Source organism: Streptomyces sp. PKU-EA00015 (assembly GCF_013387495.1).
Classification (GTDB): Bacteria; Actinomycetota; Actinomycetes; order Streptomycetales; family Streptomycetaceae; genus Streptomyces.
Map to the genome: position 1 here is coordinate 1 of NZ_JABZEE010000046.1, position 101398 is coordinate 101398.

Annotated in this window: 100 protein-coding genes; 57 read left to right on the forward strand and 43 right to left on the reverse strand. The window is 71.0% G+C overall.

Annotated features, from left to right (window positions below):
- Nucleotides 1-21 precede the first annotated feature (21 nt).
- The 3 genes from mmpB to HW130_RS25770 all read right to left on the reverse strand — a co-directional run bounded on the left by mmpB (nt 22) and on the right by HW130_RS25770 (nt 2206).
- Nucleotides 22-150 (reverse strand): morphogenic membrane protein MmpB, encoded by a 129-nt coding sequence (gene mmpB / locus HW130_RS36235; RefSeq protein WP_256356346.1) that lies wholly within the window; start codon nt 148-150, stop codon nt 22-24.
- Between the two features lie 241 nt (nt 151-391).
- Complete coding sequence (locus tag HW130_RS25765; RefSeq protein ID WP_177152094.1) at nt 392-601, reverse strand: acyl-CoA carboxylase epsilon subunit; 210 nt, start codon at nt 599-601, stop codon at nt 392-394.
- 12 nt (nt 602-613) lie between these two features.
- Nucleotides 614-2206 carry an acyl-CoA carboxylase subunit beta gene (locus tag HW130_RS25770; protein WP_177152095.1) on the reverse strand — a complete coding sequence of 531 codons (1593 nt, stop codon included), beginning with the start codon at nt 2204-2206 and terminating at the stop codon, nt 614-616.
- Between the two features lie 134 nt (nt 2207-2340).
- Between HW130_RS25770 and HW130_RS25775 the strand changes: the two genes are divergently transcribed.
- From HW130_RS25775 to hutH, 5 genes are all read left to right on the forward strand, one after another.
- Entirely contained in the window at nt 2341-3213 is an 873-nt protein-coding gene (locus HW130_RS25775; RefSeq protein ID WP_177152096.1) for a biotin--[acetyl-CoA-carboxylase] ligase, read from the forward strand.
- 171 nt (nt 3214-3384) lie between these two features.
- On the forward strand, nt 3385-4551 hold the full coding sequence (locus tag HW130_RS25780) for an adenylate/guanylate cyclase domain-containing protein (RefSeq protein WP_177152097.1): 1167 nt from the start codon (nt 3385-3387) through the stop codon (nt 4549-4551).
- Between the two features lie 518 nt (nt 4552-5069).
- On the forward strand, nt 5070-5870 hold the full coding sequence (locus HW130_RS25785; RefSeq protein WP_177152098.1) for an enoyl-CoA hydratase/isomerase family protein: 801 nt from the start codon (nt 5070-5072) through the stop codon (nt 5868-5870).
- 47 nt (nt 5871-5917) lie between these two features.
- A complete protein-coding gene (locus HW130_RS25790) occupies nt 5918-7090 on the forward strand; it encodes a sensor domain-containing diguanylate cyclase (RefSeq protein WP_177152099.1) in 1173 nt (390 codons plus the stop codon).
- Between the two features lie 72 nt (nt 7091-7162).
- The gene (gene hutH / locus HW130_RS25795; RefSeq protein WP_177152184.1) at nt 7163-8734 is read left to right on the forward strand and encodes a histidine ammonia-lyase; all 1572 of its coding nucleotides are present in this window, start codon (nt 7163-7165) and stop codon (nt 8732-8734) included.
- A 66-nt stretch (nt 8735-8800) separates the two neighbouring features.
- Here the strand turns inward: hutH and HW130_RS25800 are convergent, their stop codons facing one another.
- The gene (locus HW130_RS25800) at nt 8801-9088 is read right to left on the reverse strand and encodes an LAETG motif-containing sortase-dependent surface protein (protein WP_177152100.1); all 288 of its coding nucleotides are present in this window, start codon (nt 9086-9088) and stop codon (nt 8801-8803) included.
- Between the two features lie 108 nt (nt 9089-9196).
- Here HW130_RS25800 and HW130_RS25805 point away from each other — a divergent pair, with 108 nt between their 5' ends.
- From HW130_RS25805 to HW130_RS25815, 3 genes are all read left to right on the forward strand, one after another.
- The gene (locus HW130_RS25805) at nt 9197-9604 is read left to right on the forward strand and encodes a hypothetical protein (protein WP_177152101.1); all 408 of its coding nucleotides are present in this window, start codon (nt 9197-9199) and stop codon (nt 9602-9604) included.
- Nucleotides 9605-9950: 346 nt separating this feature from the next.
- Nucleotides 9951-11222 carry an Ig-like domain-containing protein gene (locus tag HW130_RS25810; RefSeq protein WP_177152102.1) on the forward strand — a complete coding sequence of 424 codons (1272 nt, stop codon included), beginning with the start codon at nt 9951-9953 and terminating at the stop codon, nt 11220-11222.
- 171 nt (nt 11223-11393) lie between these two features.
- Nucleotides 11394-12392, forward strand: coding sequence for a GNAT family N-acetyltransferase (locus HW130_RS25815; RefSeq protein ID WP_177152103.1), 999 nt, complete (start codon nt 11394-11396; stop codon nt 12390-12392).
- A gap of 6 nt (nt 12393-12398) precedes the next feature.
- On the opposite strand, the gene HW130_RS25820 is transcribed toward HW130_RS25815, so the two are convergent.
- Nucleotides 12399-13262 (reverse strand): helix-turn-helix transcriptional regulator, encoded by an 864-nt coding sequence (locus HW130_RS25820; protein ID WP_177152104.1) that lies wholly within the window; start codon nt 13260-13262, stop codon nt 12399-12401.
- Between the two features lie 127 nt (nt 13263-13389).
- Between HW130_RS25820 and HW130_RS25825 the strand changes: the two genes are divergently transcribed.
- Entirely contained in the window at nt 13390-14442 is a 1053-nt protein-coding gene (locus tag HW130_RS25825; RefSeq protein ID WP_177152105.1) for an NAD(P)-dependent alcohol dehydrogenase, read from the forward strand.
- A gap of 210 nt (nt 14443-14652) precedes the next feature.
- Here HW130_RS25825 and HW130_RS25830 read toward each other — a convergent pair whose 3' ends face one another.
- The 8 genes from HW130_RS25830 to HW130_RS25865 form a co-directional block, all read right to left on the reverse strand.
- Complete coding sequence (locus tag HW130_RS25830; protein WP_177152106.1) at nt 14653-15033, reverse strand: VOC family protein; 381 nt, start codon at nt 15031-15033, stop codon at nt 14653-14655.
- Between the two features lie 45 nt (nt 15034-15078).
- Nucleotides 15079-16671: a hypothetical protein gene (locus HW130_RS25835; RefSeq protein ID WP_309140579.1), complete on the reverse strand. Its 1593-nt coding sequence runs from the start codon at nt 16669-16671 to the stop codon at nt 15079-15081.
- 43 nt (nt 16672-16714) lie between these two features.
- Nucleotides 16715-16930, reverse strand: coding sequence for a hypothetical protein (locus HW130_RS25840; RefSeq protein ID WP_177152107.1), 216 nt, complete (start codon nt 16928-16930; stop codon nt 16715-16717).
- A 40-nt stretch (nt 16931-16970) separates the two neighbouring features.
- Nucleotides 16971-18404 (reverse strand): serine hydrolase, encoded by a 1434-nt coding sequence (locus tag HW130_RS25845; protein WP_177152108.1) that lies wholly within the window; start codon nt 18402-18404, stop codon nt 16971-16973.
- A gap of 110 nt (nt 18405-18514) precedes the next feature.
- On the reverse strand, nt 18515-19561 hold the full coding sequence (locus HW130_RS25850) for an HTTM domain-containing protein (protein WP_177152109.1): 1047 nt from the start codon (nt 19559-19561) through the stop codon (nt 18515-18517).
- Nucleotides 19558-20226: a DUF5819 family protein gene (locus tag HW130_RS25855; protein WP_177152110.1), complete on the reverse strand. Its 669-nt coding sequence runs from the start codon at nt 20224-20226 to the stop codon at nt 19558-19560. The genes HW130_RS25850 and HW130_RS25855 overlap by 4 nt, the downstream gene beginning before the upstream one ends.
- Nucleotides 20227-20362: 136 nt before the next feature.
- On the reverse strand, nt 20363-20680 hold the full coding sequence (locus HW130_RS25860) for a hypothetical protein (RefSeq protein ID WP_177152111.1): 318 nt from the start codon (nt 20678-20680) through the stop codon (nt 20363-20365).
- Between the two features lie 235 nt (nt 20681-20915).
- Nucleotides 20916-21575: a DUF4389 domain-containing protein gene (locus tag HW130_RS25865; protein ID WP_177152112.1), complete on the reverse strand. Its 660-nt coding sequence runs from the start codon at nt 21573-21575 to the stop codon at nt 20916-20918.
- Nucleotides 21576-21674: 99 nt separating this feature from the next.
- Here HW130_RS25865 and HW130_RS25870 point away from each other — a divergent pair, with 99 nt between their 5' ends.
- Nucleotides 21675-21836 (forward strand): hypothetical protein, encoded by a 162-nt coding sequence (locus HW130_RS25870; protein ID WP_177152113.1) that lies wholly within the window; start codon nt 21675-21677, stop codon nt 21834-21836.
- Nucleotides 21837-21858: 22 nt separating this feature from the next.
- Here HW130_RS25870 and msrA (HW130_RS25875) read toward each other — a convergent pair whose 3' ends face one another.
- The gene (gene msrA / locus HW130_RS25875) at nt 21859-22566 is read right to left on the reverse strand and encodes a peptide-methionine (S)-S-oxide reductase MsrA (RefSeq protein WP_177152114.1); all 708 of its coding nucleotides are present in this window, start codon (nt 22564-22566) and stop codon (nt 21859-21861) included.
- 473 nt (nt 22567-23039) lie between these two features.
- Between msrA (HW130_RS25875) and HW130_RS25880 the strand changes: the two genes are divergently transcribed.
- A complete protein-coding gene (locus tag HW130_RS25880) occupies nt 23040-24701 on the forward strand; it encodes a PP2C family protein-serine/threonine phosphatase (RefSeq protein ID WP_177152115.1) in 1662 nt (553 codons plus the stop codon).
- Nucleotides 24702-24975: 274 nt separating this feature from the next.
- Entirely contained in the window at nt 24976-25971 is a 996-nt protein-coding gene (locus tag HW130_RS25885; protein WP_177152116.1) for a hypothetical protein, read from the forward strand.
- A 210-nt stretch (nt 25972-26181) separates the two neighbouring features.
- On the opposite strand, the gene msrA (HW130_RS25890) is transcribed toward HW130_RS25885, so the two are convergent.
- Both msrA (HW130_RS25890) and HW130_RS25895 read right to left on the reverse strand, forming a co-directional pair.
- Nucleotides 26182-26850, reverse strand: a complete 669-nt coding sequence (gene msrA, locus HW130_RS25890; RefSeq protein ID WP_177152117.1) for a peptide-methionine (S)-S-oxide reductase MsrA — start codon at nt 26848-26850, stop codon at nt 26182-26184.
- A gap of 93 nt (nt 26851-26943) precedes the next feature.
- Nucleotides 26944-28047 carry a hypothetical protein gene (locus tag HW130_RS25895; RefSeq protein WP_177152118.1) on the reverse strand — a complete coding sequence of 368 codons (1104 nt, stop codon included), beginning with the start codon at nt 28045-28047 and terminating at the stop codon, nt 26944-26946.
- Between the two features lie 86 nt (nt 28048-28133).
- Here HW130_RS25895 and HW130_RS25900 point away from each other — a divergent pair, with 86 nt between their 5' ends.
- Entirely contained in the window at nt 28134-29288 is a 1155-nt protein-coding gene (locus tag HW130_RS25900) for a cystathionine gamma-synthase (RefSeq protein WP_177152119.1), read from the forward strand.
- A 73-nt stretch (nt 29289-29361) separates the two neighbouring features.
- Here the strand turns inward: HW130_RS25900 and HW130_RS25905 are convergent, their stop codons facing one another.
- The 4 genes from HW130_RS25905 to HW130_RS25920 form a co-directional block, all read right to left on the reverse strand.
- Nucleotides 29362-29553 (reverse strand): DUF1059 domain-containing protein, encoded by a 192-nt coding sequence (locus HW130_RS25905; protein WP_177152120.1) that lies wholly within the window; start codon nt 29551-29553, stop codon nt 29362-29364.
- A 118-nt stretch (nt 29554-29671) separates the two neighbouring features.
- Nucleotides 29672-29923, reverse strand: a complete 252-nt coding sequence (locus tag HW130_RS25910) for a hypothetical protein (protein ID WP_177152121.1) — start codon at nt 29921-29923, stop codon at nt 29672-29674.
- Nucleotides 29920-30393: a sigma factor-like helix-turn-helix DNA-binding protein gene (locus HW130_RS25915; protein WP_309140580.1), complete on the reverse strand. Its 474-nt coding sequence runs from the start codon at nt 30391-30393 to the stop codon at nt 29920-29922. Before HW130_RS25915 ends, HW130_RS25910 begins: the two co-directional genes overlap by 4 nt.
- A 68-nt stretch (nt 30394-30461) precedes the next feature.
- Nucleotides 30462-30974, reverse strand: a complete 513-nt coding sequence (locus tag HW130_RS25920) for a MarR family winged helix-turn-helix transcriptional regulator (protein ID WP_177152123.1) — start codon at nt 30972-30974, stop codon at nt 30462-30464.
- A gap of 154 nt (nt 30975-31128) precedes the next feature.
- Here HW130_RS25920 and ilvA point away from each other — a divergent pair, with 154 nt between their 5' ends.
- The 3 genes from ilvA (at nt 31129) to HW130_RS25935 (ending at nt 34424) form a co-directional block, all read left to right on the forward strand.
- Nucleotides 31129-32358 (forward strand): threonine ammonia-lyase, encoded by a 1230-nt coding sequence (gene ilvA, locus HW130_RS25925; RefSeq protein ID WP_177152124.1) that lies wholly within the window; start codon nt 31129-31131, stop codon nt 32356-32358.
- A 195-nt stretch (nt 32359-32553) separates the two neighbouring features.
- Entirely contained in the window at nt 32554-33576 is a 1023-nt protein-coding gene (locus HW130_RS25930) for an ATP-binding cassette domain-containing protein (RefSeq protein ID WP_177152125.1), read from the forward strand.
- A complete protein-coding gene (locus tag HW130_RS25935; RefSeq protein ID WP_177152126.1) occupies nt 33573-34424 on the forward strand; it encodes an ABC transporter permease in 852 nt (283 codons plus the stop codon). Before HW130_RS25930 ends, HW130_RS25935 begins: the two co-directional genes overlap by 4 nt.
- A 78-nt stretch (nt 34425-34502) precedes the next feature.
- On the opposite strand, the gene greA is transcribed toward HW130_RS25935, so the two are convergent.
- Together greA and HW130_RS25945 are read right to left on the reverse strand one after the other, a co-directional pair.
- A complete protein-coding gene (greA, locus tag HW130_RS25940; RefSeq protein ID WP_177152127.1) occupies nt 34503-35000 on the reverse strand; it encodes a transcription elongation factor GreA in 498 nt (165 codons plus the stop codon).
- A gap of 162 nt (nt 35001-35162) precedes the next feature.
- Nucleotides 35163-35570 (reverse strand): DUF4307 domain-containing protein, encoded by a 408-nt coding sequence (locus tag HW130_RS25945; RefSeq protein ID WP_177152128.1) that lies wholly within the window; start codon nt 35568-35570, stop codon nt 35163-35165.
- A gap of 96 nt (nt 35571-35666) precedes the next feature.
- Between HW130_RS25945 and mca the strand changes: the two genes are divergently transcribed.
- The gene (gene mca / locus HW130_RS25950) at nt 35667-36548 is read left to right on the forward strand and encodes a mycothiol conjugate amidase Mca (protein WP_177152129.1); all 882 of its coding nucleotides are present in this window, start codon (nt 35667-35669) and stop codon (nt 36546-36548) included.
- On the forward strand, nt 36541-36783 hold the full coding sequence (locus HW130_RS25955; protein ID WP_177152130.1) for a hypothetical protein: 243 nt from the start codon (nt 36541-36543) through the stop codon (nt 36781-36783). Before mca ends, HW130_RS25955 begins: the two co-directional genes overlap by 8 nt.
- A 337-nt stretch (nt 36784-37120) precedes the next feature.
- On the opposite strand, the gene HW130_RS25960 is transcribed toward HW130_RS25955, so the two are convergent.
- Nucleotides 37121-40327: a tetratricopeptide repeat protein gene (locus HW130_RS25960; RefSeq protein WP_177152131.1), complete on the reverse strand. Its 3207-nt coding sequence runs from the start codon at nt 40325-40327 to the stop codon at nt 37121-37123.
- Nucleotides 40328-40596: 269 nt separating this feature from the next.
- Here HW130_RS25960 and HW130_RS25965 point away from each other — a divergent pair, with 269 nt between their 5' ends.
- The 5 genes from HW130_RS25965 to HW130_RS25985 all read left to right on the forward strand — a co-directional run bounded on the left by HW130_RS25965 (nt 40597) and on the right by HW130_RS25985 (nt 49419).
- Nucleotides 40597-42615, forward strand: coding sequence for a thioredoxin domain-containing protein (locus HW130_RS25965; RefSeq protein ID WP_177152132.1), 2019 nt, complete (start codon nt 40597-40599; stop codon nt 42613-42615).
- 201 nt (nt 42616-42816) lie between these two features.
- Entirely contained in the window at nt 42817-44088 is a 1272-nt protein-coding gene (locus HW130_RS25970; RefSeq protein WP_177152133.1) for a glycosyltransferase, read from the forward strand.
- A 50-nt stretch (nt 44089-44138) separates the two neighbouring features.
- Nucleotides 44139-45767, forward strand: coding sequence for a glycosyltransferase family 39 protein (locus tag HW130_RS25975; RefSeq protein ID WP_309140581.1), 1629 nt, complete (start codon nt 44139-44141; stop codon nt 45765-45767).
- Nucleotides 45764-46966 carry a glycosyltransferase gene (locus HW130_RS25980; protein ID WP_177152134.1) on the forward strand — a complete coding sequence of 401 codons (1203 nt, stop codon included), beginning with the start codon at nt 45764-45766 and terminating at the stop codon, nt 46964-46966. The genes HW130_RS25975 and HW130_RS25980 overlap by 4 nt, the downstream gene beginning before the upstream one ends.
- A 95-nt stretch (nt 46967-47061) precedes the next feature.
- Nucleotides 47062-49419 (forward strand): galactose oxidase-like domain-containing protein, encoded by a 2358-nt coding sequence (locus HW130_RS25985; protein WP_177152187.1) that lies wholly within the window; start codon nt 47062-47064, stop codon nt 49417-49419.
- A gap of 105 nt (nt 49420-49524) precedes the next feature.
- Here HW130_RS25985 and HW130_RS25990 read toward each other — a convergent pair whose 3' ends face one another.
- Nucleotides 49525-50130 carry a TetR family transcriptional regulator gene (locus HW130_RS25990; protein WP_177152135.1) on the reverse strand — a complete coding sequence of 202 codons (606 nt, stop codon included), beginning with the start codon at nt 50128-50130 and terminating at the stop codon, nt 49525-49527.
- Nucleotides 50127-50804 carry a hemolysin III family protein gene (locus tag HW130_RS25995; RefSeq protein ID WP_177152136.1) on the reverse strand — a complete coding sequence of 226 codons (678 nt, stop codon included), beginning with the start codon at nt 50802-50804 and terminating at the stop codon, nt 50127-50129. The genes HW130_RS25990 and HW130_RS25995 overlap by 4 nt, the downstream gene beginning before the upstream one ends.
- A gap of 226 nt (nt 50805-51030) precedes the next feature.
- On the opposite strand from HW130_RS25995, the gene HW130_RS26000 reads away from it, so the two are divergent.
- A complete protein-coding gene (locus tag HW130_RS26000) occupies nt 51031-52848 on the forward strand; it encodes a phosphoenolpyruvate carboxykinase (GTP) (protein WP_177152137.1) in 1818 nt (605 codons plus the stop codon).
- Between the two features lie 118 nt (nt 52849-52966).
- Nucleotides 52967-53320: a hypothetical protein gene (locus HW130_RS37075; RefSeq protein WP_375256588.1), complete on the forward strand. Its 354-nt coding sequence runs from the start codon at nt 52967-52969 to the stop codon at nt 53318-53320.
- Nucleotides 53321-53538: 218 nt separating this feature from the next.
- Here HW130_RS37075 and HW130_RS35420 read toward each other — a convergent pair whose 3' ends face one another.
- The gene (locus tag HW130_RS35420) at nt 53539-54363 is read right to left on the reverse strand and encodes a hypothetical protein (RefSeq protein ID WP_218183983.1); all 825 of its coding nucleotides are present in this window, start codon (nt 54361-54363) and stop codon (nt 53539-53541) included.
- 267 nt (nt 54364-54630) lie between these two features.
- Between HW130_RS35420 and rfbD the strand changes: the two genes are divergently transcribed.
- Complete coding sequence (rfbD, locus tag HW130_RS26015) at nt 54631-55533, forward strand: dTDP-4-dehydrorhamnose reductase (RefSeq protein ID WP_177152139.1); 903 nt, start codon at nt 54631-54633, stop codon at nt 55531-55533.
- 80 nt (nt 55534-55613) lie between these two features.
- Here rfbD and HW130_RS26020 read toward each other — a convergent pair whose 3' ends face one another.
- The 4 genes from HW130_RS26020 to HW130_RS26035 all read right to left on the reverse strand — a co-directional run bounded on the left by HW130_RS26020 (nt 55614) and on the right by HW130_RS26035 (nt 60009).
- Nucleotides 55614-56888 (reverse strand): glycosyltransferase, encoded by a 1275-nt coding sequence (locus HW130_RS26020; RefSeq protein WP_177152140.1) that lies wholly within the window; start codon nt 56886-56888, stop codon nt 55614-55616.
- Nucleotides 56885-57376 carry a tetratricopeptide repeat protein gene (locus HW130_RS26025; RefSeq protein WP_177152141.1) on the reverse strand — a complete coding sequence of 164 codons (492 nt, stop codon included), beginning with the start codon at nt 57374-57376 and terminating at the stop codon, nt 56885-56887. Before HW130_RS26025 ends, HW130_RS26020 begins: the two co-directional genes overlap by 4 nt.
- A 909-nt stretch (nt 57377-58285) precedes the next feature.
- A complete protein-coding gene (locus tag HW130_RS26030) occupies nt 58286-58672 on the reverse strand; it encodes a hypothetical protein (protein WP_177152142.1) in 387 nt (128 codons plus the stop codon).
- Nucleotides 58673-58797: 125 nt separating this feature from the next.
- Nucleotides 58798-60009: a pyridoxal phosphate-dependent aminotransferase gene (locus tag HW130_RS26035; protein WP_177152143.1), complete on the reverse strand. Its 1212-nt coding sequence runs from the start codon at nt 60007-60009 to the stop codon at nt 58798-58800.
- Between the two features lie 371 nt (nt 60010-60380).
- On the opposite strand from HW130_RS26035, the gene HW130_RS26040 reads away from it, so the two are divergent.
- Complete coding sequence (locus HW130_RS26040; RefSeq protein ID WP_177152144.1) at nt 60381-61199, forward strand: putative protein N(5)-glutamine methyltransferase; 819 nt, start codon at nt 60381-60383, stop codon at nt 61197-61199.
- A gap of 150 nt (nt 61200-61349) precedes the next feature.
- On the opposite strand, the gene HW130_RS26045 is transcribed toward HW130_RS26040, so the two are convergent.
- The gene (locus tag HW130_RS26045; RefSeq protein ID WP_177152145.1) at nt 61350-61583 is read right to left on the reverse strand and encodes a chaplin; all 234 of its coding nucleotides are present in this window, start codon (nt 61581-61583) and stop codon (nt 61350-61352) included.
- Nucleotides 61584-62019: 436 nt separating this feature from the next.
- Here HW130_RS26045 and HW130_RS26050 point away from each other — a divergent pair, with 436 nt between their 5' ends.
- On the forward strand, nt 62020-62685 hold the full coding sequence (locus HW130_RS26050) for a vitamin K epoxide reductase family protein (protein ID WP_177152146.1): 666 nt from the start codon (nt 62020-62022) through the stop codon (nt 62683-62685).
- 196 nt (nt 62686-62881) lie between these two features.
- Here HW130_RS26050 and HW130_RS26055 read toward each other — a convergent pair whose 3' ends face one another.
- Both HW130_RS26055 and HW130_RS26060 read right to left on the reverse strand, forming a co-directional pair.
- Nucleotides 62882-63109 carry a hypothetical protein gene (locus HW130_RS26055; RefSeq protein ID WP_177152147.1) on the reverse strand — a complete coding sequence of 76 codons (228 nt, stop codon included), beginning with the start codon at nt 63107-63109 and terminating at the stop codon, nt 62882-62884.
- Between the two features lie 651 nt (nt 63110-63760).
- Complete coding sequence (locus HW130_RS26060) at nt 63761-64003, reverse strand: chaplin (protein ID WP_177152148.1); 243 nt, start codon at nt 64001-64003, stop codon at nt 63761-63763.
- 221 nt (nt 64004-64224) lie between these two features.
- Between HW130_RS26060 and HW130_RS26065 the strand changes: the two genes are divergently transcribed.
- Nucleotides 64225-64854 carry an alpha-ketoglutarate-dependent dioxygenase AlkB gene (locus tag HW130_RS26065; RefSeq protein WP_177152149.1) on the forward strand — a complete coding sequence of 210 codons (630 nt, stop codon included), beginning with the start codon at nt 64225-64227 and terminating at the stop codon, nt 64852-64854.
- Nucleotides 64855-64870: 16 nt separating this feature from the next.
- Here the strand turns inward: HW130_RS26065 and HW130_RS26070 are convergent, their stop codons facing one another.
- Both HW130_RS26070 and HW130_RS26075 read right to left on the reverse strand, forming a co-directional pair.
- The gene (locus HW130_RS26070) at nt 64871-66475 is read right to left on the reverse strand and encodes an amidohydrolase family protein (RefSeq protein ID WP_177152150.1); all 1605 of its coding nucleotides are present in this window, start codon (nt 66473-66475) and stop codon (nt 64871-64873) included.
- A gap of 33 nt (nt 66476-66508) precedes the next feature.
- On the reverse strand, nt 66509-67783 hold the full coding sequence (locus HW130_RS26075; RefSeq protein ID WP_177152151.1) for an amino acid deaminase: 1275 nt from the start codon (nt 67781-67783) through the stop codon (nt 66509-66511).
- A 128-nt stretch (nt 67784-67911) separates the two neighbouring features.
- Here HW130_RS26075 and HW130_RS26080 point away from each other — a divergent pair, with 128 nt between their 5' ends.
- The 5 genes from HW130_RS26080 (at nt 67912) to HW130_RS26100 (ending at nt 72669) form a co-directional block, all read left to right on the forward strand.
- Entirely contained in the window at nt 67912-69192 is a 1281-nt protein-coding gene (locus tag HW130_RS26080) for a sugar kinase (protein ID WP_177152152.1), read from the forward strand.
- Nucleotides 69189-69953, forward strand: coding sequence for an IclR family transcriptional regulator (locus tag HW130_RS26085; RefSeq protein ID WP_177152153.1), 765 nt, complete (start codon nt 69189-69191; stop codon nt 69951-69953). Before HW130_RS26080 ends, HW130_RS26085 begins: the two co-directional genes overlap by 4 nt.
- Entirely contained in the window at nt 69950-70354 is a 405-nt protein-coding gene (locus HW130_RS26090; protein WP_177152154.1) for a RidA family protein, read from the forward strand. The genes HW130_RS26085 and HW130_RS26090 overlap by 4 nt, the downstream gene beginning before the upstream one ends.
- 98 nt (nt 70355-70452) lie before the next feature.
- Entirely contained in the window at nt 70453-71925 is a 1473-nt protein-coding gene (locus HW130_RS26095) for a GntP family permease (RefSeq protein WP_177152155.1), read from the forward strand.
- A 66-nt stretch (nt 71926-71991) separates the two neighbouring features.
- Nucleotides 71992-72669 (forward strand): hypothetical protein, encoded by a 678-nt coding sequence (locus HW130_RS26100; RefSeq protein WP_177152156.1) that lies wholly within the window; start codon nt 71992-71994, stop codon nt 72667-72669.
- 43 nt (nt 72670-72712) lie between these two features.
- On the opposite strand, the gene HW130_RS26105 is transcribed toward HW130_RS26100, so the two are convergent.
- The gene (locus HW130_RS26105) at nt 72713-74050 is read right to left on the reverse strand and encodes a M14 family metallopeptidase (protein WP_177152157.1); all 1338 of its coding nucleotides are present in this window, start codon (nt 74048-74050) and stop codon (nt 72713-72715) included.
- 283 nt (nt 74051-74333) lie between these two features.
- Here HW130_RS26105 and HW130_RS26110 point away from each other — a divergent pair, with 283 nt between their 5' ends.
- Nucleotides 74334-75626: an Nramp family divalent metal transporter gene (locus HW130_RS26110; RefSeq protein ID WP_177152158.1), complete on the forward strand. Its 1293-nt coding sequence runs from the start codon at nt 74334-74336 to the stop codon at nt 75624-75626.
- A 110-nt stretch (nt 75627-75736) separates the two neighbouring features.
- Here the strand turns inward: HW130_RS26110 and HW130_RS26115 are convergent, their stop codons facing one another.
- The 4 genes from HW130_RS26115 to HW130_RS26130 all read right to left on the reverse strand — a co-directional run bounded on the left by HW130_RS26115 (nt 75737) and on the right by HW130_RS26130 (nt 80200).
- On the reverse strand, nt 75737-77434 hold the full coding sequence (locus HW130_RS26115) for a chitinase (protein ID WP_177152159.1): 1698 nt from the start codon (nt 77432-77434) through the stop codon (nt 75737-75739).
- A gap of 144 nt (nt 77435-77578) precedes the next feature.
- Nucleotides 77579-78025 (reverse strand): hypothetical protein, encoded by a 447-nt coding sequence (locus tag HW130_RS26120; RefSeq protein WP_177152160.1) that lies wholly within the window; start codon nt 78023-78025, stop codon nt 77579-77581.
- A gap of 26 nt (nt 78026-78051) precedes the next feature.
- Entirely contained in the window at nt 78052-78675 is a 624-nt protein-coding gene (locus tag HW130_RS26125; protein WP_177152161.1) for a hypothetical protein, read from the reverse strand.
- Nucleotides 78676-78700: 25 nt separating this feature from the next.
- A complete protein-coding gene (locus HW130_RS26130; protein ID WP_177152162.1) occupies nt 78701-80200 on the reverse strand; it encodes a hypothetical protein in 1500 nt (499 codons plus the stop codon).
- A 326-nt stretch (nt 80201-80526) separates the two neighbouring features.
- Here HW130_RS26130 and HW130_RS26135 point away from each other — a divergent pair, with 326 nt between their 5' ends.
- The 14 genes from HW130_RS26135 to HW130_RS26200 all read left to right on the forward strand — a co-directional run bounded on the left by HW130_RS26135 (nt 80527) and on the right by HW130_RS26200 (nt 92228).
- The gene (locus HW130_RS26135) at nt 80527-81411 is read left to right on the forward strand and encodes a hypothetical protein (protein ID WP_177152163.1); all 885 of its coding nucleotides are present in this window, start codon (nt 80527-80529) and stop codon (nt 81409-81411) included.
- A 110-nt stretch (nt 81412-81521) separates the two neighbouring features.
- Complete coding sequence (cpaB, locus tag HW130_RS26140; protein ID WP_177152164.1) at nt 81522-82241, forward strand: Flp pilus assembly protein CpaB; 720 nt, start codon at nt 81522-81524, stop codon at nt 82239-82241.
- Between the two features lie 7 nt (nt 82242-82248).
- Complete coding sequence (locus HW130_RS26145; protein ID WP_177152165.1) at nt 82249-83514, forward strand: AAA family ATPase; 1266 nt, start codon at nt 82249-82251, stop codon at nt 83512-83514.
- Between the two features lie 3 nt (nt 83515-83517).
- Complete coding sequence (locus HW130_RS26150; protein WP_177152166.1) at nt 83518-83973, forward strand: TadE family protein; 456 nt, start codon at nt 83518-83520, stop codon at nt 83971-83973.
- Nucleotides 83970-84341, forward strand: coding sequence for a TadE/TadG family type IV pilus assembly protein (locus HW130_RS26155; RefSeq protein ID WP_309140577.1), 372 nt, complete (start codon nt 83970-83972; stop codon nt 84339-84341). The genes HW130_RS26150 and HW130_RS26155 overlap by 4 nt, the downstream gene beginning before the upstream one ends.
- A 26-nt stretch (nt 84342-84367) precedes the next feature.
- Nucleotides 84368-85705: a CpaF family protein gene (locus HW130_RS26160; protein ID WP_177152167.1), complete on the forward strand. Its 1338-nt coding sequence runs from the start codon at nt 84368-84370 to the stop codon at nt 85703-85705.
- Nucleotides 85706-85714: 9 nt separating this feature from the next.
- A complete protein-coding gene (locus tag HW130_RS26165) occupies nt 85715-86656 on the forward strand; it encodes a type II secretion system F family protein (RefSeq protein WP_177152168.1) in 942 nt (313 codons plus the stop codon).
- Nucleotides 86657-86672: 16 nt separating this feature from the next.
- Nucleotides 86673-87560: a DUF5936 domain-containing protein gene (locus HW130_RS26170; protein ID WP_218183984.1), complete on the forward strand. Its 888-nt coding sequence runs from the start codon at nt 86673-86675 to the stop codon at nt 87558-87560.
- Nucleotides 87561-87596: 36 nt separating this feature from the next.
- Nucleotides 87597-88937: a sensor histidine kinase gene (locus HW130_RS26175; protein WP_375256589.1), complete on the forward strand. Its 1341-nt coding sequence runs from the start codon at nt 87597-87599 to the stop codon at nt 88935-88937.
- A 14-nt stretch (nt 88938-88951) separates the two neighbouring features.
- Nucleotides 88952-89959 carry a response regulator transcription factor gene (locus tag HW130_RS26180; protein ID WP_177152169.1) on the forward strand — a complete coding sequence of 336 codons (1008 nt, stop codon included), beginning with the start codon at nt 88952-88954 and terminating at the stop codon, nt 89957-89959.
- A gap of 149 nt (nt 89960-90108) precedes the next feature.
- The gene (locus HW130_RS26185) at nt 90109-90348 is read left to right on the forward strand and encodes a hypothetical protein (RefSeq protein WP_177152170.1); all 240 of its coding nucleotides are present in this window, start codon (nt 90109-90111) and stop codon (nt 90346-90348) included.
- Nucleotides 90349-90353: 5 nt separating this feature from the next.
- On the forward strand, nt 90354-90947 hold the full coding sequence (locus HW130_RS26190; RefSeq protein WP_177152171.1) for a pilus assembly protein TadG-related protein: 594 nt from the start codon (nt 90354-90356) through the stop codon (nt 90945-90947).
- 31 nt (nt 90948-90978) lie between these two features.
- A complete protein-coding gene (locus HW130_RS26195) occupies nt 90979-91563 on the forward strand; it encodes a hypothetical protein (protein WP_177152172.1) in 585 nt (194 codons plus the stop codon).
- An 8-nt stretch (nt 91564-91571) separates the two neighbouring features.
- Nucleotides 91572-92228 (forward strand): OmpA family protein, encoded by a 657-nt coding sequence (locus HW130_RS26200; protein ID WP_177152173.1) that lies wholly within the window; start codon nt 91572-91574, stop codon nt 92226-92228.
- A 105-nt stretch (nt 92229-92333) separates the two neighbouring features.
- Here HW130_RS26200 and HW130_RS26205 read toward each other — a convergent pair whose 3' ends face one another.
- Nucleotides 92334-93164, reverse strand: coding sequence for an SDR family oxidoreductase (locus HW130_RS26205; protein WP_177152174.1), 831 nt, complete (start codon nt 93162-93164; stop codon nt 92334-92336).
- A 115-nt stretch (nt 93165-93279) separates the two neighbouring features.
- Between HW130_RS26205 and HW130_RS26210 the strand changes: the two genes are divergently transcribed.
- From HW130_RS26210 to HW130_RS26225, 4 genes are all read left to right on the forward strand, one after another.
- Nucleotides 93280-93672 carry a helix-turn-helix domain-containing protein gene (locus HW130_RS26210; RefSeq protein WP_177152191.1) on the forward strand — a complete coding sequence of 131 codons (393 nt, stop codon included), beginning with the start codon at nt 93280-93282 and terminating at the stop codon, nt 93670-93672.
- Nucleotides 93673-93767: 95 nt separating this feature from the next.
- Nucleotides 93768-95390, forward strand: coding sequence for a Hint domain-containing protein (locus HW130_RS26215; RefSeq protein WP_177152175.1), 1623 nt, complete (start codon nt 93768-93770; stop codon nt 95388-95390).
- A 4-nt stretch (nt 95391-95394) separates the two neighbouring features.
- Nucleotides 95395-95937 carry a hypothetical protein gene (locus HW130_RS26220; protein WP_177152176.1) on the forward strand — a complete coding sequence of 181 codons (543 nt, stop codon included), beginning with the start codon at nt 95395-95397 and terminating at the stop codon, nt 95935-95937.
- Nucleotides 95938-96039: 102 nt separating this feature from the next.
- Nucleotides 96040-96843: a hypothetical protein gene (locus tag HW130_RS26225; protein ID WP_177152177.1), complete on the forward strand. Its 804-nt coding sequence runs from the start codon at nt 96040-96042 to the stop codon at nt 96841-96843.
- Here HW130_RS26225 and HW130_RS26230 read toward each other — a convergent pair.
- On the reverse strand, nt 96840-97202 hold the full coding sequence (locus HW130_RS26230) for a DUF192 domain-containing protein (protein ID WP_177152178.1): 363 nt from the start codon (nt 97200-97202) through the stop codon (nt 96840-96842). The two genes, HW130_RS26225 and HW130_RS26230, sit on opposite strands and share 4 nt — an antisense overlap.
- Nucleotides 97203-97325: 123 nt before the next feature.
- Between HW130_RS26230 and HW130_RS26235 the strand changes: the two genes are divergently transcribed.
- The 3 genes from HW130_RS26235 to HW130_RS26245 all read left to right on the forward strand — a co-directional run bounded on the left by HW130_RS26235 (nt 97326) and on the right by HW130_RS26245 (nt 99133).
- Entirely contained in the window at nt 97326-98141 is an 816-nt protein-coding gene (locus tag HW130_RS26235; protein WP_177152179.1) for an A24 family peptidase, read from the forward strand.
- A gap of 40 nt (nt 98142-98181) precedes the next feature.
- Complete coding sequence (locus HW130_RS26240) at nt 98182-98586, forward strand: cupin domain-containing protein (protein WP_177152180.1); 405 nt, start codon at nt 98182-98184, stop codon at nt 98584-98586.
- A 193-nt stretch (nt 98587-98779) separates the two neighbouring features.
- Nucleotides 98780-99133: a helix-turn-helix domain-containing protein gene (locus tag HW130_RS26245; protein ID WP_177152181.1), complete on the forward strand. Its 354-nt coding sequence runs from the start codon at nt 98780-98782 to the stop codon at nt 99131-99133.
- A gap of 305 nt (nt 99134-99438) precedes the next feature.
- On the opposite strand, the gene mgrA is transcribed toward HW130_RS26245, so the two are convergent.
- Entirely contained in the window at nt 99439-100476 is a 1038-nt protein-coding gene (gene mgrA, locus HW130_RS26250; RefSeq protein ID WP_309140578.1) for an L-glyceraldehyde 3-phosphate reductase, read from the reverse strand.
- Between the two features lie 107 nt (nt 100477-100583).
- Between mgrA and HW130_RS26255 the strand changes: the two genes are divergently transcribed.
- Nucleotides 100584-101345 carry an isoprenyl transferase gene (locus HW130_RS26255; protein WP_177152183.1) on the forward strand — a complete coding sequence of 254 codons (762 nt, stop codon included), beginning with the start codon at nt 100584-100586 and terminating at the stop codon, nt 101343-101345.
- Nucleotides 101346-101398: the final 53 nt, after the last annotated feature.

Consider the following 101398-nt stretch of genomic DNA (forward strand, 5'->3'; position numbering starts at 1 on the left):
GGGCGGGGTCGGGGAACGGGCTCACCGCACGCCCGCCACGAACATCCCCACCACCATCGCCAGCGCCAGCAGGATCCCCGCGCGACGGAGCATCGCCTGCATGTCGCGCAGCTCCTTCGGAGGCTCGTTCTTCGGGTCGGACCACAGCATGCCTTCGATCCTGCGGCCGCGAGCCGCCTCGCGCCTGAGTACGCGTACTCAACCCACGAAGACCCGGCGCGCAGCGCCTCCAGCGTGTCCGTGTCCGCCGGGACGTTCGACCACGGCGACCACCCGCACCCCGACGACACGGGGTACGAGTCATGGCCGCTGTGCCGGTCCGGGTCCTGCGGACGGGCATGGACAAGGGCCGGGCCCCCGCGACGCGGGCCCGGCCCTTCCGTTTACGGCCTCAGACCGGCCAGTAGCTGCGCGCCCACGACCGCGGGCCCGGCATCGGCCTGCGGGTGCGCGCGATCCGCGCCGGGTCCGACCAGCCCTCGGTCACCGGCGCCGACGTCCCGGCCGCGGCCTGCGCGGTGGCCGCGGCCCGGGCCTGGACCACCGCCAGTGCGGCGGCCAGCTCCTCCGGGGTGGGGTTGCCTCGTACGACCTTGATCATCTCGTTGGCCTCCTAGAGGGGGATGTTGCCGTGCTTCTTCGGCGGCAGGCTCTCCCGCTTGGTGCGCAGCTGGCGCAGCCCCTTCACTATCTGCGCCCGCGTCTCCGAGGGCATGATCACCGCGTCGATGTAGCCACGCTCGGCCGCCGTGTACGGGTTCAGCAGGGCGTCCTCGTACTCCTGGATCAGCCGGGCCCGGGTGGCCTCCTGCTCCTGTTCGCCCTCGACGGCCGCGATGGTGCGGCGGTGCAGGATGTTCACCGCACCCTGCGCGCCCATGACCGCGATCTGGGCGGTGGGCCAGGCCAGGTTCAGGTCGGCGCCCAGGTGCTTGGAGCCCATGACGTCGTACGCGCCGCCGAACGCCTTGCGCGTGATGACCGTGATGAGCGGAACGGTCGCCTCGGCGTACGCGTAGATCAGCTTCGCGCCGCGCCGGATGATGCCGCCGTACTCCTGGTCCACGCCCGGCAGGAAGCCCGGCACGTCCACGAAGGTCAGCACCGGCACGTTGAACGCGTCGCAGGTGCGCACGAAACGGGCCGCCTTCTCCGAGGCGTTGATGTCCAGGCAGCCGGCGAACTGCATCGGCTGGTTGGCCACGATGCCGACCGGGAAGCCCTCCACCCGCCCGAAGCCGGTGACGATGTTCGGCGCGAACAGCGCCTGCGTCTCCAGGAACTCGCCCTCGTCCAGCACGTGCTCGATCACGGTGCGGATGTCGTACGGCTGGTTCGCCGAGTCGGGGATGAGCGTGTCCAGTTCCCGGTCCTCGTCGCCGACCGCGGTGTCGGAGGTCTCAGGGAACGCCGGGGGCTCGGAGAGGTTGTTGGACGGCAGGTACGACAGCAGCTGCTTGACGTACTCGATCGCGTCCTTCTCGTCGCCCGACATGTGGTGCGCCACGCCGGACGTGGTGTTGTGGGTGCGTGCGCCGCCGAGCTCCTCGAAGCCGACGTCCTCGCCGGTGACCGTCTTGATGACGTCGGGGCCGGTGATGAACATGTGCGACGTCTGGTCGACCATCACCGTGAAGTCGGTGATCGCGGGGGAGTAGACGGCGCCGCCCGCGCACGGGCCCACGATCAGCGAGATCTGCGGGATGACGCCCGAGGCGTGGGTGTTGCGGCGGAAGATCTCGCCGTACATGCCGAGCGCGCTGACGCCTTCCTGGATGCGCGCGCCGCCTGAGTCGTTGATGCCGATGACCGGGCAGCCGGTCTTCAGCGCGAAGTCCATCACCTTGATGATCTTCTGGCCGAAGACCTCGCCGAGGGCGCCGCCGAAGACGGTGAAGTCCTGCGAGAAGACGGCGACCGGACGGCCGTCGACCATGCCGTAACCGGTGACGACGCCGTCGCCGTACGGGCGGGTCTTCTCCAGGCCGAAGTTGGTCGAACGATGGCGCGCGAACTCGTCCAGCTCCACGAACGAGTCCTCGTCCAGCAGCAGATCGATCCGCTCGCGGGCGGTCAACTTGCCCTTCGCATGCTGCTTTTCCACGGCGCGTGCGGAGCCGGCGTGCGTCGCCTCGTCGATACGGCGCTGGAGATCCGCGATCTTTCCCGCGGTGGTGTGGATGTCGATCTGTTCCGGCTCGGACATCGGGATGCGGCTCCCTGGCTGATCACGGGGACGGTAACGGAAGTCGATGAGGTGTTCCGTTGCTACTGACTCGTAGCGTATCGGCGCGGATACCGTTCGGCAGTGCGGTGTTTACCACACCTAACCTGGCTTGCATGACGCCAGACAATGCGCCTGACGGCGCGCCCGCAAGCCGCTGGTCCGACCTCGACCGGCCCCCTCTGAACGTCCCCGCGCTGCGCCGGGGTCTGCTGGTCCCCGGCTCCCTGTGGACCTCGCTCGACGTGGTCACGGCCACCGGTTCGACCAACTCCGACCTCGCGGCGCGGGCCGCGTCCCTCCCGGAGGGTGCGGTGCTCGTCGCCGAGGAGCAGACGGCGGGCCGCGGGCGCCTGGACCGCACCTGGAGCGCTCCGGCGCGCTCCGGCCTGTTCTTCTCCGTACTCCTGCGGCCCGGCGGCAGCGTGCCCGCCGAGAGCTGGGGCTGGCTCCCGCTGCTCGCCGGAGTCGCCGCCGCGACCGGTCTCGCCCGGTCCGCGGGCACCGACATGTCCCTCAAATGGCCCAACGACCTGCTGGTGACCGTTGATGGTGAGGAACGCAAGGCCGGGGGCATCCTCGCCGAGCGCGCCGGGGACGACGCGGTCGTCCTCGGCATGGGCATCAACGTGACCCTGCGCGCCGACGAACTGCCCGTCCCCACCGCGGGCTCCCTCGCGCTCGCGAACGCCGTGTCCACCGACCGTGACCCGTTGCTGCGGGCCGTGCTGCGCTCACTGGAGCACTGGTACGGCGAGTGGCGCGCGGCCGGCGGCGACCCGGCCGCGTCCGGGGTCCAGGAGGCGTACGCGGCGGGCTGCGCGACGCTCGGGCGCACGGTGCGCGCGGACCTGCCCGGCGGGCGCTCCTTCACCGGGGAGGCCGTGGCCGTGGACGGTCAGGGCCGGGTGGTGCTGGTGGCGGCCGGCAACGGCGAGCGGATCGCGGTGAGCGCGGGCGACATCGTGCATCTGCGGACGGCGGACTGAAGCGGACTCCGCCGTGCCCCGCGCGGGCGCGGCGGCGGCCCCGTGGTGCGTCCACCTCTGCGAATCGGGTCCGTCGCCGGGACGTGAGCTGGGGCACACCTGCCGTATCGTTGAGGCGATCGAGCGACAGATCGGCAGGGCAGTGCGCAGGGAACGGGCAGGAGGCGGGTGGTGACCGTCGACGACACCACTTCCGGCGCGGGCGATCGGGGCACCGGCTCCGGTGCGGGCTCCGGCTCCGGGTCCGGGTCGGTGCATCCGACACCGCACCACGAGGTCGACCACACGGCGGAGCCGACCGACGACCCGCTGGCGATCCGCCTGGAACAGCTCATCCTCGGCGCGGAGCGGCGCTACACCGCCTTCCAGGCCGCCCGGACCGCGGGCGTCTCCATGGAGCTGGCCTCCCGCTTCTGGCGGGCGATGGGCTTCGCCGACATCGGCCAGGCCAAGGCGCTCACCGAGGCCGACGTGCTGGCCCTGCGACGGCTCGCCGGTCTGGTCGAGGCCGGCCTGCTGAGCGAGCCGATGGCCGTGCAGGTGGCCCGGTCCACCGGGCAGACCACCGCCCGGCTGGCCGAATGGCAGATCGACTCCTTCCTGGAGGGGCTGACGGAGCCGCCCGAGCCCGGCATGACCCGCACGGAGGTCACGTATCCCCTCGTCGAGCTGCTCCTGCCCGAGCTGGAGGAGTTCCTCGTCTACGTCTGGCGGCGCCAGCTCGCCGCGGCGACCGGCCGGGTCGTGCAGGCCGCCGACGACGAGGAGATGGTCGACCGCCGTCTCGCCGTCGGATTCGCGGACCTGGTCGGCTTCACCCGGCTGACGCGCCGCCTGGAGGAGGAGGAACTGGGCGAGCTCGTCGAGTCCTTCGAGACGACCTGCGCGGACCTGGTCGCGGCGCACGGCGGCCGCCTCATCAAGACCCTCGGCGACGAGGTGCTGTACGCGGCGGACGACGCCCGCACGGCGGCGGAGATCGCGCTTCGGCTCATCGACGCGATGACGCAGGACGAGACGATGCCGGCGCTGCGGGTGGGCATCGCGTTCGGGACGGTCACGACGCGGATGGGCGACGTGTTCGGTACGACGGTGAACCTGGCGAGCCGGCTGACGTCGATAGCGCCGAAGGACGCCGTGCTGGTGGACGGCGCCTTCGCGGAGGAGCTGATCAGGACGGGCGACGCGCCGAGGTCGGAGGCGGAGGCGGCTGCGGCGGAGAAGGAGAGCGACGAGCCGCTGCCCTACCGCTACGGCCTCCAGCCGATGTGGCAGCGCCCGGTGCGTGGCCTGGGCGTGGTGGAGCCGTGGCTGCTGTCGCGGCGCACCACCGCGTGACAGTCCCCCTGTCCCGCCCCTCCCCGCACCTCTGACGAGACCGCCGCCGTCCCGGCCCCGAACGCGCCTGCTTCGCGGCACGCGTCGTCTTCCGACCTCGGCGGCGGGCCTGTGATGCGCCTTCTCCGCGGCGCGGTCCCGCGCGACTCCGGGCGCGCCTGCGTGGAGGCGGGGTTGGCGTGACCGCCTCGCGGCGGTGCCTGCGGGACTCGGGTCGAGCGCCCAGTTCGCGGCGCGAAATGCCCTCCATGCCCGCGGCCTGCGGCGCGCCCGCTCCGCGGCGCGGAGCCCCAGCTGGAGGCCCTGGGCACGCGTGCGCCGCCCACGGCGGCCGCTTCGCGGGGCGCGTTGCCCTCCGCGCGCGGAGGGCCCGGCCCGTGGTGTCCGGCTTGGCGGCTCCGGGGCCGAGCGTCGGACGCGGACCTGGCCCTGCGCCGGGTCGGGGAGGCCTCGGCGCACGGGCGGCGGGGCGCTAGGCTGCGCGGAGTGAACCAGCGTTAACCGGGAGGGTGGCTGTCATGTCGGAATCCGAGCAGCGCTTCGGGGAGTTCGTCGTCGTCCGCAGGCACGAGCAGGGGCACGTCGCCGAGCTCGTGCTCGACCGGCCCAAGGCCATGAACGCCGTGTCCACCGGCATGGCCCGTTCCCTCGGTGCCGCCTGCGACGCGCTCGCCGCCGACCGGGACGTGCGCGTCACCGTGCTGACCTCCAGCAACGACCGCGCCTTCTGCGTCGGCGCCGACCTCAAGGAGCGCAACTCCTTCTCCGACGCCGACCTCGTGCGCCAGCGCCCCACCGCCCGCGGGGCGTACACCGGCGTGCTGGAGCTGCCCATGCCCACCGTCGCCGCCGTGCACGGCTTCGCCCTCGGCGGCGGGTTCGAGCTCGCGCTCTCCTGCGACGTGATCGTCGCCGACGAGACCGCCGTGGTCGGCCTGCCCGAGGTCTCCGTCGGCGTGATCCCCGGCGGCGGCGGGACCCAGTTGCTGCCCCGCCGGGTCGGGGCCGCGCGGGCCGCCGAGCTGGTGTTCACCGCGCGGCGCGTGGAGGCGGCGGAAGCAAGGGAGTTGGGGCTCGTCGACGTGCTCGCCAAGGACGCCCGCACCGAGGCCCTCGAGCTCGCCGCCCAGATCGCGGTCAACTCGCCGGTGGGCCTGCGCAACGCCAAGAAGGCGATGCGGCTCGGGCAGGGGCTCGACCTGCGCGCGGGGCTCGAGGTCGAGGACGCGGCCTGGCGGGCGACGGCCTTCTCCGGCGACCGCGCCGAGGGCGTCGCCGCGTTCAACGAGAAGCGGAAGCCCGCCTGGCCCGGCGAGTGACCCGCGTCAACGGATCAAATCGGCCGAAACCTCCCTAAGCTGGGGAGATGGCTGAGGATCGGCGATTGCGGGCCGTGGTCGCACTGGCGCAGGCGATGGCGGCCGCCCACACGCCGCGCGAGTCCTGGCGGGCGGCGGCCCTGGGCGGCTGCGTCGCGCTGGACGGCACCTTCGCCGCGCTCTCCGTGTGGGAGCGCGAGCGGGGTCGGCTCAAGGTGCTGGTCAACGCCGGGCAACGGGCCGAGGGGGAGGAGGAGTTCCCCGAGGCGGAGACGTACCCGGTGAACCGATTTCCCGAGATCACCGAGTTCCTGCACGAGCAGTGGGCCGGCGGCGGCGAACCCGACGCCTGGGTGGAGACGGCGGACGGGCCGGCCACCGACGGGCACGGCTACTGCCACCAGAGGGTCTCCGCGCTGCGCAGGCGCCGGCGCGGCTGCTGCGTCGTGGCCCCGATCGTGCTGCACGGCCGGGCCTGGGGCGAGTTGTACGTGGCGCGGTCGCTCGGCGCCCCCGTCTTCGACCGGGAGGACGCCGACTTCGCCACCGTGCTCGCCTCGGTCGTGGCCGCGGGCATCGTGCAGACCGAGCGGCTGGAGGAGGTGCGCAGGCTCGCGTACACGGACCCGCTGACCGGCCTCGCCAACCGCCGCGCCGTGGACACCCGCCTGGACGAGGCGCTGGAGCAGCACCGCAGGGACGACTCGGTGGTGAGCCTCGTGGTGTGCGACCTCAACGGCCTCAAGCAGGTCAACGACACACTCGGGCACGCGGTCGGCGACCGTCTGCTGGAGCGCTTCGGCTCGGTGCTCTCGCGGTGCGGCGCGATGCTGCCGGGCGCCCTCGCGGCGCGCCTCGGCGGTGACGAGTTCTGTCTGGTCAGCGTGGGTCCCTCGGCCGACGAGGTGATCAAGGCGGCGGACGAACTCTGTGTGAGGGCAGCCGAGTTGGAACTCGGGGCGGGGGTCGCGTGCGGGGTCGCGTCCACCGGCGACCCGATCGGCCAGGTCCACTCGGGCCGGCGGCTGTTCCGGCTGGCGGACGCCGCCCAGTACCGGGCGAAGGCGGCCCGGTCGCCCCGGCCCGTGGTCGCCGGCCGGGACGGCGCCGTCATGCGGCTCGCCGACAGCCCGCCGCGCTCCCCGCAGTACCGCCGCCGCTTCCGCGACGCCCGCCCGGAGGAGGACGCGGAGGCGCAGGAGCCCTGGAGCGAGCCGTGAGGCGGTGAGGGGCGGGTCCGGAGCCGACTGGTGACAGGTTGGGATTCAGTCCGTACGCTGCTGAATATGGATATGCAAACTGTCGTGGTGGGGACGTCCGGTACCACCGCCGATGACGTCATCGCCGTGGCCCGCGAAGGCGCCCGCGTCGAGCTCTCGGCCGAAGCCCGCACCGCCCTCGCCGAGGCCCGCTCCATCGTGGACGCCCTGGCCGCCAAGCCCGAGCCCGTCTACGGGGTCTCCACCGGATTCGGCGCCCTCGCCACCCGTCACATCAGCCCCGAGCTCCGTGCCCAGCTCCAGCGCAACATCGTCCGCTCGCACGCCGCCGGCATGGGCCCGCGCGTCGAGCGCGAGGTCGTGCGCGCCCTGATGTTCCTGCGGCTCAAGACCGTGTGCTCGGGGTACACCGGCGTACGCCCCGAGGTCGCGCAGACCATGGCCGCCGTGCTGAACGCGGGCATCACGCCCGTCGTCCACGAGTACGGCTCCCTCGGCTGCTCCGGCGACCTCGCGCCGCTGTCGCACTGCGCGCTCGCCCTCATGGGCGAAGGCGACGCCGAGGGCCCCGACGGCACCGTGCGGCCCGCCGGCGAGCTGCTCGCCGAGCACGGCATCGAGCCCGTGGAGCTGCGTGAGAAGGAGGGCCTCGCGCTGCTCAACGGCACCGACGGCATGCTCGGCATGCTGATCATGGCCCTCGCCGACCTCGACCGCCTCTACAAGTCCGCCGACATCACCGCCGCGCTGTCCCTGGAGGCGCTGCTCGGCACCGAGAAGGTCCTCGCTCCCGAGCTGCACACCGTCCGCCCGCACCCCGGCCAGGGCGCCTCCGCGGCCAACATGCTCGCCGTCCTCAAGGGCTCGGGCCTCACGGGCCACTTCCAGGAGGAGGAAGCACCCCGCGTCCAGGACGCGTACTCGGTGCGCTGCGCCCCGCAGGTCGCCGGCGCCGGCCGCGACACCATGGCGCACGCCCGCCTGGTCGCCGACCGCGAGCTCGCCTCCGCCGTCGACAACCCGATCGTGCTGCGTGGGGGTACCTCCCAGGCCGAAGGCTCTGGGGGAGGCAGGGTGGAGTCCAACGGCAACTTCCACGGTGCGCCCGTCGCCTACGTCCTGGACTTCCTCGCCGTCGCCGCCGCCGACCTCGGCTCGATCTCCGAGCGCCGCACCGACCGGCTTCTGGACAAGAACCGCTCGCACGGCCTGCCGCCGTTCCTCGCCGACGACGCCGGCGTGGACTCGGGCCTGATGATCGCCCAGTACACGCAGGCCGCCCTGGTCAGCGAGATGAAGCGGCTCGCCGTCCCGGCGTCCGCCGACTCCATCCCGTCCTCCGCCATGCAGGAGGACCACGTCTCCATGGGCTGGTCCGCCGCCCGCAAGCTGCGCACCGCCGTCGGCAACCTGGCGCGCATCATCGCCGTCGAGCTGTACGCGGCGACCCGCGCCATCGAGCTGCGCCGCCACCTGACCCCGGCCCCCGCCTCGCAGGCCGCCATCGCCGCCCTGCGCGCGGCCGGTGTCGAGGGGCCGGGCCCGGACCGTTTCCTCGCGCCCGACCTGGAGGCCGCGGAGGCGTTCGTACGGGACGGGAAGCTCGTCGCGGCCGTGGAGCCGGTGACCGGACCGCTGGCCTGAGGCCCGAGCGGAAGGGCCGTTCCGCCGGCGACGGCGGAGCGGCCCTTTCGGCGCGGCGGGTGAGCGTCAGACGGCGTACTCGCCGCGCCGGCGCACGGAGTACGCCACGAAACCGGCGCCGACCGCCAGGAAGGCCGTCCCGCCGATCACGTACGGGGTGGTGTCCACGCTGCCGGTCTCCGCAAGCCGCAGCTCCTGCACGCCCGGGCTCTCCGCGCCGGCGGCCGGGCCGGCGCCGGAGTGCTGCGCGCCCTGTCTCTCGGCAGTGGCGTTCGCCGAGGGGACGAACCACAGCGCACACAGCAGGGTCCCTGCGGCAGTGGCGGTCAGCAGCGGTCGACGTGCGACGGACACGGACTCGATCCCCCTTGAGGCATCATCGAATTGGCCGGGTGAGCTGATGCTAGTGAAAGCAGCGGGTCGCGGGAAAGCCGGGTGTCCGGGCACCCTACGCTCCGCTCCATGACGACTTCTGAGACATCACGGTTTGTACGGCTGCACGTGGAGCTGGTGCTGGAGATCGAGGACTCCGAGGCCCTGACCGGCGCGGCGCTGGAGCGCATCGCCGCCGACGAGTTCATGCCGGACGAGGAGCGCACCCACGCGCGGTCCGCGGTACGCGAGGACGAGGCGGAGGCTCTCGCGTATCTCGTCGACCCCTTCGACCTGGTCGCCGAGGTGCCGGGGGTGGAGCTGGCGCAGGCGTCCTGGAGCAGCGAGCAGGTCGACTACGACCCCGAGGCCCAGGAGTGGGACCTCGACGACGACCTCGACGGCATCCGCGACGAGGACGACGACGAGGACGACGACGAGGACGACACCGAGGACACCGAGGACACCGAGGACGCCGAGGACGAGCGGAGGCAGTAGCGCGGGGCCGGGACGGGAGGCGTGTGCGGGGCCGGGTCCGGCGAGAGGGATGATGGGAGGGGGAACGGACGCCCGCCGTGGCACGCGAGGCGCGCCGGCCCTCCGCGAGACGACACGCTTCGGGTCCCGGTCCGCCGGGCAGGCGCACCGGGACACGGAATTACCACGCCGAATCTGTGGGACCCGTGCAACCGTCGGGACGGGAGCAGCGTCGATCACATCGGTGAGGTGGGTGTCGGGGGCCACGCCGCCATGCAGTGGTATTTCCCACATCTCTTGCGGATGGGGAACCGGATGCCCCGAGATGGGGGTTGTCCATGGATGAGGGTCAGGGGAATCGGCAACGATGGAGAAGCGTGTGATGACGGACAGCAAGCGGCGCAAGGGCCTGATGGCCGCATCCGCGGTGCTCGGCGGCGTGCTGGTGCTTTCCGCGTGCAGTGACGGGGGCGGGGACAAGGAAGCCGGCAGCGCCGAGAGCTCGAAGGCGTCGCAGGCCAAGGTCGACGAGGCGGCGGCCAAGGAGGTCTCCAAGGCGCGAATAGTGATCTCGCCGAAGAACGGCTCGACCAACGCCAGCATCAACAACGCCGCGAAGGTCACCGTCACCGACGGCACCCTGACCGAGGTCACCATGACCACGGCGGACGGCACGGCCGTCGAGGGCACCCTCTCCTCCGACGGCAAGAGCTGGAAGCCGGACGGCCAGCTGCAGCGCTCCACCACGTACAAGATCGCCGCGACGGCCAAGGACGCCGCGGGCCTGGAGGCCCACGAGAACGCGTCCTTCACCACCGTCTCGCCGGCGAACAGCTTCATCGGCAACTTCACGCCCGAGGACGGTTCCACCGTCGGCGTCGGCATGCCGGTCTCGATCACCTTCAACAAGCCGATCACCGACCGCAAGGCCGTCCAGTCCGGCATCACCGTCACGTCCAGCAGCGGCCAGGAGGTCGTCGGGCACTGGTTCAACGGCCAGCGTCTGGACTTCCGCCCCGAGCAGTACTGGGCCGAGGGCTCGACGGTCACCATGAAGCTCGCGCTGGACGGCGTCGAGGGCTCCGACGGCGTCTTCGGCGTCCAGCAGAAGACGGTCTCGTTCACGATCGGCCGCAACCAGGTCTCCACCGTCGACGCGAGCACCAAGATCATGACGGTCACGCAGGACGGCAAGACGGTCAAGACCATCCCGATCTCCGCCGGCTCGCCGGAGAACCCCACGTACAACGGTCAGATGGTGATCTCCGAGAAGTTCAAGGAGACCCGAATGAACGGCGCCACCGTCGGCTTCACCGACGACGACGGCAAGGGCGAGTACGACATCAAGGACGTCCCGCACGCCATGCGGCTGTCCACGTCGGGCACGTTCATCCACGGCAACTACTGGGGCGCCGACTCCGTCTTCGGCAACGCCAACACCAGCCACGGCTGCGTCGGCCTCAACGACGTCAAGGGCGCGAAGGACCCCAAGCAGCCGGGCGCCTGGTTCTTCAACAACTCGATCGTCGGCGACGTCGTGATCGTGAAGAACTCCAAGGACACCACCATCAAGCCGGACAACGGCCTGAACGGCTGGAACATGGACTGGGCGCAGTGGAAGGCCGGCTCCGCCGTCTGATCCACGCCCGTACACGACCACGAAAGCGGCGGCACCCGGAAACGGGGGCCGCCGCTTTCGTGTGCGGGGCCGGCCCCGGAGCCCGCCCCGGCCCCCGAGCCCGCCCCGGCCCCCGGACCGGCGGCGCAAATTCGCCTGCGGCTGCCCGCCCTGACCCGTAGCGTCCACCGGATGACCGTCCTCCGCCTGCCCGCCGCACCCGCCGACCGAGCCGTCGACGCCTGGCACGATGTCGTCCGTGCCGCCCATACGCACGACCTGCCCGCCACCGTGCCCCCGCCCGGCCGGGCCGAGAGCGCGGGCAAGCTCCGCCACCCCGGGCCCCGCACCCGCGCCGTCCACCTCGCCGCCGTCGCCGCCGACGGCTCGTACGACGGCGTGGCCACGCTCGTGCTGTTCGACGAGGACGCCAACCGGCACACCGCCTTCCTCGACGTCCTCGCCGTGCACCCGCGCGCCAGGAACCGGGGCACCGGCGCCGCGCTGTGGCAGGCCGCCCGCGCACAACTCGCCGACGACGGGCGGACCTCCGTGTCCACGGTCGTCGAACGCGGGGGCCGGGGCGAGACGTTCGCCCGCGGCCTCGGCTTCGAGAACGTGCTGCCGCTCGGCTGGTACGTGCAGAACGTCCCCGACGCGCTCGCCGCCCGCCAGGCGGAGCCCGTCCTGCCCGACGGGTACGCCTACGCGCACTGGACCGGCGTGGTGCCCGACCGGCTGGCCGACGCCTTCGCCGAGGCCCACGACGCCATGCGGGACGCGCCCACCGGCGACATGGACCAGGCCCCGCGCGCCTGGGACGCGGCACGCGTGCGCGCCGCGGCGCAGGTGGTGGGGGACCGCGGCGGCGTCATCCTGTCCTCGGCCGTCCTCCACCGGGCGGACGGAGCCGAGACCGTCGCCGCCTACACCGAGCTCGTCCTGCGCGACCCCTCGGACACCCGGGCGCTCCAGTACGACACCGTCGTCGTCCCCGTCCACCGCGGGCGCGGTCTCGGCGCGGCCGTCAAGCACCACATGATGGGCGTCGTCGCCGCGGCGTGCCCCGGCGTGCGGGAGATCGGCACGACCGTCGCCGAGGACAACGGCCCGATGCTGGCCGTCAACGAACGCCTCGGCTACCGGCGCGAGCGGACGGCCGGCTACTTCCAGGCCACGCTCGAGGAGTGACGCCGCTCAGCGCGCGTCCGCGTCCACCGCCTCGTCCACGCCCCAGCCGGACAGCAGCCGCAACGACTCCTCCGAGCGGCTGCCCGGCTCGGCGTGGTACGTGACCAGGGACAGGTCGTGGTCGTCGGGGAACCTCAGCGTCTCGTACGCCACCGTCAGCTCGCCCACCAGCGGATGGTGCAGCCGCTTGACGCCGTGGCCCTTGTCCTGCACCGTGTGCGCCGCCCACATCGAGCGGAACTCCTCGCTCTTGACGGACAGTTCGCCCACCAGCGCCGACAGCTGCGGGTCGTCCGGATAGCAGCCCGCGCACAGCCGCAGCACGCTCACCACCTCGATCGCCTTGGACTCCCAGTCGGCGTAGAGCGAGCGGGCGTTCGGGTCGAGGAAGATCAACCGGGCCATGTTGCGCTCCTCCGGCGCCATCGCCGCGAAGTCGCCGAGCAGCGAGCGGGCCATGCGGTTCCACCCGAGGATGTCCAGCCGCCGCCCGAGGAACAGCGCGGGCACCGTCTCCATCGCGTCGATCAGCTGCTGGAGCTGGGGCCGGACCTTCTGCGGCCGGGCTGCGGCCGCCCGCTTCTTCTTGGCCTTCGGCTTCGCCAGGTGGGTCAGATGCGCGTGCTCCGTCTCCGTCAGGCGCAGCGCACGGGCGATGGAATCCAGCACCTCCGTGGACACGTTCTGCCCGTTGCCCTGTTCCAGGCGCGTGTAGTACGCGACGGACACCCCGGCCAGCTGTGCCAGCTCCTCGCGGCGCAGTCCCGGCACCCGCCGGTGACGCCCGAAATCGGGCAGCCCGACGTCCTCCGGCTTCAGCCGGGCCCGCCGGGACCGGAGGAATTCGCTGAGTTCGGCACGCTGGTCCATACAGCAAGTATTCCGGGTCGCGCGGAGGTGCGGCCGTACCGTCCTGACCCTGCCAGTGGTAGGCACAGCGGACGTAGGCACAACAGGGGGCTGGGTGTCCGGCTCCTGACCGGACAGGCTTGTGGCCATGACCACGAACGCTTCCTCTGTCCCCGCATACGCCGCTCCCGCAGCGGGCGCGCCGCTGGAGCGCACGACCATCCCCCGCCGTGCCGTCGGTGAGCACGACGTCCTGATCGAGATCAAGTACGCGGGCATCTGCCACTCCGACATCCACCAGGCCCGCGACGGCTGGGGCCAGGGCATCTACCCGATGGTCCCGGGCCACGAGATCGCCGGCGTGGTCACCGAGGTCGGACCCGGCGTCACCAGGTTCGTGGTGGGCGACCGCGTCGGCGTCGGCTGCTTCGTCGACTCCTGCCGCGAGTGCGAGTACTGCCGGCAGGGCCTGGAGCAGTACTGCACCCGGGGCGGGACCGGCACGTACAACGCGCTCGACAAGAACGGGGAGCCCACCTACGGCGGCTACTCCACCCACATCGTCGTCGACGAGAACTACACCGTCCGTATTCCCGAGGCTCTGCCCCTCGACGAGGCCGCGCCGCTGCTGTGCGCCGGCATCACGCTGTACTCGCCGCTGCGCCACTGGAACGCCGGCCCCGGCAAGAAGGTCGCCGTCGTCGGACTCGGCGGCCTCGGCCACATGGGCGTCAAGATCGCGCACGCGCTCGGCGCCGAGGTGACCGTGCTGTCCCAGACGCTGCGCAAGAAGGACGACGGCCTCGCGCTGGGCGCCGACCACTACTACGCGACCAGCGACGACGCGACGTTCGAGGCGCTGGCCGGCACCTTCGACCTGATCGTGTCGACCGTGTCCGCGCCGCTGCCGTTCGACAAGTACCTGAGCCTGCTGAAGACCGACGGCGCCCTCGTCAACGTCGGTGCGCCCGAGGAGCCGGTCTCCCTCAACCTGTTCTCCGTCATCGGCGGCCGCAAGACCCTCGCGGGCTCCATGATCGGCGGCATCCGCGAGACGCAGGAGATGCTCGACTTCTGCGCCGAGCACGGCTTCGGGGCCGAGATCGAGCTGATCCGGGCCGACCAGATCAACGAGGCGTACGAGCGGGTGCTCGCGAGCGACGTCCGCTACCGCTTCGTGATCGACACGGCGACGATCTGACGCACGCGCCGGTGCCCGGTGGTTACCTCACGGGTAATCGCCGGGCGCCGCCGTTCCCGGCAGGCCGACGCCTCGGCGACCGCGGCCCGGCTGCGCGCCGCGCAGTCCGCGGCATGAGCGCATCCTCCGGCGGGGCCGGCCGACCACCGACCGCGCCACCCGTGGCGCGGACCGGCCTGTGAGGGCGGCCGCAGGACGCGCCCGCACCCGCTACGGCTGCTCCGGCACGTGGCAGACCGCCTCCACGTTGTTGCCGTCCGGATCCCGGACGAACGCCCCGTAGTACGCCGGGTGGTACTCGGGCCACACCCGCGGCTCGTGCAGCACCTCGGCACCCGCGTCCACCGCCGCCGTGAAGAAGGCCCGCACGGCGGCGCGGTCGGGCGCGGAGAACGCGAGATGGGCCTCGCGCGCCTGCCCGCCCGTCGTCACCGGGCCGATCCAGAAGGACGGGAACGAGGTCCCGTATCCGATCACCCTGCCCTCGTCACGCTCGAACAGCCGCTTGCCGCCGAGCGCGGCGAGGACCCGGTCGTAGAACGCGGCACTCGCCGCGGGGTCCGCCACCTGGACCGAGATGTGGTCAATCATGGCCCGAGCGTGACACACGCCACTGACAATCCCCGCCCCACCGGCTCAGTCGCAGTGGCCGCCCGCCGAACGGTGCAGCCGGTACGCCGAGTCCAGCCGGTAGTCACCGGCGCGCGGCACGGTCAGGCGCGTCCATGCGCCGTCCGGCCGCACACACGCCCCCTCCGCCCGCAGCCACGGCGAGTACGCCACCCGCACCGTCACCGTCCCCGCGCGGGGCATCCGGACGACCAGCTGCGCGTCGTCGCCGCGCACCACGCTCGCCGGGGCCTCCACGAGCGGCACCGCGTCCCGTACGCGGTACACCGTCCAGTCGGCGTCCCGCCACACCCGCTCCAGCCACGCCGGTTCGCTGCGCACGATCGCCGCCTCGCCCTCGGCGGGTCCGTCGGGCTTCCCGTGGTGCAGGACCACCAGGCCCACCGCCCAGCGGTCCAGCCACGCGCGGTACGTCGCGGGGGACAGCGACCCGTCGTAGAAAAGCCGCCCGCGCTCCACGTCCAGCTGGCGGTTCCAGCCACGCGCCATGTTCACGTGCGGCGCGAGCGCGGTCGCCTCGCGGTGGTTGCGGGCGGGCACCACCTCGACCCGCGTACGGTCGGCGCCCAGCCGCTCCAGCTCGGCCACGACGCCGTCGGTGTGCGCCGCCCACGCCGGCACGTCGTTGGAGACGACGAGGTCGTCCTCCGTCTTGTCCGCCAGCCAGTACGCGTTGAACACCAGCGCGGCGGCGAGCAGCGTGCGCAGGATCCGCGCCACACCGCCCGCGAGCACCGCCGCCACCAGCACGGGCGGACCGGCGAGGCCCAGCAGCCGCTCCACGTTCGTCCCGATCGGTGAGGCGATCAGATACGTGAGCACGACCCCCACGCCGTAGATCCCGGCGCCGTACCGCACCACCCGCCACTCGCGCGGCGCCGCGACGGCCGTCACCGCGGACAGCACGACCGGCATCCACACCTTGCCCGCGGCCATGGGCTGTTCGCCCTCGAACGGGAACAGCAGCGTCACCGCGCCCACCACCGCCACCGGCGGCAGCACCAGCACCGCCGCCCTGCGCCACCGCCGGTCCAGGCCGTACGCCGCGCCCACGACGAGCAGGAACAGTCCGGCCACCGGGCTCGCCGCCGTCGCCAGCGCCGCGCACGCCGCCGCCGCGAGCGGCGTGCGGCGCACGTACAGCACGGCCCCGAGACCGATCGCGACCCCCACGGCGAACGTCGTACGGCCCGACGCGATGTTGCACCACAGCGCGAGCGCTCCCGCGAGCGCCGGCCACAGCGGATACCGCACGCCGCGCCGCACGAACAGCAGCGCCAGCAGCCACGTCGCCGCGAGACCGGCGGCGACCGACACCGTGCGCACACCGAGGAGCGCCATCAGCGGCGGCGTCAGCAGGCTGTAGTTCGCGGTGTGCATGCCGCCGTACCAGGACAGGTTGTACGCGGAGCCGGGGTGCCGCTCGAAGAACCCGGACCAGGCGAACTGCGCCGCCAGGTCGCCGCCGCCGGTCGCGAGCACGAGGGCCCACAGCACGTACAGCGGCACGACGGCGCCCGTCGCGATCAGCGGGACACGCGACCACGTCGCCGCCTCCCGCGTTCCGGCGGCCGGCCCCGTGACGACTCGCTCACTGATCCCCACGGCGCAACCCTAACGGGCGGGAAACCGCAGGCCGCCGTCAGTCGGAGGCGCGGGAAGAGGCGATCCGGGTCGTCACAGAGACGACGACTCCCGTGGCGAGGACCAGGGCCGCGGCACCGTAGATCACCCGCAGCCACAGGGGACGGTCGCCGGAAAGGGACTGGAAGGACAGCCAGCCCGCCGCGAGCAGACATCCGAGCATCTGCAGGGCGAACGACTTCCGGCGTTCGTCCGAGGGCTTCTTGACCGACATGTGCTTCTCCTGGTGAGTGCAGGGGAGTTGGGAGGTGGGATCACAGTTGATGGGCGAGCAGCGCGGCCAGTCCTCCGGCCCACACGGCGACGGCACGGCATGCAGCACCGGCGGTCGTACGGGCGGTCGTACGGGCCATGGCGCCTTCCGTGTGCGTGCATCGCCTGCCGGTGCGGCCGACAGCGAACAGCAAGCCGGACAGCATCACCGCGGCACCGGCGGTCCACAGGGCCGGGGGCAGCGAGAGCCAGTCGCCCAGGCGCCAGGTGAGCCACAGCGCGGCGGCCGCGAAGAGGGCGTGGATGCCCGCCAGTACGCGGCGCCTGGCTCCTGGGAAGCCGGGCACGAGGCCGGTCACCAGCAGGGGGAGGGGCGCTGCCAGGGTGGCCAGCGCCGTGCCCGGGGCGTGGCCGGTGCCGGCGGACGGCGGCCCGGTCGCGGACAGGCCGAGCAATCGCTGCCCGATGGCGTCGACGGGGCGGTCGGTGTTCGACAGCACGGCGACCCCGCGGCCGGTCTCCCGGTCGAAGGCGATGTACGACGTGAAGCCTCCCGTCGCTCCGCTGTGCCAGGTGACGGCGTGTCCGTCGAGCGTGGTCGTGACCCAGCCCAGGCCCGTCCGGCCCTGCGGCCCCGCGTCGTGCGTGGGTACGGCGGCACGCGCACCGGGCGCCGTCCCCCTCATAACTCCGTACAGGAACCGGCCGAGGTCCCGGCCCGTGGTCCACACGTCACCCGCGGGGGTGTACCCCGAGGCATACCAGTGGTCCGTGGCAGGGCCGGTCGCCTGCTGCCCCCGCGCCGTCCGGGGAGGCTCCGGATCGCCGCGGCGCACGATGCGTGAATCGCTCATGCCGAGCGGGGCGAACAGGCGCGTGGCGAGCAGTTCGCCGTAGGGGCGCCCGGTACGGCGCGCCGCCGCGTAACCGGCCAGCGTCATCCCGAGGTTGGAGTAGGCGTACGTGCCAGGAGTGCGCGCCGACGACGTCCCGGCCGCAGCCAGCACCTCTTCTTCGCCCAGGCCCTGGTAGGGGTCCTGCCCGAGCAGCCGCAGGCGCAGGGTCCGCGTGGCCGTCCCGAGATCCGAGGGCATCTTCTCCAGGCCGGCGCGGTGGGTGGCCAGATCCTCGAGCGTCGCGCCGGCGACGGCGGTGTCGGCGAAACGACTGCCGGGCAGCAGCTGTTCCAGGGGCGTGCCGAGATCGAGGGTCCCGCGGTCCGCGAGGTCGGCCAGCAGCATGCCGGTCATGGGTTTGCCCACGCTGCCCGCCTCGAACACGGTGGAGGAATCCACCTGGCGGTGCGCGGGGTTGCCGGAGTCGCCCAGTCCGGCCAGCCGCAGCGCACCCTCGTCGACCACCACGACGGATATGCCGCGGTATCCGCGCCCGTCGCCCGCCGCCTCGCGCACCTGGGCCGCCAGATCCGCGTCCCCGGTGGAGGCGGACCCGAGCCGCGGAGGTGCGGGAGCCATCCGGCTTGCCGCACCCCCGCAGACAGCGAGGAGGGCTGCCGCGGCCACCCAAGCCGCGGCGCGCCGTGCACGGGGGTGCAGCGTGCGGCTCATCCGGCCGGTGCAGTCGTTCATTCGGCGGTGAGCACGGGAGCGGACGACGGGACGGCCGTGCCGGACTGCTCTGCCGGCCGGGCCCGGAGGATCCTCCGCAGCCGCCGGTAGTGGGCATCGCCCATGATGACCAGTTCGAGGGCCACCATGGTCAGGGAGAACGTGATGAGTCCGGCCATGTGGAAGCCGATTCCCACATGCAGGAGGACTCCTCCCGCCACCGCGAAGACGCGCCAGCGCCGGTGCAGGAGCAGGAAGGAGAAGGCGAGCTGGAAGAAGACGGTGGCGTAGGTGAGGGCCACCACCAGCAGCGCGCTTTCATAGATGTACCGGTTGACACCGGGCCATCCGAATTCGTCGACTCTGAGGATGTAGTAAAGGGCCGTGCCGTTCTGCCAGCGTTCGCCCTGAACCTTGTACATGCCCGACACGAGATACACCGTGCAGACCTGGAGGACCACCGCCAGCACGCCGGCGTTGTGCACGAGGGAAACCGAACGGGACCGCAGCGATGCCCGGCCGTCTTCGGTCCCGGTCCTTCCTTCGCTGTCCCTCTTTCCCCTGCGGCGGGAGTCGAGCGAGAACCGGGCTCCCGAGTCGATGCAGAGGAAGAACACCAGGACGATGGCCATGACGTTGTCCCCGCCGTCGAGAAGGACGGGATTGCGCTGATGCAGGGACCACAGGAAGACGTAGTGCAGGACGGTCGTCACGCGTGTCCGCCAGCCCAGCATGAACAACAGCGCGGCCAGCATGCCCAGATGGAAGACCGCTTCGAACCAGATCTCCGACCTGCTCACGGAATAGAGGGAGACTCCCTCGCCTCCCCCCGGCCCGGTGAAATTCTGCCAGGGCCAGATACCGTCGGGGCCCCAGAGGTAGGTGCGCTCGACGTAGTCGCGGGCGTAGTAGTAGAAACCGAGCGCGCCCAGCAGGATGCGCGCCAGCGCGCTGCCGATGAGGGAGCGGCGCCGCAGACTGAGGTCGTCGAGCCGGGCGTGAAAGGCCGTGCGCCTGCGGGCCGCCGCCGTGCGCAGCACCGCGGATATGCCGTCGAATGTCATCGGGCGACCTTCAATGGCTTCATCCAGGCGAGATCGTAGTATTCGATCTTTCCCTTGTTGCTCCGGACCTTGCGCTCGGAGAACCGGGGATACTCGTTGGTCACCACGCGTACCTGTACGGCGCTGATGCGCTCACCCCACAGCGCGGTCGCCTCGTCACTCGCGAGGGCGCGGATGTAGAGCAGTGTGTTGTCGCGCCCGATGAGCTCCCCCGGCGTCAGAGGGGGGTCGAGCTCGCGTGCGTCCGTGGGATCACCGCGATCGGCGCTCTTGCCGGCATCGGCCGGGCTGTTCTCGAGGCGCAGCTTGTCCAGCTGCGGGTCCCGCCAGGATTCGAGCTGCTGGCGGACGGACGGCGCCAGGCGCTCGACGCGGGAGGGCCAGAAGCGCTGCCGGTGCAGCTTGGCGATGTGCGGCGAGGTCACGTCCACCCAGTCGGTGGTCGTGACGGAACCGTCCGGTTCTCGCTTCTGCGCGCGCACCAGCCACCCCGCGTCGTCCGCGATCGGATTCGGTGCGAAAAGGTGCCAGTCCTGCTGGAAATACGGCGACATGTACGCGTGGATCTGCTCGTCGTAGCGTTCGCGCACCGGATTGAACGGACTGTTGTGGAGAGCGGTCATGCCGAAGTGGAACAGCAGGACTCCGGAGACCAGAAGTCCCACCGAGGACAGAGCGAAACGCCTGCCCCTGCTCCCGTTCGCAAGACTTCGGACCTCGTTGTCTTCCGTCACTTTGTTCTCTTGTTTCCCCGTGCGGCGGGCGCGGCACCCCGCGCCCGCCGTCCTGCTCTGTGTCCGGTCAGTCGAAGGAGCGCGAGAGGTCCACGTGGCTCGGGGACTCGTAACCGGCCACGTCGCCACGCCGGAACTGACGGCCGCTCTTGTTCTTCGGAATGGCGCCCACGGCCTTGATGTAGTCGTAGGCGGCCGAACCGGCGGCGGACCCCGCGGCCTTCTTCAGGAAGGAGGTCCAGGCCTTCGGCTGGACCGAGGGGTCGACGACGTTCTCCGGCTTTGCTGCCGCCTCTGCGAATGCGGCAGCGGTGGTCCCCTGCTGCACTCCGGCATTCGACGGCTCGGCGGATGCCGACGAGGTGAAGACGATGCCGGCGGCCATTCCGACAGTAACTGTCGCGGCCGTCAAGGCAATTTGGCGCATTAATTTCCCCAGATCAATAACGTTTTGATGGTCAACTCAAAACTGGCGCACCAGTGGCGCGTTGAAGATCATCTTACGTTACGGAAACAGGGCCTTGATCATCCTGTGACTGACGGCACAGGCGATGGCCAAAGGTTTCGGAATGAACTATTCCGTATTTGGGGCACCCGGGCGCTCGCGCCCGGGTGCCCAGTCAGGCCGTCGTCGCCGGTGCCGCCTCCCGCCCGCCCATGTCGAGCCGGAAGGGCGGGTACTGGTCGGTCAGCAATGCGGCATAGGCGGTGACCCGAGCGACCCAACGGGCCAGACCCAGCAGAAGGTCGAAGAGGTGCACCGGATAACGGGCCTTGACCGCCAGGATGATCACAGCGACCAGCGAGAGAAAGGGAATCAGTCCGCTGTAGCGCCAGCCTTCGTCATTGCCCCAGCCTCCGGCGAGAATCCCGACGACGACATACTGTGGAATCGCCAGTAGCCACCACTTCACCAGGACCAGGCCGCGGGAGAGACGCTCGGGATAGGCGATGTCGAAGTGCGCCGGATAACCGGGCACGTCGGCGAGCGTGAACGGCGGGTACCGGTCGGTGCCGAGTGCCGTATGGGCGTAATAGCTGACACGCCAGTTCCAGCGCATTACGCCGACATTGAAGTCGAAGAGGGGTCGCGGATACCGGCCGGTGATCAGGATGGCGAAGAACGCGACGACGGTGACCAGCACGAAACCGATCCACAGGAAGAACAGCACGATGTAGTGCGGAATGGCGAGCAACCATTTCACCAGCCACATCCATCGGGACAGCCCCGGATCGAGAGACGCCTCGAGACGCACGTCTGACGCGGTGACGGGAATCATGGAGGCACAACTCCTCTCCAGCGTCCCGCTCGGCAGGCGCCGGGCAGGGGTGATCGCCGATCACGATTCAGCGTCACATGCGGTGCGGAAAGCCGCGACTTGTCGCTCCGTTTCGAGCAGGACCCGCCTCGCACAGAGACGTTCGCCGGCGTCGACGGCTACCTCCTGGTCGCCGCGGACCGGTCCGGGCGCAAGCCCGCCGACGGGGTCAGGCTCTTTGCCGAACTGCGCGCGGACCGTCCGGTCACGGTCCACGGCTGAACTGGTGGACGGTGCTGATTCGTCAGGTGGTCCGTCCCGGCCCATGGCCGGACGAGGGTGTCGTCCTGCCGTCAGGAAGAACAGGGGCGGACAGCTCGACTCCCGTCCCGCCGGCGCCGCAGTAGCCCGCCGGGTTCCGGGCCAGATACTGCTGGTGGTACGCCCGTGCCGGGTAGAACGGATGCTCCCCGGCCGGGAGGATCTCCGTGGTGATCCGGCCGTATCCCGAGGCGGAAAGGGCCTTCTGGTACGTGTCGCGGGACGCCTCCGCCGCGGCGGCCTGGCCGGGGGAGTGGGTGAAGAGGACCGACCTGACGTGAGTGCCGACGTCGTTGCCCTGGCGGAAGCCCTGAGTGGGGTCGTGCGACTCCCAGAAGAGTTTCAACAGATCGGAATAGGACACCTTCGCCGGGTCGAACACCACGCGTACGGTCTCCGTGTGCCCGGTCAGCCCGGTCCGTATCTCGTCGTCGACCGGGTTCGGGGTGAAGCCGCCCTGGAAGCCGGTCACGGTGGTCCAGACCCCCGCCGTCTGCCAGAACCTGCGCTCGGCGCCCCAGAAGCAGCCGAGGGCGAAGTCGCCGACCTCCAGCCCCTGTGGCCAGGGCCCTTGCAGCGCGGTGCCCAGAACGGCATGCCGCTCCGGTAGCTCGTAAGCGGGCGCGGGGCGACCCGGAGGGGCCTCATCGGGCGTGGGCAGACGCAGATCCCGGCCCCTGGCGAACAGCATGGAGGTCCCCCTCGTGTTCCCTGTTTCGGTGCGCGTTCTCGATTCCGTCATTGTCCCGGCGCCGGCCGCCGGGGCACACCCACAGACCGGCCGACCTTGCAACGGCGGTGCGAGGCACGGCGTCCTCGCACCGCCGGGCAGCTGAGGAACGCCTTCGCTCGCCGGCTGCCGGTCTGCCGGTGGGGCGTCTGGCGCAAGATCCAGAAAGTCACTAGCATGCGCTCGATCCGGCCACCGCCCCGGGTCGGTCCGGCGATCTCCCCGGAAGAGCGGGAGCACACTCAGCTGCACGAGCCCGTTCGCATCTAGGAGGGAACGGTGTCGCAGTCCCGCAGGTTCTCACGTCGCCTCACCGGCTGGTTTCCATCGGCCACCCAGGACATTGCGTGGCCCGTCCTGTTGAGCACGGTCGGCTCCTCGGAGGGAAGTGGTCCACACCGCGGCAGGGGGATGCAGTGAAAGACGTCAAGTCGATGCCTACTGCCGTAATCCGGGAGGATGAGTCCAGTTCCGGTACTTTCCAGGCCAGCGCCAGCAGCGTGGAGGCGGGCTTCTTCTGCTGGGAGATCGCCACTGGCGAGGTGAGCTGCGACCCGCTCACCCTCGCGCTGCACGGCATGCCCGAGAACGGCCCGTCGGACATCTTGAGCTTTCTGGCCGCCGTCCACGAGGGCGATCTCGCAAATGTGCGCGATGCCTTGGGGCTGATAGCGGAATCCTGCGGCAACTACCAGATCGAGTACCGCGTCACCTCCGACGAGGGCCGGCACCGGTCCCTGGAAGCCCGAGGCCGCGTCCTGCCCGGCGCCGACGGGCTGCCGGCCCGCATGGTCGGAGTCGTCATGGACACCACGGCCGTCCATGAACGCCACGAAGCGGAGAGGCGGCGGCTGTACGAACGCGCCACCCGTGACCGCTGGATGCAGGAGCTGACCGCGGCTCTGGCCGCAGCGGTGACGGTCAAGGACATCATGGCGGCCGCACAGGCAGGATTGCGTACCTTCGGAGCGGACGCGCTGGCGGTGATCGCCCCGGAGGAGGACCGGTTGACCGTCATCGCTTCGTGCGCCGACGACAAGCAGGGCGACGACTCCCCACGAGCCCTCGACACCACGGCGCGCACACTCGTGGAGGCGTCACTCGATCGCAGGGCGCCCGTCCTCATCGGCTCCGGGGACGCGCTGATCACCGGTTATCCGCACCTGGCGCCGCTCGCGCGGTCAGCACAACAGGCGTGGGCGGCACTGCCGCTCACGGACTCGCGCGGCCGTGTCAGTTCCTGCCTCGTCAGTTTCCCCGAGCCGCAGGAGTTCCTGCCCGAGGAGCGGGCCCTCCTGGTCGCCGCCATGGGACTGCTCGCCCAGTCACTGGAGCGGGCCGGCATGTACGAGTCGGAACACGCGCTCGCGACCGAGCTCCAGCGCGGAATGCTGCCGCGCGGGCCGCTCACGGTGCCAGGCGTGACCATCGCCGCTCGCTACCAGGCTGCCACCTCCGGCATGTGGATCGGTGGCGACTGGTACGACGCCATCAGCCTGCCCGACGGCGGCGTGGCTCTGGTCATAGGAGATGTGCAGGGACACAGCGTCCACGCCGCGTCTCTCATGGGGCGGCTGCGCACCGCCGTGCACGCCTACGCGAACGAAGGACACCCGCCCGCGGCCGTCCTGGAACGCACCAACCGTCTGCTGGCCGAGCTGAACACGGACCCGGACAGGGCCCTGTTCGCCACCTGCTGCTACATCGCACTCACCCCCTCCGACGGAACGCTCCGGGTGTGCCGGGCGGGGCATCCAGCCCCCGCGCTGGTCACGCCCCGCAAGCCGCCACGCCTCCTGGAGATCCCCGGCGGCCTCCCCTTGGGGATCGACCGAGAGGAGCGGTACCCGACCACCCGCCTGCGCATAGCTCCGGGCAGCGTGCTCGCGCTGACCACCGACGGCCTGCTCGAGGCCGTGAACAAGGACATCGACCAGGGCATCGAGAGGTTTCTCCAGGGTCTGCGAGGGGCTCCCACGGCGAACCTGCAGACCGTTGTCGACGACCTCCTTGCCGGTACGCAGGAGGCTCACGGCCTGGGTGACGACGTCGCTCTGCTCCTGGCTCGTCTGGACAGGCCCGGCCGCCGCAGCTGAACCCGGCCTCACACGGCCTCTTCCTCAACTACCCTGAACCGCCGGGTGCTTGCACCTGCGGTCAACCGAATTCTCCCGGTTTGTGGTGCTGCTCGACATGTGGCAAGGATCGCGATGTCAACGAGACACCTGTCGAACGTCATCGACGGGCAGGGTATTTTGCAGCGGTTTTCGGGAATTGCCCGGGTTCGGTCACGCGGGCCTCGGCATGCCGCAGCGACCATGTCGCTGGATGTCGCCAATGGCAGAGAATCACCGAGAAGCGAGCTGACGTATGGGAGATTTCCGAATCCCGGACCTTTGCGCACCCATACCGGCAGCGCTGAATCCGGAACTGCAGGAGGCCACCGCGGCCGTTGACGCATGGTTGGGCGAGTTCGGTCTGGTGCCCACCGAGGAGGCGCGTCGGCATGTGCAGCGCACTCGTGTGGACCGGCTCACCGCGTGGCTGTGCCCGAACGCCTCACAGGAGGCGCTGATCCTGATCACCCAGTGGAACGCGTGGCTGTTCCAGCTGGACGACCAGTTCGACGACGACCCGGTGCGCGGTTACCAGCCCGAGCAGTGGCGCGAGGCGTTCGGGCCGTTGTTCGCCGTATTCGAGGAAAACGTCACGGCCGGGCGACTGGCGCGTTCCCTGGCCGACCTGTGGCGCCGTACGACGGCCGTCCGTTCTTCCGTATGGCAGCGCAGGTTTGTCCCGCACCTGTTGTGGTATTTCGACAGCTATCGGGCCGATATGATTCATCGGGAGGAAGGGCGTGTACCCGGCCTGCAGCAATATCTCGCGCATCGTCGCGCCTCATTCGCATTCGACGCCGTCCTTGACCTGATGGAAATCGGTTCCGGTGTGGACCTGCCCGATCAACTGCATGCGAATCCGGCCTTCGCGGACATGCGAGGGGCAGTGATCTACGCGAATGCCTGCATCAACGATCTCTACTCGCTGCGCAAGGAACTCACCCATGACTATGCGTTCAACGCCGTCACGGTGATCTCCCACCATCACCGGTGCAGCCTCCAGGAGGCGGTGGAGCGCGTGGCCGTGATGCAGGCCGGATACGTCCAGCGCATCCTCGATCTCGAACGGGTCCTGCCCGAACGGCTGGCGCGTTCCGGCCTCGCCGACGACGTCATCGTCGACGCGCTCCGCTGTGTCCGGGACTTCCACGCGCTCACCGCCGGGAACGTCGCCTGGTCGAAGGAGACCGGGCGCTATGCCGAGATAGAGACCAATCCGACGTATCTGACGGACTTGTTCACTCCGTAGCCCCCGTGGCCGTCGCCCATGCCCGTCAGGGAGCCGCCGTGGCAGCGGCACCGGGATCCCCCGTCAGGCAGGACTGTGCCGTCCATCCCACGTCGTGCGGCAGTCCTGTGTCGTCGCCGCCGGCTGCCGCCCGCCGGCCGTCCCGGGCACGCCGGAGGCGGCCCGTGTCGAGATCGACGATGATCTCCGAAGGCGGACAGCGGTGTCCGCTCAGCCGTCGGTGGGGGCCGGCGCGACACCGATCGGGCAGCTCACGCCCGTGCCGCCGATGCCGCAGTAGCCGCCCGGGTTCTTGTCGAGGTACTGCTGGTGGTACGCCTCTGCCGGATAGAACGGGCGGCCCTCCGCCGGCAGCAGTTCCGTGGTGATCGTGCCGTAGCCCGAGCCCGTCAGGACCTTCTGGTAGGACTCGCGCGACGCCTTGGCCGCGGACTCCTGGGCCGGGGAGTGGGTGTAGATCGCCGAGCGGTACTGGGTGCCCACGTCGTTGCCCTGGCGGAAGCCCTGGGTCGGGTCGTGGGACTCCCAGAACAGCTTCAGCAGCTGCTCGTACGACACGACCTCGGGGTCGAAGACGACGCGGACCGCCTCCGTGTGGCCGGTCAGGCCCGAGCAGGCCTCTTCGTACGTCGGGTTCGGGGTGTGGCCGCCCTGGTAGCCGACGAGGGTCGTCCACACGCCCTTCGTCTGCCAGAACTTCCGCTCCGCGCCCCAGAAGCAGCCCAGGGCGAAGTCGGCGACCTCCAGGCCCTCGGGGTAGGGGCCCAGCAGCGGGTTGCCGAGGACCGTGTGGCGGTCGGGGACGGTGAAGGACGGGGCGGGGCGGCCCTTGAGGGCCTCCTCCGGGGTGGGCAGCACGGGCGTACGGCCGAAGAGCATGGCGGTTCTCCTTCACGGTGACGGCACCGGGAACAACGTCCCGGCGCCACCGGGAATTCCGGACGGCCTCCCCGTCCTGGGCGGCGCGCCGGGTCAGTGCGGCAGCGTCGCCGGGCTGCCGCCGTTGGCCTCGTAGCCCGCCACCGCGAGGGCGCGGTAGACCGCGTACTCGGCCGCCGGGTCGCTGCTGTGCGTCCACGGCAGGGCGCCCACGTGGCCGTCCACGTGGACCAGTTGGTTCATCGCCTCGGCCCAGCGCTCGGAGCGGACCAGGAACATCACGAGCAGATGGCGCACGTGCGCGAGCATCGGGTCGTCGGGGCGGGCCGAGTGGACCGCGTACAGGGCGCCTTCCAGGGCCTTGGTGACCACCGCGCTCTGGTAGAAGCCGGTGACCAGGTTGAGCTCGGGCAGGTGCTCGTACACCGCGAACAGCGGCAGGGCCGCGAGCAGCGAGCCCTGCGGCGCCCGGGCGGCGGCGGTCGTCGCGAAGTGGTCGGCGTCCTCCCGGGAGCCGTGCCACTTCTCGCACAGGTAGTGGAGGGCGGCGAGGTGGGCGCCCATGTGGCTGGGCGCCCGGTCGATGACCTTCGCCCACAGCTGGTCGAACTGCTCCTGGGAGTCGCCGAGCCCGCGGGCGACGGCGAGTTCGACGATGTACGGGACCGGGTCGCCGGGCGCCAGGAGCGCGGCCTCGGCGCACACGGACCTGGCCTCCTCCAGGATGATCCGGAAGTCGTCCGTGCCGGCGGCCGACGACCGCCACGCCTGCTGGACGAGGAACTCGGCGTGCACCTGGGCGCCCCCCGCGTCCTTCGGCGCCTGAGCGCGCCAGGCGCGCAGCCACGCGCCACCGGTGCCGGGCTGCTGCTGGAGCTCCAGCGACGCGGCGCCGGCGAAGGCCTGGACGCGCTGCCAGCGCACCTCGCCCTCCTTCGGTGTGCCGGCGAGCAGCTGGGCGGCGGCCCGCCAGTCCTGGGTGCGCTGGACGACGTCGAGCACGTCGAGGAGGTCCTGGTCCGGTCCGGGCAGGCGCACGTCCAGCTCCTCCTGGCGCAGGAAGCCGTAGTCGTCCGGGTCGGCGGCGTCGGGCGAGCCGGGGCGGGCCAGCCGGATGCCCGCGTTGCGGCGCCTGAGGACGGGGCCGATGACCGCGGCCAGCATGCACATCGCGATCAGGAACCAGAGAATCTCCATGGCTCCATTGTCCCGGACGCCCGCGGCGTCCACAGCGGGCAGGTCCGCGCCGCGAACCGCCCCTCGCGGGACTACGCTCGGGCCTCATGAGCGACGACCACACCTTGCACAGCTTCGAGACCCGCGCCATCCATGCGGGCAACACCGCGGACCCGCTGACCGGCGCCGTCGTGCCGCCGATCTACCAGGTCTCCACCTACAAGCAGGACGGCGTGGGCGGGCTGCGGGGCGGTTACGAGTACAGCCGCAGCGCCAACCCGACCCGGACCGCCCTGGAGGAGAACCTGGCCGCGATCGAGGGCGGCCGGCGCGGTCTGGCCTTCGCGTCCGGGCTCGCGGCGGAGGACTGCCTGCTGCGTACGCTGCTGAAGCCCGGTGCCCACGTGGTGATCCCGAACGATGCGTACGGCGGCACGTTCCGGCTGTTCGCCAAGGTGGTCGAGCGGTGGGGCGTGGACTTCTCCGTGGCGGACACCTCGGACCCGGCGGCGGTGCGGGCGGCGGTCAACGACCGTACGCGGCTGATCTGGGTCGAGACCCCGTCGAACCCGCTCCTCGGCATCACGGACATCGCGGCGGTCGCGGACGTGGCGCGCACGGCGGGCGCGAAGCTCGTCGTCGACAACACGTTCGCGAGCCCCTACCTCCAGCAGCCGATCTCCCTCGGCGCCGACGTCGTCGTGCACTCGCTGACGAAGTACATGGGCGGTCACTCGGACGTCGTGGGCGGTGCGCTGATCGCGGCCGACGCGGGGCTGGGCGAGGAACTGGCGTACCACCAGAACGCGATGGGAGCGGTGGCCGGCCCGTTCGACGCGTGGCTGGTGCTGCGGGGGATCAAGACGCTCCCGGTGCGCATGGACCGCCACAGCGAGAACGCGACCCGCGTCGCGGAGATGCTGACCAAGCACCCCAAGGTCACCTCGGTGCTCTACCCGGGACTGCCGGAGCACCCGGGACACGAGGTGGCGGCGAAGCAGATGAAGGCGTTCGGCGGCATGGTGTCGTTCCGGGTCGAGGGCGGCGAGGCGGCCGCGGTCGAGGTCTGCAACCGCGCCAAGCTGTTCACGCTGGGCGAGTCGCTGGGCGGTGTCGAGTCGCTGATCGAGCACCCGGGGCGGATGACCCACGCGTCGGTGGTCGGTTCGGCGCTGGAGGTGCCGGGCGACCTGGTGCGGCTGTCGGTGGGCATCGAGGCGGCCGACGACCTGCTGGCTGACCTCAAGCAGGCGCTCGGCTGAGGGAGTTGACACCTCGTCGGACGACATCGGGCCCCGGCCGGGTACGGCCGGGGCCCGATGTGCGGGTGCCGGGTCAGGCAGGGACCTTCTCGTCCTCGAGGGACTCACGGATCATCTGCCGCAGCTCGGGGCCGTCGGTGTGTTCGTGGACGGACACGGCGTGCTCGGCGGCCGCCCGTATGACTTCGTCCTCCTCGCCGGAGATGGTGAGGGTGCATCCGGAGACGCTCGGGCTCTTGCGGCAGTCGACGACTTTCCTGGTCATGAGGGCCTCCTCGGCTCGCTCTGGGTGCCGCTCGTCTTCAGGATAGATCCGAAAGAACCGGCGGACGCGGCAGGACGGACGGGCGCCCTCGCGTCACCGCGGCGCGCGTCGTCGCACGTCAGAAGCCTTCGAGCGGTGGTGTCGTCTCCGACGGCGGTGCCACCCACGGCTGGTTCACCGTCGCCCACACCGCGAAGGCGAGGGCCGCGGCGACGATCAGCAGCCAGGCCGCCCGGCGCAGCGCGCGCCGGCGGCGCAGCAGCCGTCCGCCGTGGGTCGCGGCGCGGACGCCGAGATCGGCGGGCACGGCGGGCAGGGGGCCCTCCATCATCCGGCGGACCTCGCTCTCCTTGCGGTCGGCGCCGCTCATGACGCCGCCCGCAGCCGGGCCGCCGGAGGCCGGGGCGGCGTGCTGCGCATGACGGCTACGGCCCGTGTGCAGATCGCGCGGACCCGGTCCGCGGGGATGCCCAGCAGCGCGGCGGTCTGCTCCTCGGCGACCCCTTCGTACAGCCGCAGCACCAGGATCAGGCGCTCCTGCGGGCTGAGCCGGGCGAGCACTCCGTCCCGCGCGCGGGGGTGACGCCAGGCGCCGCGCGCGAAGCGGTTGGCGAGCTCCTGGCGGGTGCGGTCGTAGGGGTCCTCTCCGCGCAGCCGGTCCCAGTCGGCGTAGGTGCGGGCGAGCGCGGCGGTGAGCAGTTGCTGTGCGTACGGGTTGACGCCCGCGGGCTCGGCCGTGAGCAGGGTCGCGGCGTGCAGCAGCCGGCCGGCCGCGCCCGCCACGAAGGCGTCGAACTCCCGGGCACGGCGGCGGTCCCTGGCCGGATTCCGCTCGCTCACGTCCTCATATAGGGCCCATGCCGCGTCCCCGGTCAAGGGGTCGGCGGGGGCCATCGGCCCCGCCCTGGTCAGGAGGCCGGCGGAGCCTCCGCCTCCGCCGGGGGCAGCCCGGCCTGGCGGGCGGACAGGGCGGTGTTGAAGCGGGTGAGCAGGGTGCAGAACGACTCGCGCTCGCTCTCCGTCCAGCCTTCCGTGACCTGCCGCATCAGTTCGCGCCGCGAGGCGCGGACCTCGTCGAGGCGGGCCTGGCCGCGAGGGGAGAGCTGCAGGACGACGGCGCGGCCGTCCTCCGGGTGCGAGGTGCGCTTGACCAGGCCGGTGTCGACCAGCGGCGCGACCTGGCGGGTCACGGTCGACGAGTCGATCCCCATGCCCGCCGCGAGCGCCTTGACGCCCATGGGGCCTTCCTGGTCGAGGCGGTTGAGCAGCAGGTAGGCGGCGCGGTCCATGGAGTTGCGGACCTGGCCCACGCCACCGAGCCGGGTCTGTTCCGCGCGCCGGGCGAAGACGGCCACCTGGTGCTGGAGGGCATCGAGGAGGCCGGGAGCGAGATCTGTCGTCATGTCCTGTGAAGTGGGCATGGCAGTGGGGGGCTCTCTCGTGCGGTGGTCGGTTGGTGGGGGACAGAGTACGCGGCCGGGCCGTGGCGCGTACGGGCGCTGCACAATCCTGCGGCAGACCGCCCGGGATTCGGACGGCGGCCCGGTCGGCGGGGCGAACTGCGAGACTTGTGCCATGAGCTTCCGCACGCCCGAGATCCTGCGCTCCGTCATCCTCGACGACATCCGCGGGGCCCAGAAGATGCTGTCCGGGGTGGCGCGGATGACGCCGATGGAGGGCAGCAGGCACCTGACGCGGCTCGTGGGGGCGCCGGTCCACCTGAAGTGCGAGAACCTGCAGCGCACCGGGTCGTTCAAGCTGCGCGGGGCCTATGTGCGCATCGCCGGCCTGCGGCCGGAGGAGCGCGCGGCCGGAGTGGTCGCCGCGTCCGCGGGCAACCACGCGCAGGGTGTCGCGCTGGCGTCGTCGCTGCTCGGGGTCCGCTCCACCGTCTTCATGCCGGTCGGCGCCCCGCTGCCGAAGGTGGCCGCGACGCGGGAGTACGGCGCGGACGTGCGGCTCGTGGGGCACGTGGTCGACGAGACGCTGGCGGCGGCCGAGCAGTACGCGCGTGAGACGGGCGCGGTGTTCATCCACCCCTTCGACCACCCGGACATCGTGGCGGGCCAGGGCACGGTGGGGCTGGAGATCCTGGAGCAGTGCCCGGAGGTGCGGACGATCCTCGTCGGTGTCGGCGGCGGCGGTCTCGTGGCCGGCATCGCCGTGGCGGTGAAGGCGCTGCGGCCCGATGTGAAGGTGATCGGCGTACAGGCGGAGGGCGCGGCGGCGTATCCGCCCTCGCTGGCGGCGGGGCGGCCGGTGTCGATCGAGGCGCCGGCGACGATGGCGGACGGGATCAAGGTCGGCCGGCCCGGGGACGTGCCGTTCAAAATCATTGGCGATCTTGTGGACGACGTCCGTACGGTCTCCGAGGACGAGCTCTCCAGCGCGCTGCTGCTCTGCCTGGAGCGGGCCAAGATGGTGGTCGAGCCGGCCGGGGCGAGCACGGTGGCGGCGCTGCTGAGCGATCCGGCGTCGTTCGACGGCCCGGTGGTCGCACTGCTGTCGGGCGGCAACGTGGATCCGCTGCTGATGCAGCGCATCCTGCGTCACGGCATGGCGGCGGCAGGGCGGTACCTGTCGCTGCGGCTGCGTCTGACGGACCGTCCGGGCGCGCTGGCCGGGCTGCTGGGAGCGCTGTCGGTGGCGGACGCCAATGTCCTCGACGTGAGTCATGTGCGGACCGATCCGCGGCTCGGGCTCACGGAGGTCGAGGTGGAACTGCACCTGGAGACGAAGGGGCCGGAACATTGCGAGGAGGTCGCGGCGGCCCTGCGTGCCAAGGGTTACACCATTCTCGACTGAGGCCCGCCCGTCCGGCGGGCGCTCCGGCGGCAACCGCCCGGCATCCGCGCGCTCCGAATGTCGCGACTCGCTTGATGAGACGCGATGTATCGCGATACCGTGAACATGTCATCGCGTCCACCTGTGTCGATGCGCGGGCATATGCATGCTCTCGTCCAGAAGTGACCCATTCCACCTGTCCCTTGGGAGACCCCCATGCCAGGCGCCATCCACGCCGAAGGTCTGGTGAAGACCTTCGGCGACGTCAGGGCACTCGACGGCGTCGATCTCGACGTCCCGGAAGGCACGGTCCTCGGACTTCTCGGCCCGAACGGCGCCGGCAAGACGACCACCGTGCGCGTCCTGACCACCCTTCTCCGGCCCGACAGCGGCTCCGCCGTCGTCGCCGGGATCGACGTGCTCAAAAACCCCAACGAGGTGCGCAGGTCCATCGGCCTGTCCGGCCAGTTCGCCGCCGTCGACGAGTACCTGACCGGCCGGGAGAACCTCCAGATGGTCGGCCGGCTCTACCAGATGAACGCGCGCGTCGCGAAGATCCGCGCGGGCGAGCTGCTGGACCGCTTCAACCTCGCCGAGGCCGCCGACCGCCCCGCCAAGACCTACTCCGGCGGCATGCGCAGGCGGCTCGACCTGGCCGCGGCACTGGTCGTCTCCCCGCCCGTGATGTTCATGGACGAGCCGACCACCGGTCTCGACCCGCGCAACCGCCAGCAGCTGTGGGAGGTCATCCAGGAGCTCGTCAGGGGAGGTACGACTTTGCTGCTCACGACGCAGTACCTGGAGGAGGCCGACCACCTCGCCGACACGATCTGCGTCGTCGACCACGGCAAGGTGATCGCCCGTGGCACCGCCGACCAGCTCAAGGCGCGTACCGGCGGCGAACGCGTGGAGGTCGTCGTCCACGAGCCCGACGAGATCGGCCCCGCCCGTGAGGTCCTCGCCGCCTACGGCAAGGGCGACGTCACGGTCGCCGAGCACACCCGCAAGCTGACCGTCCCGGTCACCGGCGGCGCCAAGCTGCTGGCCGAGGTCATCCGCGACCTCGACTCCCGCGGCGTGGAGATCGACGACATCGGTCTGCGCCGGCCCACCCTCGACGACGTGTTCATCTCGCTGACCGGGCACGCGGCCGAGGTCGCCGACGACAGTGACGACGGGGAACAGGACGCCCGGCCCCAGGCCCACGGCCGCAAGAACCGGAAGGAGAGCGTGAAGTGAGCACCTCAGTGGACGCCGCCACCGTCGTGGCCCCCCGGCCGCGGGGCGGCATCGGGCAGTCGGTCAGCGACTCGCTCGTCGTCGCCAAGCGGAACCTGATCCGCATGACCCGGATCCCCGAGATGATCATCTTCGGCATGATCCAGCCGGTCATGTTCGTAGTGCTGTTCAGCTACGTCTTCGGCGGCTCCATGCAGATCGGCCAGTCGACCTCCCCGGAGGTCTACCGCGAGTTCCTGATGGCCGGCATCTTCGCCCAGACCGTCACCTTCGCCACCGCGGGCGCCGGCGCGGGCATCGCCGACGACATGCACAAGGGCCTCATCGACCGGTTCCGCTCGCTGCCGATGGCCCGCGGCGCGGTCCTCACCGGCCGTACGCTCGCCGACCTCGTGCAGACCGCGCTGACCGTCGTCGTCCTCGTGGTCGTCGCGCTGCTCGTCGGCTGGCGGGCCCACGAGGGCATCGCCAAGGCCCTCGGCGCCTTCGCCCTGCTGCTGCTCCTCGGCTACGCGTTCTCGTGGATCGGCGCCCTGATCGGGCTCTCGGTCCGCACGCCCGAGGCGGCCACCTCCGGCGGCCTGATCTGGCTCTTCCCGGTCACGTTCATCTCGACCGCCTTCGTGGACTCCAGCAAGCTCACCTCCTGGCTGCAGCCCATCGCCGAGTGGAACCCGTTCAGCGCCACCGTCCAGGCCTGCCGCCAGCTCTTCGGCAACCCCGGCGCCTCGCCGTCGGACGCCTGGCCGATGCAGCACCCCGTGATCGCCTCGATCGCCTGGTCGCTCGTCATCATCGCGGTCTTCCGGACCTTCGCGGTGCGCAAGTACCGCTCGGCTACCGCCTGAGCGGCCCCGGCCGGACAGCGGGAAGGGGCCGGACCGCGCCTGGCGCGGTCCGGCCCCTTCGCCGTGCGATGCGGGGGATCAGCCGGTGTACGGCTTGGCCTCGAGGATCTTCACCATGGCCTTCTTGCCGTTCGGCAGCTCGTACTCGGCCTCGTCGCCGACCTTCTTGCCGTTCACACCGACGCCCAGCGGCGACTGCGGCGAGTAGGTCTCGATGTCCGAGCTCGCGTACTCGCGCGACGCCATCAGGAAGGTCAGGGTGTCGTCCTCGTCGCCGTCGAAGGCGATCGTGACGACCATGCCGGGCTCGACGATGCCGTCGTCCGCGGGGGCCTCGCCGACCTTCGCGTTGTCCAGGAGCTGGGTCAGCTGGCGCACACGGAGCTCCTGCTTGCCCTGCTCCTCCTTGGCCGCGTGGTACCCGCCGTTCTCCCGCAGGTCGCCCTCCTCACGGGCCGCCTCGATCTTCTTGGCGATCTCCGTGCGCGCGGGACCAGACAGGTACTCCAGCTCGGCCTTGAGCTGGTTGTACGCCTCCTGGGTGAGCCAGGTGACGTTGTCGCTGGTCTGGGTCACAGGTGCTCCTCGTAGGTACTGGGAATACAAAGCATCGCCCTACTCAGAAGGATTGTCCGTCCCGAGCGGGCGAAACCACGAGCCTAACAATTCCGGGGCGAAAGGGGGAGGACAAAACCGAGCAGAAGGAAAAGGCCCTGGTCACACGAGTGACGCGCCCGGTCAGGCGGCGCGGCAGCCCACCAGCTCGGCGCTGGTCGCCTGCTCGGTCGTACGGATCTTCACGACCTGGTCGATCCTGCTCTCGCCCGTACGGCCGATCCGCACGTCCAGGCGGCCGACCTCGCCGCCGGCCTCCGAGAGCGAGCGCAGGGTGCAGGTGCCGGTGGCGTCCTTGTCCTTGCGCACCTCCAGGTGCACCTGGACCTCGTTCGCGCCCTCGACGACATCGAACTTGATCACCTCGGCGCTGATCTTCTGGCCGGCGATGTAGTCGTAGCCGAACCAGCCGACCATCGCGAGCAGCCCCGCGCCGAGCACGGCGCCGGTCATGCGCAGCCTGCGGTCCGCGCGCTCGTCCGCGGAGCGGCCGTAACGCCCCTGCGGTAGCTCCTCGCGTACAGCCGCCATGATCGTTCCTCTCGAGTGCCGGAGGCAGGAATTTTCCGTCCGCCGATTCGGTCACTATAGAAGCCGCACGACGCGACGAATCATGAGGATCGAGTCTTGACTGAGCAGCTTCGACTGATGGCCGTGCACGCCCACCCCGACGACGAGTCGAGCAAGGGCGCGGCCACGATGGCCAAGTATGTGTCCGAGGGGGTGGACGTGCTGGTCGTGACCTGCACGGGAGGCGAGCGCGGCTCCATCCTCAACCCCAAGCTCCAGGGCGACGCCTACATCGAGGAGCACATCCACGAGGTCCGCAAGAAGGAGATGGACGAGGCCCGGGAGATCCTCGGCGTCAAGCAGGAGTGGCTCGGCTTCGTCGACTCCGGCCTTCCCGAGGGCGACCCGCTGCCGCCGCTGCCCGAGGGCTGCTTCGCGCTGGAGGACATCGACAAGGCCGCGGGGGAGCTGGTGCGCAAGATCCGTGCGTTCCGTCCTCAGGTCATCACGACGTACGACGAGAACGGCGGTTACCCGCACCCCGACCACATCATGACCCACAAGATCTCGATGGTGGCGTTCGAGGGCGCGGCGGACAGCGAGACGTTCCCCGAGTCCGAGTACGGACCGGCGTACCAGCCGCAGAAGCTCTACTACAACCAGGGCTTCAACCGCCCGCGCACGGTCGCCCTGCACGAGGCGCTCCTCGCGCGCGGCCTGGAGTCCCCGTACGGGGAGTGGCTGGAGCGCTGGAAGGAGTTCCAGCGCGCCGAGCGCACGCTGACCACGTACGTGCCGTGCGCCGACTTTTTCGAGGTCCGCGACAAGGCGCTGATCGCGCACGCGACGCAGATCGATCCGGACGGCGGCTGGTTCCGCGTGCCGATGGAGATCCAGAAGGAGGTCTGGCCGACGGAGGAGTACGAGCTGGCGAAGTCGCTCGTCGATACGTCCCTCCCCGAGGACGACCTCTTCGCGGGCATCCGGGACAATGCCTGACATGAGCGCAAGCGCAAACCTCGCCCTGACGCACGTCGCCACCCTCGCCAAGGAGCTCGACGAGAACAAGGTAACCCCCGGTGTCCTGGGCTTTCTCGTGTTCGCGGCCCTGGCGGTCGGTGTGTGGGCCCTGATGAAGTCGATGAACCGGCACATGGGCCGCGTGAACTTCGAGGAGGAGCCGGAGCCGACGCGGGAGTCCGCGACGCGTAAGCCGGCGGGCGGCTCGGCCTGACGGCCCGCGCCCGGCCCCGCGGAAGCCGGGCCGGGCGCGGTGCTCGTTCGCCGGGCGGGACCCGCTGCTGCTTCGTCGGCAGCTCCCCGCCGCCGGCCGCGGCACGCCCTGCGGGCGTGTCCTCAAGCGCCGGACGGGCCGGGGTGGCATGGCCGCAGCCGTTCCGTTGCTGCGGCCCACCCGCGGCGCGGTGCCGGCTCGCCGCCGACAGCGGCGCTCGGAGCGCGGGCACGGCTGCGCCCAGGGCCCGTGCCGTCGCGTTGGCGGCTTCCCGCCGCGGGGTGCGGCACGCCCCGCGGACGTGTCCACACCCCGGCCCGTCCGGCGCTTTCGCGACTCACTTGCGGGCGTCGACGGGGACGCCCATCACCTCCCGCGCGTGGCGGGTCGGGACCAGGCCCAGGTGCCAGGCCTGCCAGCCGTCCTCCAGGCGGACGCCGCGGTCCAGCATCACCGTCAGCGCCTCCGCGCAGTCCTCCAGCTTCGCGTCCCTGAAGGCGTGCGGGGACGCCATCAGTTCGGCCAGTTCCTCCTGCGCCACCACCGTGCCGACCTCCGTCCCGCCCGGGGACGCGTACGGCAGCAGCGTGCAGCGCAGGAACGCCGCCCAGTCCGCGCCGCGACGGTCCTCGTAGGACGCGAACAGCTCCGCCGCCTCGTCGCACAGTGCCAGCGCCTGCGGGGCCCGGTTGTTGCCCGCGTCGATCAGGGCCAGCTCCAGGCACGTCCATGCCTCGCCGTGGGCGACCTTGATGCGGGCGAAGTCCGCGCGGGCGTCCATGAGCAGCTGCCGGGCGAATCCCGAGTTGCGCAGGTTGCCCGTCTGCGCCGCCCGCTGGTCGCGCGTGACGCGGCCCGAGTGGTGGCGCGCGCAGGCCAGCCCGTACACGTCCCGCATCCGCGAGAACATCGTCCGCGACCGCTCCAGCTCGCGCACCGCCTCGTCCCGGTCGCCGCGTTCCTCCAGGGATTGGCCCAGGTAGTACAGGGTCCACGCCTCGCCGCGGGCGTCCTCGTTCTCCCGGTGAAGGGACAGCGCCGCCCGCAGCTCGTCCACCGCCGCGCCCGGATCGCCGTCCACCAGCCGGGCCCGCGCCAGCTGGGTCAGCGCCCACGCCTCGCCGCGGTCGTCGCGGGTGCGGCCGTACAGGTCGAGCGCCGTGCGCAGCGCCGCCTCGGCGTCCGCGACGTCCCCCATCCGCAGGCACACCTGCCCCAGCTGGAACTGCGTCCACGCCTCGCCGTGCAGCGACTCCCCCTCGCGGTGCAGCCGCAGCGCGGTCTCCAGCAGCCGCAGCGCCTCCGCCAGGTTGGCACGGTCGCGTTCCACCGCGGCCAGGGCGTGCAGTGACCACGCGCGGTCCTCGGCCTGCTCGGGCGAGGACTGCAGCTCGATGGCCTCGTGCAGTCTCGCCGCCGCCTCCGTCAGGTTGCCCTGGTGGTGCAGCGTGATGCCGAGCGAGCACAGCGCGAGTGCCGCGCCCGCGTCGTGCTGCGCCTCCCGGTACAGGCCGACGACGGACGACAGCGTCGTCCGCGCCTTGTCCAGCTCGCCGAGCTGACGGGCGGCGATACCCGTACGCCAGCGCACCGAACGCTCCAGCAGCCCCTGGTCCACGGCCTGCGACAGTTCCGTGAGCTCGCCCAGGCGGTACAGGTCGCCGCGCAGCAGGCAGTAGTCGCACAGCGCGCCGAGCAGCCCGAGCACGGCCTGCTGGTCGACGCCCTCGGCGTGCCGCAGCGCGGAGGTGATGAAGCTCGACTCGTCGTCGAGCCAGCGCAGCGCCGCGTCCAGTGACGCGAAGCCGTGCGCGCCGAACTGGCCGGCCCGGGTCGACATCTTCCCGTCGACCATGCGGATCACCGCCCCGGCCAGGTCCGCGTAATTGCCGATCAGCCGCTCCTGCGCGGCCGTGCGGTCCTTCTGGTCCTCCTCGTCCAGCAGCCGGGCCCGGGCGAAGGCCCGCACGGCGTCGTGCAGCCGGTAACGGCTCGCCCGTACGTGGTCGACGAGCCCCGCCCGCGCCAGCGTCGCGAGCAGCCGCTGCGCCTCCTGCTCATCCGCGCCGAGCAGCGCCGCCGCGGCCGCCGCCCCGAGCGAGGCGCGCCCGGCCAGCGCCAGGCGGCGCAGCAGCCGTCGTGCCTGCTCGGACTGGTCGGTGTACCGCAGCCACAGGGCACGCTCCACCGGGTCCACCGGCCCATAGGCCCCCAGGTCCGCGGCCAGCCGGTCCGGGCTGCGCTCGCCCAGGGACGAGCCTGCGATCCGCAGCGCCAGCGGCAGCCCGCCGCACAGCTCGCGGACCGCGTCGGCGGCCTGGGCGTCGTACGGCGCAGCCGAGGGCTCCGCGGCGACGGCCCGCAGCAACTCGTCGGCGCCCGCCGCGTCCAGGGCCTCCACCGGGAGCCGGTGGACCCAGGCGGGGACGTCGTCCGGCAGCTCCAGCGGGTGGCGCGCCGTCACCAGCACCAGGCTGTCCGAGCGCTCCGGCAGCAGCGTCCGCACCTGCTCGGCGTCGCTCGCGTCGTCGAGGACCACGGTCACGGGCAGGCCCGTCAGATGCTGGTGGTACAGCTCGCCGAGCCGCCGCACCTGCTGCTCCGGCGACGACCGCTCGCGGAACAGCAGCTGCTCGCGCGGCGCGCCCAGTCGGTTCAGCAGGTGCAGCAGCGCGTCCCGCGTGGACAGCGGATGTCCGCTCTCGCCGCGCAGGTCCACCACGCACGCGCCCCGGAACTGGTCCTTGAGATGGTGCGCCGCCCGCACCGCCAGGGTCGTACGCCCCGAGCCGGGGTCGCCGTACAGCACGACGACCGTCGGCCGTGTCTGCGTCGACGCGCGCGCCGCGTGCACCCACTGGGCGATCTGCGTCAGCTCCTCGCGTCTCCCCGCGAACGGACCGTCGGGCTGGGGGAGATGAGCGAACGACTGCTCCAGCACCGATCTGCGGCGCGCCGCAGCGCTGCGGTCGGCGCCGCGCAGCTGCGGTGCCGCCGCGGCCTTCTTCGCGGGCCGCACCGCCGAGGCCAGCATCCGCTGCTGGTCCAGGAACGGGCGGATGCCCCGTACCTCCAGCGCCGTCAGCCACTGCAGGCGCAACTGCTCCACGCCGCCCGGCTGCCCCGCCGCGCCCGCCCTGCGGTGCGCCGCCGGCCAGTGCGACGCGGTGACCTTGGCGACCGTGGTCGCGGCCCCCGCGACCGCGACGACGGCCCCCGCGCCGAGCGCCGTGCCCGCCGCCGTGCCCAGCGCGACGTCCGCGCCGATCGCCGCGACGGCCGCGACCGCCGTCACCAGCGCGGGCGTCGACAGATTCCGCCTGCTGAACCGCTCGGAGAGCGCCGGATGCCCCGCCTCGGCCTCCGCGACGGCCTGCTCGTACGCGGCATACTCCTCGGCGGCGCTCGCGGCCATGCCGTCCAGCGCGGCCTGTCCGCGGGCGAGCAGGACCGGGCCGTCCGTCCGTCCCCCGGTCCGCCGCACCTCTTCCTCGACGGCGCGGCCCAACAGCCGCTCCGCTTCCGCCCGGTGGCTGTCGCGCATGTACGTGTCCCCCTCGAAGAGCTCCGGTCCCGTTCCGGTCCCGTACCCAGCTGTTGCGCCGTCAAGTGTCCTGTGTCCGGGCGGCGGACGGGAGGGGGTGCGGCTCATCGGGGGCGGGAGCAGACGGTGTCTTCCGGTCGCCGGTCGGTCAGCGGGGAGTCCCACAGCCGTACGCCGGCGATACGGGCGGGTGCTGCTCGGCTGGGCGTCAGGGGCGTCCGCGCCGTGGCGGGGCAGCGCGGCCCGCCGAGGTGCGCAAGGATTGGAGCATGCCGAACCGACTTGCGCACGCCACGTCCCCCTACCTCCTCCAGCACGCCGAGAACCCCGTCGACTGGTGGCCCTGGTCGGACGAGGCCTTCGACGAGGCGCGCAGGCGGGGGGTGCCGGTGCTGCTGAGCGTCGGGTACTCGAGCTGCCACTGGTGCCACGTCATGGCGCACGAGTCGTTCGAGGACGATGCCACGGCGGCCGTGATGAACGAGCACTTCGTGTCCGTGAAGGTCGACCGAGAGGAGCGGCCCGACGTCGACGCCGTCTACATGGAGGCCGTACAGGCCGCGACCGGGCAGGGCGGCTGGCCCATGACCGTGTTCATGACGCCGGACGGGGAGCCGTTCTACTTCGGTACGTACTTCCCGCCCGCGCCCCGGCACGGTATGCCCTCCTTCCAGCAGGTGCTGGAGGGCGTCACCGCCGCCTGGCGGGACCGGAGGGACGAGGTGACCGAGGTCGCGGAGAAGATCACCCGCGACCTCGCCGGACGCTCGCTGGCCCACGGCGGCCAGGGCGTGCCCGGCGAGGAGGAGCTCGCCCAGGCGCTGCTCGGGCTGACCCGGGAGTACGACGAGCGGCACGGCGGGTTCGGCGGCGCCCCGAAGTTCCCGCCGTCGATGGCGGTGGAGTTCCTGCTGCGCCACCACGCCCGCACCGGTGCCGAAGGGGCGCTGCAGATGGCGGCCGACACCTGCGAGGCGATGGCGCGCGGCGGGATCTACGACCAGCTCGGCGGCGGATTCGCCCGGTACTCGGTGGACCGCGAGTGGGTGGTGCCCCACTTCGAGAAGATGCTCTACGACAACGCGCTGCTCTGCCGGGTCTACGCCCACCTGTGGCGGGCCACCGGCAGTGACCTGGCGCGTCGCGTCGCGCTGGAGACCGCCGACTTCATGGTGCGCGAACTGCGCACGGCAGAGGGCGGTTTCGCCTCCGCACTCGACGCGGACAGCGACACGCCCGACGGCGGACACGCCGAGGGCGCGTTCTACGTCTGGACGCCCGCGCAGCTGCGCGAGGTGCTCGGCGACGCGGACGGCGAGCGGGCCGCCGAGCTGTTCCGGGTGACCGAGGAGGGCACCTTCGAGGAAGGCGCCTCCGTGCTGCAGCTGCCCGGCGCCGAAGCCGGTCCCGAGCTGCGGGCGCGGCTGCTCGCGGCACGGGAGCAGCGGCCCCGGCCCGGCCGGGACGACAAGGTGGTGGCCGCCTGGAACGGGCTCGCGATCGCCGCGCTCGCCGAGACGGGCGCGTACTTCGACCGCCCGGATCTGGTGGAGCGGGCCACGGAGGCCGCCGACCTGCTGGTGCGGCTGCACATGGACTTCTCGGCCGGCGGCGTACGCATGCACCGCACGTCCAAGGACGGCCGCGCCGGCGCCAACGCGGGTGTCCTGGAGGACTACGCGGACGTCGCCGAGGGCTTCCTCGCGCTCGCCGCGGTCAGCGGGGAGGGGACCTGGCTGGAGTTCGCCGGGTTCCTGCTGGACATGGTCATCGACCGGTTCAGGGAGGAGGGCGGGGCGTTCTACGACACCGCCCACGACGCCGAGCAGCTGATCCGCCGGCCCCAGGACCCCACCGACAGCGCGGCTCCCTCCGGGTGGTCCGCGGCGGCCGGAGCCCTGTTGTCGTACGCCGCCCACACCGGGTCCGAGGTCCACCGCACCGCCGCCGAAGGCGCGTTGGGCGTGGTCAAGGCACTGGGTCCCCGGGCGCCGCGCTTCATCGGATGGGGGCTCGCGGTGGCGGAGGCGCTGCTGGACGGGCCGCGCGAGGTGGCGGTCGTGGGCGCGCAGGGCGACGCGCACCGCCACGAGCTGCACCGGGTTGCGCTGCTCTCCACGGCCCCGGGCGCGGTCGTGGCGGCGGGCGAGGCGGACGGGGAGGAGTTCCCGCTGCTGCGGGACCGTCCTTTGGTGAACGGCAGCGCGGCAGCCTACGTCTGTCGCGCGTTCGTGTGCGACTCGCCCACCACAGACGCAGCAGAACTGGGCCGAAAACTCACCCACTGAACATCGTCGGCCACATATGACGTCGTCGGCCACATTTATCGGGCGGGCGGCGGAATGAAACGTACCGCCCCTATGGTCCGTACGACCAGTCGGACCACCCGACGCGTGCACACGGGGAATTGACGCACGCCGGGGATTTTCTTGTGTGCGTCGTACGGCCAGGGGGTCCTTTGCCGCGACGCAGGGGGCCAAGGGGGGCTCGTGCTCATACCGGTGTTCGTTGTTGCCATTTCCGTTGCGCTGTTCTGGATGGCGGCGTTCACGCTGTGGTGGCAGATGCATGCCTGGCGCACGCCGGAGACGCTGGCGTCGACCCGATTCGACCGGCCCGACGGCCGTGGCGGACTGTCCTTCTCACTGCTCCTGCCCGCCCGCCACGAGCAGGCGGTGCTGGAGCACACCATCGAGCGGCTGCTGGAGTCCAGCCACACGAACTTCGAGATCATCGTCATCGTCGGCCACGACGACCCGGAGACCACCGCCGTCGCCGAACGGGCCGCCGACCGTGACCCGGTGCGGGTACGGGTCGTCACCGACACCCACGAGGTGAAGAACAAGCCGAAGGCGCTGAACACCGCGCTGCCGCACTGCCGCGGCGACATCGTCGGGGTCTTCGACGCCGAGGACCAGGTGCACCCGGAGCTCCTCGCGCACGTCGACCACGCCTTCACGACCACCGGCGCGGACGTCGTCCAGGGCGGGGTGCAGCTGATCAACTTCCACTCCAGCTGGTACAGCCTGCGCAACTGCCTGGAGTACTTCTTCTGGTTCCGCAGCCGGCTCCACCTGCACGCCCAGAAGGGCTTCATCCCGCTCGGCGGCAACACCGTCTTCGTCCGCACCACCGTGCTGCGCGAGGCCGGCGGCTGGGACCCGGAGTGCCTGGCCGAGGACTGCGACCTGGGCGTACGGCTGTCGTCCGTCGGCAAGAAGGTCGTCGTCGCCTACGACAGCGACATGGTCACCCGCGAGGAGACTCCCGGCTCGCTGATGAGCCTGCTCAAGCAGCGCACCCGCTGGAACCAGGGCTTCCTTCAGGTCTACCGCAAGAAGGACTGGAAACAGCTCCCGAGCCGCGGGCAGCGGATGCTCGCCCGCCACACCCTGATGACGCCGTTCTTCCAGGCGTTCTCCGGAGTGATCATCCCGCTGAACGTCGGCATCGCGCTCTTCCTCGACGTTCCCGTCGGGATCGCCATCGTCACCTTCCTGCCGCTGATCACGGCCATGGTCACGTTCGTCTTCGAGGTCGTCGGACTGCACGACTTCGGGGTGCAGTACGGCCTGCGCGTCCGCCTCGTCCACTACGTCAAGCTCGTCGTCGGCGGCCCGTTCTACCAGGTGCTCCTGGCCGGCGCCGCGGTGCGCGCGGTCTGGAGGGAGCAGCGCGGCCGCAACGAGTGGGAACTGACCCGCCACGTCGGCGCGCACCTCACCGGCCCGGCCGAGACCCGTGAGGAGGCCCGCCGGTGACGACCATCGTGCCTCCCGTGCCCGAGGCCCCGGAAGCCGCCGCCGTCACCGTGTCCGGTCCGCGCACCGCACCGGCGGCGTCCGGTTTCGTCCGGCCCGTCGTACGGTTCCGCAGCTCGCGGCCCGATCTGCTGCTCTGCGCCGCCCTGTTGTGCGTGATCATGGTCGTCCAGGGCTGGAACATCACCCACTTCCCCGCGCTCAGCGACGACGAGGGCACCTACCTCGCCCAGGCGTGGGCCGTCCAGCAGGGCGACGGACTCGGCCACTACACGTACTGGTACGACCATCCTCCGCTCGGCTGGATCCAGATCGCGTTCCTGACCTGGATCCCGTCGCTGATCGCACCCGAGTCGATGACCGTCGCCACGATGCGCTTCGCGATGCTCGTGGTCAGCGCGGTGTGCGCGGTGCTGCTGTACGTGCTGGCACGCCGGCTCTTCCTGCCGCGCTGGGCGGCGGGGCTCGCGATGCTGCTGTTCGGCCTCTCGCCGCTGGCGGTCGTCCTCCAGCGGGAGATCTTCCTCGACAACGTCGCGGTGATGTGGATGCTCCTGGCGTTCTGCCTGGCCGCATCCCCGAGCCGCCACCTGTGGCACCACTTCGCCGCGGGGCTCGCGGCGGCGACCTCGGTGCTCACCAAAGAAACGATGCTGCTGGTGCTGCCCGCGCTGCTGGTGACCATGTGGCGGCACAGCCACCGCGACACCCGCAAGTTCGCGGTGACCGGCGGGATCACCGCGTGCGTGCTGATCGGCCTGTCGTACCCGCTGTACGCGCTGCTCAACAGCGAGCTGTTCCCCGGCCCGGGCCATGTGTCGCTGATCGGCGGGATCACGTACCAGATGAGCCGGCCCGGCTCCGGCTTCATCCTCGACGAGGGCTCGGGCTCGCACGGGGTCCTCACGTCCTGGCTCTACTACGACACGGTCCTGCCGCTCGGCGGACTGGCCGGCGCCGCGCTGCTGCTGCTCACGCTGCGCTGGTCGGTGACGGCGCGGGCGCTGGCCGGCCCCGCGCTCGCGGTCGCGATCCTCGCGGCGGTGGCGATGCGCCCGTCGGGCTACCTCCCGGCGATGTACGTGATCCAGGCGCTGCCGTTCCTCGCGCTGGTCCTGGCAGGCGGCGCGGCCAGCGTGGCCCACGCGGTGCTGCGCCGGCCCGGGGGGCGTTTCAAGCCGCGGAGTGACTGGAATGTGCCGGACCGCCTCGTGAGAGGCGCGCGCATCGGCGTGGCCGCCCTGCTCGCGCTGGCCGCCACCGCGTACATCGCCCCCCGCTGGTACGACGGAAACCGCACCGCCCTCACCGTCGACGCCAACGCCCCCTACCGTGCCGCGGCCGCCTGGCTCCAGGACGAGGTGGACGACCCCGCCCGCACGAGGGTGCTCGTCGACGACGCCCTGTGGCTGGACCTCGTGCACGACGGCTTCACGCCCGGCACCGGCGCCATCTGGTTCTACAAGGCCGACCTCGACCCGGCCGTCACGAAGACCCTGCCCGGCGGCTGGCGGGACATCGACTACGTCGTCTCGTCCCCGACCGTGCGACGTGACGCGGTCGACCTGCCCACCGTGAAGTCCGCTCTGGAGCATTCGACGCCGGTCGCCGTGTTCGGCGAGGGCGAGGACCGTATCGAGATCCGCCGAGTCGGCCAGATCGCTGGAGGCCAATTGTGACCACCCCCCGTACGGATGCCGGGGAACTCGGCGACCCGGAGCTGAGTGCTGCCCAGGTCCCCGAGCCAGGCGCCGTCACCCTCGTGATCCCGACCTTCAACGAGTCCGGAAACATCCGCGAGTTGCTCCGCCGGCTCACCGAGTCCGTCCCCTCCCGGATGCCCTGCGAGGTCGTCTTCGTCGACGACTCGACCGACGACACGCCCGACGTGATCCGCGCCGCCGCTCAGGACTGCCCCTTCCCGGTCTCCGTACTCCACCGCGACGAGCCGGCCGGCGGGCTCGGCGGCGCCGTCGTGGAGGGCATGAAGCAGGCGGGTTCCGACTGGATCGTGGTCATGGACGCCGACCTGCAGCATCCGCCCGCGCTCGTACCGGAGTTGGTGGCGGCGGGGGAGCGGGCGTCGGCCGACCTCGTCGTCGCCAGCCGGTACATCAGGGGCGGCAGCCGCGAAGGTCTCGCCGGGGGCTACCGCATCGCCGTCTCCCGCGGCGCGACATGGCTGACCAAGGGCCTGTTCCCCGGGCGGCTGCGCGGCATCAGCGACCCGATGAGCGGCTTCTTCGCCATCCGCCGCAGCGTGGTGACCGCCGGCGTCCTGCGGCCGCTCGGCTACAAGATCCTGCTGGAGCTGGCCGTGCGCTGCCGGCCGGAGACGGTCGCGGAGGTGCCGTTCGTCTTCCAGGACCGGTTCGCCGGCGAGTCCAAGTCGACGGCCCGGGAAGGGATGCGGTTCCTCGGCCACCTCGTCGGGCTGCGCACCGCGTCGCGCGTGGCACGGATGATCGCGTTCGGCCTGATCGGGCTCACCGGCTTCGTACCGAACCTGCTGGCACTGCACCTCCTGACCGCTGCGGGCATGCACTACCTGCCGGCCGAGATCGTGGCCAACCAGTTCGGGGTCGTCTGGAACTTCCTCCTCATCGAGGTGCTTCTCTTCCGCGACCGCCGCCGTCACCGGCACTGGGCGGACCGCGTCTGCCGGTTCGTCCTGCTCGCCAACGCCGATCTGCTGCTGCGCATCCCGCTCATCGCCCTGTTCGTCGGCCGGCTGGACATGGCGGTGCTGCCCGCGACCGCGCTGGCGCTGCTGACCACGTTCGTGCTGCGGTTCGCGGCGACGGAGGCGCTGGTCTACCTGCCGCGCAGGAGGAACGCACCGGGTGCCGCCCGACCCGGCGCACGCGTCAGCCCCTGACAGAGAGCCGCACGGAAGGAACGGACCTCATGCCACCACCATTTCGGAACTCGTCCCCGCGCAGACGCCGCACCGCCCTGCTCGCGGTCGGCGCCATGACCACGGCCCTGCTCGTCTCCGCGCCGCAGTCGGCGCAGGCGGGCCCGCCCAACCTGATCTCCAATCCCGGCTTCGAGACGGCCGGCACCGGCGACATGCCGGCCTGCTGGTCCAAGTCCGGCTGGGGCGACAACGACTTCTCCTTCGAGACCGTCGCCGACGCCCACTCCGGCTCGAAGGCGATGAAGGTCTCGCTGACGCGCCGCGTCGACGGCGACCGCAAGGCGCTGATCACCGAGAACACGACCTGCGCGCCGACGGTCACGCCCGAGAGGCAGTACGACCTCTCCCTCTGGTACAAGTCCACGACTCCCGACACGTCGATCACTCTCTTCCGGCGTGACACGACGGCGGGCTGGCAGTACTGGACCGACCTCAAGACCCTGGACATGAGCGCCGGTTACCAGCGCGCCGAGGTCCGTACCCCCGCCGTCCCGCCCGGCACCGACAAGATCGCCTGGGGTGTGTCGGTGTACGGGACCGGCTCGGTCACGACCGACGACCACGTGATGGAGGAGGTGTCCGTCCCCGCGCCCGCACCGCAGTGCACGGGCACCCCCGAGGAGTGCCTCAAGGGCCGCTGGGACGTCCTGCCCGTGAAGAACCCGGTGCGCTCCATGCACTCGGTCGTGATGCACAACAGCAAGGTGCTCGTCATCGCGGGCTCGGGCAACGACCCGGCGCAGTTCGCGGCGGGCACGTTCACCTCCGCGGTGTACGACCCGGCGAAGGGCACGTTCCGTACGATCCCCACGCCCGTCGACATGTTCTGCGCGGGCCATGTGCAGCTCCAGGACGGCAAGATCCTGATCATGAGCGGCAACAAGGGCTATCCGTCCGCCGACGGGAGGATCGGCTACCAGGGCCTGAAGGACTCGTTCGTCTTCGACCCCGAGACCGAGACCTACACCCGTACGAACGACATGCACGACGGCCACTGGTACCCCTCGGCGACGATCCTCGGCAACGGCGACGTCATCTCCTTCGGCGGCCTGAAGCAGGACTCCACCGGCAACGTGACCGCCGAGAAGTTCTCCGCCGCGCAGAACAAGTGGCTGCCGATCAACGAGGTCAAGCAGACCTGGTCGTACTGGGGCCTGTACCCGTCGATGATCCTCATGCAGGACGGCCGGCTCTTCTACTCCGGCAGCCACACCTTCGGCAACGGCACGCCCGGCACCGGCGCCTCCATCTACGACTACGAGGCCAACACCGTCACCGACGTCCCGGGCCTGCAGGCCAAGGACGTGCGTGACCAGTCCGCCAGCGTGCTGCTGCCGCCCGCGCAGGACCAGCGGGTGCTGACGATGGGCGGCGGCAACATCAACACGAATCCGGCCGCCAACCGGTACACCGACATCATCGACCTCAAGCAGCCCGACCCGGCCTACGTGCACGGACCGTTGCTGCCGCAGGGCGAGGTCGACCAGGGCCAGGGACGGCGTCCGCAGACCGGCGCCGAGGGCAAGATGTACGTCTCCGCGGTGCTCCTGCCGGACGGGAAGGTCTTCGAGACGGGCGGCGCGCTGCACGACCGTGCCGACCCGGTGTACGAGGCGTCCTTCTTCGACCCGGTGACGAACACCTACGAGGCGGGCCTCGCGACGGACCCGGTCCCGCGCGGCTACCACTCGTCGTCGTTCCTGCTCCCGGACGGCCGGGTGATGTCGGTCGGCGACAACCCGGGCAACGGCACGTACAACCACAACGTGTCCCTCTACACGCCGCCGTACCTGCTCAAGGGCGCGCGTCCGCAGATCACGTCGCTGATCGACGGGGAGTGGACGTACGGCGACACGCAGCGGATCACGGTGGACCGCCCGATCGCCAAGGCGGAGCTGATCCGCCCGGCGGCGGTGACGCACTCGTCCGACCCGAACCAGCGCTTCGTGGACCTGCCGATGACCGTCGACGGCAACAACGTCGACCTGAACGTCACCAGCAACCCGAACCTGGCGCCGCCGGGCTGGTACATGCTGTTCGCCGTCGACGCGAACGGGGTGCCGTCGGTGGCGAAGTGGGTGCGCCTCGGTGGCCCGGCGGCGATGGCCGCGGACGCGCCGTCGGCACATGTGCACTCCTTCGCCGACGCGCCGGCCAAGGCGCCGAGGAAGCCGCTGGAGAAGCGGAGTTCGGCGCCGGTGAGCGCGCAGATCGCGGGATGCGACCGGCACTACGGGAGTGCGGGTGTCTGCGTGCCGACCGTCTTCCCGAAGACCGTGGGGCGGACGACGGCGGCACGCTGCGCGTGGCTGAAGGCGCACGACTACGGCCGGCTGACGGTGAACGGCGCGGACGACCCGCTGCGCCTCGACCCGAACCGGGACGGGGTGGCGTGCGGAAAGGGGACATGAGGCGGTAACGGGGATCCGCCGCGGTCCGGGGGCTGCTGCCCTCGGACCGTCCGGCCGAGAGGACCACGCGCGGTCGTGCCACCGCACTCCCTTGCCCGACCCGCGCTAGTGGAGGCGTACCCCGCCCTTCAGCGCCCGCAGCGTACGGTCGGTCAGCTCGACCGGATCGTCCTGGTGACCGTGCTCCGCCCAGTGGAGGATCACCTCGCGCAGCGCCGCCAGCACCGTCGCCGTGAGCACCCGTACCTCCAGGTCGTCGCGGTGACGCCCGGTGCGGTCGGCCACCGCGTGGGCCAGCAGCCCGCCGGTGGTGGCCAGGTTCTCGGACATCCGGGCGCGGACCGCCGGGATCTCCGCCATCAGCCGCGTGCGCTGGACGAAGTCCTCGCGGTCGTCCTCGACGACGGTCCGCACCGCGTCCGTCACGACGGCCCGCAGGGACTCCAGGGCGTCCTCCCCGGTGTCGGGCCTCGCCCGCAGCCGCTCCTCCAGCGCCGGGCCGTATGCGTCGCCGACGACGATGTCCTCCTTGGCGGGGAAGTAGCGGACAACCGTGGACGCGGACACCTCCGCGGCCGCCGCGATCTGCTCGATCGTCGTCGCGTGGTACCCCTGCTCGGCGATCAGGCGGTACGCGGCGCGGCGGATCGCGGTCCGCGTCTTGAGCTTCTTGCGCTCACGCAGGCCCGGGCGCGGCTCGGCCGGCCTCACGAGTGCTGGTACGCCACCAGCGAGATCCCCACGTAGTGGACGATGAACGCCGCGAGCGTGAGGGAGTGGAAGACCTCGTGGAAGCCGAACCAGTGCGGTGAGGGGTTCGGGCGCTTCATCCCGTAGATCACGCCGCCCGCGCTGTAGAGCAGCCCGCCGACGATGATCAGCACCAGGACGGCGACCCCGCCCTCCCGCAGGAAGTCGGGCAGGAAGAACACGGCGGCCCAGCCCATCGCGATGTAACAGGGCGTGTACAGCCAGCGCGGGGCGCCGACCCAGAACACCCGGAAGGCGATGCCCGCCAGCGCCGCCGCCCACACCGCCCACAGCAGCACCCGGCCGGTGGAGTCGGGCAGCAGGAGCAGGGTGAGCGGGGTATAGGTGCCCGCGATGATCAGGAAGATGTTCGCGTGGTCGAGCCGGCGCAGTACGGCGGTGGCCCGCGGTCCCCAGGTGCCCCGGTGGTAGAGCGCGCTGACGCCGAACAGCAGGCAGGCGGTCAGGACGTAGATCGCGCAGGCTACCCGTCCGCGGGTCGAGTCGGCGAGCGCGATGAGGACCACGCCGGCGATCAGGACGGCGGGGAACATCCCGGCGTGCAGCCAGCCTCGCAGCCTCGGCTTCACCGGCGGTGGGTCCATCTCCGTCACTTCGGGCGAGGCTGCAGTCATGCCCGGCATGTTACCTACGCGCCCGTAGGTAACGGGACGGAGTGGCCATGCTCACGCATCAGTGGCCATGCTCACGTGAGGGGCCCTCTGGACATATGGGCACTCGGGACCGATGATCAGATGAGTGCGGTCGGCACCGGATGAGCGCCAGCCACAAGTAGGCCGAAGCATCCGGGTCGCAGCCCCCACGGGGCAACAACCCATATCCCCTCATTTAGGAGCGATCGTGGCGCGCGACATCGCGGCTCCCCTGCCCACCAACCACCAGAAACTGATCGCCTGGGTCGACGAGATCGCGGCGATCACGCAGCCGGACGAGATCGTCTGGTGCGACGGCTCGGAAGCCGAGTACGACCGGCTGTGCGAGGAACTGGTGGCCAAGGGGACCTTCAGGAAACTGGACCCGATCAAGCGCCCGAACTCGTACTACGCCGCGTCCGACCCCACCGACGTCGCCCGCGTCGAGGACCGCACCTTCATCTGCTCCGAGAAGGAGGCGGACGCCGGCCCGACGAACCACTGGAAGGCCCCGGCGGAGATGAAGGAGATCTTCGCTGGGGAAAAGGGGATCTTCCGCGGCTCGATGAAGGGCCGGACGATGTACGTCGTCCCCTTCTGCATGGGCCCCCTGGGTTCGCCGCTGTCCGCGATCGGCGTCGAGATCACCGACTCCGCCTACGTCGCGGTCTCCATGCGCACCATGACCCGCATGGGACAGCCGGTCCTCGACGAGCTCGGCACCGACGGCTTCTTCGTCAGGGCGGTCCACACGCTGGGCGCGCCGCTCCAGGAGGGCCAGGAGGACGTTCCGTGGCCGTGCAACTCCACCAAGTACATCTCGCACTTCCCCGAGACCCGTGAGATCTGGTCGTACGGCTCCGGCTACGGCGGCAACGCCCTGCTCGGCAAGAAGTGCTACGCCCTGCGCATCGCCTCCGTCATGGCCCGTGACGAGGGCTGGCTCGCCGAGCACATGCTGATCCTCAAGCTGACCCCGCCGCAGGGCGAGTCGAAGTACGTCGCCGCCGCGTTCCCGTCCGCCTGCGGCAAGACGAACCTCGCCATGCTGGAGCCCACGATCTCCGGCTGGACGGTCGAGACGATCGGCGACGACATCGCCTGGATGCGCTTCGGCGAGGACGGCCGTCTCTACGCGATCAACCCCGAGGCCGGCTTCTTCGGAGTCGCGCCCGGCACCGGCGAGCACACCAACGCCAACGCCATGAAGACCCTGTGGGGCAACGCGGTCTTCACCAACGTCGCCCTCACCGACGACAGCGACGTGTGGTGGGAGGGGATGACCGAGGAGGAGCCGAAGCACCTCACGGACTGGAAGGGCAACGACTGGACTCCGGACTCGCAGACCCCGGCCGCCCACCCCAACGCCCGCTTCACCGTCCCCGCGTCGCAGTGCCCGATCATCGCGCCGGAGTGGGAGGACCCCAAGGGCGTGCCGATCTCGGCGATCCTCTTCGGCGGCCGCCGCGCCTCCGCCGTCCCGCTGGTGACCGAGTCCTTCGACTGGCAGCACGGCGTCTTCCTCGGCGCGAACGTCGCCTCCGAGAAGACCGCCGCCGCCGAGGGCAAGGTCGGCGAGCTGCGCCGCGACCCGTTCGCCATGCTGCCGTTCTGCGGCTACAACATGGGCGACTACATGGCCCACTGGATCAAGGTCGGCAAGAGCGCGGACCAGTCCAAGCTGCCGAAGATCTACTACGTGAACTGGTTCCGCAAGAACGACGCGGGCAAGTTCGTCTGGCCCGGCTTCGGCGAGAACAGCCGCGTCCTGAAGTGGATCGTGGAGCGCCTGGAGGGCAAGGCCGAGGGCGTCGAGACCCCCATCGGCATCCTGCCGACGCGTGACGCGCTCGACACCGAGGGCCTGGACCTGCCCGAGGAGGACCTCGACTTCCTGCTCAAGGTCGACGCCGACGTGTGGCGCGAGGAGGCCGCCCTGGTCCCCGAGCACCTCAACACCTTCGGCGACCACACGCCCAAGGAGCTGTGGGACGAGTACCGCGCGCTGGTTTCCCGCCTGGGCTGAGCCGTTCCCGGCCGGGGCCCCCGTACGACGGCGTACGGGGGCCCCGGCCTTTCGCGTCCGACGCCGGTCACCGTTGACGAAGACGGGCGGATCCCCGTGACTCGCGCGAAAGAGCGTGATGGCCGGGGTGAGTGAGATTCTGCTCGTCACCACCCCTGGAGACCCGTACCCGTTCCGCCGGTTGCTCGGAGACGGAAGACAACTGGCCCTGCGACTGCAATACATGGCGCAAGAGCGTCCGCAAGGAATCGCCCAGGCTCTTGTTCCGGCTCCGGGAACTGGCCCAGCCGCTGCGCAGGAGTGGTTACGGCAACTATCCGTTGGGACTTTTGGAGGACTTCCTATACTCCGTCATGCCCCATGGATCGACCGGATCGTATCGAGAAGAACTGCTGCGCACAGGACCGGGCGCTCCTGCGCGATGAAGGCCGAGCCCGGCCGGGAATTCAGTGCATGGCCGCCGCCCGAGTGATCTTCGTCCTGCGACGCGGGGCGATTCGCGGTAATTCGGTCCGACGAGAGCAGAATCCTCCTGTCCGTAGCCATCGGCGACGTGACACGCATGCGTACCGAGCGCGCTTTCTCGAGTGCGTGCGCCTGCGGAGTGGTCACTTCAAGTCTCATGAGAAAGGTTCTCTGGTGAGCCGTAGAACGATCCGAAGTTCCCGCGTGAAGTCAGCCACGATGGTTTCAGCGGGTGCGCTTGCCGTGGCGCTCAACGTTGTCCCGAGCACGCATGCCATTGCCGACGCGATTCACAGGTCCGGCACCGAACAAAGCGTGGGGCTGCCGGGCCCGAACGGTGCCACGAGTGCTGACCGCGACAAGGACAACAACAAGGGCGACAGGGGCCCGCGGGGTCCCCGGGGCTTCCAGGGTCCCCAGGGCTTCCAGGGCGTCCCGGGAATTCCGGGCGTCCAGGGTCCCCAGGGTGACGCGGGCGGTCCTCCGGGTGATCCGGGTGAGCAGGGTCCCCAGGGGGTCCAGGGCGCGCCGGGTGCGCAGGGTGCCCAGGGTGCCGACGGTGCCGATGGTGCCCAGGGTGTGCAGGGTGCGCAGGGCGCCGACGGTGCCGATGGTGCCCAGGGTGTGCAGGGTGCGCAGGGCGCCGACGGTGCCGATGGTGCCCAGGGTGTGCAGGGTGCGCAGGGCGCCGACGGTGCCGATGGTGCCCAGGGTGTGCAGGGTGCGCAGGGCGCCGACGGTGCCGATGGTGCCCAGGGTGTGCAGGGTGCGCAGGGCGCCGACGGTGCCGACGGTGCCCAGGGTGTCGCGGGCGCGGCGACGCTCGACGCCTACACCGTTGTCGGCGCCCCGGGCACCCAGTCGACTGCTCTGTGCCTCGGCAACGACGTCGCCACCGGTGGCGGCTTCCAGGGCAGCATCTCCGGCATCATCGTCGACCAGAACGCGCCCGTCCCCGGTACGCAGGGCAGCGTGGCCACCGGGTGGCAGGTCACCCAGGCCGTAGAGGCCCCCATCGGTGCCCAGGTCACCGCGTTCGCGATCTGCCACGACGTGTGACGCCTCCCTGGTGAGCGGTGGTGCGGCACGGACCGTCCGACTCACCCGGGAATCACTGACGGTGCCCGCGAGGCTTGCTCCTCGCGGGCACCGTCCGCATGCCTGTCTGCGTCCGCGGCGCGTCCAGGAAGGAAATCGGAGAACCATGCGCATCCTGGTGACCGGCGGCGCCGGCTTCATCGGTTCGGAATACGTCCGCCGGCAGCGGAATGCGGATCCCACGGCTCGGGCCACGGTCCTCGAGAGGGCGGAACTGTGATGACCACGCGCTGGCTCGTGACCGGTGCGGGAGGGATGCTCGGCCGGGACGTGCTGGCGGAGCTCACCGCCGATCCGGACGCCGTGGTGACGGGAGTGGGGCGTGACCAGCTCGACATCACCCGACCGACGGCCGCGCACGCCGCCGTCGCCGGTCACCACGTGGTCGTCAACTGCGCCGCCTGGACGGACGTCGACCGCGCCGAGGAGGCCGAGGCGGCGGCCACGGCCGTGAACGGCACAGGCGTCCGCCACCTGGCGCGCGCCTGCGCGGGCAGTGGAACGATCCTGCTGCACGTGTCCACGGACTACGTGTTCTCGGGTGACACCCGCGAGCCGTACCCCGAAGACGCACCGACCAGGCCCGTCAACGCGTACGGGCGGGGCAAGCTGGCGGGGGAGCAGGCAGTCGCCGAGCTGCTGCCGCGCAGCGGCTACGTCGTGCGCACCGCTTGGCTCTACGGCGCGCACGGACCCAACTTCGTGGCCACGATGCTCGAACTCGCCGCGCGCCGCGAGACCCTGGACGTGGTGGCCGACCAGTACGGCCAGCCCACCTGGTCCCGCGCGCTCGCCCGGCAGCTGGCAGCCCTCGGCCGTGCCGCACTGGCCGGGCGGGCCCCGGCAGGCATCTACCACGGCACGGCGGCCGGCCACACCACGTGGTACGGCCTGGCCCGGGAGACCTTCCGGCTGAGCGGCCTCGATCCCGGGCGGATCCGCCCGGTCGGCTCGGCGGTGTTCCCGCGCCCCGCCACCCGACCGGCATTCGGTGTGCTCGGGCACGGCAGTTGGCCGCGTACCGGCCTTGTGCCCCTCCCACAGTGGGACGCCCAACTGACCGCGGCCCTGGACACGCCCGCCTTCGCCGCCCTGGCCGCTGCGGCGCGGACGGGTGGCTGATGTTCTGCTGACCTGGCCCTTGAAGCAAAAGGCGCCCGGCAGGACCGGACGGTCCCGCCGGGCGCCTTGTCGTGTACCGCCTATACCAGCAGCGGTCCGCCGCACCGCTCGGCGCCGTCCTTCATGGCGATGAGATTCGCCACCACGTAGGAGATGTCGTTCTGGGAGTGCCAGTCGGTCGGGTAGTAGGTGACCAGCCGTGACTTCTGGAACCGGGCCTCGATCTCGGGCACGAACGCGCGGTACTGGTTGTCCGTGTAGTACCAGAAGGAGTTCTCGTTGTAGAAGGCGACGTGTGTGGGGTCCTGGTAGGCGCCCCGGCCGTCGGAGCTGGGGGTCATGGTGAGGAGCATGCCCCCGGGTGCCAGCAGTCGGTACAGCTCGTTGATCAGCGGCACCTTCGCGGGCACGTGCTCGAGGAAGTCCACGGCCCGCATCAGACCGACGGAGTTGTCGGGCAGGTCCAGCTTGTCGGGCAGGGTCGCGACGATGTCCACGCCCTCTCCCGCGTACTGGTCCACGCCCAGGTAGCCGGGCGGCTTCCGGTGGGCCGCGCCGAGGTCCAGCGCGAGCAGTCCGCGGCGCTGGGTCCAGGCGAGGGCGTTGGCCTCGATGTACTTGTCGTACAGGGCGACCGTCTCGCGCTGGATGTGTGCGTTGATCTCCGGGTCGCGCTGGGTGTTCGCGGGGTGGATCCGCTGGAGGTACAGGCAGCGGGGGATGTGGTGGAAGTCGCCGACATGGAAGAGACGACACATCAGGTCCTGGTCGTCCAGGACCGTACGGGTGGCGTCGTACCCGCCGACCTTCTCGTAGGCGTCCTTGCGGAACGCCCGCACGTGGTTGGGCGCGTACCAGATGTAGGCGACGTTGTGCGGCGTCGGTTCCATGGACTTGGCCGCCAGCAGCTTGCGGCCGTCGACGCGGACCTCCTCGTACTGCCAGCCGTGCGTCGCGTTGAAGCGGGTCTCCTCCCGCTTCCCGTCCTCGGTGATGTGCGCGGTGTTGCTGTAGACGAAAACGGCGTCGGGATGTGCGTCGAATGCCTTGCCGAGCTGCGTCAGACAGGCCTTTGCCAGGAGATCGTCGTGGTCGAGCTCCACGAGGATCTCGCCGCGGGCAAGTTCACAGGCCCTGCGCTTGGCCGCTCCGACACCGCGGATCTCGTCCGCGATCTCCACACGGACACGCTCGTCCGGTCGCTCCGGCCGCCACCGGGCGCCGTTGTTGAGCACGACGATCCACTCCCAGTCCGAACAGGTCTGCGCCTGCAACGTCGCCAGGCACTCATCGAGAAAACGCGGCTGGTGGCTGGGGGTGAAGACGGAGAACCTCGGTGTCGCAGTCGACGTCATCTGGTACCTGCCTGGCTCGATGTCGGTGAGGGTGAGGGACTTACGGAATCCTTGAAGGCTTCCGGCAGTTGGGAATGCAGCGAGGGATCGGCCGCAACGGCACGACGGAATGAAGCCGCGGCCTCTTCGTCGCGGTCCTTCTTCGCCAGGATGTTCCCGATGTGCAGATGGGCCGTGGCCGCGTTCGGGTTGGCGGCAACGGCACGCTTCAGGAGTGTGAGAGCTCTGTCGGGCTCACTCGATTTCAGCAGCAGCGCCTGATTGAAGAGAGCCGACGTGAACGACGGATCGATCTTCAGCGCCTTGTCATAGGCGGCACGGGCATCAGCCGTCCTGCCGTCCTGCTGCGCGAGGACCCCCAGGTTGTACCAGGCGTGTTCGCTGCCGGGGTCCAGTTCCAGCACTCGCCTGTAGGTACGGGCCGCCCCGTCGTAATCCTCGTACTTCCCCTGCAAAATGCCGGCCTGCAAAAGCGCTTGCGCCTCCACGGTCTTCCGGGTCGCTGACGCGGCCTCGGATTCCGGGGCGGCGGCCGACTGGGACTGAATCGCCCAGATGACGCCCCCGGTGGCAGCCGCCGCCGTTACGGCGAGCCCTGCCCACAATCGCCTACGTTTCACTTGGTCACATCTCATGGAGTCGGTGAGGGAGGGAATGGACCTGGCTGACTCAGGTGGCTGACATGCAGGAGCCCGTGGGCGGTGCGGGCGATACGGAGTCCGAACCACCGTCATGCTCACCAAAGTTACGAGGTGGCCCTTATGCCGCCGCTATTCGTCGGGGACTTAGGGCGTACAGTCCACCCGAATGTACGCATCAGAGGTGCGGTGCGCGGGCGCGGAAGTCAATGAACATCCGCCCGTCGCCGGGGCCTTGGCCTCGCCCCTTCGGCAATTCGGCATCGACGAAAAGGCCGTTGCCGTTGTCGCCCAGGGCGATGCCCCGTGGCCGCATACGTATTGTCGCGCAGTGTTTTGATCACGACAGGGCGCGCTGCGGATGGTGAAGATTGCCTGAGTCCCGGTCGTTTCGGAGTCGCGACGACGTCTCTGCGACGTGAAGGCGGCCCCGACGTCGTCGTGCATCCGCCGCACGCTCTCCGGCGCACCCGTCGGGCAAGAGCCGGTCATTCCGCCGGTGCGGGGAGAGGACCCTCGAGGGAAGCGAGGCGCCGAACGCCCAGCAGTTCGACGCGCCGGAGGTGGCCGAGGGCGGGTGACCGGCTCAAGACCAGTTCGGCTGCCGGGGCCGGCCCGGCCCGTCGGATGTGGGCAGCGGTCGCCGTACCGTGCCCGGTCCGAGGGGGCTGTCGGGCAGCGATGAGGGCAGGCAGGCTCACGCGATGTCTCGGGTGGCACCCGGTCCGCGCGCCTCCTTCGGCACGCGGACCGGGGCCGTCAGGGAGCGCCGATCAGCTGCGTGTCGCGCAGCGCGGCGGTGTGCGCGTCCATCCGCTCGGCGGCGAGGATCGCGGCGGCCGTGTCGGCGCGGGACGCGGCGACCACCAGGGCGCGGCCCGCGAGAGCGTGCGCGCGCTGGTGGAGCGCGGTGGCGTCGGCGTGGGTCAGCGCGGCATGCCGGGCGGGCGGCGCGCCGCGCAGCCGGGACACCTGGGCCGCGATGGCCTCCGCCGCGGTGTCGAGACCGAGCTCGTCGGTGACGGCGAGGAGTGCGGCGAGATGCCCGGCGAGCTGGATGTCCAGCTCCTCCTCGCGGCTGCGGTGCGGGTACTGCGCCTGGTCGGCCATCGAGTGGACCGACTTGGTGCGGATCGGCTCGTACATGGATGGCCTCCTGCTCACGGTCAGGAGACCATCCTACATTGGATTCAGTCTAAAGTTGAGCCCGATCGGGACTTTGTCAGCTGCATGCGGTGACGGAGCCGGACTTCGTCATCTGCCCGTCGTGCTCAGTGCTGGCTGTAGCCGCCCAGGAAGCTGCCGATCCGGCCGACGGCATCCGCCAGGTCCTTCGCGGACGGCAGCGTCACGATGCGGAAGTGATCCGGTTCCGGCCAGTTGAAGCCCGTCCCGTGCACCACCATGATCTTCTCGGCCCGCAGCAGGTCGAGCACCATCTGACGGTCGTCCTTGACCTTGTGGACCGACGGGTCGAGCCGCGGGAACAGGTACAGCGCCCCCTTCGGCTTCACACAGGTGACTCCGGGGATCTGTGTCAGCAGTTCGTACGCGGTGTCGCGCTGCTCCAGCAGCCGCCCGCCGGGCAGGACCAGCTGCTCGATCGACTGCCGTCCGCCGAGAGCCGTGGCCACCGCGTGTTGTGCGGGCATGTTGGCGCACAGCCGCATGTTGGCGAGGATCGTCAGGCCCTCGATGTACGAGGAGGCATGCGCCTTCGGCCCGCACACCGCGAGCCAGCCGGAGCGGTAGCCCGCGACCCGGTAGTTCTTGGAGAGCCCGTTGAAGGTGAGCACCAGCAGGTCGGGGGCGATCGCGGCGGTCGGCGTGTGGGTCGCCCCGTCGTAGAGGATCTTGTCGTAGATCTCGTCGGAGCAGACGACAAGACGGTGCCGCCGGGCGATCTCCGTGAGGCTGCGCAGCATCTCGTCGTCGTAGACGGCGCCCGTCGGGTTGTTCGGGTTGATGATCACGATCGCCTTGGTGCGGTCGGTGATCTTGCGCTCGATGTCCGCGAGGTCGGGCATCCAGTCCGACTGCTCGTCGCAGCGGTAGTGCACGGCCGTGCCGCCGGACAGCGACACGGACGCCGTCCACAGCGGGTAGTCGGGCGCCGGCACCAGCACCTCGTCGCCGTCGTCGAGCAGCGCCTGCATCGACATCTGGATCAGCTCGGAGACGCCGTTGCCCAGGTAGACGTCCTCGACGTCGAGGTCGATGCCCTTGGTCTGGTAGTGCTGCATGACCGCGCGGCGGGCGGACAGCAGCCCCTTCGCGTCCCCGTAGCCGTGCGCACCGCCGACGTTGCGCAGGATGTCCTCGAGGATCTCCGGCGGGCAGTCGAATCCGAAGGCGGCGGGGTTGCCGGTGTTGAGCTTGAGGATGCGATGACCTGCTGCCTCGAGCCGCATCGCCTCCTCGAGGACCGGGCCTCGGATTTCGTAACAGACGTTTGCGAGCTTCGTGGACTGGATCACCTGCATGACGTGAGCTTACGGGGGCCCGGGAGTGATCGCTGCGAGTTCCTGACGACGGAAGCGTGGCGCGAATGTCCCGATTTGCAGCTTCCGCTGGTGGGCGCGCCCATGACCCTTCGAATGCGCTTCGCGAACCAGGGGTCACCTACGAAATCCGTCGTCACGCCCGGGGGTGTGGCGCTAGTCACCCCTGAGCGGGGGTGTGCTCGGTCCGCGGGATAGGGTGTGCGCTCACGCAGTGCACGGACCGACCCGGGAGGTGAGATCCCATTTCCGCGAACGCAGGCAGGGTTCCCTCTCCCCGTAACCGTGCGGACGGCCCGGAGTGACCGGGCACGGGTGAGTGCGGGTGCCCTTCGGTCCCCGAAAGGCCTTCCATGTCGGTTCCGCCGATCCCTCTTCTCCCCTCCCCCTCCGTTGTCCCCGTCGACGTCTCCGCCGTCGTCGCCACCCTCCGCGCCGCCGGCTGCGTCTTCGCCGAGGACGAGGCGCAGCTGCTGATCTCCACCGCCCGTGACGCCGCCGAGCTGGACGCCATGATCGGGTGCCGGGTGGCGGGCCGGCCCCTGGAGCAAGTCCTCGGCTGGGCCGCATTCCACGGCCTGCGGATGGCCGTCGACGAAGGGGTGTTCGTGCCCAGGCGACGCAGTGAGTTCCTGGTCGAGTGCGCGGTCGCGCTCGCCCCGCCCGGTGCCGTCGTCGTCGACCTGTGCTGCGGCTCGGGCGCCCTCGGCACCGCCGTGCTGCACGCGCTCGGCGGCGGGGAACTGCACGCCGCCGACATCGAGCCCGCCGCCGTACGTTGCGCGCGCCGCAATGTCGCGATCGTCGGCGGCCAGGTGTACGAGGGGGACCTCTACACACCCCTGCCCGCCGAGCTCCGGGGCCGCGTCGATGTCCTCGTGGCCAATGCCCCGTATGTGCCGACCCGTGAGATCGGCCTTCTGCCGCCCGAGGCCCGTGACCACGAGCCGCTGGTCGCGCTGGACGGCGGCACGGACGGGCTCGACATCCAGCGCCGGGTGACGGCGGGGGCCGCGCGGTGGCTGGCGCCCGGTGGGGTGCTGCTCATCGAGACGAGCGAGCGGCAGGCCGCGCGGACCGCGGAGGCCTTCGCCCGGCACGGCCTCGCTCCGCGGATCGAGGCGTGCGAGGAACTGGACGCGACGGTGGTGATCGGCGTCCGGTCCGCGTAGACCGCCCGGACCGGTCCGGGGCGCGGCACACTCCTCGTCCGTGGTTCCGCCGGCGGCGCGGGCGTGTCAGGGGCACGGAGAAGCCCCGAGGAGCGTCGTCGCTCCTCGGGGCTCCGTCCGTTGTCGCGTCAGGGACGAGGGGGGGGAATGTCAGCCGTTGAGGCAGGTGCTGCCGGCGGCCGGGTTCAGCAGACCGAGCAGGTTGGCCGAGTTGCCGCAGAGGTTCAGCGGGACGTGGAGCGGGAGCTGAATGACGTTGCCGGAAAGCAGGCCCGGGGAACCGGCGGCAATGCCCTCGGCGCCTACGTCGGCAACGGCGGGCGCGGCGCCGCCCAGCGCCAGGACGAGACCGGCGGCGACGGCTGCAGCCTTCTTGTGCTTCATTTCGATCCTTTCAGCAGGGGCACGGTACGCGGTACGGCCTTCGTGCCGCGCAGCCGCATTTCCTTCATGCGGGCATGCGCCTTCCGCAGAACTAGTAACGATGCGATTCCCGGTCGGAAACCGGTCGGCCACTGCCGGTCCGGAAAGTCACTCGTATGCCCCACATGTAATGATTCGAACAGGCGTACGGAATCGCCAAGGAATTGTCACGGTTTTTGTTTGGGAATTTGATTCCGGGTATGGGAGCCCAGTGCTCAGGATGCGCCCGGGGCACTTCGGTTGCGGACCTCCACCCGAGTGCCGCACGCGGGTTGCACGAGTCGTCGGTAGTATCCGTTCACCCGTAGTGCTGAACGGATTCCGCGGCCCGATCGTCGACTTTGCGTGCGGCGCACAATAGGCGAATCCATCAGGTCGAACGAGTGGTGAATTCAATATGACAATTACGGCGACCGGATCCTTGTCCGTCGAACAGAGGGGAGGGCGGCGGGCGGTCAGGGGCCCCGCCCACGGGGCGGTCGGCGTGGGGCGCGCCTTCGCCTGGATGCTGGTGGTGACGGGTGCGGCGGGGCTCCTCGCGGCGTGGGTCATCACGCTGGACAAGTTCAAGATCCTCGAGGCGAAGATCGCGGGCACGACCTTCACTCCGGGGTGCAGTCTCAATCCGGTGGTGTCCTGCGGCAGCGTGATGGAGAGCGGCCAGGCGTCCGCGTTCGGCTTTCCCAACCCGATGCTGGGGCTGGTGGCATACGCGGTCGTGGTCGGCGTCGGGGTGAGCCTGCTGGCGGGCGCGCGTTTCCCGCGCTGGTACTGGCTGACGTTCAACGCGGGGACGTTGTTCGGCGTCGGGTTCTGCACATGGCTGATGCAGCAGTCGCTGTACGAGATCAACGCGCTGTGCCTGTGGTGCTGCCTGGCGTGGGTCGCCACGATCGTCATGTTCTGGTACGTGACCGCGCACAGCGTGCGGAACGGGCTGCTGCCCGCGCCGGCCGGACTGCGGTGTTTCTTCGGCGAGTTCACGTGGGTGCTGCCGGTGCTGCACGTCGGCATCATCGGGATGCTCGTGCTGACCCGGTGGTGGGACTTCTGGACCGGCTGACACGAAGGGTCCGCCGGTCCCGGCGAGCGGGCCCGGACGCGCAGCAGCCCCGGCCGCCCTGACGGCGCCGGGGCTCCTGCGTGCGAGGCGTCGGTTGGTGCCCGTGCGGTTGCGGCGGTGATCGGGAGGGAGTCGACGACGCAGCCGGCGTCGGCCTTGGCCGGCAGGCCGACGGCGGCGTCGAGCACCCCGGGGATCAGGTGTCGTGCCGCTCGTGGAGCCAGCCGCGCCGCGGTGGCGGGGGAGCGGGACGGACCTGCTCCTCGGCGGAAGGGGCGGGGAAGCGGGTGAGCCGTGCCCAGTCCCCGTCCGGCGTGCCCGGCAGCGTCCGGCCGCCCGCCGCCCACTCCCGTGCCAGCTGTTCGTAGATGGGGCTGCTGCCCGGCTGCCGGGCCGCAGGCGTCGAATCGGTTCTCGTCTGCACGCGCTGCCAACGAGTCGGCGCGGTAGTCCTTGCCATACGCGGGCCAACGCGCATCCGTCGGCCGAGGTCACTGCCGCGCCGGTACGACCGGGGTACGACGGGAACGGCCTTTCGAGCGCACGTGGCGGGATTCCCGCGTGACGCGGGGTGCGCCGCCGTCGTCCCCGTCGTGTGCGGGCAGGCTCCCGCCCCGTTCACCCGCGCTGCTGATCGGGGCGGGGGAGGCGGTCCCGCGGCACCAGGGTGCCGAGCGGTCGCCGCGCACGTCCTGCTGCCGGTCTCCCGGCTGGGGACCGCCAGTTGAAGCCCGCCGGGTCCCGTACGCCCGGTGGCCGGTCAGCTCGCCTCGACGGCGAACGGCAGCGTACGCAGCCGGTGAACGGGACTGCTGCGAGCCCCGGTTGCCCCCGTCCGGGGCGAACAACCCTTTGGTCGCACGCTGGTTGTCCCCGCTGAAGCCGTCAACACCGAAGCGTCATTACTTCGCAGGAGCAACCCACGGGGAGGGGTGACGACATGTCGAAGTGCGGATCGAGGGCCGGCCGGGAGACTTCCGGCCGGCCCTCACCATCTGCATGCGGCGTCGTGCACCGAACGAGGTCGCGGCCTCCCCCAGTGGTACAGGGGAGGCCGCGACGGGTGCAGCGGTGCTCAGGCGCCGTTGAGGCAGCTGGTGCCGAAGGCCGGGTTGAGCAGCGCGATGGCGTCCACCGTGTTGCCACAGAGGTTGGTCGGCACGTGGAGGGGGACCTGGAGCTGGTTGCCCGAGGCGACGCCCGGGGAACCGACGGCCTCACCGAGGGCCCCGGCGTCGGCGGCAGCAATGCCGGCGCCGCCGGCAAGGATGGCGCCCGTGCTGGCGACAACGGCGGCGGCCTTCGCGATACGCGACATCAACTTCTCCTTGTAAGGAACAGAGGAGGCCGCAGGGATTTGCGACCTTCACTTCTCGTTCAACGCCGCAAACGGACACCGGTAACGGATCAGGGCGAAGTCCGACCCTTGCGGAGGAGATCGGCGTGCGGGACCGGGCGCGCTCGGCCTCGGCCCTGTGCCGCACCGGACGAACGCCGTCGTTCGATCAGGCGTTCGGTTGTGGGGCTACTGTGGAGAGCATGGCAGCGCATCTTCAGGCTTCGCTCTTCGACCAGGCCGACGAGATCGGCCTCGCACCCCTTGATGGCGTGCGCCGCACGGTCCTCGGGCACGGGGCGTGGCTGGACGCGCTGCCGGGCTGGCTCACCGGCGCCGATCTGCTGTTCGACGAGCTCGTCGGCACCGTGCCGTGGCGTGCCGAGCGGCGCCGGATGTACGAGCGCACCGTGGACGTCCCCCGGCTGCTCGCCTACTACGGCGAGGACGACCCCCTGCCGCATCCTGTGCTGGAACAGGCGCGGGACGCCCTGTCGTGCCACTACGCGCACGAGCTGGGCGAGCCCTTCGTCACGGCCGGGCTCTGCTACTACCGTGACGGCCGCGACAGCGTCGCCTGGCACGGCGACCGGATCGGCCGGGGCGCCCGGGAGGACACCATGGTCGCCATCGTGTCCGTCGGCGACCCGCGCGATCTCGTCCTGCGGCCGCTGCACGGCGGCGGCACCCAGGTCCGCCGCCCGCTCGGGCACGGCGACCTCGTCGTGATGGGCGGCTCCTGCCAGCGCACCTGGGAGCACGCCGTGCCGAAGACGGCGCGTCCGGTGGGCCCGCGGATCAGCGTGCAGTTCCGCCCGCGCGGGGTGAACTAGCGGGGATCGTGGCACGTCAGTCGGGGGTGCGCCGTACGGAGCGGCCGGCGAGCACATCCGTACGGACCCCGTCCTCGATCACGAACCGGCCGTCGATCAGCACATGCGGGATGCCCGTCGGCAGGGTGCGTGGGGCCTCGAAGGTGGAGCCGGCCGCGACCGTGTCCGGGTCGAACAGGACGAGATCGGCGCGGTAGCCCTCGCGCACCAGGCCGCGGTCCGGGAGCCGCAGGCGGGCCGCCGGGCGCGAGGTCAGATGGGCGACCGTCTCCTCCAGGGACAGGATCCCCAGGTCACGGGCGTACCGGCCCAGGTAGTGCGGGAAGGTGCCGTACGCGCGCGGATGCGGCTTGAGGCCCTGGAGGATGCCGTCGCTGCCGCCGGTGTGGACGCGGTGGCGCATGATCGCGCGGACGTTCTCCTCGTGGCCGACGTGCTGCAGGATCGTCGAGCCGAGCCGGTCCTCGATCAACAGGCGCCGGGCGGTGACCCAGGGCTCCTCGCCGCGCGCCTTCGCGGACTCGAGCACCGTGCGGCCGACGTGGTCCGCCAGGGCGGGGTCGTTCACGCCCGAGATCTCGATCGTGTCCCACTCCACCGGCACGCCGTGGCAGCCGTCGGAGCCGATCTCCTCCAGATGGTGGCGGATCCGCTCCGCGGTCTCGTCGTCCCGGAGCCGGGCGAGCACCGCGTCGGGACCGCCCTCGCCCGCCCAGCTCGGCAGCACGGCGACGAGCGTCGTGCAGCCGGGCGTGTACGGGTAGGTGTCCAGCGTGATGTCGGCGCCGGCGTCCAGCGCGTCGTCGAGCAGGGCCAGCAGCTCCGGGGCCCGGCCCTTGTTGACCCCGAAGTTCATGGTGGCGTGGGCGAGATGGAGCGCGCAGCCCGCCTCGCGGGTGAGCGCCACCATCTCCTCGTACGCCTCGAGGGCTCCTGCGCCGTAGGAGCGGTGGTGGGGGCAGTAGTAGCCGTCGTACGCGGCCACGACGCGGCACAGTTCGGTGAGCTCGGAGTCGTTCGCGTACATCCCGGGGGTGTACGTCAGCCCCGACGAGAGGCCGACGGCGCCCTGCTCCAGCCCCTCGGCGACGAGCTGCTTCATCCGGGCCAGTTCGGCGTCGGTGGCGGGACGGTCCTCCCAGCCCACGGCGTACATGCGCACCGTGCCCTGCGGGACGAGGTACGCGGCGTTCACGGCGATGCCGCGGTCGAGCCTGTCGAGGTACTCGCCGACCGTGCGCCAGTCGAAGTCGACGGTGGTGTCTCCGGGCGCACCGCCGTTCCAGCCGGTGATCGCCGTGCGGACCTGGGCGAGCGTGGCGTCGTCGACGGGCGCGTACGACAGACCGTCCTGCCCCAGCACTTCGAGGGTCACGCCCTGGGCCGCCTTGGCGCTGTGGTCGGGGTCGCGCAGCAGGGCGAGGTCGCTGTGGGCGTGCATGTCGATGAAACCGGGGGAGAGCGCGAGGCCGTGGGCGTCGAGCGTGCGGGCGCCGGAGAGGGCGGGCTCGCCCTCCCGGCGTATCGCCGCGACGCGGCCGCGGGCGAGGCCGACGTCGGCGCGGTAGGAGGCGCCGCCACTGCCGTCGATGACGCGCACGTCGCGGATGACCAGGTCCATGGGGGTCCTCTCGGGGTGGGGAACGGCTCCCGCTCAGAAGAACGTGCGGATGTAGTCCGTGACCGTGCCGTCCGCCTCCACCAGCGGAATCAGCTGCCACTTGTCGAAGCTCGTGCACGGGTGCGACAGCCCCAAACCCACCCAGTCCCCGACCTCCAGCCGCGCCTCCGGCTCGGTTTGCAGCCAGCCGTGCTGGTCGGACAGGGCCGTGACCGTCAGGCCGGTGGCCGGGCGGATCTCGCCGGTGCGGGCGTCGCGGACGACCTGCGCCTGCGGGAGGTCGAGGTCGTACGCCGCGTCCCGCTTGCCCGCGTTCACGAACGCCTGCTCCGGGGTGGGACGCGAGACGACCTGCGCCCACAGGCGGAACGCCGGCTGGAGCGCGCCCTCGTCCGGCACCCGGTTGAAGGGGGTCAGATGACGGTAATGGCCGTCGTCGTGCGAGACGTAGGCGCCGGAGCGCAGCAACTTGAGGACCGGCGCCGACAGTTCGGGGATCTCGGCGAACACGTCCGCCACGGCGTCGAACCACGCGCTGCCGCCCGCGCTGACCACGATCTCGCCGGAGTCCGCGAACCGGCCCACCTTGTCGAAGTCCACCGCCAGTGCCACCAGCCGGCGCAGCCAGGCGCGCACCCTCTCGGCGTCGGCCTTCGGGACCTCGCCCTCGTACCCGGCGACGCCGACCAGCCGCAGCGTCCGGGTGGCGGCCACCGCGTCGGCCACCGCCGCGCAGTCCGCCTCCGTACGGGCACCCGTGCGCGCGCCCTCGCCCGCGCCGAGCTCGACGACGACGTCCAGCGGGCGCGAGGTGCCGCGCAGCGCCTGGTCCATCAGCTCGACTCCGCGCACGGAGTCGACGTAGCAGACGAGGCGGAAGCCGGGGTCGGCGTCGAGCTCCTGTCCGATCCAGCGCAGGGCGGCCGCGTCGACCACCTCGTTGGCCAGGAAGATCCGCTCGATCCCGTACGCCCGGTAGACGCGGACCTGGTGCGGCACGGCCGCCGTGATGCCCCAGGCGCCGTACTCGAGCTGGCGGGCGAAGAGCTGCGGCGACATGGAGGTCTTGCCGTGCGGGGCGAAGGCGAGGCCGTGGCGCTCGGCGTACGTCTCCAGGAGCGCCAGGTTGTGCTCCACCGACTCGGCGGACAGCGCCAGGACGGGGGTGGTGAAGCCGCCGGTGAAGAGGTTGAGGCGGGCGGCCGCCAGTTCGCCGACGGTCCGGCCCTCGGCGTCGGGCGGGAGCGCCTTGAAGCGGTGGTCGACCGGTTCGTCGGCGAGTCGTGCGACGGCGTTGTCGGCAGCCATGGGGCCCTCCTCCGTGGCGTTGCATTATCTGCAACGGCCATTGCGTATTTCGCTTAGCGCTGTCTAACATCCGAGCCAACGCCGGGTCAATGGTGCCCGGCGACCGACCGGCAAGGAGCCCCGCGATCATGACCGCGAGCGTGCAGGCCCCCGTGGACGTCGTCTGTCTCGGCGAGTCCATGGTCACGTTCCTGCCGACCCGTGAGGGCCGCCTCGCCGATGTGCCGTCGTTCGTCCGCGGCATCGGCGGCGCAGAGTCCAACGTGGCCTGCGCGCTCGCGGCGGCGGGCCACCGGGCGCGCTGGGTCGGGCGCGTGGGCGCGGACGGTTTCGGCGACCACCTCGTGGAGGCGATCGCGGCGTACGGGGTGGACACCTCGACCGTCACGCGCGACGCCGAGCGCCCCACCGGCGTGTACTTCCGCACAGCGGGCGACCGGGCGACGGACGAGCACGAGGTCGTGTACTACCGGGCGGGCTCGGCGGCATCGGCGATGTCGCCGGCGAACGTGCGGGGCGAGGACGTGTGGTCCGGGCGTCTGCTCCACCTCTCGGGCATCACCGCCGCCCTGTCCCCGGACTGCCTCGCGCTGATGCGGGAGCTGACCGCACGACGGGACGGCCGGCCGCCGGTCTCCTTCGACGTGAACCACCGGCCGGGCCTGTGGCGCGACCCGGCGTCCGGCGCGCGGGTGCTGCTGGAGCTCGCCCGGGGCGCGGACATCGTGTTCGTGGGCGAGGACGAGGCGGAGGAGGCGTGGGGCCTGCGGGGCGCCGACGCGATCCGCGAGGCGCTGCCGGAGCCGTCGGTGCTGGTGGTGAAGCGGGGCGCGGCGGGCGCGGTGGCGTTCGACCGCGGGGTTCTCCCCACGCCTCCCCCTGCGCCTGGGGGCGTGGGAGCGGTCCCACGTCCCGGACCGGGCTCCGCCCGGACCATGTCCTCAAGCTCCCCCGGCCGGCCTGATGCCGCTCCCCGAAATCCAGCCCTGCCGGGGAGCCCCGAAAACGCCCGAAGGCCATTCCGGGGTCCGGGGCCTGCCCCGGTACGGGATCTGGGTACCGCCCACGCCGCCACGCGTAGGGGGAGGGCGGGGCAGGGAACGGCTCCGCGCGGCGACAGCATCACGCACGTGCCCGCCCCGGCCGTACGCGTCGTCGCCGCCACCGGCGCCGGGGACGCCTTCGCCGCCGGGTTCCTCGGCGGCAGCCTCCGCGGGCTGCCCGTGAAGGACCGGCTCCGGCAGGGACACCTGTACGCCGCCGCCACCCTCACCGTCGCCGGTGACCTGGGCGCCTTTCCCGCCGCCGCGCACGCCGACCGGCTCGTCGCCCTCGACGACGACGCCTGGGGGAGACTGCACCTCGGCCCCGGGTGGACAGGGGCAGACCAGGAGGTACGTACACCATGAGCCAGACCGTCGACCGCGCGCTGAGCATCCTGCCGCTGCTCGCGCAGGGGCCCGCCGACCTCGGACAGGTCGCCGACCGGCTCGGCGTCCACAAGTCCACCGCACTGCGCCTGCTGCGCACGCTGCACGAGCACGGCCTCGTCTACCGCCAGCAGGACCAGCGCTACCGCCTCGGCGCCAGGTTGATCGCCCTCGCGCAGGAGGCCGTCGAGAACCTCGACGTACGCGAGATCGCGCACCCCCACCTCGTCGCCCTCAACGAGCAGATCGGGCACACCGTCCACCTCGCGGTGCACGAGGAGAGCGAAGTCCTCTACATCGACAAGGTCGAGAGCCGCTACCCGGTCCGGATGTACTCCCGGATCGGCAAGCCGGTCGCCATCACCGTCGCGGCCGTGGCCAAGCTGCTACTGGCCGACCTCCCCGAGCCCGAGCGGCGCACCGTCGCCGAGAAGCTCGACTACCCCATGTACACGTCCCGTTCGACCCCGAACGCCGGCGCCTTCCTCAAGGAACTGGCCACCGTGCGCGAACAGGGCTGGGCCACCGACCTCGGCGGCCACGAGGAGTCGATCAACTGCATCGCGGCCCCCATCCGCGGTGCGGACGGCCGGGCCGTCGCCGCCATGTCGGTGTCCGCGCCGAACGTCGTCGTCACCGCCGACGAACTCCTCACCCTCCTCCCGCTGGTGCGGCGCACCGCCGACGCCATCACGCGGGAGTACTCAGGTCACACCCCTCAGAAGGAAGCACGCGCATGAGCGAGAAGTCCGCGATCACCCCGAGCACCCACACCGCCCCGCCCGCGAAGTTCTCGCACGGCGTCAGGAAGGGCAACATCCTCCAGGTCGCCGGACAGGTCGGTTTCCTCCCCGCTGCCGAGGGCCAGGCGCCGACCCCGGCCGGCCCGACCCTGCGCGAGCAGACCCTCCAGACCCTCGCCAACGTCAAGGCGATCCTCGAGGAGGGCGGTGCGTCCTGGGACGACGTGATGATGATCCGTGTCTACCTCACCGACACGGCCCACTTCGCCGAGATGAACGAGATCTACAACGAGTACTTCAAGGACCTGACGGTGGCCCCCGCCGCCCGTACGACGGTCTACGTCGGCCTCCCCGCCGGCCTGCTCATCGAGATCGACGCCCTGGCAGTCCTGGACTGATCCTTCTGAACCCGCAGCAGTACGGCACGGCGCTCCTCCCCGATGCGCCGTGCCGCGGTCCCCCCTTGCCGAAAACCGCCTGGAACGGACACTCCTCCATGCTCATCGCCGCTGACGCACCCCCACCACCCACCCCGCACACCGGTGGTCTGCTCACCCTCATCGACGGCACCGCCGGTCTCCTCACCGTCGCCGCCCTCGGTATGGCGCTGCTTCTCCTGCTGATCATCAAGGTGCGGCTGCAGCCGTTCGTCGCGCTGCTCGCCGTGTCCATCGCGGTCGGACTCGCCGCGGGCCTGTCCGTCACCGAACTCTTCGGCACCGTCCAGCGGTCCGCCGCCGTCTCCGTCATCGAGACCGGCATGGGCGGCATCCTCGGCCATGTCGCCATCATCATCGGCCTCGGCACGATGCTCGGCGCGATACTCGAGGTGTCGGGCGGCGCCGAGGTGCTGAGCTCGCGCCTGCTCGGCCTGTTCGGCGAGAAGCGCGCCCCGCTCGCCATGGGCCTCACCGGCCTGATCTTCGGCATCCCGGTCTTCTTCGACGTCGGCATCTTCGTCCTCGCGCCGATCGTCTACGCGGCCGCCAAGCGGTCCGGCAAGTCGATCATCCTCTACGCGATGCCGCTGCTCGCCGGTCTGTCCATGACCCACGCCTTCCTGCCGCCGCACCCCGGCCCGGTCGCCGCCGCCGGCCTGTTCGGCGTCTCCCTCGGCTGGGTCATCGTCATGGGCATCGTGGTCGGCATCCCCGCCGTGCTCGCCGCCTGGGGCTACGCCTCCTGGATCGGCAAGCGGCTGTTCGTCGAGGTCCCGCAGGACATGGTGGAGGCCGCGGAGGACGCCAGGGCCGCCGTCCACGCCGAGCAGGCCGCCGCCGGCCGGGCGCCCCAGGAGGCGCCGGTCTCGCTGGGGACCGTGCTCACCATCATCGGTACGCCGCTGATCCTCATCCTCGCCGCGACGTTCTCCTCCATCACGCTCGAACCCTCCACCCCCCGTTCGGTCATCGAGTTCTTCGGCAGCCCCTTCGTCGCCCTGACGATCGCGCTGGTCATGGCGTACTGGCTGCTGGGCCTCCGGCGCGGCTGGACCCGCAAGTCCCTCGAGTCGGTGTCCACGCAGTCCCTCAAGCCGGTCGGCAACATCCTGCTCGTCGTCGGCGCGGGCGGCGTCTTCGGCGCCGTGCTCAAGGCCAGCGGCGTCGCGCAGGCGCTGTCGGACACCTTCAACGACGTCGGCCTGCCGGTCATCGTCCTCGCGTACCTGATATCGCTGGTGCTGCGTGTGGCGCAGGGATCGGCGACCGTCGCGATCGTCACGACCGCGGGCATCGTCGTGCCCCTGGTCGAGAACGGCGACCACTCGCAGCCGTTCCTCGCGCTGGTCATCATGGCGATCTCGGCGGGCTCGATCTTCGCCTCGCACGTCAACGACGGCGGGTTCTGGATCGTCTCCAAGTACTTCGGCATCTCGGAGCGGGACACCCTGAAGTCGTGGACGGTCCTGGAGTCGGTGCTGTCGGTCGCGGGCTTCGCCGTCGCGGCGGCGCTCAGCCTCGTCCTCTAGCAGGCGGGCTCCGACGGGGAGGGCAGGCGCGAGCTCTGCCGCTTCCGCATCCTCTAGGGTCGACGGGTGGTCACACCCCCAGCACCGGACCGGCCGCCGGTCCCGGCACCCCCGTACGCACCCGCAGGCCCGGAGTTCGTCGCGGCCGACGCGCACAACGCCGTGCTCGTGGACGCGGCCGGCATCTGCTTCGACCAGGGCGCCCTGCACGCGGAGTTCGCCTGGCACGAGGTGCGCGGCGTCCGTCACGAGGTCCGCGGCCTGTGTCTCGTCGTCACGGTCGCGCACACGAACGGCATGCTCTACGAGTGCCGCGTCGGCGTCAGGCGCCGGGCCCGTCTGCGCGAATGGTCCGCCGGGCTCGTGCCGGTGCTCGGCCATTACCTCGGCGGCCGGATGCCCGCCGCAGCGCCGGCCGGGCTGCCCTATCCGGTGTTGTGCGCGTGGGTGCGGACGACGTACGGCACCCCGTGGCCCGAGCGGCGGATCTCGGACCTCGGCTTCGCGTACCTGGTCGACACGCAGCCGGAGGCGTACCTCGACGGCGACACCTCCGCGATGACCTACGGCGGTGGTCCGGTGCTCGTCGTCAAGCGGGACGGCGCGGTCTGGCAGTTCGGGTCCAACCCGGTTTTCGCGCCGCTGTACGAGGCCCGCACGGAGGAAGAGTTCCGACGGGCGATGGCGCGCGTCGTACCGGAGTGGGACCCCGACCGGCCGTGGTCGAGGATCGCGTTCACCTGACAGCGCACGGGACCGCCGGTCCCGGGCGCCGTCAGGCAGTGGATCAGCCGGTGCAGTACTGGGACTCCTTGCCGATCGACCGGTACATGCAGTCGGAGTTCTCCAGCAACTGGAGCACGGCGTCCCGGTTGCGGGAGGTCTCGCGCTCGATCACCTCGTCGGGCGGGTAGAAGCCGCCTCCCGACGAGGAGCGCGGGTACATCTCGAAGGTGTAGCCGAAGATCTTCTGGTTGCCCCACAGCCAGTCGTCGATCGAGCCGTCTGTGATGTAGAGGTCGCTCGACTGCTCGGCCGTGTAGCCGTTGCTCGCCGCCATCTTCCGGCCGACGGCGGCGAAGGCGTCGCGGTCGTCCTGCGTCATGCCGGCGGCCGTGTCGCTGTACGTGTACCCGTACGGCCACAGCACCAGCTCGCTGTAGGTGTGGAAGTCGATGGCCGTCCTGATCTGCTGCCTGCCGCCGACGGCCCGGGAGCGCACGAAGTCGGCGACGACCTTCACCTCGGGCGCCGACTCGGCGGACGTGCCGCGGTAGGTGTCGGAGCCGGGGGAGCTCGAGGAGCCGCCGCAGCAGCCCCACTTGTGGTTCCAGTTGCGGTTCATGTCGGTGCCGACGTACGAGGACCCGGAGTTGGGCTGCCGGTTCTTGCGCCAGCTGCGGTAGGAGCCGGTGGCGATGTCGTACTCGCCGCCGTCCGGGTTGAGGTCGGGGACGATCCAGATCTCGCGGCTGTTCACGGCGTTCGTGACCCGGCTGTCGCTGCCGTAGTCCTCGCCGAACTCGCGCAGCAGGTAGAGCGCCATCTCCACGGTGAGGTGCTCGCGCGCGTGCTGGTGGTGGGTGAACAGGACCTCGGGCTCGTTCTCGTCGGTCGCCACGTTGTCGCTGATCTTGACGGCGACGATGTCGCGGCCCTGGTAGCTCTTGCCGATGACGCGCTTGCTCATGATGGCCGGGTACTGGGCGATGCGCTGGTCGATCTCCGCCTTCATCTCGGCGTAGTTGTGGTACTTGGCGTCGGCCGAGGGGAAGTCGAACGGCTCGACGCCGGCCGTCGCCGAGCGATCCGGCGGCCCGGCAAGGGCCGTGAGGGTGTGTCCGAGGGCGCGCAGCCGCTTCGCCTGGGCGGCGGTGGCGCTGACGACGATCGTGTGGTCGTCCACCTCGTCGACGGACACCCCGGTGGCGGCGACGGCCGTGCGGTCGGCGGCGCTGTCGGGGCCGTGGATGCGGTACTGCCGGGTGCGTTCCTCCTCACCGGCGGTGGCCGGCGCGGGCCGGTCGGCCGACGGCGAGGCGCTGGCGGTCAGGGGTGCTGCCAGGGCGAGGGCGACGACGGCCGCGAGTGCGGCGGACCGTTTGCCCGAGGGGCGGATTCGCATGCAACTGCTCCTGAGTTGTGGGGGGTTGCTCAGTGCGCGTGCGGGGTGCGGGTGCGGGTGCGGGGTGTGCGTGCGCGGGGTACGGGTGTGCGCGTGTGCGGTTGCGGCGGCGGTGGCTCGCGCGCTCATGGTGCGACTCTGGCATGCTCCGGTCAATAGCGACTCCCGGCCATACGCCCGCCTTCCGGATGCGGGACACCTTGCCGGGCCTCTTGTGGGATCACCGGCATCCGGTTTGGGTAACCCAGTCACGTCGGAGGGACGAGCGGGAAGGCGGCTGCGCATGTCAGGCACCACCGAAGAGAGCACCGGCGAGGTCACCTCCCGGCCGCGCAGGGCGAGCTGGCGGTACATCGGACCGGGCATCGTCGTCGCGGCGACCGGTGTCGGGGCCGGCGACCTGGTCGCCACCCTCATCGCCGGAAGCAAGTTCGGCTACACACTCCTGTGGGCCGCGGTCATCGGCTGCCTCGTGAAGATCTCCCTGGCGGAGGCGGCCGGGCGCTGGCACCTCGCCACCGGACGGACCCTTTTCGACGGCTGGCGCAGCCTCGGGTCCTGGACCACGGCCTACTTCGTCGTCTACGTCGTCATCTGGGGATTCGTCTACGGCGCGGCCGCGATGTCCTCCAGCGCGCTCCCGCTCGACGCCCTGTTCCCGGGGACCATGGACCTCAAGTGGTGGGCCGTGCTGTGCGGTCTGGTCGGGCTGGTGTTCGTCTGGTTCAACCGGTACGCCGTGTTCGAGAAGGTCATGACCGTGCTGGTCGGCGTGATGTTCGTGGTCACCGTCTACCTGGCCGTCCGGGTGACCCCCAACCTCGGCGACGCCTTCGCGGGTCTCGCGCCGGTCCTGCCGGACGGCTCGCTCATCTACACGCTCGGCCTGATCGGCGGCGTCGGCGGCACCATCACGCTCGCCGCGTACGGCTACTGGGTCAACGCCAAGGGCTGGACCGACACCGGCTGGATGAAGGTGATGCGCCTGGACAACCGGGTCGCCTACCTCACGACCGGCATCTTCGTCGTCGCCATGCTCTTCGTCGGAGCCGAGCTCCTGCACTCCTCCGGCGTCGCATTGGCCAAGGGCGACAAGGGCCTGCTCGACCTGAGCGACGTCCTCGCGGACCGCTACGGGAGCACCACGGCCAAGCTCTTCCTCGTCGGCTTCTTCGCCACGTCCTTCACCTCGCTGATCGGCGTCTGGCACGGCGTGAGCCTGATGTTCGCCGACTTCGTCTCCAACTACCGCAAGAGGGGCGAGGCGACGACGGGCACGGAGGTGGCGTCGGGCAGCCGGGAGAAGTCGCTGCCGTTCCGCGCGTACCTGCTGTGGCTCACCTTCCCGCCCATCGCGCTGCTCTTCCTGGACCAGCCGTTCGGCCTGGTGATCGTCTACGGCGTGATCGGCGCGTTCTTCATGCCGTTCCTCGCGCTCACCCTGTTCTGGTTGCTCAACTCCGCCCGGACGCCCGCCGAGTGGCGCAACGGCATGCTCAGCAACGTGATGCTGGCGGGAGCCGGCCTGCTGTTCGTCGTGCTGTGCGTGCAGCAGGTGCGGGACCTGCCCTGGTGAACCCGGCGGGATGCGACGAGGGGGTGCCCGGCCACGATCTGCCGGGCACCCCCTGAGGGGCCCGTGCCGCCGGGGAACGGCGGCACGGGCCCTCGTCGATCAACATGCCGTCACGGCAGGTTGTGGACGTGCGGGCCGACGGCGCCGGACCAGGCGTTGCCAGCCGTCGCGTCCCAGTTGGTGGACCAGGTCATGGCGCCGCGCAGGGCCGGGTAGGTCTTCGAGGGCTTGAAGGACCCGCAGTTGGCGCCGCGGGTCAGGCAGTCCAGTGCGTTCTTCACGACGGACGGGTCGACGTAGCCGCTGCCCGCGCCGCGCGTCGAGGCGGGGACGCCCAGGCCGACCTGGGAGGCGTCCAGGCCGCCCTCCAGCTGGATGCAGGCGAGCGCCGTGAGGAAGTCCACCGAGCCCTGCGCGTACACCTTGCCGTCGCAGCCGAGCATCGAACCGCTGTTGTAGTACTGCATGTTGACCACCGTGAGAATGTCCTTCACGGCGAGCGCGGTCTTGAAGTACTCGGTGCCGGTGTTCTGCATGTCGATGGTCTGCGGGGCCATCGTCAGGACCAGAGAGGAGCCCGCCTTCTGGGAGAGCTGGCGCAGCGCCTTGGTCAGGTACGTGGCGTTGATGCCGTGCTCCAGGTCGATGTCGACACCGCTGAAGCCGTACTCCTGCATCAGGGCGTACGCGCTGTCGGCGAAGGCCGTCGCCGAGGCGTCGCTGTTGATGGTGACGTTGCCCTTCTCGCCGCCGACCGAGATGATCACCGACTTGCCCGCCGCCTTCTTGGCGGCGATGTCCGCCTTGAAGTCGGCGACGGAGGAGTAGCCGACGGCCGGGTCGAGGTTGAAGGTGATCTGGCCCGGGGTGGCCGTGGAGTCCGCGAACGACACGGCGATGATGTCGTACTGCGCCTGTACGTCGCGCAGCTTCTGCACCGTCGCGCCGTTGTCGAAGTTCTGCCAGTAGCCGGTCAGCGCGTGCCGGGGCACGGCCGGGTTGCCCGGGTTGCCGCCGGGGGCGGTGGTCCCGGTGACCGCGGCCGACTTCGCGGACTCGCCCGCCGCGTTGGTCGCCGTCACCTGGAAGCGGTACGCGGTGTTCGCGGCCAGGCCGGTCACCGTGGCCGACGTGCCGCTCACGGACTGGACCCTGGCGCCGTCGCGGTACACGTTGTAGCCGGTCGCGCCGGTCACCGCCCGCCAGTTCAGCGCCACGGACGAGGAGGTCACGGTCGCGACGGTCGGAGCGGCCGGGGTCGCGGGCACGACCGGGTCGGGGTCGGAGCCGCCTCCGCCGTCGGGGCCGAAGACGCTCACGTCGTCGGCGTAGTAGGCGGCCTGGCCGTACCAGCCGTGGGTGTAGACGGTCACCGAGGTGGTGTTCGCACCCGTGGTGAAGGAGGTCGACAGCTTGGTCCAGCTGCCGGTCCCGGGCGTCCAGGTGGACACGTCGTTCGTGCCGGTGCCGCTCGCGCCGAGGTAGGCGTAGCCGCCCTGTACCCAGGCGCTCAGCGTGTACGTCGAGCTGGGCTTCACGGTCACGGTCTGGGTGCACTTGGCGTTGTCCTGGCCGGCGGGGGTGGCCTTGAGGGCCGATGCGCCGCCGTGCACGGGGGAGGACACGGAGGTCCCGCTGCCCGCGGAACAGGTCCAGTTGGCGAGCCCCGACTCGAAGCCCGCGTTCCTGGCGACGTTGACGTCGGCCGCCTCTGCGGTGCCTGTCGTGCCCATGAGACCGAGTCCGGTGCCGACGGCCAGCGCCAGGCCGGCGCCGAGCCATCTGCGTGCGCGTGTGGTGCGGTCCACTTGCAGCCTCCGGTGGGGGAGTTGGGGGGTGTGGAGGATCCGGAGCCGAGACCCGGAACGGTGGCCACCGTGGAGGTACAAGTTGGTCCAGACCAATCTGCTTGTCAAGACCTCTGGAGGAAGGCGGGCCCCCGGCCGCCCGGCTCAGTCCCCTTCCTGGAGCCGGTCGGCGGACCACCCCGCCACGCAGCCGAGCGCCAGCACGGCATGGGACATCAGCAGCCCCTCGGCGGCCAGGCTCTGCCACTGGACCGCCATGTTCAGCACCTGGGCCGCCACGGGTACGGCGAGAGCCGCCGTCAGGTGACGGACGGTCACGTACCGGAAGGGCGGCCGGTGCAGCCGTGCGGCGGCCCAGACGGACAGCGCGACGCACAGCGCGTTCGGCAGGTGGATCAGCAGCAGCCGCCCGCCGAAGGAACCGAGCCCGGCCGGGGCGCCGAGGGTGTCGTAGACCAGGGTGACCTGGAGGTACTCGGTGAACAGCAGCACCACGATGCCCGCCGCCCAGGACTTCGTCAGCGTGAGAAATCCCGCTCTCGGCCCCTCGTCCCGCCGGGCGGGCACCGCCGGGTGGCCGTGGCGCGTCATGATGCAGCCTCCAGGGCGTCGAGGGCCTACTCGACCGCGATGCTGTCGATGATCTTCTTCAGTTCGTCGGGGGACAGGCGCCCCTCGGCCGCGTCGATCCGTACCGCGTACGCAGACTCGCCGGAGTCGAGACCGGCGACGATCACGCCCGCGACCCGGGTGCCCTTGGCGGGTGTGCCCCGTTCACCGGTCGAGGTGAAGGTGAAGTCGATCCGCTTCGCGTCCCGCGCCTTCTCGGGACCCGCGACCCGCAGGTCCTCCTGTCCCTCGAGGGTGGCGCCGAGGGCGATACCGGCCTCGGCGCCGATCGCGGCTTCCTCCACCGAATCGGCGTTGGTGTAGTCGAGCTGGACGGAGATCATGGCGACCGTCCGGCCGCCCTCCTCCAGGGTGGCGGTGGCAGCGTTGAACTTGCTGCGTTTGCCCGCGCCCTGCTCCTTGAACGCCGGTGGGTGGGCCACGGTGACGGAGTCCGTCGTCAGCCGGGGCCAGCCCTCGGGGACCTCGGCCCCGGCCGGACCGTTCCCGCACGCGGCGGTGAGCGAGACGGCCGCCGCGAGGACGACTGCCGCGAGCGCCCGCCGGGCCGTACGTCTGTGCCCGGTCGCCGCTTCGCCGCTCCAGGTGCTGACGCAGGTGCTGCTGCTCATGGTGTGTGCGCTCCCCTCGGCCAGGTCAGTTCGCACAGTAGCTGTACGGGACGTAGTCACGGCTGTTTCCGTTCGGCGCTCCGAGGAAGTGGGCGTCGTCGAGGGTCTCCTCCTTCTTCTCGGTCGACACCGAGAAGCCGAGGCTCAGCCCCAGGTTGAGCTCGAACCCGTACTCCGCCGCCTCGGTCTGCCCCGTGTACGTCGTGCGGCTCGACAGCCCCTCGTCGAAGAGCAACTGGCCGAACGGGTCGTCGTTGCCGGGCCGGGTCGTCGGCGCGCGGTCGGAGAACATGTAGCCGAACGGCGCCCCCCGGTCCCCGTTGCCGTCCAGCCACGCCTGCGCGATCCTGCGCTGCTCGGCGCCCTCGGCGCCGGGCGCGACGACGATCGAGTTCGTGACGACCTCGATGCCCGTGGTCTCGTCGGAGCCTTTGACGCCGCCGCTGCCGCCGCGCTTGTCGTCCCCGGACCCGCCGTTGTCGCCGCCCGCCTTGGCGCCGTCCTTGGTGGCGCCCTTCTCGACGGTACGGGTCATGTCGATGCGCAGGAGCTCGCCGGTCCTCTTGTCGTGGGTGACGGTGATGGTGCCGGTCTGCGTGGTGGACGCGGAGGACTCCCCGCTGATCGGCCCGGCCTCGTACCCGACCTTGCCGCCGTACTCGACGGCGGCGGAGTACGTGTAGGACTTGGTGCCCTTGTGGTCGTTGTCGGTCCAGGTCGCCTCGGGCGAGAACTTGAAGTTCCCGCCGAGCGTGGCGCCGAGCTTCCTCTCGTCGCCCGCGCTCAGCTTGAGTCCGCCGGCGGCACTGGCCTCCAGGCCGACCTTGCCGTAGCTGATGTGCCGGTCGCCCAGCTTCTCCTCGATGCGGTCGCGCAATTTCTCCTCCTCGGCCATGGGGCCCTTGCCGAAGAGGTAGAGGATGCTGCTGCCGAGGCCGCCGCCGTGCGCGTTCGCGTGCCGGTTGGTGAGCTCGTACGTCTTGAGCAGCTCGATGTCGTCACGGAAGGCCTTGGCGTCGGCCTCGCTGTCGAAGACCCAGGTGTCGCCGTTGGTGACCTTGATACCGGCCCCGAGCTCGACCTTGTCGGCGCCGAACTTGCCCACCGTGGCGCCCGGTTTCCAGTCCTTCTTGGCGGCGACCGACGCGGCGTCGGTGAAGGTCATCGTGACCTGCTGGTCCTCGTCGTCGACCTTGCCGTCGCCGTTGACGTCGTTCCTGGCGCGGAAGGTCTGTTGCTGGAAGCCGTATTCCTCGCCCCACTCGATAAAAAGGATCTTGGCTTTGGCTCCGGCTCTGTCGCTGATGGAGGAGATCTGGCAGAGCGGGGGTTCGTAGTCGGCGTCGGTTTTCGGCGTGCCCCGGGACGTGCCTCCGGGGGCGCACCGACCGCCGTCGATCACACAAATGATCTTTTCGGTGATCGCGCTGCCCAAGCCGGATCCGGTCACGGCCCCGATGACGGTGGAAACGACCACCACCACCCCGAGATACTCGGTCGCCGTGGCCCCCCGGTCCCGTCTCATCCGACGTCCCCCTCCCAGGCCGCGCACACCCTTCGCACGCGGAATCGGAATCGGAGCGTACGCACGGCCATGACTGCCCGGCGTGGGCCTGCGGACCCAATCGAGGGCCCAAAGGGAGTCGCGGCCACGGTAATTCGGCCGGTGTGACGGGAGTCGGCAATCGACGACTTCGTCCCCCTTCAGCCGGGTGCGAGTCGTACGGGTTGCCTGCCGGGGACCTGAAAGGTGTTCTCTGCCTCACAGGACGTGGTTAGAGTGCTGATGCAGCAGCACGAGCAGTGAGGAAGCGGTCGCCGTACGTTCGGCGACCGGATTCGAACGGGGAAATGAGCGTGCAGACCGCGATCGCTGTCACCAGCGCTGACCTGGTGTTACCGCCCACCGACCAACACACGCCGACGGCAGCGCTGTTGCCGCCCCCGGACGCGCAGCCCCTCGACGCCGCGCTCGTCGACATGCAGATGCTGCTGGACCGGCACGGCTATGTGGTGGCGCTGTATCCCGCCTCGATCCCCGTCGCCCACGAACGCAGACTGCACACCGTGCGCTCCGTTCTGGAGAGCGACCGCATCGCCCTGATGAAGCTGGCGCTGCCGCCGCTCGGTGTGGCCGTGCTCGTCCGCCAGCTGCGCCAGCTGTCGATCTGCGACTTCGGCGCGGGCATCGTCGCCTCCGCGGCCCGCCTCCTCGCGCACTACATCTACGCCGGGGCCCTGCTGAACTCCGTCGCCAGGCTCGACCGGGTGCCGGTGAGCCTCAAGTCGCACGCCAAGTCGTGGGTGCCGGGCTCCCAGTTCGCGGTCCTGGCCAACCCGCGGCCGCACCTGATCAGAATCGGCAGCGGAGAGCTCGCCGGACCGGAGTTCGGCCACCGGCTGATCGTCGCGAAGGGGCAGTTGCAGAGCGAGTGGGTCACCGCGACCCTCGCCCCCGCATGGCGCTGCCAGGCCCTGCACGAGACCGCGCTGCCGGGTGATTCGCCGCGCTGGTGGGGCACCTCGAAAATGATCGAATTCGCCGCCTACCTGCCCGACATCACGCTCGTCTATCAGCTCGTCTCGTCGGTCAAACGGGAGAAGTGCTCCTGGTGCGGCCTTGAAATCATCGGCGACCGCTGTGAATTCTGTTCGGCGCCGCTCGCGCCGGCCGAGAACCAAACCTCGAGCCCCGGTGTCCTGAACCACGGAACACCTATGCGTCCCGGGTCGTAGCCGCACCAGGGCGGTCGTCCGGACCGGTGGCGGGAGAAATCCCGGCACGGGCACCGGCCGTCCCCGTACCGTCCGCCAACCGTCCGTCTCCCCACGAGGTCGTCCCGCCCATGAATTCACGGCAGCGCCGCGGTGTCATTCTTCTGCTCCTGTCCGTCCTGTGCGCCTTCGGCGCGTTCGTCGGCGTGCTTTCTGTGATCAGCGATGTGAATTCCAAGGTCGGGCCGGAGGTGACGGCCTACCGGATCACCTCGGACGTCGCTCCGTACACGGAACTCCAGCCGAGCCAGTTCGAAAAGATCACGATGCCGAAGCGCTGGCTCTCGCCGAGTGCGGTCACCGACCTGTCCGTGGTGGAAGGGAAGATCGCCGTCACCCAGCTGCGCAAAGGGTCGCTGCTTCAGGCCGACATGATCGTCAAGCGCCCCGCACTGGAGAACGGCGAGCAGGAGATCGCCATCATGATCGACGCCTCCACCGGTGTCGCAGGCAAGATCACCCCCGGCGATCTGGTCAACATCTTCGCCACCTTCGACGACGAGGGCCAGGACAGGGGCCGGGTCGCCGAGTCCCGGATCATCGTCCCCAACGCCAAGGTCATCGACGTCGGCAGGCTCACCGCCCTGGAGCCCAAGGGCGACGACCGCAACGCCGCCGCGACCCAGGCCGTGCCCATCACCTTCGCCCTGAACACCCAGGACGCCCAGCGCGTGGCCTTCGCCGAGTCGTTCGCCGTCCACGTACGCCTGGCCCTGATCGCCAAGGGCAGTCCGACCACGCTTCGTCCGGGTGAAGGCACGTACACCCTCGACGAGGACACGAACAAGTGAGGGCCGGATGACGACACGCATCCTCCCGGCCGTCGGCGACGCCGACGCCGCCCGATCCATCGCCACCCTGCTCAGCCAGCTGCCGGAGGTGGAACCGGCCGCGCCGGTGGCCGATTCGACCTCGCTGCTCGACACGCTCGCGCGCCTGGCGGGCGAGTCGCTGGACGAGCTGCCCGAGGTCGTGCTGGTGCACGAACGGATCGGGCCGGTGCCGGCATTGGAGCTGATCCGGGAGGTGGCGCTGCGCTTCCCCGCGGTCGGCGTCGTCCTGGTCACCGCCGACGCGAGTCCCGGCCTGTACTCGTCGGCCATGGACTCCGGCGCGCGCGGGCTGGTCGCGCTTCCGCTCTCGTACGAGGAACTGACCCAGCGGGTCCAGGCCGCGGCCTCCTGGTCGCTCGGCGTGCGCCGCCATCTCGGGCACAGCGGCGACGTGTTCACCGGACCCGGCGGCATCGTGGTGACCGTGTCCGGGGCGAAGGGAGGCGTCGGCACCACGCTCGCCTCGGTCCAGCTCGCGCTGGCCGCCCGCGCCTCGGGCATGACGACGGCGCTGGCGGACATGGACCTGCAGGCCGGTGACGTGGCCTCCTACCTGGACGTGCAGTTCCGGAGGTCGATCGTCGACCTCGCCGGCATCCAGGACATGTCGCCGCGCGTGCTCCAGGACGTCGTCTTCACCCACGACACCGGCATCGGACTGCTGCTCGCCCCCGCCGACGGAGAACGCGGCGAGGAGGTCGACGACCGGGCGGTGCGCCAGATCGTCAGCGCCCTGCGCAACCGCTACGAGGTCGTGGTCATCGACTGCGGCACCCAGATGAACAGCGCCAACGCGGCGGCCGTCGAGATGGCCGACACGACCGTGCTGGTGACGACCCCGGACGTGGTGGCGGTCCGGGCCGCCAAGCGCACGGTCCGGCTCTGGGACCGGCTGCAGATCCGCAAGGCCGAGGAGACGATCACGCTCGTCAACCGGTTCACACGCAACACCGAGATCCAGCCCGCCCTGATCGAACGGATCACCGGCACACGCGCCGCGCGATCCGTCGTCCCCGCGAACTTCAAGGAACTGCAGGGCGCCGTCGACGCCGGCCGCATGCAGGACCTGGAGGCCAAGTCCACGGTGAAGCAGGCCCTGTGGGGCCTCGCGGGCGAGCTGGGCATCGTGAAGGCGCCCGAAGGGAAGGACAGAGCCGGCAGGTTCCGGGGCGACCGGGGATCCATCGGCGTACGCCGCCGGCGAACCGGCGGTCTCAAGGGGGAGAGTTGAGCGATGCGCGTGCTGAGCGCACCACCGAGCACGGGACGGGCCGGTACCGCGCCGGACGGTGACCCGCGGCGGTCACGGGCCCGCGGACGCGGCGGCGACCGGGGGCAGGTGGCGGTCGAGTTCCTGGGCATGCTGCCGCTCATCGCGGCCGTCTGCGTCCTGCTGTGGCAGTCGGCCCTGCTGGGCTACACGTACATCCGCGCGGGCAACGCGGCCGACGAGGGCGCGCGGCAGGGAGCGGCCGACGCCTACGGGCAGTCGTCGGACCAGCGGTGCCGGTCGGCGGCCAGGGAGGACCTGGGCAGCTGGAGCGGGGACATCGCCTGCGGCCCGGCGTCCGGAGGGATGTACGCGGCCGATGTGACGCTCAAGGTCCCCGTCCTCTTCCCCGGCTTCGTCGACTTCCCCTTCGCGGTGGAGGGACACGCCAGTGCGGTGGACGAGGGGGCGGCGCCGTGACGGGGAGGAAGAGAAGCGACCGCGGGCAGGTGGCCCTGGAGTTCGCGGGATTCATGCCGTTGCTGCTGATCCTCGCGCTCGCAGCCGTCCAACTCGGCGTCGCCGCCTACGCCACCTCCCAGGCTGGCACGGCCGCCCGGGCCGCCGCACGCGCCGAGAGCGACGACAACTGGCGGACGGACGGCGGCCACGCGGGCCGCAGCGCCGTCAGCGACTGGCTGTCCGACGGTCCGGGGGACTTCGACTACAGCGCACGGCCGGGAGGCAGCGAGGTGACCGCCACCGTCCGGGTCAGGATCCCCTCCGTCGTGCCCGGAATCGACGACTGGGGCCACGCCGAGCGCAGCTCCACCATGCCCAAGGACTGAGACCGCCGTACGCCAAGGAGTAGCACATGAGCCTGCGGGCACGCATCACGGCCCCCGAGGACCGAGGGGGCGGGCGGGACGACGGCCATCTGGTGGCCACGTACCGGGCCAAGCTGCTCGAGGAGATCGACCTCGCGGAGATGTCGGCGCTGGCCGCGGCCGAGCGCCGGGCGCGGCTGGAGCGCGTGCTCGGGCACATCATCAGCCGTGAGGGGCCGGTCCTCTCCGCGTCCGAGCGCTCCCAGCTCATCCGCCGGGTCGTGGACGAGGCGCTCGGCCTCGGCGTACTGGAACCGCTTCTGGAGGACGCGTCCATCACCGAGATCATGGTGAACGGGCCGGACCAGATCTTCGTCGAGCGCGGCGGCCGCGTCGAGATGCTGCCGCTGCGCTTCGCCTCCAACGAGCAGCTCGTGCAGACGATCGAGCGCATCGTGTCGACGGTCAACCGCCGGGTCGACGAGTCCAACCCGATGGTGGACGCCCGCCTGCCCTCCGGCGAGCGTGTCAACGTCATCATCCCGCCGCTGTCCCTGTCCGGTCCCACACTCACCATCCGGCGCTTCCCCCGCGCCTTCACGCTCTCGGAGATGATCGGCTTCGGCTCGCTCGACGAGCACATGCTCCATCTGCTCTCCGCCCTCGTCCAGGCCAGGCTGAACATCATCGTCTCGGGAGCGACCGGCACCGGTAAGACGACCCTGCTCAACGCGCTGTCCGGACTCATCCCGGAGGGCGAACGGGTCATCACGATCGAGGACTCCGCGGAACTCCAGCTCCAGCAGCAGCACGTGATCCGCCTGGAGTCCCGCCCGGCGAACGTCGAGGGCAAGGGCCGGATCACCATCCGCGACCTGGTGCGCAACTCCTTGCGCATGCGTCCCGACCGCATCGTCGTCGGTGAGGTCCGCGGCGGCGAGACCCTCGACATGCTCCAGGCGATGTCGACCGGTCACGACGGATCGCTCGCCACCGTCCACGCCAACAGCGGCGAGGACGCGCTGATGCGCCTGCAGACGCTGGCCTCCATGTCCGAGGTGAAGATCCCTTTCGAGGCGCTGCGCGACCAGATCAACAGCGCCGTCGACTGCATCGTGCAGCTCACCCGGCACGCCGACGGCGCGCGCAAGATCAGCGAGATCGCGGTCCTCGACTCCCGGGGCCAGGAGCCGTACCGGCTGGCCACCGTCGCCCGCTTCGACGCGCGGCCTATGGGCGCGGACGGACGCGTCCACGGAACGTACGAGCACTTCCCCCTGCCACGGCGCCTCGCCGACCGGCTCTTCATGGCGAGCCAGCCCGTCCCGCAGGCCTTCGGCGTCGCCGCGCACGAGGACCAGCTCGCCGTCCGAGAGGCCAAGTAGGGAGCGCGCATGACCACTACCGCACTGCTCACGATCGGCGGCACGCTCTTGTTCTGCGTGCTCGCGGTGATGGGCGTCCATGCCTGGTCCGCGGGCCGCTCGCAGCACCACGCGCTGCTCGACCGGCTCTCCCACACCGGCCGCACCGAGGAGACCGGCGGCCGCCGCCGGCGCTTCAGGGCCGTCGACCGCAGACTGCGGGGGACCGGCCTCGGCAGGAAGATCGAGCTGCGCCTCGCCGCGACCGGCCTCGACCTCACGCCCGGCGAGTTCTTCGTCTACATGGTCGCGGTGACCGCCGGCCTCTGGATCACGGCGCAGACACTCTTCGCGTCCTTCTTCGGGCCCATCGCGGGACTGCTCGGCATCTGGGGCGCGTTCGCGTTCCTCAACTGGCAGCGCACCAAACGCATCGAGAAGTTCATCAACCAGCTGCCCGAGCTCTCCCGCATCCTCGCCAACGCCACCCAGGCCGGTCTCGCCCTGCGCACCGCCCTGTCCATGGCCGCCGAGGAGCTGGAGGCGCCGGCCGGCGAGGAACTGGGCCGGGTCGCCGACAAGCTGGCCGTCGGCCACTCCGTCGACGACGCCCTGGGCGAACTCGCCGAACGCCTCCCCTCCCGCGAACTCGTCGTGCTCGTCACCACCCTGGTCCTCTCGAACCGGGCCGGCGGCACCCTGGTCGGCTCCCTGCGCAACCTCACCGAGACGCTGGAGGAACGCAAGGAGACCCGGCGAGAGGTCCGCACCCAGCTGTCCCAGGTCAACATGACCGCCTACGCGGTCCCCGCCATGGGACTCGGCGCGCTGCTGCTGCTCGACCGCGTGATGCCCGGCGCGATCGACCGCATGACCAGCTCGTTCATCGGCCAGGCCGCCGTCGTCGTCGCCCTCGTGCTCTACGCCCTCGGCGTCTTCGTCATCCGCCGGCTGTCCAAGATCGACATCTGAGGAGGAGCGCACCGCGATGATCGCACTCGGCCTGGCCCTCGCCGTGGCGCTCTGCGTCGTCGGAGCCTTCCACGGCATCCGCATGTACCGCGCCGACGCCAAGCTCCCCGGCGATCTCGCCGTCGCCCTGGAGGTCGGCGCCACCCGCACCACCGCGGTCGGCTCCGCCGTCGACCGCCTCGGCATGCGCTACGCGCCCGCGGTGCTGCGGATGATGGGCCCCGCGCGGGTCAACAAGGTCCGCCGCAGGATCGACCTCGCCGGAAACCCCGGCGGCCTCACCATCGACCGGTACGCGGCCCGCCGCGCCGTCTACGGATTCCTCGGTCTCCTCGGGGCCTTCTCCATGATCCTGCGCGGCCAGCCCTTCCTCGCCCTCTTCATGGTCGCGTTCGGGCTGTTCTGGGTGGAGGTCGGCATCTTCGCCGCCGTCCGGCAGCGCAAGGAGCAGATCGAGCGCACTCTGCCGGACTTCCTCGACGTCCTCGCCGTCGTGGTCAGCGCCGGCCTCGGCTTCCGCGAGGCACTGGAACGCGTCGCCGACAAGTACGAGGGCCCCTGGGCCGACGAACTGCGCATCACCCTGCGCCAGATGGACATGGGCGTCGGCCGCCGCAAAGCCTTCGACGAGCTCCGCCGGCGCAACGAGTCGGAGCAGGTCGCCCAGTTCGTCACCGCCCTCCAGCAGGGCGAGGAGCTGGGCGCGCCGATCACCGAGACCCTGATCCAGATCGCCAACGACATGCGCCGCACCGACGCCCAGAACGCCCGCCGCAGGGCGTCCAAGGCGGTCCCGAAGGCCACGCTGACCATCACGTCGATCATGGTCCCGGCGACCATGATCCTCCTCGTCGCGGCCTTCGTCTTCGGCGCCAACGCCGACTTCAGCTCGGTCGGCGGCTGACACCGTGACGCCGTCGCCGCCAGAGGGGGGACCGCAGTGGCCCTGCACATCGGGAGGATAACGGGAGGCCTCGGACCGGCCTCCCTGGCCCGCGCCACGGCCGATCCCGACCAGACGCCGACCCTGGCCATCCAGGTCAACGCCCTGCAGGCGCTGTGCCGCCAGGTCTTCGGCTTCCGGCTGGCGATGATCGGCCTGGCCACCCCGCTGGCACTCGGCGCGGCCAACCCGGGTGTGCCCACCTACCTCGTGGCCTCCGGCGTGCTCGTCACCTTCATGTTCTCCTACGGGCTCTTCCGGGACTGGGAGCGCTGGGGACCGCTGCTGCTCAGGCACCCCGCGCTGCTCGCCCTCGACGCGCTCTTCGGCGCCCTCCTGCTCATCACGGCCGGACCCGACAGCACCCTCGGGTACGTCACGATCTGCACGCCCCTGCTCGCCGGGCTCGCCTACGGGTGGCGCGGCGCGGCCTTCTTCGCCTGCCTCCAGGCCCTGATCCTGTTCGCCGTGTACGGCGCCGACTCCGACACCGTCGCCACCGCGGGGAACTCCCTGCTGCTGCCGGGCTTCTGCGTCGTCACCGGCGCCATAGGGGTCACCCTGCGGAATCTGCTGCTGCGCTTCGGCGCCGCGAGCCAGGCCCTCACCGAGGCCCGGGCCCGGCTCGCCGTCACCGAGGCGGTCGGCGGCGAACGGGCCCGGCTGGCCCGCGAGATGCACGACTCCGTCGCCAAGACCCTGCACGGTCTGGCACTCGCCGCCGACGGCCTCGCCTCCACGGCCGACCGCATGGACCCGCTCACCGTCAAGCGCCAGGCCGAACTGGTCGCCCGCTCCGCCCGCCGCGCCGCGGCCGAGTCCCGTGAACTGCTCAGCGACCTGCGCCGCAGCGACGACCTCCGCTCGGACGGGGTCGACGTCACCGAGGAACTGCACGCCACAGTGGACGACTTCGGCCGGCGCACCGGCATCGGCGCGGAGTTCCGCAGGCTCGGCGGCCCGCCCGTACCGCCGGTCCCACGCGCGGTCGCCCGGCAGATGCTCACGATCGCCGGCGAGGCGCTGGAGAACAGCGGCCGCCACGCGCACGCCACCAGGGTGCGGGCCGAGACGGGCATCGTCGACGGCATGCTGCGCATCAGCGTCCTCGACAACGGCAGCGGGCTGCCCGCGGGTACGACGCTCGACTCCCTGCGCAAGGCCGGTCACTTCGGCCTCGTCGGGATGGTCGAACGCGCGGCGGGCATCGGCGCACGCATCCGTATCGGACGCGGCAGGACGGCCGCGGGCACCGAGGTCCGCCTCGACCTCCCGCTGGCGGCCATCCTGCCCGCGCAGCCCGACATCCACCGCTCCCCACAAAGCACCAACTCCTGAGAGGAGGCCGCACGATGCCGGACGAGAGCTCACGCACTTCGAGTCAGCAGTTCACCACGCCCCATGCCTCGCAGCACACGTCGTCCCACGCCACTCCGCTCCACTCGGCCCCGCCGTTCCCCCCATCTCCCTCCTCACCCCTGCGGGTGGTCATCGCGGACGACAACCCGGTCGTCAGAGCCGGGCTGACGGTCCTGCTCGGCGGGCGCGACGACATCCGGGTGGTCGCCGAGGCCGCCGACGGCAGGCAGGCGGTCGAGGCGGCGCACCGGCACCGGCCCGACGTCATCCTGCTCGACGTCCGCATGCCCGGCGTCGACGGCATCTCGGCCCTGCCCTATCTGGTGCAGGCGGCGCCGGTGATGATGCTGACGTACAGCCGGGAGAACGAGATCGTGCAGGAGGCGCTGCGACTGGGGGCGGGCGGCTACCTCGTGCACGGCGAGTTCACCGCGGACCAGCTCGTCGCCGCCGTACGGGACGTGAGGGAGGGCCGCGCCCACTTCACGGCGACCGCGGCGAACGCGCTCCTGGCCGAGTTCCGCGGCGGCCGTGCGCCCGGCCCTCAGGGCGGGCAGCCGCTGCCGGACGGACTCGGCACGGCGTACGCACCACCGGCCCCGCCCACGGGTGGCCGTCCGGCCGTGCCGCCGCATCCCGCCGCTCCGATTGTCTCGACTTCCTGGAATCCGAGCGAAGATGCTTCGCATCTGCAATCGAATGTGGGACAGTCGTCCGTGGGGCACGGGGGTGACGCCGGGCTTGCCGCCGGTGTGCCACAACCTGCCCGCGACAAAGACCAGTTCGGCCTGAGTGCGAGGGAGGTGGAGGTGATGGACCTGATCGCGTCCGGCATGAGCAATCAACAGATCGCCGCCACCTGCTTCATCAGTGAGAAGACCGTCAAGAACCACATCAATCGCATCTTCGCGAAGCTTCACAGTGTCAGCAGGAGCGAGGCGATCGCCGTGTGGATCGGCACGGCACGCAGCGATGGCGGCCCGGGGAGGGGCCGTGGCTGAACCTCGCAGGACCCAGCCCGCGGATTGGGCCCCGGATTGGGCCCTGGGACCCTCTTCGGCGACCGCATGCCGGCCGTACGTTTCCGGCGTCGCAACAGAGACGTACGAGTCGGCCGGCCACCGGTCGGCCGAACCCGAAGGGGGACGACATGTCGAACGACACTCTGCTGAAGGCCGCGGTCGGCACGCAGATCCGCGTCAACGGCTGGAAGAACACCGTCGTCAGCCGCATGACCGACCGCGAGCGCTCCAAGGGCCAGACCGCGCTGGAGTACCTGGGCATCATCATGGTGGTCGTCGTGATCATCGGCGCGATCGTGGGCACGGGCATCGGCGGCAAGATCACCACCAAGATCAACGAGCAGATCGACAAGATCAAGGCCGGCTGAGCCGCTTGCCGAACCGCAGCACGAGGGATCAAGGGCAGGCATTCCCCATCTACGTGGTGATGGTGGGGGGCCTGCTCTTCCTCGCGTTCGCTTTCTTCGCAGTTGGGCAGGCGTCGGCCACTCGGAACACCGCACAGGGCGCGGCGGACGCCGCGGCGCTCGCGGCGGCACAGGACGCTCGTGACAAGCTCGCGGGCCGGTGGCTCGACTCCCTCAGGGATCCGACCAAGTGGCAGGACATCTTCGACGGCAAGGTGGAGATCGCTCCGTCGTGCGGAGCGGCCGCACGCTTTGCCGAGAAGAACGGCGCGGTGCTTGACGGGGAAGGGTGCTACCGGACGTTCGAGCCGTGGCCGACCTTCATCGCCTACGTCAAGACGCAGAAGCCGGTCGGTACGTCGATCATCCCGGGAACAGAGAGCAAGCACGCCACGGCCGACGCCAAGGCCGCGGTCAAGCCTCTGTGCACCTTCGACCCTCCCGACGACGCCGAGATCCTTCCCACGCTCACCTGCAAGACCAAGAGCTGGGACCTCGAGGACGACCCGACGGACCTGCCCGACGCGAAGGACCTCTTCGACGTGCAGTTGGTCGACTGACAAGCGAACGACGAGAGAAGGAACTCCACTCATGAGCATTCGGCGCATCCTGAAGGCCCGCAGGGGGGCGGCAGCGGTGGTGATCACCGCCACCCTGGCCCTCACAGTGGCCGGCTGCGGCGGGGATTCGGACAAGAAGCCGGAGAAGGAGAAGACCGCGTCGGCGAAGCCCGGCTCGGAGAACAACGACTCCGGAGAGGTCGTACCGGACACCGGTACGACTCTTGCGACCGTGAAGGGCCCCAAGGACATCGATCTCGTCATCAATTCCGTCAAGCGGGAATCAGGCGGCTTCGTCACCGTCAACGGTCAGATGAAGAACAACGGCGCCGAGGCCTTCTACGACATGTCGCCGTGGCGCGGTACGGAGCAGGAGGTCCTCGCCGGAGGCATCTCGGTGGCGGGTGCGACGCTCGTCGACAAGGCGGGCAAGAAGCGTTACTACATTCTCCGCGACACCGACGGCCGTTGCCTGTGCACCTCCGGTCTCGACAAGATCGACCCGGGGAAGTCCATCCCGGTCTTCTTCCAGTTCCCGGCACCTCCGGCGTCGACCACCGAGATCGATTTCCAGCTGCCGACGTTCCCGACCGTCTCGGTCGAGATCTCCGGGTGAGTGCCGCCATGACCCACACCCCCATGCGCCGGCCGTCCACCCGCTTCGTGCTCACGGCGTTCACCGCCGCGGCCCTCCTCGTCGGCTCCCACGTCCTGTCCGCGACCGAGGCGCGGGCCGACGACAAGCCGAGCGTGCCGCCGGGCACCGAGGCGTCCGCCTCGCCGCCCGTCGAGGTGGACGCGGACAACCCGGGTCTCAAGATGGTCGACGGCGCCACCCTCGCCCCGGCCAAGGTGCTGGACATCAAGTCCGTCATCGAGTCCGAGGGCGGTGAGGAGCGCCGGGAGGACACAAACTCGGACGTGAAGTACGCCCTCCAGGCCGAAGTCCTTTTCGGCAAGGACAGCGCGAAGCTCAGCCCGGCGGCGAACGGCCGGATCCGGGCCATCGCCGACGAGATCAAGAAGGAGAACGCGAAGCAGGTCCGCATCTTCGGATTCACCGACGACCTCGGTTCCTCCGCCCACGGCGACGTCCTGTCGAAGCAGCGGGCGGACGCCGTGCACTCGGTCCTGTCCAAGGCGCTCAGCGACGCGGGGATCACCTACGAGGTCCGCGGCTACGGCGAGCAGTTCCCGATCGCGGACAACTCCAACGAGGAGGGCCGCAAGAAGAACCGCCGCGTGGAGGTCTCCTACCCACGCGGTGGCTCCCAGGGCTGACGCCACGCAGGCCGGGCCGCGCGCCACGACGCGGCCCGGCCTGCGCGCGCCGACGGCCGCAGGAGGTGGCCCACCAACTGCGAGCCCGCGCCCGTCAGGTGCCACTCACCTGAACGCCGCCGCGTTGCGCGTCGCCCACTCCGCGAACGTGCCGGGCGCGCGGCCGAGGACGCGTGCGACGTCCGGGCTCACCCGCTGTTCCTCGGGCGACGGATCGCCCAGGATGCCGAGCGTCGCCTCCACGACCGGCTCGGGCATGAACCGCAGCATCTGCGTCCGTGCCTCCGTACGGCTCTGCTCGGCGAACCGCACCTCTTCGCCCAGCGCGTCTCCGATCGCCGCCGCCTGCTGCCGAGGCGAGACCGGCTCCGGCCCTGTGAGCACGTACGTGCTGCCGCCGTGCCCCGGTTTGCGCAGTGCGGCCTCGGCGACCGCGGCGATGTCGTCCGGGTCGATGGTTGGCAGGGCGACGTCACCGAACGGCGCGGTCACCGTCCGCCGCGTGCGGACGGCCTCCGCCCACTGGAAGGCGTTGGAGTCGAATCCGCCCGGTCGCAGCACCGTCCACTCCAGTCCCGATCCCTTGACGCCGTCCTCGAACTCGGGGGAGTGGCGGCCCGTTCCGACTCCCTGGGAGGACAGGAAGACGACCCGGCGGACGCCACCGGCCCGCGCCGCGTCGAGGATGGCTCCCGCATCGGCGCCGGCCGCCGGCATGTCGCCCGAGTACAGGAGGAAAAGCGCGTCGGCCCCGTCGAAGGCCGGTTTCAGGCTCTCCGGATCGGCGAGGTCGGCCCGCCGGTGCCGTACACCCGCCGGCACGTCCGGAGGCGCGGACAACCCGCGCGAGAGCGCCGTCACCTGTTCGCCGGCCTCGGCGAGTGCGCGCACGAGCGGCCGACCGACGTTGCCCGTAGCCCCAGTTACCACAATCACGTATCGCTCCCGGTTGTCGCGTTTCTCCGTGGACTCGAGGAAGCTATCGGGGCGGGGATAGTAGGTACCTAGAGGAAAGTAATGGGGAGAGGGGCTTGTTGTGACCGACAGCACAATGCACGCGGTGCCTCCCGGCGCCGACCCGGAACAGGCCTGCCCCATCGCCCCGGTGGTCGACATCGTCTTCAGCCGCTGGACCACGCCGATCCTGTGGGCGCTCCACACCTACGGTCGGCACCGCTTCGTCGAGCTGGAACGCCGCATCGTCACCATCACGCCCAAGGTGCTGACCCAGCGGCTGCGGCAACTCGAGCGCGACGGGCTGGTCGTGCGCACGTACCACCCCGAGGTGCCCCCGCGCGTGGAGTACGAGATCAGCAAGCTGGGCCGCAGTCTGGCCCCGCTGTTCGCCACCCTCGCCGAGTGGGCGGCCCTCCACCTGGACGACGTCGAAAAGGCGCGGGCGGAGCACGACGCACGGGAGCCGGCCCCCGGCCGCCGGAGCTGACCCGGCGCAACGCCCCGACCCCACAGGCCGGTTGAGCCCTGCGTTGGGCCCCTGGGCCCATGACGGGCGCTCCGGCCGCCCCTAGCTTGGCAGCCATGTCTGTACTGGGGGATGTGCGCCGACACGGCCGCCGGTGGCTGCGGGGGATCACCCCCCGGACCGATGCGCGGCTGCTCGGTCTGCGCAGGCGTCGTCGGCACGACCGGGGCCAGACGCCGTTGGAGTACGTCGGTCTGGGCCTCGTGGTCGTGGCCATCATCGGCTCACTCGTGGCCACCGGGATCGGCGCCGAGCTGACGCAGAAGATCAACGCGCAGGTCTGCCGGGTCACGGGCGGCGGGGACTGCGGCGACGGCGGCCGGCAGAACGAGGCACAGGACGGCAGGCCGGCGCAGGACGGCCCGGCCGACGTGCCGGCCGACGACTCCTCCGTGCCCAGAACCCCGGAACAGATCGTCTACGAGAAGGCCCTCAAGGAGCTCCAGGACGCCCAGGCCGCCGAGAAGGCCGACCAGGACAAGGCGGTGCAGGCCGCCAAGGAGCTGGCCAAGATCCTCGCCGACGAACTCGGCATCACCGACGCCCTCGACTGCGTCACCGAGGGCGACATGGGGGCGTGCACCGAGACACTGATCAATGTGCTGCTCAGCCTCGTCGGCGGCGCGGTCGGCAAGCTCGCCGCCAAGTACGGAGCGCCGTGGAAGTGGAAGAAGGCGTACGAGCTCATCCAGCGGCTCAGGAAACACGGCGGCGACCTCTACGACGGCCTGACCGGTCTCCTCAAGAACCGCAAGCGCGTCAAGGACGCGGAGAAGGCGCTCGAGGACGCCAGGAAGAAGTACGACCCGAACCAGAAGAAACCGGACGAGGACAAACCGAACGACAGACCGACGACCTGCCCCGTCCGGCACAGCTTCCCGGCCGGCACGCCCGTCCTGCTTGCCGACGGACGCCGGGTGCCGATCGAGACCGTGCGCACCGGGATGCGCGTGGCGGCCGCGGACCCCGGTACGGGGCAGAGCGGCGGCCGGCGCGTCACCCGGATGTTCACGACGTACGACGACAAGGAGTTCACCCGGCTCACCGTGCGGACGGCGTCCGGCACCGCCGTCGTCACCGCCACCGACACGCACCCGTTCTGGCTCGCCGGTGAGCGTCGCTGGGAGGACGCCGGCGACATCCGGCCCGGCGCCCGCCTCCGCACCGGGACAGGCGGCAGCCTCACCGTGCTGGCGGCCCGGCACTACGTGCAGCGGCAGACGACGTACGACCTCGCCGTGGCCGGTGTGCACACGTACTTCGTCGGAGTGGGCCCCGCCAGTGCCCTCGTGCACAACAACGACTGCGACATGTCCGCCGAGGAGGTCGACGCGGCGAGGAACCCGGACGTCGGCGAGGGGGACCCGAAGAAGTTCAAGGACCACTTCCTGCGGCACAAGAAGCTCGTCGAGGACGCCCTGGGCACCAAGTACAAGAAGCTCAAGGACGACGGCCCGCGCTTCCGCGACGACATCGCGAACGCGATCAAGGACGGCACGTTCGAACTCGTGGGCAAGGGCACGTTGAAGAAGGGCGAGCCGGAAGCGCTGATCTATCGTGGCAAGGGCGTGACGATCGTCCTGCGGGAGAACGGTGACTTCTGGACCGCCCTCACGACCGGCGAGGGCCTGGACACCGGGATCCAGATCACCAAGAAGGTGCCGAAGAAGAAGGGCTGACCTCATGAGCAGCATGGCACGCGAGGTCGCTGGGATGCTCACGGGACGCCGTGTGCGCGACGTCCTCGTTCCGGGCTGGATCGACCGGGACGACTCCGTGCCCGAGTTCCGGCCGCAGCCGCTCATCGTGTGGCTGCGGCTCGACGAGGGCCTGGTGCGGCTCGCGTCCGAGGGCCAGTACGACCACCTGACCGCCCGGCGGGTCACGGCTGCCGACTGGTCCGACGTGGAACTGCTGGCGGAGGCGGAGGACGAGGTCGTGCTGGCGTCGTACGGCGAGCAGTTGTTCGGCGACGGCAGGGACGAGTGGAGCTGCACGGCGGTGCGGGCGTACGTGTCCGGTGCCGGACACGCGGGCGGCACGCGAACGCCGGTCATCCGGGGCCTCGCGCTCGACTTCGCCGGCGGTCGCAGCCTGTTCCTGGACCCGGCGTGGACCTTCGGCATCCGTATGGGGAACAGGGCGGACGAGGCGGACTGGGTGGCGAAGCACGGTGGCGACACGGTGCTGGAGTCCCTGCGTCCTGCGGTGCCCGCACACGGGTAGAGCGCGCGGCGTGAGTCCGAGGCATGGGCCCGTGGGCCCATGTGCCGTGACGGTTCGGGTTGTTAGCGTGCCACGCACATCGGCGAGCGGGGTGGGAGCGCAATGAACACGGGGATCCGGACCAGGACGGCACGGCGCGTCGCGACGGCCGCGCTGGCCGTCGCGCTCACGGCCGGGACGGCCACCGCCTGCGAGGACGAGGCGAAGGCCGGTGGCGACGGGAAGGCCGCCGACGCGTCCGTGTCGCCGTCCGGCACCGCCGGGAAGGACACCGCACCGGCTCCGTCCGACTCCGCCGTGCCGCCCGCCGCCGAGCCCCCGAGCAGTGGCAGGACCCTCACCGAGGCCGAGTTGGCCAAGGCCGTGCTGGCCACCGGCGAGGTCCCCGGTTACGAGGTCACGCCCCTGCAGGGCGGAGAGGAGCCCGGCAAGGAGAAGGCGGACGAGCCGGCCTGCGCCCCGCTGGCCGCCGTGATCAACGGAACGCCGGAACCCGCCGCCGCGGCGACCGTGTACCGCACCGCCGTCGACTCCGCGGAGGAGGGCGAGGAGACGCAGACCGTCGTCACGCTGATCCTCACCTCGCACGCGAACGGCGGCGCCCGGCAGGTCATCGCCTCGCTGCGCACCGCCGCGGACGCCTGCGCGGGGGGCTTCACCACGCGCGGCGCGGACTCGGTCTCCACCTACTCCGCGGTGCGGACGCTGCCCGCAGCGCGGACCGGTGACGAATCCTTCGCCTACCAGGTGACGGGCGCGGTCATGGGCGCGAAGGTGCCGCTCGTCTTCCATGTCGTACGCCGGGGCGCGAGCGTCGTCACCTTCTACACGGCGAACTTCGTCGACGCGAGGACGCCCGAGGTCCCGGCCGAGCTGATCCGCGCACAGACGGCGAAGCTGCCCTAGACACCGGCCGGCCGTATGCCAAGCCGTACACCCGGCCGCACCCCCCACCGCGCCATCGCCCCGGCCTCCGCCTCCAGGGCGTGCCGGGAACGCAAGCGGATCCGGCCGAGGCGTCCCGGCTTCATCGTCACCACGTCCAGCACCCTCAACTCCCTGTCCAGGTACGCCACGTCGATCGTGAAGCGCATCCGGAAGGTGTGGACGCCGGCGCACGGGGTCAGCATGAGCGCGCCGTCGATCCCGTCCCGGCCGAGCAGCCCGCGGGTGCGTGCCCGGTACGAGGCGGCGATCCGCACCCCGACCGGGGTGTCCCGGCCGGGGACCGTCAGCTCCGCTGTTCCGTCCTGCCATGTACGCATGGCCCAGACCGTAGCGCCGGGCGGCGGCGTGCGGACCCGATCCGTACCGCAATGGGCCCCGGCCCGCGAACCTGGGCCCCTGGGCCCATGACCGCGGACCGGGCCGGGCCTAGGGTCGGCACCGTGGACGTGACGCTGATCGCCGTAGCCGCCGTGTGGGGGGCCGTAGCCGGGACGCTCCTGCCACGCGCCGCGTACCGTCTGTCGGTCGAACCGGAGGACGACTGGCGCGCCGCCTGCCCCGCCGGACATCCGATCACCGGACCGCTGCGCGGCTGGGTGGGGGCGGCCCGGTGCGCGAGCTGCGCCGCGGGGGCGCCTGCGGTGGTGGCGGCGGGGGTGCGGGACGGGGCGCTCGCACCGGCCGACGCGTCCGCCGAGGACCGTCCGCCCGTCCCGTACCGCCCGTCCGTCCTCGTCCCCGCCGTCACGGCGCTGGTCTGCCTGACGCTCGCGGCGTCGACGGGGCCGCGCCCCGAGCTGGCGGTCTGGCTGCTCGCCACCCCGGCCGCCGTCCTGCTCGCGCTCGTCGACCGCCGTGTGCACCGGCTGCCCGACCAGCTCACCCTTCCGCTCGCCGCCGCATCGGCGGCCCTGCTCGGCCTCGCCGAACTGCTGCCGCACGACGGGGGGTCCTGGCCGACCGCCCTGCTGGGCGGCCTCGCGCTCGGCGCGGTCTACTTCCTGCTCTTCCTCATCAACCCGAACGGCATGGGCTTCGGCGACGTGAAGCTCGCGCTCTCGCTCGGCGTGGTGCTCGGCTGGTACGGCTGGGTGGTGCTGTTCCTGGGGGCCTTCGCCGGCTTCCTGCTCGGCTCCCTGTACGGCCTGACCCTGATGCTCCTTCGCCGCGCGGGCCGCAGGACGGCGATCCCCTTCGGCCCCTTCATGATCGTCGGTGCGCTCCTGGCGGTGCTGCTGGGGGCTCTGGGGGCTTGATCGCCGGACATCGCGGCAACGGGCCGACAGAATCGGAGTCATGGACTCCTCACCGACGAAGCCGGTCAACCTCACCGAAGCCCTCGCGTCCTTCGACGACGTCTACAGTCCGCGCATCGTGGCGCGTATGAACGACTACGACGTGCGCATCGCCCATGCGGAGGGCGAGCACGTGTGGCACGTGCACGAGGACACCGACGAGTTCTTCCTCGTACTGGACGGACGCTTCGACATCGCCCTGCGCGCCGCCGACGGCAGCGAGTCCGTCGTGGAGCTGCACAAGGGCGACGTCTACGTCGTGCCGAAGGGCACCGAGCACAAGCCGTCGTCGCCGGGCGGGTCCATCCTCATGTTCGAACCGTCCGGTACGAAGTCGACCGGTGACCGGCACGAGGGCGAGATCCCCGACCACGTGGACAGCACGACCGGGCACGCCCTCGGCTGAGCAGTTGCACGTGCGCCTGCCGCCGGGTCACGTCGCTCGTCGTCGTACGGCCGCCCCCGGGCGTATACAGGTCAGAACCTGTCCGCTCCCACCGTCGCTGTCGGAGCCGTTGCCTAGGGTGGATCCGGCCCGGCGTACCGGCGGATCGGCGGCGCGCCGACGCCCGACCGGCAACCTTCAGCGAGGAGTGGGCATGGCCAAGGGCAGGACCTCCTACCACTGCGGCATCGATGCCGCAGTGGACGTTGTCGGCGGCAAGTGGAAGCCGCACATCCTGTGGGCTCTGAACGACGGCACGCGCCGCTTCGGCGAGCTGAAGCGGCAGGTGGAAGGCGTCAGCGAGAAGGTGCTGATCCAGCAGCTGCGCGAGCTGGAGGCGGACGGCATCGTGCACCGCGAGGTCTACGGGGAGGTCCCCCCGCGCGTGGAGTACTCGCTGACCGAGCTGGGCAAGGCGCTCAACACCGCGCTGGAGCCGCTCGGCGCCTGGGGATCGACGTTCATGAGCGAGATCGTTGCCAACAAGCAACGCACCTCGGTCACTTGACGTCACGTCACGTGTTCGTCAATGCGGCGCCCGCCGTCCCGGGTCACCCGTCGGGAGTAGCGGACCGGGCTGTGGCGGGCCCCTGACCCCCGGCTTTGCGCCTCCGCTCGGCCGGCACCTCCGCCGGCAGGGGATTCGGTGCCCGGTTGCGGCATGGCGTGGCACGCGGCACCACTTACGAAGGGTTATGGTGGAAACCCCCCCTCGGGCCGGTCCGTATCCCCCCACGGACCGGCCCGTTTTTTCATGCTCGCCGATGTCCGGCCGCCGACGCCGCCGGTCCGGCACCTCCGGAGGCTGCGGGTCTAGCTCCGGGCGGCCCAGATGTTCGTTCCTGCCGTGTCCACGGCGAAGGCGTCGATGTCCCTCAGCTCCTCGTCGGTCAGGGGCGGCCCCGCCAGAGCGGCCACGTTCTCCTCCAGCTGCCGCACGCTGGACGCACCGATCAGCGCCGACGTCATCCGCGAGTCGCGCAGCACCCAGGCGAGCGCCAGCTGGGCGAGCGACTGGCCGCGCTTGGCCGCGATGTCGTTCAGACCGTTCAGCCGGCGCACCACGTCGCCGGACAGGAGGCCGGGGTCGAGCGACTTGCCCTGGGTGGCGCGCGAACCCTCCGGGATGCCCTTCAGGTACTTGTCGGTGAGCAGCCCCTGGGCGAGCGGCACGAAGGAGATGCAGCCCATGCCGGCGCTCTCCAGCGTGTCGAGCAGTGTGTCGTCCTCGATCCAGCGGTTGATCATCGAGTACGAGGGCTGGTGGATGAGGGCGGGGACGCCCATCTCCTTCAGCAGCCCGGCCGCCTCCGCGGTCTGCTCGGCGGTGTACGAGGACACGCCCACGTACAGCGCCTTGCCCTGCTGCACCGCCGAGGCCAGGGCGCCCATCGTCTCCTCGAGCGGGGTGTCCTTGTCGAAGCGGTGCGAGTAGAAGATGTCGACGTAGTCGAGACCCATCCGCTTCAGGGACGCGTCCAGCGACGACAGCAGGTACTTGCGCGAACCCCACTCGCCGTACGGCCCGGGGTGCATCAGATAACCGGCCTTGGTCGAAACGACCAGTTCATCCCGGTAAGGGGCGAAATCCTGGGCGAAGATCTTGCCGAAATTCAGCTCTGCGGAACCGGGCGGCGGGCCGTAGTTGTTGGCCAGGTCGAAGTGCGTCACACCCAGGTCGAAGGCGCGGCGCAGAATCGCCCGCTGCGAGTCGAGCGCGCGGTCGTCGCCGAAGTTGTGCCACAGGCCGAGGGAGATCGCCGGGAGCCTGAGCCCGGAACGGCCGGTGCGCCGGTACTCCATGGACGCGTAACGGTCGTCGGCGGCGCGGTAGAAACTTGAATCAGTCACGCATCCCTCCTTATCACGGACTTGTGACATACCGGGTTGGGCCGTATTGGCCCGTCCGCAGTAGTGTGGCGCCTTCGGGGACTGCCGCATGGAGGGGTGTAAGAACAGTGAACCTGCGCGACCTGGTGTACGGGCTCTACGCACGCCGGGTGGAGGGCCGCCTCGACCACGCCCAGGTGCCCAAGCACATCGGCGTGATCCTCGACGGCAACCGCCGCTGGGCCAAGGCGTCCGGAGGCACGGCAGCACAGGGGCACCAGGCGGGCGCCGACAAGATCTCCGAACTGCTCGGCTGGTGTGCCGAGACCGACGTCGAAGTCGTCACCCTCTGGCTGCTGTCCACCGACAACTTCGACCGCCCCGAGGAAGAGCTCACCCCGCTCCTGCGCATCATCGAGAACACGGTGCGCAACCTGGCCGCCGACGGCCGCTGGCGCGTGCACCACGTCGGCACGCTGGACCTGCTGCCGGCCCATACGCAGTCCGTACTGAAGGAGGCCGAGCAGGCGACGCTCGGCAACGAGGGAATACTCGTCAACGTCGCCGTCGGCTACGGCGGCCGGCAGGAGATCGCCGACGCGGTCCGTTCGCTGTTGCTGGAGCACGCGGAGAAGGGGACGAGCTTCGAGGAGCTCGCCGAGATCGTGGACGTCGAGCACATCTCGGAACACCTGTACACGCGCGGGCAGCCGGACCCGGACCTGGTGATCCGCACGAGCGGGGAGCAGCGGCTCTCGGGCTTCATGCTCTGGCAGAGCGCGCACTCGGAGTACTACTTCTGCGAGGTCTTCTGGCCGGCGTTCCGGAAGGTCGACTTCCTGCGCGCGCTCCGCGACTACGCGGCTCGCCACCGCCGCTACGGCGCCTGACCTTCCGGGGCGCTGCCGCCCCAGGTCCCGCACGCCCGGCCCCGCACGCCCGG

Coding starts and splice junctions, on each gene's coding strand:
- mmpB (WP_256356346.1), bottom strand. CDS start 150: ATGCTGTGGTCCGACCCGAAGAACGAGCCTCCGAAGGAGCTGCGCGAC.
- HW130_RS25765 (WP_177152094.1), bottom strand. CDS start 601: ATGATCAAGGTCGTACGAGGCAACCCCACCCCGGAGGAGCTGGCCGCC.
- HW130_RS25770 (WP_177152095.1), bottom strand. CDS start 2,206: ATGTCCGAGCCGGAACAGATCGACATCCACACCACCGCGGGAAAGATC.
- HW130_RS25775 (WP_177152096.1), top strand. CDS start 2,341: ATGACGCCAGACAATGCGCCTGACGGCGCGCCCGCAAGCCGCTGGTCC.
- HW130_RS25785 (WP_177152098.1), top strand. CDS start 5,070: ATGTCGGAATCCGAGCAGCGCTTCGGGGAGTTCGTCGTCGTCCGCAGG.
- HW130_RS25790 (WP_177152099.1), top strand. CDS start 5,918: ATGGCTGAGGATCGGCGATTGCGGGCCGTGGTCGCACTGGCGCAGGCG.
- hutH (WP_177152184.1), top strand. CDS start 7,163: ATGCAAACTGTCGTGGTGGGGACGTCCGGTACCACCGCCGATGACGTC.
- HW130_RS25805 (WP_177152101.1), top strand. CDS start 9,197: ATGACGACTTCTGAGACATCACGGTTTGTACGGCTGCACGTGGAGCTG.
- HW130_RS25810 (WP_177152102.1), top strand. CDS start 9,951: ATGGAGAAGCGTGTGATGACGGACAGCAAGCGGCGCAAGGGCCTGATG.
- HW130_RS25815 (WP_177152103.1), top strand. CDS start 11,394: ATGACCGTCCTCCGCCTGCCCGCCGCACCCGCCGACCGAGCCGTCGAC.
- HW130_RS25820 (WP_177152104.1), bottom strand. CDS start 13,262: ATGGACCAGCGTGCCGAACTCAGCGAATTCCTCCGGTCCCGGCGGGCC.
- HW130_RS25825 (WP_177152105.1), top strand. CDS start 13,390: ATGACCACGAACGCTTCCTCTGTCCCCGCATACGCCGCTCCCGCAGCG.
- HW130_RS25830 (WP_177152106.1), bottom strand. CDS start 15,033: ATGATTGACCACATCTCGGTCCAGGTGGCGGACCCCGCGGCGAGTGCC.
- HW130_RS25840 (WP_177152107.1), bottom strand. CDS start 16,930: ATGTCGGTCAAGAAGCCCTCGGACGAACGCCGGAAGTCGTTCGCCCTG.
- HW130_RS25845 (WP_177152108.1), bottom strand. CDS start 18,404: ATGGCTCCCGCACCTCCGCGGCTCGGGTCCGCCTCCACCGGGGACGCG.
- HW130_RS25850 (WP_177152109.1), bottom strand. CDS start 19,561: ATGACATTCGACGGCATATCCGCGGTGCTGCGCACGGCGGCGGCCCGC.
- HW130_RS25860 (WP_177152111.1), bottom strand. CDS start 20,680: ATGGCCGCCGGCATCGTCTTCACCTCGTCGGCATCCGCCGAGCCGTCG.
- HW130_RS25865 (WP_177152112.1), bottom strand. CDS start 21,575: ATGATTCCCGTCACCGCGTCAGACGTGCGTCTCGAGGCGTCTCTCGAT.
- msrA (WP_177152114.1), bottom strand. CDS start 22,566: ATGCTGTTCGCCAGGGGCCGGGATCTGCGTCTGCCCACGCCCGATGAG.
- HW130_RS25880 (WP_177152115.1), top strand. CDS start 23,040: ATGCCTACTGCCGTAATCCGGGAGGATGAGTCCAGTTCCGGTACTTTC.
- HW130_RS25885 (WP_177152116.1), top strand. CDS start 24,976: ATGGGAGATTTCCGAATCCCGGACCTTTGCGCACCCATACCGGCAGCG.
- msrA (WP_177152117.1), bottom strand. CDS start 26,850: ATGCTCTTCGGCCGTACGCCCGTGCTGCCCACCCCGGAGGAGGCCCTC.
- HW130_RS25895 (WP_177152118.1), bottom strand. CDS start 28,047: ATGGAGATTCTCTGGTTCCTGATCGCGATGTGCATGCTGGCCGCGGTC.
- HW130_RS25900 (WP_177152119.1), top strand. CDS start 28,134: ATGAGCGACGACCACACCTTGCACAGCTTCGAGACCCGCGCCATCCAT.
- HW130_RS25905 (WP_177152120.1), bottom strand. CDS start 29,553: ATGACCAGGAAAGTCGTCGACTGCCGCAAGAGCCCGAGCGTCTCCGGA.
- HW130_RS25910 (WP_177152121.1), bottom strand. CDS start 29,923: ATGAGCGGCGCCGACCGCAAGGAGAGCGAGGTCCGCCGGATGATGGAG.
- HW130_RS25920 (WP_177152123.1), bottom strand. CDS start 30,974: ATGCCCACTTCACAGGACATGACGACAGATCTCGCTCCCGGCCTCCTC.
- ilvA (WP_177152124.1), top strand. CDS start 31,129: ATGAGCTTCCGCACGCCCGAGATCCTGCGCTCCGTCATCCTCGACGAC.
- HW130_RS25930 (WP_177152125.1), top strand. CDS start 32,554: ATGCCAGGCGCCATCCACGCCGAAGGTCTGGTGAAGACCTTCGGCGAC.
- HW130_RS25945 (WP_177152128.1), bottom strand. CDS start 35,570: ATGGCGGCTGTACGCGAGGAGCTACCGCAGGGGCGTTACGGCCGCTCC.
- HW130_RS25955 (WP_177152130.1), top strand. CDS start 36,541: ATGCCTGACATGAGCGCAAGCGCAAACCTCGCCCTGACGCACGTCGCC.
- HW130_RS25960 (WP_177152131.1), bottom strand. CDS start 40,327: ATGCGCGACAGCCACCGGGCGGAAGCGGAGCGGCTGTTGGGCCGCGCC.
- HW130_RS25965 (WP_177152132.1), top strand. CDS start 40,597: ATGCCGAACCGACTTGCGCACGCCACGTCCCCCTACCTCCTCCAGCAC.
- HW130_RS25985 (WP_177152187.1), top strand. CDS start 47,062: ATGACCACGGCCCTGCTCGTCTCCGCGCCGCAGTCGGCGCAGGCGGGC.
- HW130_RS25995 (WP_177152136.1), bottom strand. CDS start 50,804: ATGACTGCAGCCTCGCCCGAAGTGACGGAGATGGACCCACCGCCGGTG.
- HW130_RS37075 (WP_375256588.1), top strand. CDS start 52,967: ATGGCCGGGGTGAGTGAGATTCTGCTCGTCACCACCCCTGGAGACCCG.
- rfbD (WP_177152139.1), top strand. CDS start 54,631: ATGACCACGCGCTGGCTCGTGACCGGTGCGGGAGGGATGCTCGGCCGG.
- HW130_RS26020 (WP_177152140.1), bottom strand. CDS start 56,888: ATGACGTCGACTGCGACACCGAGGTTCTCCGTCTTCACCCCCAGCCAC.
- HW130_RS26030 (WP_177152142.1), bottom strand. CDS start 58,672: ATGTACGAGCCGATCCGCACCAAGTCGGTCCACTCGATGGCCGACCAG.
- HW130_RS26035 (WP_177152143.1), bottom strand. CDS start 60,009: ATGCAGGTGATCCAGTCCACGAAGCTCGCAAACGTCTGTTACGAAATC.
- HW130_RS26040 (WP_177152144.1), top strand. CDS start 60,381: ATGTCGGTTCCGCCGATCCCTCTTCTCCCCTCCCCCTCCGTTGTCCCC.
- HW130_RS26045 (WP_177152145.1), bottom strand. CDS start 61,583: ATGAAGCACAAGAAGGCTGCAGCCGTCGCCGCCGGTCTCGTCCTGGCG.
- HW130_RS26050 (WP_177152146.1), top strand. CDS start 62,020: ATGACAATTACGGCGACCGGATCCTTGTCCGTCGAACAGAGGGGAGGG.
- HW130_RS26060 (WP_177152148.1), bottom strand. CDS start 64,003: ATGTCGCGTATCGCGAAGGCCGCCGCCGTTGTCGCCAGCACGGGCGCC.
- HW130_RS26065 (WP_177152149.1), top strand. CDS start 64,225: ATGGCAGCGCATCTTCAGGCTTCGCTCTTCGACCAGGCCGACGAGATC.
- HW130_RS26070 (WP_177152150.1), bottom strand. CDS start 66,475: ATGGACCTGGTCATCCGCGACGTGCGCGTCATCGACGGCAGTGGCGGC.
- HW130_RS26075 (WP_177152151.1), bottom strand. CDS start 67,783: ATGGCTGCCGACAACGCCGTCGCACGACTCGCCGACGAACCGGTCGAC.
- HW130_RS26080 (WP_177152152.1), top strand. CDS start 67,912: ATGACCGCGAGCGTGCAGGCCCCCGTGGACGTCGTCTGTCTCGGCGAG.
- HW130_RS26085 (WP_177152153.1), top strand. CDS start 69,189: ATGAGCCAGACCGTCGACCGCGCGCTGAGCATCCTGCCGCTGCTCGCG.
- HW130_RS26090 (WP_177152154.1), top strand. CDS start 69,950: ATGAGCGAGAAGTCCGCGATCACCCCGAGCACCCACACCGCCCCGCCC.
- HW130_RS26095 (WP_177152155.1), top strand. CDS start 70,453: ATGCTCATCGCCGCTGACGCACCCCCACCACCCACCCCGCACACCGGT.
- HW130_RS26105 (WP_177152157.1), bottom strand. CDS start 74,050: ATGCGAATCCGCCCCTCGGGCAAACGGTCCGCCGCACTCGCGGCCGTC.
- HW130_RS26110 (WP_177152158.1), top strand. CDS start 74,334: ATGTCAGGCACCACCGAAGAGAGCACCGGCGAGGTCACCTCCCGGCCG.
- HW130_RS26120 (WP_177152160.1), bottom strand. CDS start 78,025: ATGACGCGCCACGGCCACCCGGCGGTGCCCGCCCGGCGGGACGAGGGG.
- HW130_RS26125 (WP_177152161.1), bottom strand. CDS start 78,675: ATGAGCAGCAGCACCTGCGTCAGCACCTGGAGCGGCGAAGCGGCGACC.
- HW130_RS26130 (WP_177152162.1), bottom strand. CDS start 80,200: ATGAGACGGGACCGGGGGGCCACGGCGACCGAGTATCTCGGGGTGGTG.
- HW130_RS26135 (WP_177152163.1), top strand. CDS start 80,527: ATGAGCGTGCAGACCGCGATCGCTGTCACCAGCGCTGACCTGGTGTTA.
- cpaB (WP_177152164.1), top strand. CDS start 81,522: ATGAATTCACGGCAGCGCCGCGGTGTCATTCTTCTGCTCCTGTCCGTC.
- HW130_RS26145 (WP_177152165.1), top strand. CDS start 82,249: ATGACGACACGCATCCTCCCGGCCGTCGGCGACGCCGACGCCGCCCGA.
- HW130_RS26150 (WP_177152166.1), top strand. CDS start 83,518: ATGCGCGTGCTGAGCGCACCACCGAGCACGGGACGGGCCGGTACCGCG.
- HW130_RS26160 (WP_177152167.1), top strand. CDS start 84,368: ATGAGCCTGCGGGCACGCATCACGGCCCCCGAGGACCGAGGGGGCGGG.
- HW130_RS26165 (WP_177152168.1), top strand. CDS start 85,715: ATGACCACTACCGCACTGCTCACGATCGGCGGCACGCTCTTGTTCTGC.
- HW130_RS26170 (WP_218183984.1), top strand. CDS start 86,673: ATGATCGCACTCGGCCTGGCCCTCGCCGTGGCGCTCTGCGTCGTCGGA.
- HW130_RS26180 (WP_177152169.1), top strand. CDS start 88,952: ATGCCGGACGAGAGCTCACGCACTTCGAGTCAGCAGTTCACCACGCCC.
- HW130_RS26185 (WP_177152170.1), top strand. CDS start 90,109: ATGTCGAACGACACTCTGCTGAAGGCCGCGGTCGGCACGCAGATCCGC.
- HW130_RS26195 (WP_177152172.1), top strand. CDS start 90,979: ATGAGCATTCGGCGCATCCTGAAGGCCCGCAGGGGGGCGGCAGCGGTG.
- HW130_RS26200 (WP_177152173.1), top strand. CDS start 91,572: ATGACCCACACCCCCATGCGCCGGCCGTCCACCCGCTTCGTGCTCACG.
- HW130_RS26210 (WP_177152191.1), top strand. CDS start 93,280: ATGCACGCGGTGCCTCCCGGCGCCGACCCGGAACAGGCCTGCCCCATC.
- HW130_RS26215 (WP_177152175.1), top strand. CDS start 93,768: ATGTCTGTACTGGGGGATGTGCGCCGACACGGCCGCCGGTGGCTGCGG.
- HW130_RS26220 (WP_177152176.1), top strand. CDS start 95,395: ATGAGCAGCATGGCACGCGAGGTCGCTGGGATGCTCACGGGACGCCGT.
- HW130_RS26225 (WP_177152177.1), top strand. CDS start 96,040: ATGAACACGGGGATCCGGACCAGGACGGCACGGCGCGTCGCGACGGCC.
- HW130_RS26230 (WP_177152178.1), bottom strand. CDS start 97,202: ATGCGTACATGGCAGGACGGAACAGCGGAGCTGACGGTCCCCGGCCGG.
- HW130_RS26240 (WP_177152180.1), top strand. CDS start 98,182: ATGGACTCCTCACCGACGAAGCCGGTCAACCTCACCGAAGCCCTCGCG.
- HW130_RS26245 (WP_177152181.1), top strand. CDS start 98,780: ATGGCCAAGGGCAGGACCTCCTACCACTGCGGCATCGATGCCGCAGTG.